Annotated in this window: 87 protein-coding genes, 1 pseudogene and 1 riboswitch; of the genes and pseudogenes, 61 read left to right on the top strand and 27 right to left on the bottom strand. The window is 45.8% G+C overall.

Going from position 1 to position 115343, the window contains the following annotated elements; all coding sequences use genetic code 11:
* Nucleotides 1-220 precede the first annotated feature (220 nt).
* From GON05_RS19120 to GON05_RS19090, 7 genes are all read left to right on the top strand, one after another.
* Nucleotides 221-5152: a chondroitinase-B domain-containing protein gene (locus tag GON05_RS19120; protein WP_157320973.1), complete on the top strand. Its 4932-nt coding sequence runs from the start codon at nt 221-223 to the stop codon at nt 5150-5152.
* 120 nt (nt 5153-5272) lie between these two features.
* Nucleotides 5273-6400, top strand: coding sequence for an alginate lyase family protein (locus GON05_RS19115; protein ID WP_157320971.1), 1128 nt, complete (start codon nt 5273-5275; stop codon nt 6398-6400).
* A gap of 85 nt (nt 6401-6485) precedes the next feature.
* Complete coding sequence (locus GON05_RS19110) at nt 6486-8810, top strand: helix-turn-helix domain-containing protein (protein WP_157320968.1); 2325 nt, start codon at nt 6486-6488, stop codon at nt 8808-8810.
* 202 nt (nt 8811-9012) lie between these two features.
* Entirely contained in the window at nt 9013-10653 is a 1641-nt protein-coding gene (locus GON05_RS19105; RefSeq protein WP_157320966.1) for an extracellular solute-binding protein, read from the top strand.
* Between the two features lie 115 nt (nt 10654-10768).
* Nucleotides 10769-11701: an ABC transporter permease gene (locus GON05_RS19100; RefSeq protein ID WP_246239323.1), complete on the top strand. Its 933-nt coding sequence runs from the start codon at nt 10769-10771 to the stop codon at nt 11699-11701.
* 19 nt (nt 11702-11720) lie between these two features.
* Nucleotides 11721-12599 (top strand): carbohydrate ABC transporter permease, encoded by an 879-nt coding sequence (locus GON05_RS19095; RefSeq protein WP_181646146.1) that lies wholly within the window; start codon nt 11721-11723, stop codon nt 12597-12599.
* A gap of 15 nt (nt 12600-12614) precedes the next feature.
* Nucleotides 12615-14858, top strand: a complete 2244-nt coding sequence (locus GON05_RS19090) for a glycosyl hydrolase family 95 catalytic domain-containing protein (RefSeq protein ID WP_309491754.1) — start codon at nt 12615-12617, stop codon at nt 14856-14858.
* Between the two features lie 157 nt (nt 14859-15015).
* On the opposite strand, the gene GON05_RS19085 is transcribed toward GON05_RS19090, so the two are convergent.
* The 4 genes from GON05_RS19085 to GON05_RS19070 form a co-directional block, all read right to left on the bottom strand.
* Complete coding sequence (locus GON05_RS19085; RefSeq protein ID WP_157320964.1) at nt 15016-15642, bottom strand: nitroreductase family protein; 627 nt, start codon at nt 15640-15642, stop codon at nt 15016-15018.
* Nucleotides 15643-15731: 89 nt separating this feature from the next.
* On the bottom strand, nt 15732-16253 hold the full coding sequence (locus tag GON05_RS19080) for a hypothetical protein (RefSeq protein ID WP_157320962.1): 522 nt from the start codon (nt 16251-16253) through the stop codon (nt 15732-15734).
* Between the two features lie 68 nt (nt 16254-16321).
* The gene (locus GON05_RS19075; RefSeq protein ID WP_181646145.1) at nt 16322-17563 is read right to left on the bottom strand and encodes an MFS transporter; all 1242 of its coding nucleotides are present in this window, start codon (nt 17561-17563) and stop codon (nt 16322-16324) included.
* A gap of 150 nt (nt 17564-17713) precedes the next feature.
* Nucleotides 17714-18187, bottom strand: a complete 474-nt coding sequence (locus GON05_RS19070; RefSeq protein ID WP_157320961.1) for a MarR family transcriptional regulator — start codon at nt 18185-18187, stop codon at nt 17714-17716.
* 255 nt (nt 18188-18442) lie between these two features.
* On the opposite strand from GON05_RS19070, the gene GON05_RS19065 reads away from it, so the two are divergent.
* Complete coding sequence (locus GON05_RS19065; RefSeq protein ID WP_157320959.1) at nt 18443-19318, top strand: cation diffusion facilitator family transporter; 876 nt, start codon at nt 18443-18445, stop codon at nt 19316-19318.
* Between the two features lie 17 nt (nt 19319-19335).
* Here GON05_RS19065 and GON05_RS19060 read toward each other — a convergent pair whose 3' ends face one another.
* Nucleotides 19336-20007, bottom strand: a complete 672-nt coding sequence (locus GON05_RS19060; RefSeq protein WP_157320957.1) for an SIMPL domain-containing protein — start codon at nt 20005-20007, stop codon at nt 19336-19338.
* A 218-nt stretch (nt 20008-20225) separates the two neighbouring features.
* Between GON05_RS19060 and GON05_RS19055 the strand changes: the two genes are divergently transcribed.
* On the top strand, nt 20226-21008 hold the full coding sequence (locus GON05_RS19055; RefSeq protein ID WP_157320955.1) for a squalene/phytoene synthase family protein: 783 nt from the start codon (nt 20226-20228) through the stop codon (nt 21006-21008).
* Nucleotides 21009-21101: 93 nt separating this feature from the next.
* Here the strand turns inward: GON05_RS19055 and GON05_RS19050 are convergent, their stop codons facing one another.
* The gene (locus tag GON05_RS19050; protein WP_127450781.1) at nt 21102-21311 is read right to left on the bottom strand and encodes an alpha/beta-type small acid-soluble spore protein; all 210 of its coding nucleotides are present in this window, start codon (nt 21309-21311) and stop codon (nt 21102-21104) included.
* A gap of 214 nt (nt 21312-21525) precedes the next feature.
* Here GON05_RS19050 and GON05_RS19045 point away from each other — a divergent pair, with 214 nt between their 5' ends.
* From GON05_RS19045 to GON05_RS19025, 5 genes are read left to right on the top strand one after another with little or no spacing between them, the layout of a single operon-like run.
* On the top strand, nt 21526-23010 hold the full coding sequence (locus GON05_RS19045) for a M81 family metallopeptidase (RefSeq protein WP_157320953.1): 1485 nt from the start codon (nt 21526-21528) through the stop codon (nt 23008-23010).
* Nucleotides 23007-24332 carry an aspartate aminotransferase family protein gene (locus tag GON05_RS19040; RefSeq protein WP_157320951.1) on the top strand — a complete coding sequence of 442 codons (1326 nt, stop codon included), beginning with the start codon at nt 23007-23009 and terminating at the stop codon, nt 24330-24332. The genes GON05_RS19045 and GON05_RS19040 overlap by 4 nt, the downstream gene beginning before the upstream one ends.
* Nucleotides 24333-24362: 30 nt before the next feature.
* Nucleotides 24363-25214, top strand: coding sequence for an SMP-30/gluconolactonase/LRE family protein (locus GON05_RS19035; protein WP_181646144.1), 852 nt, complete (start codon nt 24363-24365; stop codon nt 25212-25214).
* Nucleotides 25211-25600, top strand: a complete 390-nt coding sequence (locus tag GON05_RS19030) for a RidA family protein (protein WP_157320949.1) — start codon at nt 25211-25213, stop codon at nt 25598-25600. Before GON05_RS19035 ends, GON05_RS19030 begins: the two co-directional genes overlap by 4 nt.
* Entirely contained in the window at nt 25597-26382 is a 786-nt protein-coding gene (locus GON05_RS19025; RefSeq protein WP_157320947.1) for an IclR family transcriptional regulator, read from the top strand. The genes GON05_RS19030 and GON05_RS19025 overlap by 4 nt, the downstream gene beginning before the upstream one ends.
* Here the strand turns inward: GON05_RS19025 and GON05_RS19020 are convergent.
* Nucleotides 26379-27197 (bottom strand): AraC family transcriptional regulator, encoded by an 819-nt coding sequence (locus GON05_RS19020; RefSeq protein ID WP_157320945.1) that lies wholly within the window; start codon nt 27195-27197, stop codon nt 26379-26381. The two genes, GON05_RS19025 and GON05_RS19020, sit on opposite strands and share 4 nt — an antisense overlap.
* A gap of 230 nt (nt 27198-27427) precedes the next feature.
* On the opposite strand from GON05_RS19020, the gene GON05_RS19015 reads away from it, so the two are divergent.
* The 16 genes from GON05_RS19015 (at nt 27428) to GON05_RS18940 (ending at nt 44477) form a co-directional block, all read left to right on the top strand.
* Nucleotides 27428-29149, top strand: coding sequence for an amylo-alpha-1,6-glucosidase (locus GON05_RS19015; RefSeq protein ID WP_157320943.1), 1722 nt, complete (start codon nt 27428-27430; stop codon nt 29147-29149).
* An 11-nt stretch (nt 29150-29160) separates the two neighbouring features.
* Complete coding sequence (locus tag GON05_RS19010) at nt 29161-29919, top strand: SDR family NAD(P)-dependent oxidoreductase (RefSeq protein WP_157320941.1); 759 nt, start codon at nt 29161-29163, stop codon at nt 29917-29919.
* Nucleotides 29916-30701 (top strand): creatininase family protein, encoded by a 786-nt coding sequence (locus tag GON05_RS19005; RefSeq protein WP_157320939.1) that lies wholly within the window; start codon nt 29916-29918, stop codon nt 30699-30701. Before GON05_RS19010 ends, GON05_RS19005 begins: the two co-directional genes overlap by 4 nt.
* Nucleotides 30701-31837 (top strand): hypothetical protein, encoded by a 1137-nt coding sequence (locus tag GON05_RS19000; RefSeq protein WP_157320937.1) that lies wholly within the window; start codon nt 30701-30703, stop codon nt 31835-31837. Before GON05_RS19005 ends, GON05_RS19000 begins: the two co-directional genes overlap by 1 nt.
* Nucleotides 31834-33390 carry an FAD-dependent oxidoreductase gene (locus GON05_RS18995; protein ID WP_157320935.1) on the top strand — a complete coding sequence of 519 codons (1557 nt, stop codon included), beginning with the start codon at nt 31834-31836 and terminating at the stop codon, nt 33388-33390. Before GON05_RS19000 ends, GON05_RS18995 begins: the two co-directional genes overlap by 4 nt.
* Before the next feature lie 48 nt (nt 33391-33438).
* Entirely contained in the window at nt 33439-34749 is a 1311-nt protein-coding gene (locus tag GON05_RS18990) for an ABC transporter substrate-binding protein (protein WP_157320933.1), read from the top strand.
* A gap of 30 nt (nt 34750-34779) precedes the next feature.
* Nucleotides 34780-35658, top strand: coding sequence for a carbohydrate ABC transporter permease (locus GON05_RS18985; protein ID WP_157320931.1), 879 nt, complete (start codon nt 34780-34782; stop codon nt 35656-35658).
* Entirely contained in the window at nt 35651-36481 is an 831-nt protein-coding gene (locus GON05_RS18980; RefSeq protein WP_157320929.1) for a carbohydrate ABC transporter permease, read from the top strand. Before GON05_RS18985 ends, GON05_RS18980 begins: the two co-directional genes overlap by 8 nt.
* 55 nt (nt 36482-36536) lie before the next feature.
* Complete coding sequence (locus tag GON05_RS18975; RefSeq protein ID WP_157320927.1) at nt 36537-38525, top strand: right-handed parallel beta-helix repeat-containing protein; 1989 nt, start codon at nt 36537-36539, stop codon at nt 38523-38525.
* Between the two features lie 37 nt (nt 38526-38562).
* Nucleotides 38563-38663: riboswitch (TPP riboswitch) on the top strand.
* 84 nt (nt 38664-38747) lie between these two features.
* On the top strand, nt 38748-39419 hold the full coding sequence (gene tenA / locus GON05_RS18970; protein ID WP_157320925.1) for a thiaminase II: 672 nt from the start codon (nt 38748-38750) through the stop codon (nt 39417-39419).
* 134 nt (nt 39420-39553) lie between these two features.
* Nucleotides 39554-39895, top strand: a complete 342-nt coding sequence (locus GON05_RS18965; protein ID WP_157320923.1) for a DoxX family protein — start codon at nt 39554-39556, stop codon at nt 39893-39895.
* Nucleotides 39896-39984: 89 nt separating this feature from the next.
* Nucleotides 39985-40485 (top strand): MarR family winged helix-turn-helix transcriptional regulator, encoded by a 501-nt coding sequence (locus GON05_RS18960; RefSeq protein ID WP_157320921.1) that lies wholly within the window; start codon nt 39985-39987, stop codon nt 40483-40485.
* 117 nt (nt 40486-40602) lie between these two features.
* On the top strand, nt 40603-41376 hold the full coding sequence (locus GON05_RS18955) for a pirin family protein (protein WP_157320919.1): 774 nt from the start codon (nt 40603-40605) through the stop codon (nt 41374-41376).
* A 134-nt stretch (nt 41377-41510) separates the two neighbouring features.
* On the top strand, nt 41511-43043 hold the full coding sequence (locus GON05_RS18950; protein ID WP_157320917.1) for a spore germination protein: 1533 nt from the start codon (nt 41511-41513) through the stop codon (nt 43041-43043).
* Nucleotides 43044-43085: 42 nt separating this feature from the next.
* The gene (locus GON05_RS18945) at nt 43086-44234 is read left to right on the top strand and encodes a Ger(x)C family spore germination protein (RefSeq protein WP_157320915.1); all 1149 of its coding nucleotides are present in this window, start codon (nt 43086-43088) and stop codon (nt 44232-44234) included.
* Nucleotides 44235-44246: 12 nt separating this feature from the next.
* Nucleotides 44247-44477: a hypothetical protein gene (locus GON05_RS18940; RefSeq protein WP_157320913.1), complete on the top strand. Its 231-nt coding sequence runs from the start codon at nt 44247-44249 to the stop codon at nt 44475-44477.
* 3 nt (nt 44478-44480) lie between these two features.
* On the opposite strand, the gene GON05_RS18935 is transcribed toward GON05_RS18940, so the two are convergent.
* Nucleotides 44481-45581, bottom strand: a complete 1101-nt coding sequence (locus GON05_RS18935; RefSeq protein WP_157320911.1) for a GerAB/ArcD/ProY family transporter — start codon at nt 45579-45581, stop codon at nt 44481-44483.
* 225 nt (nt 45582-45806) lie between these two features.
* On the opposite strand from GON05_RS18935, the gene GON05_RS18930 reads away from it, so the two are divergent.
* The 7 genes from GON05_RS18930 to GON05_RS18900 all read left to right on the top strand — a co-directional run bounded on the left by GON05_RS18930 (nt 45807) and on the right by GON05_RS18900 (nt 53113).
* Nucleotides 45807-46289 (top strand): DUF2975 domain-containing protein, encoded by a 483-nt coding sequence (locus GON05_RS18930; RefSeq protein ID WP_157320909.1) that lies wholly within the window; start codon nt 45807-45809, stop codon nt 46287-46289.
* A 14-nt stretch (nt 46290-46303) separates the two neighbouring features.
* Entirely contained in the window at nt 46304-46543 is a 240-nt protein-coding gene (locus tag GON05_RS18925) for a helix-turn-helix domain-containing protein (protein WP_157320907.1), read from the top strand.
* Nucleotides 46533-47777, top strand: coding sequence for a DUF4153 domain-containing protein (locus GON05_RS18920; RefSeq protein WP_157320905.1), 1245 nt, complete (start codon nt 46533-46535; stop codon nt 47775-47777). Before GON05_RS18925 ends, GON05_RS18920 begins: the two co-directional genes overlap by 11 nt.
* Nucleotides 47778-47830: 53 nt before the next feature.
* On the top strand, nt 47831-50089 hold the full coding sequence (locus GON05_RS18915) for an ATP-binding cassette domain-containing protein (protein ID WP_157320902.1): 2259 nt from the start codon (nt 47831-47833) through the stop codon (nt 50087-50089).
* Between the two features lie 43 nt (nt 50090-50132).
* Nucleotides 50133-51275, top strand: coding sequence for an acyltransferase domain-containing protein (locus tag GON05_RS18910; RefSeq protein WP_157320900.1), 1143 nt, complete (start codon nt 50133-50135; stop codon nt 51273-51275).
* 199 nt (nt 51276-51474) lie between these two features.
* Nucleotides 51475-51684, top strand: a complete 210-nt coding sequence (locus GON05_RS18905) for a hypothetical protein (protein WP_157320898.1) — start codon at nt 51475-51477, stop codon at nt 51682-51684.
* Between the two features lie 112 nt (nt 51685-51796).
* Nucleotides 51797-53113, top strand: a complete 1317-nt coding sequence (locus tag GON05_RS18900; protein ID WP_157320896.1) for a hypothetical protein — start codon at nt 51797-51799, stop codon at nt 53111-53113.
* Nucleotides 53114-53158: 45 nt separating this feature from the next.
* On the opposite strand, the gene GON05_RS18895 is transcribed toward GON05_RS18900, so the two are convergent.
* Nucleotides 53159-54412, bottom strand: coding sequence for an esterase-like activity of phytase family protein (locus tag GON05_RS18895; protein ID WP_220138827.1), 1254 nt, complete (start codon nt 54410-54412; stop codon nt 53159-53161).
* Between the two features lie 188 nt (nt 54413-54600).
* Between GON05_RS18895 and GON05_RS18890 the strand changes: the two genes are divergently transcribed.
* Nucleotides 54601-55398, top strand: a complete 798-nt coding sequence (locus GON05_RS18890) for a class I SAM-dependent methyltransferase (protein WP_157320892.1) — start codon at nt 54601-54603, stop codon at nt 55396-55398.
* A gap of 133 nt (nt 55399-55531) precedes the next feature.
* Complete coding sequence (locus tag GON05_RS18885) at nt 55532-56875, top strand: hypothetical protein (protein ID WP_157320890.1); 1344 nt, start codon at nt 55532-55534, stop codon at nt 56873-56875.
* A 6-nt stretch (nt 56876-56881) separates the two neighbouring features.
* On the opposite strand, the gene GON05_RS18880 is transcribed toward GON05_RS18885, so the two are convergent.
* Nucleotides 56882-57421 carry a cupin domain-containing protein gene (locus tag GON05_RS18880; protein ID WP_157320888.1) on the bottom strand — a complete coding sequence of 180 codons (540 nt, stop codon included), beginning with the start codon at nt 57419-57421 and terminating at the stop codon, nt 56882-56884.
* A 164-nt stretch (nt 57422-57585) separates the two neighbouring features.
* Here GON05_RS18880 and GON05_RS18875 point away from each other — a divergent pair, with 164 nt between their 5' ends.
* Complete coding sequence (locus GON05_RS18875) at nt 57586-57765, top strand: hypothetical protein (protein ID WP_157320886.1); 180 nt, start codon at nt 57586-57588, stop codon at nt 57763-57765.
* A 38-nt stretch (nt 57766-57803) separates the two neighbouring features.
* On the opposite strand, the gene GON05_RS18870 is transcribed toward GON05_RS18875, so the two are convergent.
* The 8 genes from GON05_RS18870 to GON05_RS18835 all read right to left on the bottom strand — a co-directional run bounded on the left by GON05_RS18870 (nt 57804) and on the right by GON05_RS18835 (nt 72632).
* Nucleotides 57804-58871, bottom strand: a complete 1068-nt coding sequence (locus tag GON05_RS18870; RefSeq protein ID WP_157320884.1) for a Ger(x)C family spore germination protein — start codon at nt 58869-58871, stop codon at nt 57804-57806.
* Complete coding sequence (locus tag GON05_RS18865) at nt 58861-59961, bottom strand: GerAB/ArcD/ProY family transporter (protein ID WP_157320882.1); 1101 nt, start codon at nt 59959-59961, stop codon at nt 58861-58863. The genes GON05_RS18870 and GON05_RS18865 overlap by 11 nt, the downstream gene beginning before the upstream one ends.
* A 26-nt stretch (nt 59962-59987) precedes the next feature.
* Nucleotides 59988-61304 carry a spore germination protein gene (locus GON05_RS18860; protein WP_157320880.1) on the bottom strand — a complete coding sequence of 439 codons (1317 nt, stop codon included), beginning with the start codon at nt 61302-61304 and terminating at the stop codon, nt 59988-59990.
* A 128-nt stretch (nt 61305-61432) separates the two neighbouring features.
* Entirely contained in the window at nt 61433-66490 is a 5058-nt protein-coding gene (locus GON05_RS18855) for an OmpL47-type beta-barrel domain-containing protein (protein ID WP_157320879.1), read from the bottom strand.
* Between the two features lie 116 nt (nt 66491-66606).
* Nucleotides 66607-68280: an extracellular solute-binding protein gene (locus GON05_RS18850; RefSeq protein ID WP_157320877.1), complete on the bottom strand. Its 1674-nt coding sequence runs from the start codon at nt 68278-68280 to the stop codon at nt 66607-66609.
* A gap of 42 nt (nt 68281-68322) precedes the next feature.
* Nucleotides 68323-69198 (bottom strand): carbohydrate ABC transporter permease, encoded by an 876-nt coding sequence (locus tag GON05_RS18845; RefSeq protein ID WP_157320875.1) that lies wholly within the window; start codon nt 69196-69198, stop codon nt 68323-68325.
* 17 nt (nt 69199-69215) lie between these two features.
* Entirely contained in the window at nt 69216-70154 is a 939-nt protein-coding gene (locus tag GON05_RS18840; protein WP_157322208.1) for an ABC transporter permease, read from the bottom strand.
* A gap of 261 nt (nt 70155-70415) precedes the next feature.
* Complete coding sequence (locus tag GON05_RS18835) at nt 70416-72632, bottom strand: helix-turn-helix domain-containing protein (protein WP_157320873.1); 2217 nt, start codon at nt 72630-72632, stop codon at nt 70416-70418.
* Between the two features lie 218 nt (nt 72633-72850).
* On the opposite strand from GON05_RS18835, the gene GON05_RS18830 reads away from it, so the two are divergent.
* On the top strand, nt 72851-73633 hold the full coding sequence (locus GON05_RS18830) for an SDR family NAD(P)-dependent oxidoreductase (RefSeq protein WP_157320871.1): 783 nt from the start codon (nt 72851-72853) through the stop codon (nt 73631-73633).
* Nucleotides 73634-73699: 66 nt separating this feature from the next.
* Complete coding sequence (locus tag GON05_RS18825) at nt 73700-74467, top strand: SDR family NAD(P)-dependent oxidoreductase (RefSeq protein ID WP_157320869.1); 768 nt, start codon at nt 73700-73702, stop codon at nt 74465-74467.
* A gap of 416 nt (nt 74468-74883) precedes the next feature.
* On the opposite strand, the gene GON05_RS18815 is transcribed toward GON05_RS18825, so the two are convergent.
* On the bottom strand, nt 74884-77376 hold the full coding sequence (locus tag GON05_RS18815; protein ID WP_157320865.1) for an S-layer homology domain-containing protein: 2493 nt from the start codon (nt 77374-77376) through the stop codon (nt 74884-74886).
* A gap of 309 nt (nt 77377-77685) precedes the next feature.
* On the opposite strand from GON05_RS18815, the gene GON05_RS18810 reads away from it, so the two are divergent.
* The 6 genes from GON05_RS18810 (at nt 77686) to GON05_RS18785 (ending at nt 85284) form a co-directional block, all read left to right on the top strand.
* Nucleotides 77686-78402: a metallophosphoesterase family protein gene (locus GON05_RS18810; RefSeq protein WP_157320863.1), complete on the top strand. Its 717-nt coding sequence runs from the start codon at nt 77686-77688 to the stop codon at nt 78400-78402.
* Nucleotides 78403-78480: 78 nt separating this feature from the next.
* Nucleotides 78481-80730: a helix-turn-helix domain-containing protein gene (locus tag GON05_RS18805; protein WP_157320861.1), complete on the top strand. Its 2250-nt coding sequence runs from the start codon at nt 78481-78483 to the stop codon at nt 80728-80730.
* Between the two features lie 246 nt (nt 80731-80976).
* Nucleotides 80977-81831 carry an ABC transporter permease gene (locus tag GON05_RS18800; RefSeq protein WP_157322206.1) on the top strand — a complete coding sequence of 285 codons (855 nt, stop codon included), beginning with the start codon at nt 80977-80979 and terminating at the stop codon, nt 81829-81831.
* A 12-nt stretch (nt 81832-81843) separates the two neighbouring features.
* Entirely contained in the window at nt 81844-82719 is an 876-nt protein-coding gene (locus GON05_RS18795; RefSeq protein WP_157320859.1) for a carbohydrate ABC transporter permease, read from the top strand.
* A gap of 30 nt (nt 82720-82749) precedes the next feature.
* The gene (locus GON05_RS18790) at nt 82750-84375 is read left to right on the top strand and encodes an extracellular solute-binding protein (RefSeq protein ID WP_157320857.1); all 1626 of its coding nucleotides are present in this window, start codon (nt 82750-82752) and stop codon (nt 84373-84375) included.
* 12 nt (nt 84376-84387) lie between these two features.
* Nucleotides 84388-85284, top strand: coding sequence for a family 43 glycosylhydrolase (locus GON05_RS18785; protein ID WP_157320855.1), 897 nt, complete (start codon nt 84388-84390; stop codon nt 85282-85284).
* Between the two features lie 48 nt (nt 85285-85332).
* On the opposite strand, the gene GON05_RS18780 is transcribed toward GON05_RS18785, so the two are convergent.
* From GON05_RS18780 to GON05_RS18760, 5 genes are all read right to left on the bottom strand, one after another.
* Complete coding sequence (locus GON05_RS18780) at nt 85333-86436, bottom strand: GerAB/ArcD/ProY family transporter (RefSeq protein WP_157320853.1); 1104 nt, start codon at nt 86434-86436, stop codon at nt 85333-85335.
* A gap of 16 nt (nt 86437-86452) precedes the next feature.
* Complete coding sequence (locus tag GON05_RS18775; protein ID WP_157320852.1) at nt 86453-87610, bottom strand: Ger(x)C family spore germination protein; 1158 nt, start codon at nt 87608-87610, stop codon at nt 86453-86455.
* 1 nt (nt 87611) lies between these two features.
* Nucleotides 87612-89102, bottom strand: coding sequence for a spore germination protein (locus GON05_RS18770; protein ID WP_157320850.1), 1491 nt, complete (start codon nt 89100-89102; stop codon nt 87612-87614).
* 209 nt (nt 89103-89311) lie between these two features.
* Entirely contained in the window at nt 89312-89974 is a 663-nt protein-coding gene (locus tag GON05_RS18765; protein ID WP_157320848.1) for a class I SAM-dependent methyltransferase, read from the bottom strand.
* An 83-nt stretch (nt 89975-90057) separates the two neighbouring features.
* Nucleotides 90058-91812, bottom strand: coding sequence for a sulfatase family protein (locus tag GON05_RS18760; protein ID WP_157320846.1), 1755 nt, complete (start codon nt 91810-91812; stop codon nt 90058-90060).
* A 195-nt stretch (nt 91813-92007) separates the two neighbouring features.
* On the opposite strand from GON05_RS18760, the gene GON05_RS18755 reads away from it, so the two are divergent.
* The 3 genes from GON05_RS18755 (at nt 92008) to GON05_RS18745 (ending at nt 95948) form a co-directional block, all read left to right on the top strand.
* Complete coding sequence (locus GON05_RS18755; protein ID WP_157322204.1) at nt 92008-93453, top strand: FAD-dependent oxidoreductase; 1446 nt, start codon at nt 92008-92010, stop codon at nt 93451-93453.
* Nucleotides 93454-93467: 14 nt separating this feature from the next.
* A complete protein-coding gene (locus GON05_RS18750) occupies nt 93468-94061 on the top strand; it encodes a TetR/AcrR family transcriptional regulator (protein ID WP_157320844.1) in 594 nt (197 codons plus the stop codon).
* Nucleotides 94062-94244: 183 nt separating this feature from the next.
* Nucleotides 94245-95948, top strand: coding sequence for an S-layer homology domain-containing protein (locus tag GON05_RS18745; protein ID WP_157320842.1), 1704 nt, complete (start codon nt 94245-94247; stop codon nt 95946-95948).
* A gap of 305 nt (nt 95949-96253) precedes the next feature.
* On the opposite strand, the gene GON05_RS18740 is transcribed toward GON05_RS18745, so the two are convergent.
* Nucleotides 96254-97021, bottom strand: coding sequence for a class I SAM-dependent methyltransferase (locus tag GON05_RS18740; RefSeq protein WP_157320840.1), 768 nt, complete (start codon nt 97019-97021; stop codon nt 96254-96256).
* A gap of 474 nt (nt 97022-97495) precedes the next feature.
* On the opposite strand from GON05_RS18740, the gene GON05_RS18735 reads away from it, so the two are divergent.
* The 3 genes from GON05_RS18735 to GON05_RS18725 all read left to right on the top strand — a co-directional run bounded on the left by GON05_RS18735 (nt 97496) and on the right by GON05_RS18725 (nt 105538).
* Nucleotides 97496-104380 carry an S-layer homology domain-containing protein gene (locus tag GON05_RS18735; protein WP_157320838.1) on the top strand — a complete coding sequence of 2295 codons (6885 nt, stop codon included), beginning with the start codon at nt 97496-97498 and terminating at the stop codon, nt 104378-104380.
* 119 nt (nt 104381-104499) lie between these two features.
* Nucleotides 104500-104910 (top strand): GNAT family N-acetyltransferase, encoded by a 411-nt coding sequence (locus GON05_RS18730; RefSeq protein WP_309491753.1) that lies wholly within the window; start codon nt 104500-104502, stop codon nt 104908-104910.
* Nucleotides 104911-104983: 73 nt separating this feature from the next.
* Nucleotides 104984-105538: a dihydrofolate reductase family protein gene (locus GON05_RS18725; RefSeq protein WP_157320827.1), complete on the top strand. Its 555-nt coding sequence runs from the start codon at nt 104984-104986 to the stop codon at nt 105536-105538.
* 49 nt (nt 105539-105587) lie between these two features.
* On the opposite strand, the gene GON05_RS18720 is transcribed toward GON05_RS18725, so the two are convergent.
* A complete protein-coding gene (locus tag GON05_RS18720; RefSeq protein ID WP_157320825.1) occupies nt 105588-107933 on the bottom strand; it encodes a glycoside hydrolase in 2346 nt (781 codons plus the stop codon).
* Nucleotides 107934-108102: 169 nt separating this feature from the next.
* Here GON05_RS18720 and GON05_RS18715 point away from each other — a divergent pair, with 169 nt between their 5' ends.
* Together GON05_RS18715 and GON05_RS18710 are read left to right on the top strand one after the other, a co-directional pair.
* Entirely contained in the window at nt 108103-108750 is a 648-nt protein-coding gene (locus tag GON05_RS18715; protein WP_181646142.1) for a response regulator transcription factor, read from the top strand.
* Nucleotides 108743-110134: a sensor histidine kinase gene (locus tag GON05_RS18710; protein ID WP_157320817.1), complete on the top strand. Its 1392-nt coding sequence runs from the start codon at nt 108743-108745 to the stop codon at nt 110132-110134. Before GON05_RS18715 ends, GON05_RS18710 begins: the two co-directional genes overlap by 8 nt.
* Before the next feature lie 47 nt (nt 110135-110181).
* Here GON05_RS18710 and GON05_RS18705 read toward each other — a convergent pair whose 3' ends face one another.
* Nucleotides 110182-110784, bottom strand: coding sequence for a TetR/AcrR family transcriptional regulator (locus tag GON05_RS18705; RefSeq protein ID WP_157320814.1), 603 nt, complete (start codon nt 110782-110784; stop codon nt 110182-110184).
* Between the two features lie 129 nt (nt 110785-110913).
* On the opposite strand from GON05_RS18705, the gene GON05_RS18700 reads away from it, so the two are divergent.
* The 5 genes and pseudogenes from GON05_RS18700 (at nt 110914) to GON05_RS18680 (ending at nt 115320) form a co-directional block, all read left to right on the top strand.
* Nucleotides 110914-112104 carry an MFS transporter gene (locus tag GON05_RS18700; RefSeq protein WP_157320794.1) on the top strand — a complete coding sequence of 397 codons (1191 nt, stop codon included), beginning with the start codon at nt 110914-110916 and terminating at the stop codon, nt 112102-112104.
* A 77-nt stretch (nt 112105-112181) separates the two neighbouring features.
* Entirely contained in the window at nt 112182-113081 is a 900-nt protein-coding gene (locus tag GON05_RS18695) for an SDR family oxidoreductase (protein WP_181646141.1), read from the top strand.
* 136 nt (nt 113082-113217) lie between these two features.
* Nucleotides 113218-113895 carry a carboxylesterase family protein gene (locus tag GON05_RS18690; protein ID WP_157320792.1) on the top strand — a complete coding sequence of 226 codons (678 nt, stop codon included), beginning with the start codon at nt 113218-113220 and terminating at the stop codon, nt 113893-113895.
* A pseudogene (locus GON05_RS18685) lies at nt 113876-114275 on the top strand (DUF2441 domain-containing protein). The gene GON05_RS18690 and the pseudogene GON05_RS18685 overlap by 20 nt, the downstream one beginning before the upstream one ends.
* 88 nt (nt 114276-114363) lie before the next feature.
* Nucleotides 114364-115320 (top strand): alpha/beta hydrolase, encoded by a 957-nt coding sequence (locus GON05_RS18680; RefSeq protein WP_157320790.1) that lies wholly within the window; start codon nt 114364-114366, stop codon nt 115318-115320.
* The last annotated feature ends 23 nt before the right edge of the window (nt 115321-115343 follow it).

The following is a 115343-nucleotide window of genomic DNA, read 5'->3' as shown; positions in this document are numbered from 1 at the left end:
GAGAAAACCCTTCGAATCCTAGTGAAATCAGGCAGATCCTACAAATTAATGGTTCATTTCCGATATTGATCAGTGGTATTCGAGATTTTGACGATGAGTTTAGGTTTTGATGATTTATTGTTTGTAAGGGTTTACATATGATGTGTGTATTGGCTTTCACGCTAGTCAGCATCCATATTGATGTCTGAGAGTTTCATGATGATGAAGGGGTGATGTAAGTTTGAACAAGGTATTCAAAGTTTCTTGGAAGCGAAAGATCAGCTTGATGCTCGCAGCAGCTTTAGTTCTCACAAGTCTGCCCGCGGGTTTCTCCAAGGCCGATGCCTTAGGTGAGACGACAGGGACACCTGGCGGTGTCGATGCCAACTTGCTGAAATTGTGGCTGAAAGCGGATCCGTCGAGCATGACGCTAAACGGAAATGGTGAAGTGACGAAATGGAAGGATAGCAGTCCGCAAGGGAACGATTTCATCAACGACGGGACAGTCGGGGACAAGAGTCCGCGCACGAAACCAAAGTACGTGGCATCCAATCCCTCATTAAATTTCCAACCGTCGGTCCAATTTATTCGTTCAGGCAACGGAAGTCTTCTTTTGGATAAAGACGGGTTGTTTGCTCAGAATGAGACCGTTGTAGGAGCAAGTGCTTATTTGGTTACCGGCGGAATCACATTATCCAATCAGACCTCGCAAATTTTCTATGAAACGTTACAAGGTACAGGAAGGTTTGGTGCATATATCCCTTTCTTCTCAGGCACCTCACAAATCCTGTGGGATTCGGGTGCAGTCACATCTGGTAATCCACGACTTACAACGGCTTATTCAGTTCCGCCTCTTTCGTACAACAGCTGGGGCTTTCAGTATGAATCGCGTCCATCCGTTTCAAATAACGTCTATCAAGCCATATCATTAGATGGACAAACGATTGCAACATCGTCTCAGGCTCGACTTGCGATGGTTGGGAACGGAAGCAATCCAATGTCTCTCGGTTCTGCTGTCACGGGGGGCTCCGGCTATGATGGACAAGTTGCTGAGATGATCGTTTTTGGCGATTCGTTAACCAGCATCCAGCAAGCTCAAGTGCAGACGTACATGGCCCTCAAATTCGGGACGCCACTGAGAGGGAAGGATTATGTCTCGGCCGGCTTGTCGCATCAGGTTGTATGGCCTACAGCGGCCAATGCGGCTTTTGGCCATAACATCGCAGGGATTGTTCGAGACCAGCAAGGCGCATTGGCCCAAGAGACAAGTCGAAGCAGTGAAGGACCGGCGGCATCTCAGGTCATCGTTAGTGCGAAAGGAGCTTTAGCGGATAAGCAGTATCTTCTCTGGGGTGACAACGGAAGTACCGCACCGTCGGTTCCTTACGGTACGGGCTTCAAACAGTCGGCGCGGACGTGGAAAGTCCAGAATACCGGCAATGTCGGGACGGTGCAAGTCGCTTTCCCTGAGGCCATGCTCCCGTTAGGCGGATTGCTGCTAACGAGTACAAGCGGTGATTTTAATGACGCGGTACCGCATCCCTTGACTCCAGTGGAACTGCACGGAGGAATCTACTATGCAGTGGATGCGGATCTGGCAGATGGATCCTACTTCACTTTTGCCGAGAAAATGCCGGAAATCCAGCTCTCTAGCCTGGATGTATGGGCAGGCGGCCAAAAGTTAGGGATGAACCCGGCATTTTCACCATCGAAGATGGGCGGGTATGAGGTCATTGTTCCACAGGATGCAAGTCCTGTTCGGTTTGAGATGCAAGCTGGCGTAGGTGTTTCGACGACGGCGACGGTGACGAATAACGATGGCATGAATCAGCCGGTGAGTGACTTAGCCAATGTGCCGCTAGCACCCGGCGTGAATAAAATCAATATTCGTTTATCAAGTGGAGATGCAACGAATACTTATACGCTTCAGGCATATAGGTTATCGGCCAAAGGAACAAATGGTCAAATACCGCTGAACGCAAGTACGGTTACCGCCAGTTCCTATCAGCCGAACACAACGAATATTTCCGCGAATGTGGTGGACGGGATATGGGATAATGATGTCCGCTGGTCCGCTTCAGGTCAAGGGGAGTGGCTGCAGTTCGATTTAGGGCAACCGGAGAAGGTCACCTATCTGAATATTGCTTTCTTGAACGCGCTCGACCGTCAAACTCATTTTGAGATTATAGGTTCAAATCAAGCGGATTTTCAGAATCCGACCGTCTTGCTTCCCAAGCGGTCAAGCCGCGTTCTTCAGGTCGGGGATGATATCATTCAGCCTTATGTGCTGAGTAATCCGGCATCCGTCCGTTATTTGCGGTTGGTCGGATATGGCAATACAGCTTCTGGAAGCTCAGGCAATTGGAACAGCATAACGGAAGTTGAGCTATACACAGGTACTGCGCCTGATATAGAAGAGCCTACTATACCAAGCGGGCCCCCGCAGGCAGGTGATAAGCCGGTGGAACCGCTGCCTCCTGTTCAAGTGGTGAAAGTCAGCACTTCGGAAGGCTTGCAGGCTGCGCTGGATCAGGCTGCGAAAGGCATGACGATTGAATTGCAAAACGGTACTTATCAACAAATGGGTCCGTTCGTCGTGAAGGATAAAAAAGGGACTGCTGCGCTTCCGATCCGAATTGTTGCTGCGGAACAGGGCAAGGCTGTTATAGCCGGCGACAGCTACATGCATATTGAAAACTCCGAATACGTCGAAGTTGAGGGGCTCACTTTTCACTCAGGCGGCGGATCGGAGCATGGGGAGGATACACTGAAGAGCAGAGCAGTTCCGGATGAAAGAATCGCCAGTATGAGTGGCGTGCATCCAGGAGTGCAGCTGTTCGATTCCAGTAATATTTCAATATTGCGAAATACATTTGCTTTGGATGAAACAGGTCAGAAATACCGTTTCACGAAGGCTGAGAATAATGTCAGCAAACAAATCTGGTGTGTCATCGGTGTGGAAAATAGCTGCCGTTACGGCGAAAGTTATGATCCTAATGGAGCCGTTTACACAGGCGAAACATCGCATTCGCCGAACTCGGCACTGCTCACAGACAGTGGGACTGACCGGCATTATATTCGGGTTGAAGGGACGAGCAGCCACAACCGTATTGCATATAATGACATCGGACCGAAGACCGGCTTTGGAGCCGTGATTACGTATGATGGCAAGGACGCGGTTTCGCAATATGATGTGATTGAATACAATCACTTTCATGATATCGGTCCGCGAGTGAGCAATGGTTTGGAAGCGATCCGTCTAGGCCTTTCCGGTTTATCTTTGGCCCCCGGACATGTGACGGTTCAATACAATTTGTTCGACGGATTAAACGGGGAAGACGAAATCGTCTCGGTGAAGAGCAGTGATAACACAATTCGTTATAACACTGTCCTTAATTCTTACGGTGGGATGGTTGCCCGACACGGTCATCGCAACAGCTTTTACGGCAATTTTATCATCGGGGATGGCAAAAAAGCAGGTACTAGCGGATTCCGCATTTATGGCAATGACCACAAAATTTATAATAATTACATGGAAGGGCTTACGGACGATGCCGTTCAGCTGGATGGCGGAACGGAAGACGCAGGGCCTGACGGGGGAACAAATCCGATTATTCGTTGGGGCAAGGGTGAGAACGATTTCGCTGAGCTTAGGAGCCTTACGCCGGATAGACAGCAGGAACTGCTGCGCGGGCATTGGAGACAATACAATGTACAAATTTATAACAATTCCTTCGTAAATTTAAGCAGTAAAGCATCGGCGGTAAAAATTGCGCAGCGCACGTTCCAGCCGACGGGAACACAAATTTATAACAATTTAATTTTCAGTAATGCTGGGACTATTTTCAATGAGTCAAAAGATATCACAGACGCAGGCCGGCCGACGTATGTCGCCAATATGGCCGATGGGACTGCTGCCGTGGCAGTGAATGCAACGGTTGTAAACGCAACGTACAAAGGCGATCTGAAGCTAATTCGTAGCAGCGACGGATTAATCCGTATATCACCGCAAAGTCCTGCGATTGATGCGGCAAAAGGTCCGTATATCGCGTCAGACGATATGGACGGCCAAAGACGGCTGCATACTGCTGATGTTGGCAGCGATGAGTACGAACCGGCGAGTGATTTGACGCTTCGGCCGCTTACGGCTGCTGATGTCGGGCCTGCGGCTGGACGCAATCTGCCAGTGGAAGAAGGGACACCAGATTTGAGCAGCTTGCAGATGAGCTTGAATCTAACCTTTGCGCCTGCCTTCCGTCCGGAAGTCACTTTTTATACTGTCATGCTCCCAACGGGAATTAGCAGCTTGAAAGTGACACCAACATCGGCAAGTCAAGCGGCTGAAATTCAAGTGAGTGTTGACGGCGCTGTGCGGCAAACCGTTCGCAGCGGCAGCGAAAGCGAACCGCTAGCCATTGCCGGGGCCGGCAGTGTTGTATTGATCGATGTGTCGTTGCCTACCGGCGTTCATAAAACGTATAGCATCATGGTGCAGCGACCAGCTAGCAGCAGTTCCTCTTCAAGGAACTCTTCATCCGGCAACAGCTCGGCAACAGCACCTGCGCCAACGCCAGCGCCAGCGCCAGTGCCGGTGCCGAATCCGGTGCCTGTAAATCCTTCGCCAACCGCACCGTCGCAGGAATCTTTTGCAGATGTGTCGAAACATTGGGCATCGGATGAAATCTCTCGCGCTGCGGCCAAAGGCATCGTGAACGGTTACGCGGACGGAAGCTTCAAGCCTGACGAGCCGATGACAAGATTACAATTCGCAGCTATGCTGGTGCGAGCTTTAGGTTTGAAGTCGGAACCTTCGAAACGGACATTCACCGATCAAGCGGATATTCCGGCATGGGCGAAGGGAGAACTAGGCGCAGCGCTGGAAGCTGGGATTCTACAAGGATATGAAGACCAGTCTTTGCGTCCCAATGCATCCATTAATCGGACAGAAATGGTTGTTATGCTTGTAAGAGCCTACTCGCCAAAAGAGGATGGGTCACTTTCAACCAAGTTTAGCGACAGTTCTCTGATTCCAGCTTGGGCGTTGCAGGCAGTTTCGCAAGCGGTCTCCTTAGGGCTAATAAACGGTAGGGAGAACCAAACATTCGAGCCGTTTGTTACCGCTACAAGGGCTGAAGCCGTAACAGTCGTCATGCGTATGTTGGATCGGCAGTAGTCTAATAGTTTCTGCAATAAACGGCACATGCTATGCAGCAGATTTGGCCACCCGTAAATTCCGGGGCTGATCTGCTGCATTTAGTGCTTTATATATTCAAATGAAAAGGAGCTAGGGAGCATGAAAGGTATTTACCAAGTAAACAAAGAGAACTGGGGTCAATATTTGGATTTGGAGACGATCCTTCAGGGGGCTGAAGCTGCACTGGCTTCTCCAAGCATACATATCACAGAAGCGAGAGCTCTGCAAAGCCCCGGAAGTGCGCACGATTATTATTCAAATGGAGATTACTGGTGGCCCAATCCAAATACGCCGGATGGGCTGCCTTATGTTCGTCGTGACGGTGAAAGCAATCCGGATAATTTCCATGAACATCGAAATTTGCTTAGACGCATGCGCTCCTTGGTCGCCTGTTTGACTTCCGCTTACCGTATAACGGGGGAGCAGAAATATGCAGCGAAAGCCGTGCAGCTGTTAAACGCATTTTTTATAGACAAGAACACGCGAATGAATCCGCACTTGATTTATGCACAAGCGATTCCTGGTGTCTGCAACGGACGAGGGATCGGGGTCATTGATACACTGCATCTCATTGATGTGGCGGCAGCTGTACATGTGTTGAAAAGTGAAGATACCTCTTTACTGAATAGACAGGTTTTGCAAGAGGTCACCAACTGGTTCGCACAATATCTGCAATGGATGAACGAGCACCCGCAAGGGGTAGAAGAACGAAATGAGCCCAACAACCACGGGATTTGCTGGTTCGTACAGGCTGCTGCTTTTGCAAAGTTAACGGGTCATTCTGGTATGCTGGATTATTGCCGAGAAGCATACAAGAGTCGATTGCTCCCGGAGCAGATGGATCTCGATGGCAGTTTTCCAAGGGAATTGTCTCGTACGAAGCCCTATGCGTATTCTCTGTTCACGTTAGATAATTTTGTCACGCTCACGCATATCCTCGCCACACCGGAAGATAACCTTTGGGAATTCCAGCTTCCTGATGGTCGAGGTGTTCAGAAGGGAATCCATTTTCTACTACCGTATTTGGAAAATAAAGCATTGTGGCCTTACGGGGCTGATGTCGAATATGATGAGGATTGGCCGGTCGCTATGTCTTTCTTCTTATTTGCCGGGCTTGCGAATGGTTCTGAAAGGCTGCTTGCTTTATGGAGAACGCTCGATCAAAACCCACAGCAGGCCGAAGTGAGACGAAATATAGCGATCCGGCAACCGCTGCTTTGGGTATGAGTTGTCATATCGGCAAGACGGTTCCACAAATTTTCGTTATAATAAATGAAAGCAGTTACATCATGGCGATAAGGGGTTAGTGCTAATGAAGTTTAATCGGATCCGGTTCAATAAACGCAGTGTCATCGTTACTTGGCTTACCTCTTATATTTCGGTTCTTCTCGTTCCGATTATTATTAGCGGAATTTTATATGCGGCTTCCTGGCATGTGGTCGAATCGGAGGTGAATCGCGCCAACAATAACGCACTGAAGCAGATGGAATTGGCAATCGACAACAGCCTGGGCGGTATTGAGAGATTGAGTTTGGAAATTTCGCTTAATAAACAAGTGAACGCTTTTATCAATACATCTCAGCCGCTTACGGATAACGATTATTACGATTTAGTCACTATATCCAATGATTTGCGGGTTTATCAGACAGCCAATGAGTTTATTGAACAAATTTATCTGTATTACAAAAATAGCGACACAGTGATCTCCACGCGCAATCGGACAGATAGCCGCCAGCTGTTTCAAATGCTGGATGGACAGACCCTTAAAGGCTATGAGGCGTGGAAGACATATTTGGATAAACGCTACATTCAGGAATATACGCCGGTTACGATAACGGAAGATGATAATGCCTATAAAGCCGTTTTGTTTGCCAAATCCGTTACGTTGGCGAATCGGGATCAGCCCGGAGCTGTGCTCCTGTTTGTCATGAAAGATTCCAAGCTGCTCGCCAATATCCCGCCGTCGGAAGCTACATCGGTAGCGGTGCTCGATAAAGAGAATCGATTAGTTGCTTCCAGCGGTATCGAGCAAAGCCCTGACTTTCTCACTTATGACAAGTTTACAGGGGAAAATGGACTGTTTTACGGGGATGTAGCGGCAAAACAAGTTGCTGTATCGTATACAACCTCGGCCAGGACAGGATGGAAATATATGTCGATGATTCCTGCCGAGCGCTTTGACGATAAGATGAAGTATATGAAAAGGTTGGTCTATGCAAGTATTATACTTAGTCTTCTGCTGGGAGGACTGGTCACGTTCTTGTTCCTGCGTAAAAATTACAATCCGATTCATCACCTCATTCGAAGCTTCTCGATGAAAGCAGGGATTTCGTTTGCGGAGGGGACGAACGAATATGGCTTTTTGCAAGATGCGCTCAATAATACGTTTGCGGAAAAAGAGCAGGTGGATCGCCGGTTGCACCAGCATCGGGACGCCATTCGCTCCCATTTCTTGCAGGGGCTGCTGAAGGGCAACCTGGAGCAGGATATCCCCGTGCATGAATCGCTTTCCGCTCATGATATCCGGCTGGACTCCCCGCATTTTGCCGTGATTTTGTTCCACATCGATCATTTCGGCAAATTTCAGGATGATGTGGCCATTGATCCGCAGAAAGTAAAATTGATGCAATTCATTCTAATGAATGTGGTGGAAGAAGTGATTGGCCTTCAGAACCGGGGCTTCACGACGGAAATTGAGGATATGCAGGCATGTATTTTTAATTTTGGCTCCGAAGAGCCGGATACGTATGAGCTGAACCGAGTTGCTGAATCGGTGAAATTATTCCTGCTTGATCATTTTCATGTACATTTGACGGTGTCAATTAGTTCTATACATGAAGATCTGTTTGGTATTGCCGAAGCGTATCAAGAAGCTTTGTCAGCGATGGCTTATCGACTTGTCAAAGGAAGCGGAGCGATCATTCGTTACGACGAATTACCAAGCTCCGAGGCTGTTCGGCAGGCCGGAACTTATTATTATCCGCTGCACGTGGAGCAGCAATTGATTAATTTTATCAAGACTGGTGATTATGAAAAATCGAGCACAATCATTGAGCAAATTATTGAAACAAATGTGTCCAATTCCGTTTTATCGGTGCCGCTTGGCAAATGTCTGATGTTCGATCTAGCGAGCACGATGCTGAAAACAATGAATGAAATCGGCTCTCAAGGAAATAAAAAGTCCTTCATGGAACAATTCAACCCTGTGGAACGATTATCCGAATGTGAAACCATAAAAGAAATGAAAAGAGAAATTCTTTCGATCCTCGAACAGGTCTGTGAGTCCATTCAAGCCGATCGTAAGCAGGAGTATAGTCCGCTTGGTGATCTGGTTAGCGCTTATGTGAAAGCTAACTACGCCGAAGAGAATTTGAACATTTCAATGATTGGAGAGAAATTTGGCATCACGCCTTCTTATCTATCCAAACAATTTAAAGCTCAAACCGGTGACGCGCTTCTTGATTTCATTAGTCGTACACGTTTGGAGGAGGCCAAAAAGCTGTTAACGGAACAACCGTTATCGATTGTGGAAATTGCACGCAAGGTCGGATATAACGATATCAATACGTTTAACCGGACTTTTAAGAAATTCGAGGGCATCACACCAGGGAAATACAAAGAATTAAAACCATTGTGATCTGTTTTATGGAAGTCGTACAAGCTTGCTTGGGCGGCTTTTCATTTTTTGCATAGCGATTTTGGATTCTGATGATTGCGTTTTACGAATTTTAAAGGGGGATTTGCAGTTTTGACGATATTCAAAAAGGCGGTCTACACTCCATACTTAAGCCATGGTGCTGCAAGACGAGATGCACTATATGATACGAGGGGGATTACCTATGAGGAACCATTCCAAAAGAAAGTCAATTAGCCTCGCGCTAAGCGTTGTAGTAGCTTCCAGCATGTTCGTCGCCTGTTCCAAAGTGAATACGGGGGCGCCAAGTGAAACAGGAACGGCGAAAACGACGGCAACACCGTCAGCCGCAGCAGGCCAATATCCGATCAGCACACAGGATACTTTAACTTCCTGGGAACAGATCGACACGAATCTGGCATCTTTCGTCCCTAACTTGGCTGAATCGCCATTTGGTAAGCGCTTAGAGAGCGAAACAGGGGTTAAGGTGAAGTATACGCACCCGGCAGACGGCCAATCGAAGGACCAATTCAACCTGTTGATCGCTTCGAACAATTTACCGGACGTCATTGAATACAATTGGGGCGGCGGCGGAGCAGCAGCATATCCGGGCGGACCGGAGAAAGCGATCACGGACAAGGTCATTTTACCTCTGAACGATTTGATTGATAAAAATGCTCCCAACTTAAAAAAATTGCTTCAGCAGGATAAAGAGCTGGATAAAATGATCAAGACGGACAATGGCACTTATTACGCATTTCCTATGATTCGGCCAGACAATGGATTGGTATTCAGGGGACCGATGATCCGCAAAGATTGGTTGGATGAGTTGAACCTTCAAGTGCCTACGACAATTGACGAGTGGTATACGGTGCTCAAGGCGTTCAAGGAGAAAAAAGGGGCAACCGCACCATTTTCAGCGCAGTACAGCAATGAATTGAATATTCAAGACGCCTTTATCGGTGCTTACAAAACAGCAAATCGCTTTTATATCGACGATCAGGGCAAAGTGAAATACGGTCCTATAGATCCTCAATTCAAGGATGCGCTGGCTTTGCTGCACAAATGGTATGCCGAAGGATTGCTTGATAAAGATTTTGCGCTTAACACGGACTCCAAGTCGCTGGATACCAAATTGATGAGTGATGCGTCTGGTGCAACGGTCGGCTTATTGAGCGGAGGTATGGGCAGATGGATGGATACCGGTAAGAAGAAAAATCCGAAATTCCAACTCGTTGCCGCTCCATATCCTACGTTGAATAAAGGTGAGCGAGCTTTCATCGGCCAACGTGACTTCAAATATAACCCTGCTGCAAGCAAGGCGGTTTCCGGGGATTCCAAACATGCGGAACTGGCCGTCAAATGGATGGATTACGCCTATAGCCCAAAAGGCAGCATGCTCTTCAACTTCGGTATTGAGGGCGAAAGCTACACGATGGATAATGGCGTTCCTAAGTTTTCTGAAAAAATCACGAAAGATCCGAAATATAATTTGCAACAAATGGTTTCCCAATACTCGAAACCGAACGGTCCATTCCTGGGCGATAGCCGGAAAAGTTTCAATACGTTCAAAGAACAAGATGAAGCGATCAAAATTTGGGAACAAACGGACGCTGTCAAGCACGTGATGCCGCTCTTTTTAACACCGACAGCCGAGGAAAGTAAAGAACTCGCCAAATTAAACACCGCGATTACGAGTTACAAAGAAGAGATGTTCGTCAAATTTGTAATGGGCAAAGAGCCGATCGACAAATTCGATGATTATGTGAAGCGAATCAAAGAAATGGGAATCGACAAGGTTACCCAAATCTATCAAGGCGCTCTGGATCGATACAATAAGAGATAAATAGTCCACGGCAATGCTGGCGGAGGGAGAGACGATACGTTCCGGCCTTCCGCCGAACAGCGCCAAGGATGGAGAGGGTGATGCTATGAACACCATGATTTCCAAAACCAAGCCGATGACAACCCTTGAGGAAAAAAGGAAATTGAACTTCGGCATTTTACTGGATATTCGTAAAAACAAACTACTCTATGTGATGCTGCTTCCTGTTCTGATTTATTATGTTGTGTTCCACTACGCGCCAATGTATGGGGCTATGATCGCATTCAAGGATTTTTCCCCGAGACTGGGCATTTGGGGCAGCGATTGGGTCGGATTCGAGCATTTCCGCGAATTTTTTACGGGTCCTTACTTTTGGAGAACGATCAAGAATACGGTTCTAATCAGTTTCTATCAGTTGCTATTCGGATTCCCGGCTCCGATTGTCTTAGCACTTTTGCTGAATGAATTAAAGCATGCTTTGTTTAAAAGAACTGTGCAAACGATAACGTACATGCCTCATTTTATTTCATTGATTGTCATTTGCGGGATTCTCAAGGATTTCACTTCCAGTGAAGGGGTTATCAACGATATTGTCGCTTTTTTCGGCGGAGAGCGCGTGACCTTCTTGCTTGAACCCAGCTTATTCCGCACGGTGTATGTATCGTCAGGCATCTGGCAAAATATCGGTTGGGGGACGATCATTTTCTTAGCCGCTTTAACCGGGATCGACCAAGAGCAATACGAAGCAGCCAAAATCGATGGCGCAGGACGATGGAAGCAAATGACACATGTCACCTTGCCAGGACTTATGCCGACGATCATTATTCTGCTTATCCTCGATATCGGCCGTATGATGAATGTCGGGTTTGAGAAAATCATTTTGCTGTATAACCCGGGTACGTATGAAACAGCTGACGTGATTTCCTCCTATGTCTATCGTGTTGGTCTGCAAGATTTCAATTACAGTTTCAGTTCAGCGGTGGGCTTGTTTAACTCGGTCATCAATTTTGTCCTGCTCATTTCATCCAACTGGTTAAGCCGCAAATTTAACGATACGAGCTTGTGGTAAAAAGGAGAGAGAGATCATCATGCTGAACAAAGCGAGCTTCTCTGAGAAATGTTTCGATTATATTAATACGGTATTACTCTTCTTGTTGATGGTCCTTACCGTATATCCGCTGCTTTATGTGGCGTTTGCTTCCGTCAGTGACGCCGGAAGCCTGATGGAGCACAAGGGCATTTTATGGCGTCCCATTGGTTTCTCGCTTGATGCGTATACGAATGTCTTCCGCAATCCGATGATCTTAAAAGGTTATGGAAACACCTTGTTTGTCGTACTGATGGGCTTGGCGCTTAATATTACTCTGACTTCATTCGGAGCTTACGCTCTTTCGCGCAAAAGCTTGCAATACCGCAAGCCGCTTATGTTATTCATCATCTTTACCATGTTCTTTAGCGGAGGGTTGATCCCGCTCTACTTGACGGTTAAGGGAGTTGGGCTCGTTGATTCCCTGTGGGCGCTGATCATTCCGCAGGCTATTAATACGTTCAACTTGATTCTGATGAAGACCGCATTCGAAGCCATTCCAGATGCACTGGAGGAGTCGGCCAAAATGGACGGAGCGAACGATTTCGTCATTTTATTCCGAATCGTTTTGCCGCTTTCGATGCCCGTGATTGCCGTGATGCTGCTGTATTACGGTGTAAGTCATTGGAACTCCTGGTTCAATGCGATGATCTTTCTGCAGGAGCGTTCGCTCTACCCGCTGCAATTAGTGCTAAGGGAGATCCTGCTGCAAGGGGAAGCCAATGCGAATACAGGCGCTTCAGACGGGGATGCGGCTATGCTTGCGGCTACGTTAAAGTATGCGACGATTATTGTTGCTACGGTTCCGATTTTGTTCGTTTATCCATTTTTGCAGAAATATTTCGTCAAAGGTGCGCTTATTGGTGCCATCAAGGGATAAAGGAGGAGACTTGGCGTGAAAGAAAGCAAGGGCTCGGCGATTCACATGGAGGTAGATTGGGAACGTTTCATGTCAGCCAACGATATGGAATGGGTAGTAAAGCCGGTTAGCTGGGATGAAGGGGCATTCCTTGGCAACGGCTTACTAGGTACGATGGTTTATGGCGAAGAGCATGCAAGCAAGCGGCATGTGCTCCGCATGGTTACAGGCCGCACGGATGTGACGGCAAATCGGGTGGATAAACCCGGATTTCCGCCTCGTGTTCCGCTCGGCGAATTGGATCTGGAATTGGCAGGAAGAATCTATCATCCGACACATATGCGGGTTAGCTTGTGGAATGCTGAATTACAAGCGACTCTGACGACAACGAGCGGAGAGGTCAAGCTTCGCTCGCTTGTACATAGTCTCTATCCAGTAATAGCTGTAGAGATTGAGACAACTCCCGGAGAAAGCGCCGTCCGATGTGCCTGGTATGCCTATCCGGAAGTTGACCCTGTACTCAAAAATGCAGACGGCGTGAATTTAAATCAATATATACCGGCGACTGAAGTGGAACATACGAAAGTTGCGGACGGAATCCATGTGTGCACCCAACGCTATTCGGGTGAGGATGGCTGCGTGACCGCGTGGAAGGAGGTGCAGGTTTCTCCGAATCGCCGTATCTGCTGGCTTTCCATTGCCAATGGGCACAATGAATCGGCGATTGCTGAAACTGTTGAGGCTGTAGCGCAGGCATCGGCTGCCGATTTTGAAGAATGGGTGCAAGCCCACCGTGATTGGTGGCACCAGTATTATCGCCAAAGCTTTGTTTCATTGCCGGATGGCCGTCTGGAAAGCTTTTATTGGATTCAAATGTACAAATTGGCATCGGCAACCAGACCGGATAAGCCATTGATTGATAATCAAGGGCCATGGCTCACATCCACACCATGGCCAGGTGTCTGGTTCAATATGAACGTGCAGATGAGTTATTCGCCGGTTTATACAGCTAATCGTTTGCAAATGGGAGAGTCGCTAATTCGTACCTTAACTGACAATTGGGATAATTTGATTCTGAATGTACCGGAAGATTGCCGACATGATTCGGCTGGATTAGGGCGCAGCTGCAGCTTTGATTTGAAGGCTCCAGTCGAGGATGAGGTCGGAAACTTGACTTGGATTTGTCATAGTATTTGGCGGCATTACCGATATACCATGGACGAAAAGCTGCTGAGAGAAGTCTTATTCCCGATTTTAAAACGCAGCGTGAACTATTATCGGCATTTGTTAGAGGAGGGGACAGACGGTTTCCTTCATTTGCCTCCGACAATTTCACCGGAATACGGTTCGTTCATGCGCACCACCGTACGGGATTGCCATTATGATCTCTCCTTGCTTCGCTGGGGATGCGAAACATTGCTTCATATTAATCAAAAGATGGCGATAAAGGATCCATTGATCCAGGTTTGGGAGGACATTCTGGAGAAGCTGGTTCCGCTACCCGTCGATGAGACAGGGTATATGGTTGGGCAAGATATGCCGCTTGCTTACGGGCATCGTCATTTCAGCCACTTGCTGGCGATATTTCCGCTGCATCTCATTAGCGGTGAGACGCAAGAGGAGCATGATTTAATCGTAACTTCTTTGCGCCATTGGCTGGGCAAAGAAGGCGATCTGCGGGGATTCAGCATGACGGGGGCAGCTTCAATTTCCGCTGTTCTTGGTTGGGGGGATGAGGCATTGCGATTGCTGCAATCGCTTCTGCTGATCATCAAGCCGAATACGATGTACAAGGAAGCGGGACCGGTGATTGAAACCCCGCTGGCTGGCGCCGAGTCGATACACGATATGCTGCTTCAGAGCTGGGGCGGCAAGCTGCGTGTGCTTCCGGCTGTGCCCGAAGCTTGGACGGAGCTGGCGTTCCACGATTTGCGAGCGGAAGGAGCATTCTTGGTCAGCGCTGTGCGCAAAGAGGGCGCCACCCAGTGGATCCGAGTCAAGAGTTTGGCTGGAGAACCGTGCTTGGTTAAGACGGGTTGGAAGGGGCTTGTGCGCTGGAACATTATCGCGAATGACAACATTGTTCGCGTGTCTGGTGAGTCGTTCATCGATGATGAAATAGCACTGGATTTGCATGCAGGTGAAGAGGTTATTCTCTTCGTTGGCGAAGCAGTACCCGATTTGCGTGTGCAGCCTGTCCAAGGAGTCGACAAGGTATCGAATTATTTTGGGGGACATAAGCCGTGGAGGCTTTACGGATTTCCCTCTGGCCGATTGTGACCGAGCGTTACCATCCGTTAACCGTAGCGGAGGTGGGCCCTTTAATTGCAATTTCTGCGCTGAAAGCAGCGAATAGGGTCATTTCAGTCCGTTAGCGTAAAAAGTCCCGGCGAGGTTTTCCTCGCCGGGATTTTTTTGTCTTCTTGTTTGCAGCATTCTAGAAGCGATCAAAACTTGTGAATTCTCCCACTGGTTTGCGATAGCCACGCGGTCTGCGTTTCTCTAAATCTTCTTTCCCTATCGTGAGGAGCAGGGCGGGAACATAATTGTCTGGAATATGCAGGATTTGACGCATCATTTCCGCGTCAAAACCGATCATCGGGCAAGTATCCCAGCCTTTTTCCTTGGCAGCGAGCATGAACAGTTGAGCCGAGAGGCTGGCATTTCGGATCGCTTCGTCACGTTTAAAGCCGTCGCCTCGATTTTCATAAAAATTCGTCACATCTTCCACCGTCATATCATATTCCTGTTTGCTGATCACCCCGAGTTGCAGTAATCCCTCATTCAATCTAGCAGCATCTTTATAAGCATCAAGGTTTCCTAATACGAGAATAACAGCCGAAGCCGTTTGAACTTTATATTGTTTATAAGCCGCTTGATAAACTTCCTCTTTTATAGCAGGGTCTTTTACAATGATGTAGTGGGCATGTTGCAGGTTAAAAGCTGATGGAGCAAATTTTACCGTGTTCAGGATATCAGTTAAATCTTCATTAGGAATTTCAATATTCGGGATGAATTTATTGGCAGACCTACGCTCTTTAACAATTGTTGAAAAATCACTCATGGATGGATGCCTCCTATAGGATGTACATGACTTATAGTATAAACGAATCATATGCCTATATTTGGATGGATGTCAATGATTACATTGAATTAATTAATTATGTTAATTTTTATCTTTTTAGTTTCTATTTCGTATAACTTCTCAATATTCGAATGGTTTATCTTGAATTTAGCAGTTGCTGAAATCTCATAGGTTTCAGCTTTTTCGATTTTGAATGTATAATTTTCTATTATTTTACCATGCCCAAGTAACACCTGGGATTTAGCTACCAAAGGCATCACAAAAGTATTTACTTGTTTGCCGTTTTTATCTTTAACAATAAAATAAAACACCCCTGATGCATGATCAATCGTAAATGAATCGTCAGATGAATTATTCAATATGGCTTCCACATTAATTATTTCATTTGAATGTTTTACCTCTGGAGCAGTTAAAGTGGTCGAAAATATATCTTCATTAGGAAAAGCTAAACTAGTTTTGAGTTCAATTGATTCTTTCGTATCAGTTGATTCAGTGACAACTGGAGACGTTTCAGTTAAGCTAATAGTTTTCATATTACTGCAAGCTCCAAGAATAATAATTATTGCAATCAAAATGAAAAGTTTCTTCATTGCAGATCTACCTCCGCAACCAAAGACGAATCACAGTTGAATAATGTTTCAATTATGGAAAATTTTAATCAAACTACGCTCTTTCGCATTGTCCCCCTATACAAAACAAATATCGCCGCAGCAATCAGAATCATCCCCATAAAAGCAGGTGCGGCATGGCCAAGCGAGACATAGATTTGTCCTCCGATAACCGGCCCAATCATTCGCGCTAATGCTTGTATAGACTGGCTGCCACCTTGAATCCTTCCTTGTTCACTAGCATCGACAGATTTGGAGAGCATCCCGTTGAAGGAAGGTCCATAGATCGAATCCCCAAAACCGAATATAAACATTCCAGCAATAAAAAGAGGGTAGAAAGTAAACAAAGCCGATAACGCAATAAGGATATAACCTATGATTTCCGAAACCATCCCAAGAATGACGATCTGTGCATCTCTTAATTTTGTCAGAAACTTCGGCATAATCAATGCTTGTGAAAGAATATCTTGGAATCCGATAATTGAGAACATAAGACCGATTAGTGCAGGCTTCCAACTGAAAGTATCCAAAGTAAATTGAGAGAAAACGGCCTGCAAAGATCCGTTGGGAATCCACAGTAAGAACGCGGAGATAAGCAATCTTTTTAAACTTTTCATGGAAAGCAGGTTTGTGAGTTGCGCAAATGGATTTAACCTTACGAAGGAAATCTCTTTTAGTCTATTTTTCTTTTCAAGACTCTCAGGCATATATAGCAATCCAAAACCAACATTCAATAACGTGATAATAGCTCCAAAATACATGGGCGCAGCATATCCAAACTTGGCAATTAAACCACCTAAAGTTGGGCCGATGACCGTGCCTACACCAACAACGGCACTCACCCATCCGAAGTATTTGGTTCTTTGTTGCGGCGGAATGATATCTGCAAAATAGGCGAAAATCGTGCTTATGCTTCCGCCAGTAATACCTTCAATGATACGTCCGACAAATAGTATCCATAGGGCACCTCCTAAGCCAAAGACGAAGTACCCGATCGCGGAACCCGTGAGGCATATTAAGAGCAAGGGGCGACGGCCATATCTGTCGCTTAGCGCTCCAAGTGCGGGGGCCGCAAAAAACACGCAGACTGCGTAAACTGAGGTCAGCAGGGTAACCGCTATGGCTTGTTCGCCCGGACTGCTTGTATAAGGCTGAACAAGGAATGGGACGACAGGTGCTATGATACTGAAGCCTATTCCGCAAAGAAACACAGACATTAACCCGAAGAGTAATGCCTTTTTATCTACGGTTTGCTCTATGTTCTGTTTATTTTGTGATGGAATTGAAGACACGTAAAGTCTCCTTTCAACATACGTTTATTTTGCTTCCTAGGAAACAAAATTATCATGGTTTTGCTTCCTTGTCAACAAAAATAAGGGCAATAAAAAAGCAACCAACTCATCAGAGAGTCCGGCTGCTTGTGCGTTTTTATGAGTAAACTTTTATTCAGACTTAAGATCTACACCCATTTTCTTAATCTCAGCATCCAAATGGCTGCTATACTTTTCTACGAAATTAAGCATACTATCAAATTGTTTTTCGGTTATCTGCTCAAATACGGCTTTATCCCGCTCTCTAAATTCATTGTGAAGTTCCTCGTGGACCTTCTCAATTTCTTTGCCTTGCTCAGTAAGCCTAAAATAAATTTCTTTCTTATTTTCCTGCTTCTGATAGCTTTCGATAAGGCCTTTTTGTATAAGCTTTTTCGTTAGTTTACTTATGGCACCGCTTGTCATATAAAAGGATTCCGCTAGCTTGGTCACGTTGGAATCTTCATTTCTGCCAATGTATTCGATGCAATGCACCTCAGTAGAAGTATACCCCTTAAGACTAACTTCCATCTTAGATTTATTAAGCCAGACCATCTTATTGAATAAGTCCCTGAACCTCATGATGACTTGATCTTCTTTATTCATGGCTTGTCCTCCCAGCCGTTGGAGCATGAACTTCATATGAAATTAATTATCTACTAAATTTTCATTATAAACAATATATGAAAAGGTTAACAACCTCATCATAGATTGCTATAAGCCTAATCTTTTTGTATGAGGCAACTTTCTTTACCCCTACCTATTTTTTCACCCATATGAAAAAACGTTTCTCTAGACCCACACAAACTTCGGTTGATATGATGAACAAGCGGAACGAAAAGCCGAGGGGAGTACAGGGCTATGGAACAAGAGACGAGATATGAAAATTTAAAAATGGGTGAGCGGGGAGCTGTCATCAGCATTGTTGCCTACATATGTCTTTCCGCCTTGAAGTTAATCGTTGGACATTTTTCGGGTTCTGAAGCTTTAAAAGCTGATGGATTAAACAATGCGACAGATATTGCGGCATCCATAGCGGTGTTGATCGGATTAAAATTGGCTCAAAAACCGGCGGATGAAAATCATCCGTATGGACACTGGAAATCAGAAACGATTGCCTCATTAGTCGCGTCATTCATCATGATGGCAGTCGGACTGGATGTATTTATAACCGCTGTCAAATCGATTTTTCAAGCGAAAGAGCAAGCTCCGGACCTCATCTCTGTGTGGACGGGGATTTTCTGTGCGGTTGTTATGTATGTTGTCTATCGTTATAATAAAAATCTTGCCCAAAAAATTAAAAGTCAAGCCGTCATGGCTGCAGCAAAAGATAATTTATCCGATGCCTTTGTAAGTATCGGGACCGTCATCGGCATCGTTGGTTCCCAATTCCGTTTGCCCTGGCTTGACCCTTTAACCGCGGTATTGGTTGGATTTATTATATGTAAAACAGCATGGGACATATTCCGTGAAGCCTCTCATCATTTATCAGACGGTTTCGATGAAGCGGCAATTCAAGCTTTTAAAGATACCGTGCTGCAAGTGGAAGGGGTAGAAAGTGTGAAGGACCTCCGCGCTAGAAACTACGGAAGCAATGCGGTTGTTGATGTTGTTCTTTCGGTAAAAGCAGATTTGGAGTTTAAAAAAGCTCATGATATTGCAACAAAAGTGGAAAATGAATTAAAGAAGACGTCAGAAGTATTTGAAGTTCATGTCCATTACGAACCTGCTAAATGAGCTGCCTGCAAAATGAATTAGGCAAAAAGATACCACACGCGAACCGCCGCTTTAATCGTTAATTGTCCAGGTTCAATAGGGGTTTCAACCGAGCTTGCAGCAAACTTGGCTGTAGCCATGTAAGGCATTGGCCCTGCCGGCCGCGGAGATTCCTGCACTTGGGAAGGGATTGCACCAAGCGTCACACCTAGTGTATTTGCGATGGTATAAGCTTTTTGACGTGCATGTTGAATAGCCACCGACAAGGCTTGATTCTCATAAAATTCTGGATGTGCTATAGTAAACTGAATGCTCGTGACTTGATTCGCGCCATTCGCAACGGCTGTATCGACAAGTTTTCCTGTCTGACCTACATGATCCATGGTGATTTGCAGCAGATGGGTGACCTTATAACCTCGAAAGATTTGTTTCCCATCTACATAATCATTAACGACTTCTATACGATAATCTTGCGTTTGTATCTTTTCTCGGGGGATGTTTAGACTCATCATAGATTGAATGATGTTGGATATAGCTTTGGCGTTATCAGCCTGAATGGCCTGCAAGTTAGGACCCTCCGTCACAACGCCAAGATCAACCACAGCCCGGTCGGGTGTTGCGGTCACAGAACCCTCACCCAGGACTTCGATGGTAGATGAGTGGATTGAATTCGAAGGAGATGCTGTCTTGTTAATTGGATACCCGTACATGGTAGAACTCCTCTCTAGTGGCAGTCATTACTCAATGTATGAGGATTTCCTCTGAAACATAACGGGAGGCTGACGGGGAGCTTCGTAGAGAAATGTTATTAAAATTTGGATTGACAATGACAACGTGTGTTATCATTATATCTAGCTATCTAGAAGTTATATGCTAAACGATTACTTGGAGGGAGAATTTCATTAATAACGTCGTCCTGAATGATGCAATGACCATGTTGAAGGAAACAAGCCGTACTTTTTATATACCTATAAATAGTTTGGATTTAGGCTTGAAAGAGGCTGTCACATCAGCCTATCTATGTATGCGGGCTATAGACGAAATTGAAGATCATGATGATCTAGATGACAAATTGAAAATTGAGTTACTAGTTGGAGTACATCAAGCATTCCAATCTCCTAACCCGATGGCGGAAATACAAACTTTACTATCACCGCATAAGGCCGTATTGCCTACCGTTACGATGCAGCTTGACGAGTGGGCACAGTTGTGTCCAACTTCTGGCGCTCCCATTGTATTTCATTACATCGCCAAGATGTCTTTAGATATGGCCGATTGGGTTCAAAACGGATGGAACATCCATACGGAAGAAGATTTGGACCGTTATACGTACAGCGTTGCTGGCATGGTTGGCGAAATGCTATCCGAACTATGGCAGTGGCATGACGGGACAACATCCGATCGAACGAAGGCGATTGGCTTCGGAAGAGGACTGCAAGCAGTAAATATTCTCCGAAATCGAGGAGAAGATCTGAAGCGTGGCGTGGACTTTTTTCCAGACGGTTGGGGAATGAAGGAAATGCAACAGTACACGCGTCGCAATTTACAACTTGCCGACTCTTACATCGCAGACCTTAAGGAAGGTCCGGCATTGAAATTTTGCAAAATCCCCTTGGCGCTTGCTCATGCTACGGTTAACCTTATCGCGGTTGGCGGTAATAAACTGACAAGAGATGCGGTTCTAAAAATTGTGAGTCGTGTTTCAGGATAAACGTATCATACATAGATAGAAAAAAAGACTACATTCACCAGGAGGAGGAAAGGTGAGTGGAGTCTTTTTTGTGTTTGCTACTAAGTTGCAATATTAACGTTGGAAACCTTGCAGTTGTTGTTCAGCCATTTGTACCAATCTTTTTGTAATACTGCCACCAATAGAGCCTGCGTCGCGAGTCGCGAGATTCCCATTGTAACCATCTGGTGATAGAGGAATTCCTAATTGTTGAGCTACTTCATACTTCATTTGATTTAAAGCTGCTTTCGCTTGAGGAACCACTAATGTACTATTGTTTGCCATGGAAAAAATCACTCCTTTTTTTGGTGTACTCCTATCATGCGGAGGGAGAGGAACTATTATGCATGCTTTATTTGCAAAAAAGATTGGTAATTTTACCCTGAACTAATTTTCTGGATATAAAATATTTTTCTTGATGTAAATAAAAATCGTATGCTACACTATTTCCAGAATATCTCAATTTTATTCCATTATTTGTTAGGTGGTGAACATTTGTATGTCAAGCCAACTGCGCATTGGAGTTGTCGGTGTCTATCATGAAACGAACACCTTCGCTCCTGTACAGACACATTGGAATGATTTTCAACATTGTTTCACGCTTGGGAGGAATGCCTTTTTCGACTTATTTGAGCATACCCGAACGACAATGGGAGGTGTCATCGCTGCATCGGCAGAAGAGAAAATTACACTTGTACCAGGGCTGTATACGTCTGCGACGCCAAGTGGCATCGTGTCGGAAGAAGCAGCCGGGCTGATTCTGGAACAGTTAACACGCTCAATTGCATCTGATCTCGATGGAATGGTTGTTATTCTTCATGGAGCAATGGTATCCGAACAATGTTTCGACATGGAGACGGTCATTTTGGAGGCTATCCGAGACGTTATAGGTGAGCAAATTCCTATAGCGGTAACGGTAGACCTTCATGCCAATTTGGGCGAGAATATGTCTCAATTATGTGATTTACTCGTCGGTTACGATACTTACCCGCATATTGACGCCTATGAGCGTGGAGAAGAAGCGCTGCATCTCTTGGTTCGTCAGATTCGCGGCGAGATTGAGCCTGTCATGGCCATTGCCAGATCAAACATGCTCGTTGCACCGCAAAAAATGATAACGACAAAAGGGATCATGAAGGCCATTATGGAAGAAGCCTTTGATATGGAGAAAGATCCCGAAGTTCTTAACGTGACCGTCTGCGGTGGATTTCCTTACAGTGATGTGCCTTTTGCAGGAATGGCGTTTGCGGTAACGACTAATCGGAATGAAGCATTGGCCAACCATTATGCGAAGAAGCTGGCTGATCTTGCTTGGGCACACCGAGATGAATTTCTCGTCCAACAAGTTGAAGCCGAGCAAGCGATCAGACTTGCCATGGATGCCAAGGAGGGACCCATCCTTCTTGTTGAAGCCTCGGATAATGTAGGCGGAGGAGCTCCAGCCGATGGGACGCATTTGTTGCCTGAGCTATTAAAGCTTCCACTTCGGAGTTTGATCGTTATTCGTGATCGGGAAGCTGTATCCATCGCATGCCAGCGAGGAGTGGGCAATGACATTTCATGTGCTATAGGTGGAAAAAGCGATACCTTGCATGGAAATCCGGTTGAAATTGAAGGGAAAATCAAGCTGCTTTTCGATGGTAAGTATACGCATAGAGGGCCATATATGAAAGGCACTGTGGCTTATATGGGCAAAACTGCTGTCATTGAAACTAATCAAGTTACCATTGTTCTTACTGAAGAACGAGTTCCCCCATGGGATATTGGACATGTCGAATCCATAGGCTTGAATCCGCAAGATTTTCATCTCATTGTGGTTAAATCAGCCGTCGCGTGGATAAGCGCATTCGGTCCTATCGCCAAGCAAGTCATCGAAGTAGATACCCCAGGATGCTGCACCCCCTCACTTCATCGTCTAACCTACCATCATGTTCCACGATCCGTTTTTCCATTTCATTTCCTTGAAAAGGAGCACGCCCAATGAACAGATACTTACAATCCGTAGAGAGATTGCAAGAAGCAAAAGCTTATGTGGCGGGAGGTGTGGCAAGCAGTCTTCGAGCCTCTATGAAACCGACGCCGTTGTATGTGCAAAAGGCCTATGGCGCCAGAATTCTGGATGTGGACCATCATGAATATATCGACTATATGTTAGCCTATGGGCCTTTGATTCTCGGTCATGCTCATCCTGCATTTAACGAACAACTGTATGAGGCTATGCAAAAAGGAAGTACATATGGTTTGCAGCACGAGGGAGAAATCCGCTTGGGTCAGCGCTTAACCGAAATATTGCCCTGTGCGGAACAAGTGGCGTTCAGCGGATCGGGGACTGAAGCGGTAATGTTGGCTCTCCGACTCGCACGAGCTTATACGGGTAAGACCAAAACGGTCCGCTTTTATGGCCATTATCATGGGTGGTCGGATGCGATTTTCACGTCTTTCCCGAGCCCGGATTTTTCATCATCCGGATATACAGAAGCAGCTGAATCAGAAATAATCCAGGGAACTGCGGGTCAAAGCCAAAACAGCCTGAAAGATCTCATTTTGCTGCCATGGAACGATCCTGAAGCTTTGGAGGAAACTTTAACGAAACATCAGCATGAGATTTCGGCGGTTATAACAGAGCCGGTTATGTGTAATTCCGGATGTATCGCCCCTAAACCGGGGTATATGGAGAAAATGAGGGAGTTAACTGCAAAGTTCGGCATCGTATTAATTTGGGATGAGGTCATCACTGGATTTCGATTGGGTTTAGGTGGTGCTCACGAGCGATTCGGCATTCTTCCAGATCTTGTGACGATCGGCAAAGCGATGGCAGGAGGGATCCCCTTAAGCGCGGTAGCCGGTAAAAGAGACATTATGCGCCTCATTGAAGAAGGGACGGTTATGCATCTCGGGACATTAAACGGAAATGGCCTAGCTACAGCCGCGGGATTAGCTGTGATCCAAGAGTTGTCCAAATCGGATGGGCAGGCCTTCAAAATCATGGAACATACAGCGACGTTATTGACAGAGGGAATTCGTTCGATTCTTAGAACAAACGGACTTCAAGCGGTTGTGAATCAGCAGGGGCCAGTATTTCATCTCATGTTTATCGATCGTTCAGAGGTATCAGATTTCGATACGTTCAACCTTCGAGATTCACAGCTGTATACACGATTTACCGAAGAAATGCTGCATGAGGGCATCCTTGTCCGTCCGAATGGACTTTGGTATGTGTCTACCGCACATGGGGAGAAGGAAGTCCTTGAAACACTGGCTGCTGTAGAAAAGGTTGCACAACGAATCGCTGCTCATCGTAGCTAATGGAGTGGGCGCAGAAGGAGGTGGAAGCAAGTGTTCTATGTGAGCCAAACTTTAACGGAACCCCATTTGTTTACCTCAGGGATTGAAGGGCCAGCCTGTGATAAACAAGGGAATGTGTATGCCGTGAACTACACTAGAAGACATACGATCGGGAAAGTAACGCCTGAAGGGGTTGGCCGTTTATTTCTTGAACTTCCTGATGGAGCTACGGGAAATGCGATTCGCTTTCACCAGGGAGATATGTTCATCGCCGATTACACCGGACACCGAATTCTACGCGTTGACATGCAAACGCTTCAAATTCACATCTTTGCCGAGCAGCCCGCCATGAACCAGCCTAATGACCTTGCAGTCACGAAGAATGGTGTGTTGTTTGCAAGTGACCCTAATTGGAAGCAATCCAATGGGATGCTTTGGCGGATCGACCAGAACGGCAAATCTAGTCTGTTGGAAGCTGGAATGGGAACTACCAATGGCATTGAGGTCAGTTACGACGAACGGAGTTTGTATGTGAACGAGACGGTTCAGCGGCGGATTTGGCAGTACGATCTTACGAATGGGTACGATGTCAGTAACAAACGATTATTTTACGAGTTTCCCGACTTTGGACTGGATGGCATGCGCTGCGATATCAAAGGGAATCTGTACGTTACGCGATACGGAAAGGGCGCCATTGCCGTTCTTTCCCCACAAGGAGAATTGGTAAGAGAGATTGCGTTAAACGGCAAACTATGCACAAATGTAACATTTGGAGGAGTGGACGGACGTACCTGTTATGTCACTATGGCGGATACGGGAACGATTGAGAGCTTCCGAACAGACACACCAGGTAGATGCTGGGCTCTTTGGAACGACAACAATAGAAGGAGTGGTGCAAATTGAAACAACCCATTGCTACGGATGGAGCAAGCGGCAAGCCTTTTTCTTCCGCGATCCAAGCGGGTGGATTTGTGTTCGTGTCCGGCCAAGGCGGACTCGACCCTGCAACCGGACGAGTCGTAAGTACGGACTTGAAGGCTCAAACGCTGCACACACTGGAGAACATTCGACACATTTTACAAGAAGCAGAAGCCACTATAGAGGATGTAGTGAAAGTGAACGTTTATCTAAAAGAGAGATCCCATTATGAGGCTTTTAACGAGGTGTACGGAAGCTATTTTGCTTATCCCTACCCTGCTAGGACGACCATCTATTGTGATTTGAATTTTGATATTTTGGTCGAAATCGATGTCATCGCACTTTCTCCAAAAAGGGTGGGTCAGGAATGAGTATAACGGATAAATCGAGCCAAACCGTCAAATCGGCTGATCGCGTACTGGATATATTTGAATTGTTCGGGGAAGTGGATACACGTGAATTAAGTTTAATGGACATCACACGCCGACTGGAGCTCCCGGCAAGCAGTGTATTTAAAATTTTGCAGAACCTGGTCCAGCGTGGTTATTTGGAGAAGGATGAGAACGGCAAGATGTTCCATCTTGGTTATAAAATTTTTCAAATCGGTGCTAAATATGCACAGCAGACAAACTTAACGACAGAGTTTCAATATATGGCATCGCAAATCGTCTCGGAAGTAAATGAAGCCGTTTATTTAGCGATTCGAAGCGATAGGAATATCTTGTATATTGCTGAAAAACAGAGCACGCACCATGTGCGCTTTGTCTCGCATTTGGGGATGAAGCTGCCGCTTCACACGACAGCTATGGGAAAATTATTTTTAAGTGCCATGCGTGATGACGATATCCTTCAGCTGTACAACGAGCAAGAACTGGGTCTTCTGACCGATCGGACGATCTCCGATCTAGACAAATTATTCGAGCAGCTCCGGGAAATTCGCCGGGATGGCGTAGCTTTCAGCGAAGGGGAGGCGGTACACGGCATCCGTTGTGCAGCTGCTCCCATCTTCAATGCGAATCAAGAAATGATAGCCGCGATGAGCATTTCCATTCCAACAACTCGGTGGAAAGAAGAAACATGGAGTCAGATGACGGAGCTGGTCGTGCAAGGGGCGAAGAAATTGACTTCGATTCACTATTATCAAGCTACTTAACCATCGGTAAACTGTTTCCTCAACTCCAACGGCGTGAACCCGTTCATTTCTTTAAATACTTTGTCAAAGTAATTCACATTACAGAAACCGGTGCGCTCTGCAATTTGCGTAATGGTGAGGTCTTTTTCGATCAATAAGCGTTTGGCCATCTCTACCCGATAACGGTTGATGTAGTTCATCGGGGAAAGCCCGGTGACTTTTTTAAATAAACGGGTAAAGTGAAAAGGGCTCAAATTGACCAGTCCGCCGAGGGTATCGGTATAAATCTTTTGAGCATAACTGGTTTCTATGAAATCAATCGCTGGCTTGAGCCGTTTGTATTGATCAAAGCTTTTGTTCAAGTCTTTTGATAGAGAAAGCTCTTGCTGAAAGCTGCGAAGCATTGGAATCATCATGCGATACAGGGAGGATTTAATGATGAGCTCACAGCCAATTTCTTGAGCCGCGTACTCTTTATAGGCAAGTTCAAAGTGGGTTGTCAGTTCGTGCCATAACGGATGTGAGGGGAGGATGGGCTCCAGGATGGGAGCAGTCTGTATGAAGCGGGCGTATAGATGCTGTAATTCGGAATGCTCAAAAGATCCGGATAACAAGGACATATCGAAGATCATCCCATGGATGGTGCTGCTCTTGCTGTTCAGCGACTGCATCGAATGAATCTTGCAGCTATTAATAAATAATATAGCCGGAGCACGTACAACAAAGGAACGATTATCGATATGAATTTGCGCTTCACCTTCCATGAGCTGGATAAACTCTAGGTGTTCGTGCCAGTGAGGTCTAACCAAGTGAAAACAGCTAATGACTTCGGTCATTCGTAAAGGAAAGCGCCTGCCTTCGAAGGGTTCAATTTTCTTCAAAGCATCCAATACTGCTCACCTGCCTTATCTATTAGATGATTCTGAGTATACCATAGACGAATTCGTACCGAAACGAAGAAAAGAGCAAAATCTTGTAAGGAAAGCGCAATTTCTTCTATAGAACCTGATATCTGAAATAAGCCATAATAAAGTCAATAAAAGGGTTCATAGAGGAGAGAGCAAATTTGACGGGCAAGATGGCGCTGCATGTTCAGAAGCATTTACCAGATTTATGGAAAGAGGGAGCACTGTTTGCTTTCTCCGGATATGACGGACAAACGGATTCGAATTCTCAATTCGTAGCAACGGTAGGGGCTGAGGAGATCAGCCTGTTATTTCATACACCGAAGCGCAGAAGGTTGCAATTTCTTGCTCCTCATTCAGGCGAGGTTCGAATCGCGACAGGAGATGTCCTGTTAACGGAGATGGACGAAGGCCCGCTGCTAGCGGTTTATCAGAGTTGGCATACACTGATCGGGCTGGTCCCTTCGGCCGTTGATATCCGTTTAAGCTTTGAAGAAGATGAAGGGGGTAAAGCTTGGACAAAAGATGCCCTTATCGTAACGGAGTCGGCAAACGGAAGGGATGTCATCGTACTTTTAAGAGACGAGGAACGATGGGCTTTAGCTTACGGAAGCGATCTCGAAGAAGCTGTCAGCCGGGTGATGAAGGGACTGACATTCGATGCCTGGGAAGAAACGGAAGCCAGGCTGCAATTTTATCATCATATTCCCAGCCTCGAAGATCCGCCTAAAGAACGACTGCTTAACAAGTGTTTCAGTGTAATGAAAGTCAATACCCTTGCACCTGAAGGCGTCATTCGCCAGCACTGGTCCACGCCTGATCGTGTTCCACACCAAGCGATGTGGCTATGGGACTCCGTATTTCATTCGTTTGCGATGAATAGATTGAACCCTGAGTTATCCTGGGAATTCCTGAAATCTGTCTTGGATACTCAGCGTGAAGATGGCATGATTCCTCATACTTGCAAAGTTGACGGAACAGGTTCTAGCATGACGCAGCCTCCTTTACTGGCATGGGGCGTATGGGAGAATTACCTGCATACGAAGCAAAGCAATTACTTACGTTATGCGCTACCTATTTTGGAACGATATTTAAATTGGGATCTCACGAACCGCGACCGCAATGGAAATGGACTGCTGGAATGGATGATTGAAGGCAATCCGCTTTGCCGGTCGGGAGAATCAGGGATGGATAACTCACCACGGTTTGATCGTGCGGCGATATTGGATGCCGTTGATTTCTCTGTTTTCGCCGCTCAGGATGCTCATTGCCTCGGATTAATCGCGGATGTGCTCGGAGAGACGGCAATTGCTCAACGTTGGCAGCGCAAAGCGGCTGATCTGAACGATCAGATTCAGCATATGCTCTGGGATGAGAGCGAAGGCTTTTATTATGATCGGGACATGGATGGAAACTTCTCTCGGGTGAAGGCAGTAAGTGGATTTTTGCCCCTGCTGCTGGATCATATGCCTCAAGAACGAGCAGATCGTCTAATCGCCATGCTGCATGATCCTAATCATTTCCAAACAGCATTCCCTATCCCAACAACAGCCGCCTCTGAACAAACCTACAGCACAGACATGTGGAGAGGTCCTGTATGGATGAATATGAACTATCTCGTCTATACCGGCCTTAAGAAGCAGGGGAGACATAAGGAAGCAGATCAACTAGCTCAGCAAAGTATTCAAATGGTGCAAAAATATTATGAACAATACGGCGTTATTTTTGAATATTTTGATTCTGCGGACCTCGTGCCGCCTCCCGAATGCGATCGAAAAGGTCCACCGACAGGTACGTATAATATTCGCCAGAAGATGGACGTTGTTAGAGATTTTCATTGGACAGCTGCATTGACAGCTTGTCTATTAACGGAACAGGCATAGGGGGAACCATTGTGGCTCAGTTAAGCGGAAAAGTAATTCTAGTGACAGGCGCGCTGGGCAAATTGGGGTTGTCGGCCGTTCGGATGTTTCTGGAACGTGGTGCCAAAGTTGCAGCGACTGATCTTGCTGCGCCCGAGGATGCAAACCTAAGGTTGAACGAACCAGCCATCGCTCCTTTTCTCCCAAATGAATTATTGTACATCCAATCCGATGCGCGAGATGAGAAACAGGTCACCTTTGCCTTAGAAAGTGTTCAGAGTCGTTGGGGCCGCTTGGATGGTTTATACCATAATGCTTATACACAGATCTCCAAACCCGCTATGCAGCTCACTTTAGAGGAATGGAACCAAGTACTGCTAGGAACTTTGACGAGTACCTTTCTGATTAATAAATATGCTCTACCGCTCCTGATTGAATCGGGTGGAGGCGTTATTCTGAATGCATCTTCTGTCTTAAGCCACAAAGTGAAACCAACTTGTCTGGCTTATGGTGCTGCCAAAGCAGGGGTCAATCAGATGACCCGAGTCATCGCTGCTGATTATGCCCATCAAGGTGTTCGGGCTAACGCCCTGCTCCCGGGTGATATCAAGACGGAAGAGGCGCTGCATGCATTGCCGCCTTCCTTCAAAGAGGCGGTTGCCAAGATGACTCCGCTTGGACGCTCGGGGACGCCTGATGAAGTTTCAGAATTGGCTGCCTTTTTGTTATCGGATTCTGCCTCGTATATAACCGGTGCTTTGCTTACCATTGACGGGGGATTTGCGTTATGAATGATATTTTCTTTCACCACGGAACTCGTGAAACATTAAAGCGGCAAGCCCAAGAGGGGTATGCCGTCGTGGTTCCACTGACAGCTACGGAGCAGCATGGGCCTCATCTTCCGGTATTTACCGACAGTATGATCGGAGAACATATCGCTTTTGAGGCAAGTAAGAAGGCTGCGGTATCTACGAAGCTTCTCTTAGCCCCAACGCTTGCTATTGGGTGTTCGCAGCATCATCTGGCGTTCGGCGGTACGTTATCTTTCACTTCATCTACTTATCTCCTCATGCTGAAGGAAATAGGTGAAAGTCTGATAAGAGGCGGGTTCCGCAAAATCATCTTTCTGAACGCGCATGGCGGCAATGAACCCTTGATGCATCAGGCAGCGCAAGATCTTGCCGTGCAGCATGATATTTGGACAGCATCCGCCTCTTACTGGAGTTTATCCAGATCAGCCCTTACAGAGCTTGGGGCGCAGGAGATGGGGATGGTACCCGGGCACGCCGGAGGATTTGAAGCCTCACTTATCGCTTCGCTCGCTCCGGATCTGTTACGGAGTCAGCCAACGGATCGCCAAGTGCATCCACAGCGGGCTTGGATTAATGCCGGTCCTCCCGGTACTTTTATCGGGAAACACAACTTCTTAACAGGCGTGGATGGCTATACGGACTCTGCTCACCACGCTGATGCGGTTAAGGGATCCATGTACTTACAGGCAATCATTGAATCAACGGCAGAGTGGCTTGTGCAGGTCGGTAATTGGATGAATGAAGGAGTGGAATTAACCTGATGAGCGAACGGATTAATCGGACTGAGCGGAAAAAAGTGGCTGCGATCGTAACGGAATACCGGCCTGATTCCCATGCGGAAATGATTATCGGACGGCTGCTGGGCTTGTTCGGGTATACGCCACAGATCGAAGTGGTTTCCTTATATCTGGATCAGGTCCCATCCAACGACATCGGTATGGCGGAAGCGCAAACACGCGAGATTCCTGTCTATGGTTCCATTTTGGAGGCAATTGCCGCTACGCATGTTGGAAGTCCGATTGATGGCGTCCTTTTAATAGGCGAACATGGAGACTACCCATGGAACGAGAAGCGTCAAAAGCTGTATCCACGCCGCTACTTTTTTGAAGAAACGTTCCGTGCTCTGGATCTATTAGGATTGAATGTGCCTATATTTAACGATAAACATCTCTCTTATTGCATGCAGGATGCAGAGTGGATATACCGTGGATTGGCGAAAAGAGGACTGCCTTTTCTAGGGGGATCCTCTATTCCGCATGCGCCTCAAGTTCCAAGTTATCCTTCAAAGAGATTAGAACAGGTGAAGGAGATTTTCGTGGTCAGTTGGCTTGGCATAGAGTCATATGGCTTTCATGGCATGGAGGTGCTGCAGGCTGCAGCCGAACAAAGAGCTGGCGGTGAGACAGGGATCGCCTCGGTTCAAACGCTGGAAGGCCGTTCGGTGTGGGCCGCAATGGATCGAGGGGAGGTCCCCGAAGATCTGATGATCCAGGCACTAGGCTCGCTAAGAGATGTTCCACCAGGGAATCCGAGAGATCATGTGGACGTTCCTGTATTGTTCATTCTTACCTATACCGACGGCTTGAAAGGTTACGTCCTTCAGCTTCAGCGTTTTATTCGAGAGTGGGCGCTTGCTTTCCGTGAAGCGAATGGCGAGGTGACAGCTGCCCGCTGGGATAGCGGAGTGGGGCGTCCCTACAAGCATTTTGATAAGCTTACGGGCATGATTGAGCAGATGGTGCTGACGGGCCGTTCACCCGTCTGTACAGAACGAACATTGATTACGACAGGAATGATCAATCTGGCCATGGAATCTTTACATCTAGGGAAAAAAATAGATTCACCACAGCTGTGTTCTATCTCTTATACACATGAAGCCGAGGAGGAATCCACATGAGTGTTTTTCCAAATTTATATTACTATAAGCCCAAGCAGGATCTGTCTCGTCAACCTCGTCGGATTGAGGCTGATCTTTGTATCTATGGAGGTACTCCTGCAGGTGTGGCAGCAGCCATTCAAGCAAGCCGCATGGGTTTGAAAGCCGTCATTGCCGAATTCAGCCAACATATAGGCGGAATGACGTCAAGCGGCCTCGGACGCACGGATGTCGGGAACATGACAGCGATTGGCGGGATATCCAGCGAATTTTATCAAGCATTGGGAAAGCACTACGGCAGCGATGAGCCGGATGGAAGAACTTGGGCGTTAGAGCCCCATGTGGCGGAGCGGATTTTCACGGAATGGTTGCAGCAAGCCGATGTACCGGTGTATTTTGAGCAGCATCTAGAATCTGTAGAACTTCAATCGGGTCGCATCATACAAATTAAAATGGAAGACGGGAACATTTATAAAGCCCCAATGTTTATTGATGCATCGTATGAGGGGGATTTGCTCGCACGTGCCGGCGTTTCCTATCATGTGGGTAGAGAATCCAACACGGTGTACAAAGAGATTTTGAACGGGATCCATTTCGGGCATCCCAAACATAATTTTACGGCTTGGGTAGACCCTTATGTGATCGAAGGGAAGATAGACAGCGGGCTGCTGCCAGGCATATCCGATGCGCAGCCAGGCGTGCAAGGTCAGGGCGATGATTCGGTGCAGGCTTATAATTTCCGAATTTGTTTGAGCAGCAACGCGGATAATCAACTTCCTTACCCTGAACCGCCCAACTACAACCGCGACGAATTCGCTTTACTGGCGAGATATATTCGCAATGGTGTCTGGGACGCTTTGAAGCTCAACAAGGTAATGCCGGGCGGCAAAAGTGACTTGAATAATTGGGGCGCTGTCTCAACCGATTATATTGGGCGTAATTACGCTTGGCCAGAAGCGAGTTATTCGGTTCGCGAACAGCTCTTTCAACAGCATCTTCACTATAATATGGGCATGCTTTATTTTCTGGCGAATGACGACACAGTGCCTGCAGCCATTCGAGCGGAGGTTACGACGTGGGGACTTCCGGCTGACGAGTTTACCACGACGGGCGGATGGCCGCATCAGCTCTATATCCGTGAAGCGAGGCGTATGATATCGGACATTGTGATGACTGAGCATCATTGCCGCCATTTTAAAGTTGAAGAGGATTCCGTCGGGTTAGCGGCCTATACCATGGACTCGCACAACTGCCGGCGTTTGGTGCTGGACGGTCGGTGCATCAACGAAGGCAATGTTGAAATCAGTCCCAATGGACCTTATCCCATTTCGTATCGAGCGATTATTCCAAAAGGGGAGGAATGTACCAACCTCGTTGTGCCCGTATGCTTGTCTTCTTCGCATATTGCATATGGGTCAATTCGAATGGAGCCTGTGTTTATGATTCTTGGCCAATCCGCAGCTACGGCTGCCGCATTAGCGCTGCAGCAACAATGCGCATTGCAAGACCTGGATTACGGGCAGCTGCGTAAACAACTGCTGCTAGATGGTCAAATCCTTCATGCGAATTCATAAAGACAGGTGTCATTGATTCAAAATTGTTCTTAATGGGAGGTCATACGCATGAGCAAAAAGACAACCGTTATTGGATTTATGGTAGCTCTATCTCTCCTCACAGCCTGTTCAACCGGGAAACCGTCGGCTACTGTACCCAGCGATTCAGGAGGAACAGCAACCGCAGCCCCTTTGAAAGATGTTACGCTAAAAATCGGCTTACCCGGCGGTTATGACATCACCAGCCAGAAGATTATCACAAATTTCCAAGCCAAATATCCGAATATTAAGCTGGAAATCGAGGAAACGCCGTGGGCGGATTTTGTCACGAAAATCGTCACTCGTATCGCGGGAAATAATCCCCCTGATCTCTGGCTGCAAGAAAATGCTGTTGTGCTTGGTTACGGGAAACGCGGGGTAGCGGAGAATCTGGAACCGTACATCAAGCGCGATCTGAAGACCGACGACTATGTGAGTGCACTGACCTCCGCTAAATTGGATGGCAAAACTTACGGGATTCCACATGGCATCAACCCAGGCGCGCTAGCCTATAATAAACAAATTTTTAAAGACAATAACATTCCTTTCCCGACCGACGACTGGACTTATAACGATATGATTGAAACCGCCAAAAAGTTGACGAAAGATACGAATGGGGATGGAAAACCGGATATTTATGGCTTCCAGGCAGGCAACAATATCACCTTAGGATGGCTTCCTTGGATGAGGGCATACGGCGGTTCCGCTCTTGATTCGACCTTATCCAAATCAAATTTCACAGATCCCAAGTCGATTCAAGGACTAACGGCATGGGCCGATACCATCAACAAGCTGAAGATTAGTCCTACCCGAGAAGCGGCAACTACCGGTAAATTTTTCGAAAACGGGAAAGTAGCCATGACTTTTTTCCAGTACGCCACGCAAGTCTCTCTTAATAAAAATAAGCCGGATCTTGATTGGGACACCGTCAAAATGCCGATCGGCATGGATGGCAAACGCTTTGTTCCGATGGTTGTGAACCAGTGGATTGTTTATTCTAAGTCGAAGCCTGAAGTGAAAGAGGCAGCCTGGACATTCCTCAAGTATTATTTGAGCGATGAGGGTCAAAGCTTGCTTTCAGAAAGCGGCACAAGCTTGCCCGTGAAGAAAACAGCGCTGGCTGAGCTCGAGAAATCAACGACGAAACCGGTGAACAAGAAGGCTTATACGAAAGGGATCGAAGAAGCGGGGGGGACCCTGGATGAGAACGCATCCTGGAACGAATGGCGCGCAGCAGCCGGTCCGATCCTGAACGATATCATGGATGGCAAGCGAACACCGGAGGATGGCGCCAAAGAAATCCAGCAGAAAGTCCAAGGCGTACTCGACGAAAACAAATAAACCGGATTGGACTTGAAATGAGGTGCTCCGATGCGCAAACAAGGCTGGTGGGGCTTCGTCTTCACCGTACCTTTTGTCCTGCAACTGCTGATTTTCTTCTTGTTTCCCTTCGTATTTTCCCTTTATTTAACGTTTACGAAGTGGGATCTCTTCAACCCGCCACAATGGATCGGACTGCGTAATTGGAGCCAATTCCTGCACCAGAAAGTTTTCTGGCTTTCGATGCGCAACGTCGGTTATTTTGCCGTATTGTTCGTTCCGCTTCAGACATTCACAGCGCTCATTCTTGCCTATCTGCTCAATCAGCAGATTCGTGGCAAATCCTTGTTCCGGATGATTTACTTTCTCCCTGTGATCACGCCATGGGTCGCAGGGGGCATGATCTGGCTGTGGATTTACAACAATGAATACGGCCTGCTGAACTGGATTTTGCATATGCTCGGACTCCAACCGGTCGATTGGATACGCAGTGGGAAATGGTGGTTAGTTATTGGTTCAATTGCACTTGTAAACATCTGGAAGGGCGCAGGATATTCCATGGTTCTTATTTTGGCGGGCATGCAGAATATCTCCCAAGAAATGCTGGAAGCGGCGCGGATGGATGGGGCGACGGGGTGGACGCTTTTTACCAAAATAACGATGCCGATCGTGTCCCCCATGGTGTACATGGTCATGATCCTTTCAACGATCTCCGCTTTTCATGCGTTTGATGTGTTTCTAGTCATGCTTGGTGATGTCATTTCTGTCGCCGACCGGAATATGGTGCCTAACATATTGATATACCGCGATTCCTTCCTGAATTTTAAAATGGGCAGCGCATCCGCCATGGCATGGGGATTGTTCCTCGTCATTCTAGCCATCAGCATTGTACAGAAGGTAACGGAAAAGAGGTGGGTGCATTATGAATAATGCCTACACCAGTCTGAAAGTTGCCGCTTATGCGATTTTAGGCATCGGTTCCGTTCTTATGCTTGTTCCTTTTCTATACATGCTCTCAACATCATTGACAGCAGCAGGCTCGGAACTAACGCTGCCTCCCAAACTGATTCCGGACCCGTTCGTCTGGAAAAATTACCGGCAGGTCTGGATCGAAGTGAATTTTCTGCAGTACACGATGAACAGCATTTTTGTCACGATCATGGATTTAATTGGAACCGTAGCTTCCTGCGCGATCGTAGCTTATGGGTTGGCATTTTTTCAATTTCGCGGCAGGAACCTGATATTTTTGGCTATGCTTGGCACAATGATGCTGCCATCCCAAATTACGATGATTCCAACGTATTTTATCTGGAAATCCCTCGGCGCGCTTGATACGTATTATCCGCTCATTGTGAGGAGCTTCCTTGGCGGGGCCTTTGGCATCTTCCTGCTGCACCAATTTTATAAAACACTCCCGAAGGAACTGTATGACGCGGCTTGGGTGGATGGGGCGAACCCTTGGAAAATTTTCTATAAGATCTATCTTCCGTTAGCCAAACCGGCCTTGTCCGCACTAGCTGTATTCACCTTCATCAGCGCTTGGAATAACACATTAGAACCGCTTATTTATTTGCAAAATAAACAGATGTTTACCCTGCCACTTGGGCTCCTTTTCCTGAAAAACGAAGTTCAAAACCGGATGACCCTGATCATGGCTGGTGCCGTCATCACCATTGTCCCTGTCCTTGTCGTATTTCTCTTTGCGCAAAAATATTTCGTTCAAGGCATCGCTTCAACTGGATTGAAAGGCTGACTTTACGGAACTCCAACAAATGGCCCGCATAGGGAAAAGGAGAGTGACTACAGCTATGTCTAAACAATCTAACCAATCGCATGAAATGGAAGAAGCGGCTACTCCGGTAGATGCAGAGGGAGCAGCAGAGAGGGAAGGACATAAGGAGCCATTAATTAGCCGCAGGAAATTGCTGGCTACGCTAGGGATAGGAGGAATTGCTGCTGTCTCCGGCGGATTATGGCAGGTAGCAGGTCAGTCTACCGCCTTTGCCAGCGACCAATCCGTTACAAGCTCTGTATATGGCATGGCGATTAAAAAACGAAAAACCGAGCTGCTTGAGATTCTGGACACGAAATTCTGCATCGCAGTTAAGTTGGAGGACCTGAGGGTCGAGCTCGAACCTGATCCTACGCTTGCTTATTACGTAACAAACGAGATGCAGGAGGGCTTTTTCCGTTATGACCCGAACGACACTACATCTGTAGATAACACGGGAACCGTACTTGTGTCTTCTAACGGCAAGCGGTTCAAACGAATCTACGGGGATACACTGATGGCTTCTTGGTTCGGCACCAAAGGAGATGGCGTAACGAATGACACGCTGTCTTTACAGACAGCGCTAAATACCGCGTCCGGCCACAAACTGTTTATTCCCAAGCAGCGGGCGGGCTATTATTTAACAGGCCAATTGTTCATTCCGAGTCAAATTGCGATTGAATTTGAGCCGGGGACCGTCATACAAGCAGTAGATACACTGAGCAAAGTAGGGCCTGTCTATGAACGATTGATCCGCATCAAAACCGTCAAAGACGTGTATATCAACGGAAACGGCTCAACGTTACGTATGAACAAGGCGGCGTATACGACAGGTGAACAAGCTCATATTTTTGACATCAGCGGTTCGGAGAATATTGTTATTGAGAATATCAACGCGAATGACAGCGGCGGAGATGGCTTTTATATCGGCTATTTCGAATCGACGGTCGGTTTCTGCCGGAATATTGTGCTCCGTAATTGCCGCGCGGATAATAACCGAAGACAAGGACTCTCTGTAATCTCCGTAGACGGTCTCACCGTGGAGGAATGCCGTTTCTCGGGCACGAAAGGAACAGCTCCGCAGAGTGGAGTCGATATTGAACCGAATGGCCAACTTGATTTGCTGAAAAATATTCGGTTCATCCAATGTGTGGCGGATGGAAATACAGGCCGGGGCTTCCTGGTCACTTTGTTGAAACCAACGGCTGCCAGTGAGCCCATCGATATCGTGTTTGATAAATGCAAAACGAAAGGGAATTCGTTTGGTTTCTCCATGAATTATGGTGGAGATGGCACGAAAGCCGTACAAGGTGAAATCAAACTGATTGATTGCATCGCGGAAAGTGAGCAGTACGCCGGATTCTCGGACTTATCTTTCTCGGCCGACGGCGCGAAGCGCTCCTATATTCGGTGCCGGGCGATAAACTGTAACACGGTTAACCAGCCGGAAGACCCTTATGGTTATGGCTCCTCGTTCATCCTCACAACGGTGCCGTCGCAGGTAAGAACCGCGATCGGAAACGCGGTTTATAGGGATTGCGAATCCGTAGATACGCGTCAGGTTCCGCTGATTAAGCGTGGATTCTCGTTAAAGAAAAATAACGCAGAATTGCTGCGGAACGTCTCCTATTTGGGCTGCTCCATCAAAGGCGGAGGCCAAAAGCTCTATGCCATAGACCCCTCAGCCGAGGATATCTATGCCGTCAAACAGCCGCTGCCTATTCAAGCGTATCCTTCTTCCGGATCCGTCACTTTTGATTACATAGGCTTCAAAATCACCAACGCTGGCGCATCCGCTGAGGTCACCTTGCTGCTGCCAACAGCGAAAGCCAGCGTCACGTACACATTTTTTGTGGAAGCTCCGTATCAGCTTAATTTGCAAACACAAACGGGGAAGACGATTCTGACACCCTTAGGGGGTAAGACCCTGATTGGAACCAACCTGCAAGGCAATTCTATCGTGCTGACGGGCCGCTCAGATGGACAGTGGGAGATTTCAGGCATGGTAGGGGATTGGCTGCAATAGCAGGTTGTGGTAAGATTTGACTTGACAATTGAATCGTATTGAACACTAGGGGTGCTGTTATAGCTGAGAAAGACGTTCGTCTTAACCCTTACACCTGATCTAGGTAATGCTAGCGAAGGGAAGTGGTTGTTTGTCGTTTGGGTACTGTCATAACGCGGCCGCTTTCTATCAGAAAGCGGTTTTTTTGTTTGACTACTAGATTAATTAAAAGGGGATAAGACAATGACTTTTTCTGAACGTTTATATGAGCGGCTGCAACCGGTATGGCGGAGAAACCACGCCCATTCGTTTGTTCAGGGAATGGGAGACGGCACGTTAGAATTGGAGAAATTTCGCTTTTATATGATTCAAGACTATGTGTATTTAAAAGATTACGCCAAACTGTTCGCGTTAGGAGCGGTCAAATCGGATGATTTGGCGGTTATGGGTAAGTTTGCTGCTCTGTTGGACTCCACATTGAATGAAGAAATGTCCCTTCACAGGGCATATGCCGCTCGCTTCGGGATCACGGAGGAGGAGTTGGAACAGGCCAAACCTTCCCCGATTACTTTGGCTTATACGCATTATATGCTGCATACGGCGCAAAACGGATCGTTAGCCGAGTTAACCGCGGCGCTCCTTCCTTGCATGTGGAGTTATTCAGAAATCGGCAAAGAGCTAAGTCGATTGCCCGGAGCGAGCGAACATTCCTATTATGGAGACTGGATTAAGATGTACAGCTCGGAAGAGTTCGGAGGGTTAGCGCAGTGGTGCATCGGGCTGCTCGATCAGCTCGCCGAAGGGAAGCCGGAAGCCGAACTCAATAGGCTGGAAGAGATTTTTCTGAACACGACGCGGTATGAATATATGTTCTGGGAAATGGCTTACCGGATGGAAAGCTGGCCTGATGACTAGAAATTCAAGGAGATTGCCACTTGGCAACTCCTTTTTTTGTTCTTTCAGGCAGTTCTAAAATTATGTCTTGACTAATATATATTCTAATTATAGAATAACTAACGTTATATAAATTATTCATAGGAGTGATTCACATGCATATTTTGTCCATCGTGCTTCAAATTATTTTAGGGATCGGGTTTCTGCTGTTTGGTTTCATGAAATTCGGCAGCAAACAGATGGTAGACGAGTTCAAGCGCTATCGGTTATCGTCGGGAATGAGGATTTTTACTGGTTTAGTAGAAGTGCTGTCGGCCGCTATCATTATTATCGGCATTTGGGTAAGTCCGTATGCCTTAATCGGTGCTATTCTTATGGCAATCACCATGTTTGTTGCGGCTCTTGTCCACTTGGTTCGCGTGAAAGATCCAGCTGGTAAAGCCATGATGCCCATCTTTCTTTTCATATTGGCCGTAATCGTCATTGTTTTGAACTGAAGCAAAGGACATTCGATTTTTTCTAATTGAAATTCCTGAGGAAGTCGAATATCCTTGTGTATAAGAAAGCAAGATAAGGTGGTTGGCGTATGACTGAACGCGATAAAGAGGGTATAGAGCTCGATTTAAGGCTTATACGCGTCATAAGAAAAATGGTAAAAGAGTTGTTTGGCAGCATGGAGCGAAGCATTGATAGCTTTGATCTCAGTATCGAAACGTTCCAGATTCTTGAGTTTCTTTACAATAAAGGTCCACATCCCATACAGAAAATTAGCGACACGTTCTCGATTCCAAGCGGGAGTATCACTTATGTGGTGGATAAGCTTGAGAAGAAAGGATTCGTGGAACGCCTTCCTATTCCAGGTGATCGCCGCAAGGTGAATGTGGTGTTGACCGGCGAAGGGCGAAGTTATTTTGATACGATTTTTCCAACTCATGTCCAAGCGATCTCCGACGATTTGTCCTTTGTGACGGATGAAGAGAAGCATGAACTCATTGTTCTGCTTAAGAAAATTGGATACGGCATTAAGAATCGTCAAAGCGATGCAAACGGTACTGAATTGGACAATAAGTCAGAACCTTTGGAATGACACAAAAAACGACCCTCTAACTGAAACAAGAGGGTCATTTTTATCAATAAAAATATCCTATTTTTATAATATATATAATATTAACATTCATATCTGGTATAGATGGGAGAGATTACAATGAACATACAGATCCTAGGCCCAGAGTTTCAGGGGAAAGAATCTTTTGACGGGGGAAGGATATATGCGCAGAAGCCGCTTGGCTTTTCAGGACAAGGAGCCGCTACCGTGCGGCTTGGACCTCTTTTCTATTGGTCATGGGGGCATGCGGTGAAGGAAGGCGGCATCGGCTTTCATCCTCATCAAGGCTTTGAAATTCTAACTTACGGTATCAACGGAAAAGGAACTCACCGGGATACGCTCGGCACAGAGAGTACACTTGAAGCAGGCGACGTACAGTTGATGCAAACCGGATCGGGCATGCATCACGCAGAGACCGTCACTGCAGGTTACGAAGGTTTTCAAATCTGGCTGGAACCCTATTTACAAGATGCCTTGAATCGCGAACCGGTGTATACCTTTTACGATAACGAAGAGTTCCCTCGTATATCCCACGAAGGCGTTAACGTGAAAACGGTAGTAGGGGAAGGTTCTCCGATTCAAAAGCTTGTAACCGACGTAAACATGTACGATATCGAAGTTGAAGTCGGGGCAACGTACGTTCATCGGCTATCGCCCAACCGTACGTTCGCAGCTTTAACGTTTCGCGGCAAATCTGGTAGCCTATGGACCACAGAAGCGAATCGCGTTTCTTTTACAAACAAAGACTTTGCTATTGTACAAACTGAAGAAGAAGTAGAAGTGAACATTCGCGCCGAGGATGAGAAGCTTCGTTTGTTTATCGTAGAAATCCCGACGAAAGTCGATTATCCTTTGTATAATAAAGCAAGATAAGAATAAGGGACGGGGCAACAGTGATGTTGCTTCGTCTTTTTTTTGCACTTCCTGCCGCGTCGTAAGCACTTTTCGCATAGGTTTCGCTCGATTCGGCATAATAGCAATGATTGTGCTGACTAGGAGGATCTTGCATGAGTTGGTTAAAAATAGGTAAATTCCGTTCATACAAATATCCTCCTGGTACGAAAAGTTCCTTTCTGGAGGAAGACAGTTCTACTCCATTCACCGCGGAAATTGAACAGAACGAAAAGTTGCTGCAAGAAACGTTTGAGGACTGTTCGGACTTGGTTTACAGAAGGATAGATGTTAATCAGAACGTGCATTGGCTCATTGTTTATATAGAGAGTTTAATTGATAAAACAACACTTGAAGAGAATGTTATTAAGCCATTGTTAACGAGTCTGACAAGTCATACATATCCGAAGGAATCTGGAGATTTGAAAAGCGAAATGATCTCCATCGGCACTACAATTCGCACGACAAAAGTGTCGGAAGCTGTTGCTAACATTTTAGATGGCCACGCAGCCATTCTTTCAACAGGCAGCAGTATCGTGACGACAGTTTCGATTCCGGGTACATCCAAGCGAAGTATTGATGAAGCATCGTCCGAGCCCGTCATACGCGGCCCGAGGGATGGTTTTATTGAACATATTTCAACCAACGTTAGCCTGATACGTGCCAGACTCAAAACTTCCAAGTTAAAAATGGAGTATATCACACTTGGTGAGCTTTCCAAGACTCGAGTAGCCATTACATATTTGAAAGGGATTGCTTCCCAAACCGTCGTTGACGAAGTAAAAGCAAGATTAAAGCCAATCAAGCTCGAGGGTGTCCTTGACTCAGGGAATATAGAAGAATTTATTGAGGATCAACCGTATTCACCATTTCCCCAAGTCCATAGTACAGAACGCCCGGATGTGGTGGTTGCTGAATTACTTGAAGGGAAAGTAGCCATACTTGTCGACACCACGCCTTTTGTTATTGTGGTTCCGATGACATTCTGGACAGGTCTCCAAGCAAGCGAAGATTATTATATCCGTTGGCCAATCGCTACTTTTGTACGTTGGATTCGCTTTTTCTTCATCATTTTTGCCATATTCGCACCTCCCATGTACGTAGCCATTACGACTTTCCACCAGGAGATGATCCCGACCAATCTTGTGCTAAGTATTGCCTCCTCAAGGGATGCCGTTCCTTTTCCAGCAATGGTTGAGGCTTTGTTAATTGAAATTATTTTTGAAGCCTTGAGAGAAGCAGGCATTCGTCTGCCGAAACAGATTGGCCAAGCCATAAGCATTGTAGGAGGTTTGGTCATTGGCCAAGCAGCGGTTCAAGCAGGATTCATTTCTGCGCCGGTTGTAATTATCGTGTCCATAACCGGTATCTCAGCCTTTACGATCCCACGCTACAGTTTCGCAAACGGGATTCGATTGCTCCGTTTTCCCATGTTATTTTTAGCGGGGTTTTTAGGCCTCTACGGCATTGTACTAGGGCTTCTAGCCATAATGCTGCATGTGACCAACCTTCGTTCATTCGGAAGTCTGTATTTCTCGCCAGTTGCTCCGCTGAAGCTAACGGCTTTAAAAGATGTCCTGATACGGATTCCGATTTGGGCCAAATTCCGCCCCTCCATAAGGCCGAATCAAGAGGGGGAGCAGAATTAACCATTCTGAAGTTGAGGAGATACTTGGACTGGGGGGATTGAGATGAGCTTATTCAAATATATCATTTTTCTTGTATTCTTCTTCCTTAGCGGTTGTTGGGATCGTACGGAAATGAATGATATAGCTTTTGTTACGGCTACTGCGCTAGATCTTGCGGATAATGGAAACATCATGTGTTATCTCCAAATCGCTGCACCTGCAACTTCCAAAGGCGCAGTTAGCGGCGGTGGTAGCAGTACGAATCCAAATTCTTATGTCATTTTTGCTGAAGGAAAAACGGGCAACGAGGTTCATCAAAAACTGCAGAAAAAGAGCTCTCATAGCTTGTTCTACTCTCACCGCAGCGTTGTGTTTATTAGTGAGCGGTTAGCTAGACATGGAACGGAAAATTTATTGGATATCTTTACACACGACCCCAGAAATCGTTTGAAGGCTTATATCATGGTAGTTAAAGACGGGGATGGGAAGAACGAGAGGAAGATGGAGTCTCTTCTAAAAGAAATACCAAGTGAAGTAGCCAAAGAATTGCAACTTTCGGGAGATGATGTTGCCGTCACCTTGCGGGATTTCTTCATTTCATCCGATAGTGAAGGGGTTCAACCCGTCGTCGGGTTAATTGAACCTGAGATTGACTCTAATCATGCACAAAGGCAAATTTATAGGGTTGCAGGCGCCGGTGTATTTAAAGGTTACAAATTATCCGGGTTATTGGATGTCGATGAAGCTTTGGCGTTCATGTGGGTGACTGACAAGCTGAAGTACGGCAGAATCACAGCAAACGTTCCTCAAAGCTCCGGGGAAGTCGGGATGATGCTCATTCATACGAAAGGTAAAATCATTACGCAAACTGCGAAAGATTCTGTACAATTCAAAATCAAACTGGAAGGTCAAGGAAGTTTGGTTGAGAATACTTCCTCTTTGGATATTACGGATCCGGACAATATGAAACGAATTAAAAAGGCGTTGGAGGATGCAGCCAAAAAGCAAGTACAAGATTTTTTGTCTAAAATCCAAAAGAAATATCAAGTAGACAGCGTGGGCTTCGGCCAAGAAGTTTATAAAAATAGCCCGGATCAGTGGGAGGCTTTGAAAGATCAATGGGACACGCATTTTCCAGAGGCGGAGATATCCATCGAAGTACATTTAGCGCTAAACGGAGCGGGAATGGTACATTCTTCCTTCTATGAATAGGAGATTTAGAAAATGATCTTACAAATTGTAACTTTTATTATTGTAATGTTGGGTTGGACGTTGTATAAAGTTCGAATGTTTCTTAAGAAAAACCAGCCTGTAACGGCTGGTTTATATGGCTGTTTGATGGGAATATGTACGATTCTCGGCTCGTTATTGGCAGCCCATGTTGATATTCCAAGCACAACAACACCTTTGAATTTGATTTTTCAGCCGATTGGCAAGCTTATTCTAAACCGTTGAATGCTAATGAACGGATTTCTTCCAACGCCTTTTTGTCGAATCAATCAAGAGTAAGCCTAGCGGTAATACTAGATGTGTTAATAAGGCATAGCTAGGGTACGTGTAATTCAAATAACTTGACAAATCGGTCGAATAATTGACAAAAATTGAAATCGAACCAAATACGGACAAAATCGTTATTGGGATGACTAAGTCCTTATATCGTTTAATGTTAAAAAGATGCCCTAAACTTAAACAGATGATAAAAAAAGTTAGAGATATTTTGATAAAGCACCCCATAACCCAAATAGCTACCGCTAATGCCTCTAAACGTTCAAAGCTTCCTTTCAAACCAACATACTGAATCACGCTAAGCACGGGAAACGTCAATTTTTTCGTTAAAGGCCCAAAAACCATAATGAGCGGTATAATCGTAATCGCGAGAAGGCCTGAGATGGTAAACAATGAAATGAACGAAGCTTTGGTTGCTTTATTTGGTTGATTCATAAATGGGATAAGCCATCCCAATATAAAAAATTGACTCAAGTAAGCGGTAGGAAAAATGGATCCTTGAAGGACAGGTACGATTCCTTTGCTTAGAATTGGACGCAGCCGTTCCGGATCTGATTCCGTGAGCATGAGAATCAAGAGAGGAATCAACAAAACAAGAATGAGCAATGACAAGGACTCATTCACTCTTGCGATCGCTTCGATCCCCATATAGACGGCTATTCCACATAAAATGGCCAATGTTAGGCTAATTACGATGGAAGGCGTCCTCATGAGCAGAACCGTATTGATAAACTGTACGTGTTGATTCAGAATGATGAAATCAAAATTGATCCAGGAATAAATATAATAGCATCCCAAACATTTCCCAGGCCATTTCCCAATGATTTGACAGCTGTACTGAATAATCGACTGACCCGGATAACGTTTCGATAAAGTTGTCATCACCATAATCGTTAATGCCCCGATCAAAAACGCAGGGAGAATCGTTATCCAAGCATCTTGCTTTGAAATCGTCGACATCAAGCCTGGTATGACAAGAATGACGGTAGGCGCTACAAATGAAAAAATTAATAAACTTACTTGCGTTCCTGTTATTTTTTCTGCGGACTCCATGGGTGTTCTCCTTGAAAATCAGATCTTTCCAGTATTCCCCTCTAACCTACAATAAATAAGGACGAAAGAGCATTTCCTTGTCATGAGGAGTGCTCTTTTTCTATTTATCGCCAATGAAATTCGAATTAAGAATAAAAATATAGCTATAATCGGTAATTATTTATTGAAAAACGATAAATTATATGTTAAATTAAAATCGAAAATGATGAAGTGAGGTGTATGGAAATGAAACGAGGCTCAACCCTATTTTTAAAAGTTGTCTTATTTCTGATTGGAATCCCAGTGCTGGCATTATGCATTTATTTGGTGCCAAAGATAGCGAACTACGCCGTAGAATTGTATCCGGATCATGGTTATTTGGATTCCCTGGTTATGATGGATTTGTATGCCACGGCGATACCTTTTTATTTGGCTCTGTATCAAGCTTTTAAACTTTTAGGCTACATTGACAAGAGTACGGCTTTCTCAGAATTGTCTGTGCGAGCTCTAAAGATTATCAAATACTGCGCAATGACATTCAGTGGCTTGTATGTGATTGGTTTGCCGCTTTTTTATCTCATTGCGGAGAAAGACGATGCGCCAGGCATTATCGTGATCGGGTTGGTTTTGATTGGTGCTTCCATCGTCATTGCGGTTTTCGCAGCAGTTCTCCAGAAGCTTTTGAAGGAAGCTATCGATATAAAATCTGAAAATGATTTGACGGTCTGAGGAGATGAACCCCTATGGCAATTATTATCAATATTGATGTGATGTTGGCGAAACGAAAGATGAGCGTAACCGAACTGACGGAGCGGGTTGGCATCACCATGGCGAACCTCTCCATTCTGAAAAATGGGAAGGCCAAAGCGATTCGGTTCTCAACGTTAGAAGCGATTTGCAAAGCTTTAGACTGTCAGCCTGGCGACATTTTAGAATATCAAAGTAGTGGCGACATGGAAGGGGAGGACGAATATGGAGATTAGCAATCTGGTTATTAAAAATCTGGCTAACCCTCATGAATTGGAGCGTCTGTTTCGAAAAGATCCTGAAACTTTCAGAAGATCTTTCACACGCGCTTGGGAACTAAACCCGGATTCGCAGGTTCTCGCAATATGGTTTGAAAGACTGAATTTCAAGGAGTCGGCGAATACAGAGAAATCATCCTTGTTCCAAAAGGATTTTATTTCCATGGGCATTCTAGCCATTTTGGCCGGACTGGTCAGCAGGTTCATTTTCCAGTTTGCTGAACAGCACACCATAGCTCATTTGAACCTTGTTTTTGGCATACTGCCTTTTGTTGCCGCCTATTTCGTATACAATAATTTCCCTAGAAAAAATATTCTGTATATCCTTATTGCCCTATTTATGATCTCAGGCATTTATCTGAATACGCTCCCCCTCGAAACTAACGACAGTATTGTCTTGGCATATATCCATCTTCCCATTTTTTTATGGGTCTTAGTAGGGCTTGCGTTTACAGGAAATGACTATCGCAAAGGCAATGCAAGATTAGCTTATCTTAAATTTAATGGGGAATTTGGCATTCTCTACGCCATTATGGCAATCAGTGGAGGGCTGCTAACCGCATTAACTATGCAGTTATTTCGTTTTGTGGGCATGGATATAGCGGAATTTTATTTTAAAAACGTTGTCTTATTCGGCGCTGCCGCACTCGCCATCGTAGCTGCGTATTTGGTGTCAAGAAACCTTAAACTTGCTAAGAATATTGCCCCATATATCGCCAATATCTTTAGCCCACTAGTATTGGTCACCTTGGTGGCCTATCTCGTAACGGTGATTTTCGTGGGGAAAAATCCATTCATGGATCGCGATTTTCTCCTTTCCTTCAACGGTATACTCCTTGCCGTATTGGCCGTCACCATTTTCTCCATTACGGAGAGTGGCAAGGAAGAGAAAAAGAACATCTCGGACTACCTGAATTTTGCGCTAATTATTCTAGCGCTTCTCATAGACAGTGTGGCTTTATCGGCCATTCTGTTCAGGCTGTCTTCGTATGGGATTACGCCAAACAGAATTGCTGTTCTTGGTGTAAATCTCCTTGTTTGGGCTAATCTAATCTGGATTATGATCTCGTATATGCGTTTTCTGCAAAATAAAACAGGGCTTTGGGTCGTCCAGGACGCGGTCACAAAATATTTGCCGATATACGGACTGTGGGCTGCTATCGTAACCTTTACTTTTCCTTTGATTTTTTAGAATGGTACAATGTGTGTATAGGTAGAAAATTTTGCTATAGGAAGGATGTTAGCATGAGCGATTTCCACCAGGAGTATATTGTCATCTCGGGAGCAAGGGAGAATAATCTCAAGAACGTATCCTTGCGCATTCCCAAGCGAAAGATCTCGATCTTCACCGGGGTATCCGGATCCGGCAAGTCATCCATCGTATTCGATACGATAGCGGCAGAATCCACACGATTGCTGAATGAAAATTTCAGCTTGTTCGTGCGGAATTTCCTCCCACGCTATCCGCAGCCCGATACGGATGCAATAGAGAACTTGAGCATGGCCGTGATTGTGGATCAGAAGCGGTTAGGCGGCGGATCTCATTCCACAATGGGCACGATTACCGATATTTCTCCCATTCTTCGACTTCTATTCTCACGAGTAGGTCAACCCTCGATTGGACAATCCAACATGTTCTCGTTTAACGATCCGCAGGGGATGTGTCCTGAATGTAACGGGATTGGCCGCAGGCTGGGCATTGACGTAAGCAAAGCGTTGGATAAATCAAAGTCCTTGAATGAAGGAGCCATTATGCTGCCGGATTATTCCGTGAACAGCATGGATTGGTCGATGATTATCCAGACGGGGTCCTTCGATCCCGACAAGAAGCTGAGTGATTATTCGGAAGCGGAACTGGATCAACTGTTGTACAGCAAGGCTAGGAAAGTAGAGATGCAATTCGCCGGCAAGGCTGTCAATATTACAGTGGAAGGTGTCTTCGAGAAGTTCACGAATAAGTATATCAAGCGGGATTTGAAAACGATGTCCGAGCGCACACAGAAAGCTGTAACTCCGTACATTTCAGAGGGGACTTGTTACAGTTGTCACGGCGCTAGACTCAGCCAAGCTGCGCTGAATTGCAAAATCAATGGACGCAACATAGCCGAGCTCTCCTCCATGGAGGTCGGACAGCTTATTCGCGTCATTCGGGAGATTGACGAAGCGGTTGCCGCACCGGTCGTCAAGTCGCTCACCGAGCGGCTGCAGCATCTGGTGGATATCGGGCTTGACTACTTGACGCTGGATCGCGAAACGGACACCTTGTCCGGCGGTGAGTCGCAGCGGGTGAAGATGGTGAAGCACTTGAGCGGTAGTCTGGTGGATGTCACTTACATCTTCGATGAGCCAAGCGTTGGCTTGCATCCCCGTGATGTGCATCGGCTCAACGAATTGCTCCAGAAGCTGCGAGACAAGGGCAATACGGTGATCGTCGTGGAACACGATCCGGATGTGATTAAGATTGCAGATCATATCGTTGACGTTGGGCCGCATGCCGGCAGCCGCGGCGGTACGATCATGTATGAAGGCAGCTATCAAGGCCTATTGGCATCCGGTACCCTGACGGGTACGCATATGAAGCGACCGCTCCAGCTGAAACACGATTGCAGGCAGCCATCCGGCCAGCTGTCGATCAAGAATGCCTCCTTGCACAACTTGCAGAACGTGTCTGTCGATATTCCAACCGGCGTGCTGAACGTCGTTACAGGGGTTGCCGGTTCAGGCAAGAGCACGCTGATTAACGAGGTATTTCTCAGCGAGCATACGGATGCCATCGTCATCGACCAGTCGGCCGTTGGCGTGTCAACCCGCTCGAATCCGGCAACGTATACGGGAATTATGGATGATGTACGCAAGGCTTTTGCTTCTGCAAACAAGGTAAACCAAGGCTTGTTCAGCTTCAACTCCAAAGGCGCATGCGAGAACTGCCAAGGGTTGGGTGTTGTGTACACAGACCTCGCTTTCCTCGATAGCGTGAAGCTGCCATGCGAAGTGTGTGGGGGGAAAAGATTCAAAGAAGAAGTACTTGCCTACAAGCTGGACGGTAAGTCCATTGCTGAAGTGCTTGAGATGACGGTGGAGCAGGCTTTGGAGTTTTTTGAGCTAAAAGAGGTTGTGCGCAAGCTGCAGGCGATGAGTGATGTGGGTTTGAACTATATTACACTCGGTCAGCCGCTCAGCACGCTATCAGGCGGGGAATGCCAACGTATTAAATTAGCCAGCGAACTGCATAAAAAGGGCAGCATCTACGTGATGGACGAGCCTACAACCGGCTTGCATATGTCCGATATCGGTCATCTTCTGGGGATTATGAACCGATTAGTGGATGCTGGTAATACGGTCATCGTTATCGAGCACAATCTGGATGTGATCAGTCAAGCGGATTGGATCATCGATATGGGGCCGGATGGAGGAAGCAATGGCGGTCAAGTGGTGTTCGAAGGAACACCTCAGCAGATTATCCATGCAGAGCACTCGATTACGGGGAAATACTTGAGAACTTAACACAGCTTATTTTGCTATTGTTTACTAGGAGAGGTGTACATTCATGGAACTTTTGTTGCTATCAAAAGAATTAACACAGCAATACTGCAGGAAAATATTGATGCCTGAAGGGGCTACTGAACTATTGGTGGAGATCGCCAATAAGCTGAACAATGATCACAAACTGTTAGATATTTATATGGATTTTTACAAAAATACAATTGATAGTGGTCACTGGACAACGGTTTGGGAACCGTTAACGATTGACCCTTATGTGGAAGAAACCTTTGGTAATGAAGCTTCCCTGTTTTATCTGCATGCAGCCTTGCAAAGACTGCCTCTTGCCGAGCAGAAGTATGCCGAATGGGGACTGAGTGAGGAATTATTCGTAGAAACTTTACGGGACATCGGCGTATGGGTACAAAATGCTTATAATCTAGTGGGATATTATGCCATTAGAAATTTCAGCTGGATCTGGAGGCATCTCGAAGCCAGAATGTTCCGAATTGGCGGCATGCAATTCCTGGCTGCGAAATTTTCCGGTGTCGTCAAAGGCTTTTACAATGCGAAGGAAGAAAGATTTTTACTTTTATGCGGTGAAGGAATGGAACTGCGAGCAAACGGGGATATGCAAGGCGTATGTAAAAAAGAGAAGACAACCGATGGTTTTGTAACGGAATATACGGAAACGGAAGAGTTTTACATCGGACATCCCATTACGCCTATTGGCAAAGGACTCCAAGAGCAAGTGAAGCTTAACAGAGATGAATGGGAAAAAGTGCTGGACAAGGATGATACGTTGCTTGAAATCCACATCCCAAGAGATACTGCTTTTAGCATGGAATCTATCAAGGAAACCTATTTAAAAGCGAAGGAATTTTTTGCTGCTCACTTCCCAGAAATCAAGTATAAAGGCATGGTTTGCCATACATGGCTTTTTACCCCCCAACTTCGGGAGATGCTGCCGCCTACGAGCAATATCTTAAAGTTCCAAGAGCAATTCTACCTGTATCCGACAGCGGGATCCGTGCGTTTCCTATGGAACTTTGTGTTTAATGAATTGACGGAGGTCAAAGACGCAAAACCTGACACCTCGTTAAGGAAACAGGTTCTTCAATATGTAGAGGAAGATAAAGAGATATTTGATATGAATGGGATATTCCTTGATTTGTGCGGTGAGTTTGGAAACGTATCCTACGATAAATGATATTCCGCTCATTGTTAGAAACAGATATAGAAAAGGAGTACTGACAACTGTCGGTACTCCTTTTTCCGTATCTGGAAATTTTATGAATGGAAGAATTGGGGATAGGGAAACCTTAGCTAAAGAAGGGGAGCTCCGTATGGATCAATACATAGAAAACATCTCGACAATCATTCGACGAAGGAAGAGGTGAACGTGTTATATGATTGGTCTCTTGGGAACGTTTATTGCTTTTACAGTTGTGGGATTCTTAGTATTACGTTATCTGCGATTGCAAGCCAGAGAGGTGTGGGCATTCGTTATTATCACATGTATAGGCTTCGTTCTGTGGGCAAGCATTATTATGCATCATCCGCTTGATCTGAACAAAGCAATTGCCTGGATGATTGATAGTCTGCAATTAAACATATAAAGTTCCAACAATGTTCAATAGCATATTGATCATGGGGGAAACGGTCTTTGCAGGATATGGTATAGTAAGGATATTGACTACCATATACTCCCATCCTGAAAGGGCGGTTTGAATGACAGGAATGCGTACGCAGGCTCCAACACGGGGCGTGCAGAAAAAGGATAGCGAAAGCGGCGAACGAGCAGTTCCCAAGGTGGAGCTCAGCGCAACAACTAGCCATTGGATGCAGCTGCAGCGGACACTGGGAAACCGAAGAGTAGGAGAGTTGCTACAAAGAAACATGCAGATTTCTCCAGAGCCAACGGAAATAGTCGTGCAAAGGGCACCCGGTCTGCCAACGAAACAGGATTTGGAGAGCGATGGGCTGACAGCCGGCACCAAGTTTGGATTTGGTAAGACTTCGTGGGGCAATCTCGGCGATGCGCTTGTCGTCTACGAGAAGTTAGGAAATACGGATTATGCAGCTCAGAAAGAGCAATTAACGAAGATCGAACTTATTATTAGAGAATGGCGTGCAAGCTACAATCTGAGGGAAAGCAGTAAGAAACTAAAGAAGAAGGACCCGGCAAAGCTCCTTAAAGTGAATGAGATTTTGGAGAGTATCGAGCACAGAAGAGCTGTCATTCAAGAAGCGGAGGCACCATCGGATGGTCGAGATGGACGCCGTCGGGCAGAAGCTTTTAGTAAACGAGAAGTCATTGCTCCTTTGACAAGGCAACAGGAGATCGTGGAAGAGAAGAAAGAAATGAAAGCTTCCGAGACGATGGATGAATATTTGGAAAAGAGTGGGTACGAGCAAGACCGTAATTATATGTCTTGGGGCGTAGGCAAAATTGCACATGTAAGTTGGAAAGCACATGTTGGCTCCGGTGACGCCAGCCAGAGGCTGGCTATTGCGCAGATAGTCAGTCCATTACTTAAAAGTTGGAAGGTCTACCATAAGTTCGATATTACTCCAACTCCTAAGTCTATCGATAAATTTCTTACGGTCTACCCTCCCGATGCAGATGAGGAATGGGAAATTATTGTCAATATGCTTGATACAGCATTAGGCGGTTTTGCTACTGTCGATGTGACCGGAGACATGCCCGTTGGGGAGACCGGTAAGGTGAATATGCGACATGGTCAAAATACGCCGCTAACGCCAAATATGCTTAGAGGTGTAGATGTAGCATCCGATGGCAAGGTTGGAGCTTTTACAAAGATGGTGGGTACTGCCGTGCAAGGTGACGGTCTACCTTTGTGGGAATTAGGTGGGAAATTATTCTTCAATAAGACCGAAACCGAGGAACCTCCTTCTGAACTTAATCCGAATACGATTTATATGGCGATTCTTGTGGATGGACGGATCGTACCGGATAAGAGGGAGGAACCGAATCCCGCGAATGTCCCGCTTCCGAAGGGAGTTAAGAAATTCGAGCGCCTATAAATGAAAAAGAGACCGCCGGATGCGGTCTTTTTTCTATGGCGATTTTCACTTCTTCTCGGGTGAAACGTCGAAGGCAAGAAGCTGTGTCACTTGCGAAGCGCCGAAATTGTTGTCAGAGACAAGAACAAGGCTGTCGTGCCTGTTTTGAAGCTTCGGACCCCATGTTATACCTTCTACATTGTCGAGTTTCGGCAGGTCTAATGTATTAAGATCCAGCACCAACTTCTTTGTAAGAGGTGTAAATTGGCCGGCCGTTAACGAATCAAGGTTGTTCACATTCGTCGCTTGAGCGGCATCCGCTTCATAGATGCGAATATAATTGGAATAATTGCCGTCGGCGGCTTGCATGCCGGAACGTTCTAAGATGAGGAACTGGTGATCATTGATCGCAAGCATTTCCGAAACGCCGTTATCGGCGCTTTTGCCTTGTCCTGGTTTAGCTGGGATGGCATCAATCGGATAAGCATACTGCGCGATGATGTCGCCGCTCCGATTATATTTCGTTATTCGGGAATATGAGCCAGCATCCACCGTCGAGATTTCGCCGTCCTGGTAGAGCGCGGCTTCCATGGAAGTAAAGTAGTATTTTCCGTCCGGGGAGAAGCTGCTTCCTTCCAGAGCGAGATTGTTGCGGAAACCTTTCTGTGTGGAGCTGCCGCTATTGGCATCGATTTGGAAAGCTTTAGGAGTCAGGATGGAAGACAAGTATTTGCCTTTTAATGTCGCTTGGCGGATGAAAGGGTTCAAATTAAGCGTGCGATCGCCTTCGCTCGTATACCAGACCGATTTCCCGTTAGGATCAAAGCGGATCGATTCCAGATCAGGGACGATGCCTTGCTGATTAGCCGTGTAATCTTTTTTGTTCGGATACGTTGTGCCATCCTCTTGTTTGAACTCTGTCATACCAGTTAGTTCGACGCTATAAAAGCTTTTGGTATCGTATTTCAGCTTCGCAGAGTAAAAACGAGCAGGAGCGTTGTCTGAACGATCGTCACTGATCAGAATCCATTGATGCGTTCTTGGGTTGTAATCGATACCGGATAATCCGCCAACAAGCGTTTCCTCGAACTTCAGATCGTTTGCGATTCGTTGCTCACCAATAAACGTAAGTTGTCCGACCGTGTGATTCACAGCATGCTTCGCTTGCTTATGAGGGTTCGCTGCTTTCGGTTGTTGGCCTTCCGTCATTGGAGCTTGTCCACCTGGTTCCGTCGTGGCGGCCGAAGCGGCAGTGAATGGTACGGAGGCCAGCAACAAACCGGCGACAGCACTTGCGGATATGAGCTTTCTTACCTTCACGTCAACACCTTCTCTCCCAAATTCATCCATCAGTAACGAGGACACTCTCATTATATAGAAGTGCGCCAGAACGGGACAATAGGATATGCGAAAATTTACATAAGCTTAAATTCTGGGATAGAAAGGATTATCCAATTAATTCCAGAATACTTTTAAATAGAGTTTTTAAGATCATGGGAGGGATTAAGATGTCAGATGGCAAGATCCTTTTTGATCCAATGAAACACGCAGAATGGATACCACCCCATAGCCGGGAATGGTATGAACAATTATTCAAAGAAACAGGAGAGTACAGATACCCGTGGAAGTCGCAGTTCGAAGAGCCGAGAGCTGAAATCATTTTCGGTCATAAAATAGCTGCTAATTTAAATTATGGCCGATTATTGGATGTCGGATGCGGACACGGTGAATTTGCCTTACAGTTTGCCCTAGATGCCAGAGAAATTGTCGGTATTGATGTCGTAGAGGGATTTATTGAAAAGGGCAACCAGCATAAGTCATTGGGGAACATCAATTTCATGGTTACGGATGGGGATGGTCATTTACCCTTTCCAAATGATTATTTCGATGTAGCTTATACTAAAAAAGGACCAAGAGACTGGTATCATGAAGCAAATCGTATTGTCAAACCAGGCGGAATGATTTTGGGGCTCTATCATGCAGGTAGCCATGGAGGTTTAAGAGATCGTTTTCCAGGTCTCTATTCACCAATGCCTCAACCTGAAGCAAATGATATATTGTCTGATCTTAATCTTCACGGGAGTGGGTTAACGGATATTCATGTAGAGCTGTTTGAAGAGATAGAATACCTTGCTACGCCTGAAGATGTGCTTATCAAAAAATGCTTTGGGCAGAACCACAAACTAAAGGAAATCGTATGGCAAGAGTGTCTGCAAGATGTCGAGGTAATATTTAATAAACATGCAACAAAGCAAGGACTGAAAGTATTTAATTATTATCATTTGTTAACAGCAAGAGCTTCGTAAATCAATTCTTAAAACCAACCTTTCACACAGCGAGACTGCCAATCAATTCTACCGATCTCCACCGTGGTAAATTGTGGTACTATAATTAATATCAGATTCATTGTTAATCAGTACTAAGGAGGCTCGAAACCGTATGCAAGCCCATGCATCTTCGAAATCAACCCGAGCGAGCAGTACCTCGTTGGAGAAGCAGTCTACATCTTCAAAAATGGCGGATCAGCCATCTTCTTCCATGCGTATGCCGATGAATGCCTCCTCTGTTCTGCAGCTTCAGAGAACAATTGGCAATAAAGAAGTGGCGCGTATGATGTCGCAGCAGGTGGCAGCGCCAACCACGTCGATTGGGCAGCCTGCTATTCAACGAAAATTAGTAGCCCAGTACAGCGATAGTTTGAAGCGCAGCGCAACAACAAGCGATTTATTGCAGGCTTTCGAGCTGATCGGGATGAAGAGCCAAATCCTTTCGGCCAAAGCAAATGCACGGGTGAATCCTTCTACGTTTAATGCGATATTGGAGCAGGAAATAGATGAAGCGGACTTTACCGTGCAGTTAGCGAAAGATAAATGGGAGCAGTCCCGAGACCAAATCAGCCAACTTGCGAGCAATGTCCTGCAAAAGCTGTACCTAGACCCAACGGTTTCCAATGACGACGGGGAGACGGATATTTTTTATGATGCAGTTGAGGATCATACAAGTAAGGAAGATATACTGCCGCGCTTGGAAGATCTGCGAACGCACATGCACATTTTTCCCGGTGATATGAAAACAAAGCTACTGAATTACTATGCGATGGCCTCTTTATCGAAGCCTGATTCGCTTTTGACTATAGATATGGCCGCCATTGAAGAGATGGAGTCTTACGTTCTGGACTTCTCGAAGAACATTCTTCAAGAGGTGAAAAGGTTGAACAGCCGAATCGCACAAGATGCAACGCTTGCTCGACTGGCTCCTCAGCTTCAAGATTATTTAAATACGTTCCTGTTTGTAAAAGCTGAGGATTTAGGCGCCTTCCCTTTGAAGGAAGTGTCGGACAACTTAGCGTTCCTCTCTCGGCGTATCGAGAGCTTAGAGGCGGATTTCAACGCTGAACCAAAGCCGGAGGTATATATACATCAGCAAGCCACAGATGAAGCGCTCGATAAGTATGTCAACATGGTTCACAACAACTGGAATGCCGGGCGTAACAATCCAACCCGTGATACACCTGCCAAACATACGCATGTCGAAGGGTACAGTACAAACATGATCTTCTCCATGCAAAATGGCAGTAAGGATCTATATATTCATGGTGTCGTTGCCTTTCATATGGACAGCACGATGTCCTCCTCTGAAGCAAGGGAGGCATTGGAAATCGAGGATCGCTCTCAATCATTGGCAAATTTCATAGCTTATATGCCGTCCGGCGGTTCATGGATTACGAAGGATCAGTGGTATCTAAATAAAATAGCGCAGTATTTTACTGTTGAGTTTCTATAGGGGTTATTACTCATATTTCTCTTTATAACCAAGCAGCTTGGCTAGGGGAGAAAGGATAGTGAAGACGGTTTTCTGCACAGACCATGGAGGATTTACCACCTGAATTTCATTCTGATAGTTGAGCATAGGAAGAGACATACGGACTAAGTTAGGCGTGCCTTTTGCGTTAAGCTTACCGTCTCTTGCAAGAGCGAAATAGGTACGGAAAAATCCTTCAATCTCCAGTGCAGGCGTAAACTTTTGAATCGTATGTGCTTCTGCAGCGTCTTCATTCCAGAAGTAATGAGGGACCCCCGCAGGAATTTCCAAGAGATCTCCTGGTCCTAGAATGCGAATCTCGTCGTTCATACAGAAGTGGATTTTACCGGAAATCACTTCTAATGAACTTGTTTGCTTCGGATGAATATGTTCGGGTTCTCTTTCTTGTGAGGGCGGATTAAAGCTTTCAATTTCCAACAAGGCACCATTGGTCTCTTTCCCAGTCGTACGGAAAATCATCCGTTGTCCGCTGCGGGGATTCGTTATTTGTCTGTCAAGAGTTGTCATGACAGCCTCCTTATTCATGGTCAAAGTCAGCTAACGCAGGGAGTCATTCCTCGTCGTATTTCCAAGAAAAAGAGGCATCCCAGCTTCATGGTATCCCTTCCAAATGTGTATCGTCAATACGCTCAGCCAATTAACAAAATTAAAATAATTGGGGAGGAGTTTTTATGCCGATCAATTTTCACGATGAAAAGAACAAGGGTACGTATACAACAAGGACCGCTGATGATACATGGATGAGATTCATTGAGAAAAGGATGGATGTTCGCAATAAAAGAGTGGCAGATATTGGGTCTTCCTATTGTCGAAAAAGACTCATGGACCGTCTGGATAGCCAAAAAAAATAGAGGCTAGTAAGCCTCTATTGTGTATTTGCCGAACACAGTTAATTTTCATATACATCGCCGCTATTCGTAATGATGCATCCAATTGTCAGCTCAGTTTCCAATTTAGGATAATAGTCTTGACGCCAGTTCGCAAGTTGATTGAAGGGCAGCTTGTTCCTGAAATATTGCCCTGTCCCTAAAGCATCGGATCCTATCGTTTTGAGCTGACTGAAGAGCTCCTCATATCGCTTTTTGATATCTTTGGCGAAGGCTTCCTCGATTTGTTTTTCATTTAAATTGCCGTTGTTTTCAATAAGATGCAAGGAAAGCTGCATATTCATATGAAGTACGGGATGTTCATCACGCCAATCGGTATGAATGCGGTTTTTACATTTTACAATGGCTACGCTTGCCCGATTCGTTACTTGAACAACAGAGCCTTGAAACAATTCTTCGTATAGGTTGATTAACAGAGATTGTTCCTTTTTAATTTCCCCTTTCATTTTCCCCTTGGCCATGACGGCAGACCCTTGAAACTCCAGCATTGTTGATTTTCCAGATCGCAGAATGGGGATGGTGACATCTTCCGTGTCAGAGTGCATGGCGCCAAAAATTTTCCAAACATAAGCTAAATTAATTTCAGGACTCCATCCTGCATTTTTATTGAAAAAGTTCATGAGTGCGCTTCCGTCCGTTTGGATGACACGACCTGTATGAGCCAGAAAAGCCCCAATTTCCTCCGAGGTGATGGCTACAAGCGCTTTGGTAGGGAGTTGCTGGCTTCTCGTGATGAAGGCTATCGCTTCTTGAATCCCATCTTCTGCAAGCTTACGATCAAAAACGATAAATTGTACATGCATAAAATCTATGCCGGCTTCAATGTCTGTATCAATATCCGTAAGTGCTTTACTGATCGTGTCGGCTTCTTTGTAGTAAACCTTGGACGATAATCCTTGCTTTTCAGGTGATGGAATTTGAATATGAATTCTGTATTTGCTGGCTTTGCCATAAGAAATCCCCATGACAATGGGCAATACCCGATGATTTACGTCTTTAATATCCCAACAGCCGGTTAGCAGTACTGCGCATGTGATTAGCAGGGCTCCGGTCTGAAGCTTACGCATCATTTTTGAAAACCTTCTTTCTATACGATCTTTGAATGAAACCACCTCGGAGATAGACAGCAATGGGGATCACCAAGAAGACAAAGATACGAAACCCGATATCGGATGCGTAAATCTTCACGTAGGTACTCCAATTTGGAATCATCGCGGATGTAACAAACACAAGCAAGCAGAGGATTGGCCTAATATAAGTTTCCTTCCATCCCGGTATCATTTTGTGAACTAACACAGATGAGGCCCAAAGCGCATATGAGGTGATGACTAGCACGAAAGCAAGCAGAGCGACGGCATAAAATAATGAAATTCGATGAAATATGGTCCATGTCAGATTGACTGTGTCAATACTTGTTACCAGTGGAAAATTCATTAATGTTGCTGCGTTGACACCAAATACAAGCATGGGAATATAGATGATTACCACATACAGCACAGTCAATGGAATCATTGTAATCAGAAGCGGCTTCAACTGTACTTTAATAACAGGCGGCAGCATACCCAGAAGAAGAAAAGGACAGATCGTAAATAAGGGAACGAGGAACTCAAAATGCTGCATAAAGTCAAAGCTTGTATTGACAAGTGGAAAGATGTTGGTCAACCTTGCATTAACGGAACATCCCAATAGGGCAAATAAAAGAGCTGGGAAATACAGAAATGACAATAAAGTGCTAGCTCTTAAGATACCTCGGGGTCCAATTGAAGCTCCAAGTAGCGTAATGGAAGTAAGTAATATCAAAATTGAAATTAACGGTGATCGGACCACGAATACGATAATCATGAGTTCAGCAAAGCCGCGAATGGCCATAACGCCAATAAGGAGTATATAGAGAATAAGTGGAAGAAGCAGGACGGTACTAACCCATCTGCCAAGCGGAAGAAGCAGATCAGCATAATCCAGATTCCCTGCTTTGTTCAGCCCTTTCAATAGTATGACCATGAGGATCAATTCAATAAGCATGTACATCATGGCTGGTTCCCAATGTCCATATTTCGTCGTATGTAACATCGCTCTTGGAAAGAGCAAAAATATGATACTGCAATGAGATCCGATGAAAAAAAAGGGGATTGTTAACGTAGAAATCCATCGAGAACTCATAGGCTGGCGTCACTCCTTTTCAGCTGTTAAGTTTGTCTTAATTTTTTGAAATCGAAAAAACTCATAAACGGTATTCCAAAGTATTCAATTCTACACACGTAGAAGCAAATCGCTATAAAACCAGCGAACAAACCGAACACACCAAAAATGCCGGAAAGCACAACGATAACTGCTCTGATAATTCGGATATTCAAAGTGTTTAAGTAATTAGGAAAAGCAAAGGTGGCCGTAACGGAAATGGACAGCACAATGATAACAAGACTGCTGACCAGCTTTGCATCGACAATGGCTGTTCCAAGTACGATGCCTCCGATGACCGTAATGGATGCTGCAATACTTTTGGGTAACCGCTGTGTGGATTCAATACTGATTTCGCTAACGATTAATAAAAAAGCCATTTCTAAAAAGGTAGGAAGCGGGATGCCGATTCGGCTGCTTGCTACGGAGAGGGCAAGTTCGATCCGCAGTGTTTCCGGATTTACGGAGACTAGAGCTACATAAAGTCCAGGGGTCAACAATGAGATTAGCAGGCTCATTAAACGTAAGAAACGGAGTGCAAACATAATGAGCAAGGGAAGTTGTCTATCCCACTGAATAGAAATAAAGTCGCCAAATAACAGGGGCAGCACGTAAGCGACGGGCTCACCATCTATCAACAGGATGACTCGGCCTTTCATCATGGACGAGGTTGCTTGCATAGGGATCTCTGTTTTATAAAAAGGTGACAACAAGTCAAAACGGCTGCAGCCGAGTATTTCCATCAGGTCTTGACCCGTCTGTAAATCTCTGTTTGAAGCATTCTGCAAGTTACTTTTTACTTGACGCAGCAGTTCCTTATTGACTAGCTCTGAATGGTAAATCAAAGACGCCTCTTTCGTTGCTCCTCCTGTAAATGTAAAACCTTCAGCAATTAAATAAGGCGAATTCAGTGATTTTCTAATGAGTCCAATATTCGTGGTTAACGGTTCCATGAAGGCGATGGCCGGAGCGAATGGCATCGATTCGTTCTCGGGTTTTTCAATAGATCGGGAAAGAGAAGTAGGCACTCCTTGAAAACTGAATGCTTGTTCACCCGTGGCATTAATTAAAACCACCCGTCCCAGTTGAAGCTCACTCATCGCCTGAGGGCTCCATGGCTTGCCAACCAATCGCATGCAAATATCGTCGTAGGAAACGTTGGACGTAACGCCAGAGTTCCAAATAAACATAATAGTTTCCTGGGAATTAACAACAGAATCATAGTAAACCAACCACATCGATTCCGCTCCGAGTTGCAGCCGTTCGATTTTCAAATCACGGTGTAGCTCTGCTTTTTTTCCTATGATCTCCAAAAAATTGCTCATGGCTAACCTCCCTGAGATAGTGTTTACTATAAATTGGGAATTATTCAGCCTTCACGTGCATGATGCAAGCAATCAAATAAGGGCCGTTCATCCAAAAGCAACTTTGGACAAAGGCCCTTATTTCCTATTTACTTCCTAAATTTTTGCTGTAAAAATAGCAGGGCATCCTGAAGCATCTTGGCCGTCGCGCTGTCCACGTATTTACTGTCTTTAATGGCAGCGTCAAAGAAAGCCGGATCTTTCAGTTGATTTTGGTTCACCAGTTTCTGAAGCACGGCGACCGCTGTCTGCAGGCTGTTATAGACGGTTTGGTTTTTGAAATAACCTAAATTCCATAATAACCGGAGGAGATCGTCCAAATGATCCAGATCCATGATGACCTTCAATACATAGGTACGTACAATCGTATTGCCCGCGCTGTCGGATGCCGTAACTTCAATTGTATGCTGACCCAACCATAAACTAAGCGGTTGAAGGTTCATGTTTGGGCTGACAACGACGCCGTCCAGTTTAACTATTGATGAGGCTACTCCACTTAAAGCATCCGAGATCCCAACATTCAAGACAATCGGATCCGTCCAATAAACCGTTAACGGACCGGCTATATTGATTTCAGGAGCTTGAGGATCATAACGAACTTCGGCAGAGTGCCCAGCTTCTTGATTCCCGGCGATATCCGTGCTGTAGTAGTAAAGCGTGTTCACACCATAAGTGCTTACGGTAACCGATGTTCCGGCACTTGTCGTTCCACCATTTAGGGAATAGAAGGTCTGTTGTACGCCGCTTAAAGTATCATAGGCCGCTAATGTGACGGTTTGCGGTGTACGCTGCCAGCCCTCTAAAGAGGTATGAGTGGTAGTTGGAGCCGTTTTATCGATGCCTATAATCAAATCTTTGGGCACTTCCTCGTTATTCAACGTATCAATGGATCGGTATTGGATTCGGTAAATCCCATCATCGGTGAAAGTAACGGGCTGATTCGTGACAGCTTGCCAAGTCTCATCTCCTCCCAGAATGCGGAACTCGGTCCGCTTGATGCCTATCCCGACAGTCGGATGTTCGACTGTAAAGGCGACCTGCACATTTTGCTTATTGAATGTGCCTGAACCTGTTGCTCCGTCCGCTGTCGCCGTGGTCACAGGAGGGGAGACATCCCGCTTAGTTACCTGAAACGTAATCTCTTTGGTGTTGTTCGTACGATCCATCTCGGTGAACCGCCCGATATCATTAATATTGACGCTTAATTGGTAGGTAGCTTCTCCATTGGGCACTTCCCAATACCCGTTTTCACCTCCTGCATTCGTATACAGCGTAGCAGTGCCGCCAACTGGAATGGATTGATTGTACGTATCCGTATAGCCGAACGAACCACCGTTCAAACCGAATACGGCTCCTGTAATTTGTCCGGCAGGGGTGGGAAGAAGCCCTACATTTTTCACGGTGACATAGAAACGTACGCCTGTTTGCCCGGCATAAGGATTGGCTGGATCTGTTCCAAGGTCGGTTACGATCAAATCAGGGCCAGGTGTCAGGGGCTGGCGTTCCAAGCTCAGAAATTCAAACGATTGATGAATAACACGGCCGTTTTTATCGACAACCTTTATGATGTGGTTTGCCATAGGGAGGCCTGTTTTTTCGAAAACCAGCTTCTTCGCACCCTGCGTGTTTGCCGTCTTCAAATCGACCGTTGCTTGTATGACATCGTCAACATAAACATCTGCCACTCCTAAAGTAGATTCAATATCAGAATACCAACGGATTCCCGTGCCTCTAAAAGCCATAGCTGCGTAATCTCCAGGTGTTGTCGTTTCATGAAGATCCGCTCCATTTGCTCCGAGAGCGAAGGTCGCAGAAGAGTAATACGTATTCGGACTGGAATGAACGACATTCGTCCACAGGTTCTGAGGCGTTTCATCCAAGAGGCCTTCCGTCAGCTCAAACCAATCGAAGTAAGCAAATACATTATCGGTGCTCTTGACGATGGAAAGAACAAGATTGCTTACGTCTGCAGGCATCATGACATTGTATTCGATTGTCGTATAGACGTTAGGCTCTGTTCCGGGCAAATCAATTGAGCGAATCAACTGATTGTTGACCGTGAGATTGACCTTTTTATTCGCTGCAGCACTATATTTGAGCTTAAGAATATAATTGGTATTTGCTTTTACGGGAGGTTTCAGCAAATTCATTCTCCCTTGCGTGTAATACATCCCGACAAATGTGCCATGATGTGTCACACCTTCCAGCTCCGTTTGCTCCGATTCCACATGTAAAGCTCCCGTAGATGTCGTTGTAAAAGGGGAGGAAGGTAAAGTTAAGGAAGATATGGCAATTGGGGCGCTCGGCACGGATTCATTGCCCGAATCATCATAAGCGATAAGCGTATAGGAGTGAGCGCTCTCAGGACTCACATCTTGATGTGTGTAGCGTGTGACTGCTCTAGGAAGCTTTGCAAGCAGTACGCTGTTATCATATAGCTTATAACCTGCCACTTCTGCATTATCCGTAGAGGGCTGCCATGTCAGTTTAATTTGTTTGTATGAAACGGCCCGCGCTTGCAGCGAAGGTGTACTCGGTTTGGCATTTTCGTACGTAGTCAAGATGTATTGAACGGCTTCACCGGGCTGAATCGTTTCCGATAACTGTGCGCCCGAAGCGGCGTCAACGATGCTAAAACTGCGAGCAGCTGCATATGTGTTGCCTGCACCAAAACGTTCTGCCGCATACTGAACATTAGCAGGCAGGGTAACGTGCACATTCATCGTGACCGGAGTCGTTTCGAAATTAACAAAGTTAAGCAGAATTTTGTTGGATTTGGCTCCGGTACTGCTCACACCAAGCGTTGATGTATCCACCGCACGGAAGTAAGCTTTTTTCCCGGCAAGCTCATTCTGATTGGTATACACATAAGGGAGCGGTTTGCCATGCGTGCTGTAGGCAAGCGCCAAGCGGCGGAAAATTTTCAATCGCGTTTCATCGGGATCGCTCGCATTCATCCATGCTTCCTCATCATCAGCGGCATTCATCTCGATATCTTCTTTCAGCAAGCTGTACTCTCGGAAGTAGGCGGCATGCTGCATAATGTAATCCAGATAACCAATCGTGCTGCGCGTTTCCCGATCGAAGATGGAGGCGAAGCGATGGGTGAAAGTGTCATACCGGTTATTGTCCGTATGAAAATCATTAGCCCCTGTTTCACTCATCATCATCGGTTTCGCGAGTCCATCCCCTTGATAATCAGGAAAGGTTTTCTGTGTTTCTACAAGAGCGCCGCCCTCACCGCTTGAAATGCCGCTTAACGTATAGCTGTGACCGTTGGTCATATCGGTGTAATCTTCGATTTGCTTGCGATAGGCAGGATCTCGCTCCCAGCCATCCGGAATGCCTTTGGAAGGCCAGTAGGCCCAACCTGGAGAAACCGCTTTCAACCATGGGTTTAACAATGGCTTTTGCTCGCTAACATACTTGGCCAGCGCCAAGTCAGCGGCAAAGGCATTGTTGAACACACCGGGTTCATTATCCAGCTCCAGGTATTCGAACAAATCTCCATTTTCTGCAATGAGATTGTTATAGTACTCTTTCAGCTTCTCCGGAATAACGCCGGACGAGAGCTCCGGGTCTTTGATGTAGGTTCCGAATGGCAGCAGCACAGGGGCTAAATTCAAATCGCGCAGGGCTGTCAGCCATTCACGCGAAAATTGGCTGCTGCGTATGACGTTTCCACTGTAGGCAAGCCCCAGCCACTTCGTTACTTCCATCGTTTGCAAGTCACGGTCTTTCAACACATGCGATACTAACGCCGTCCCCAGACGAATATACCGGCCGTGAATGGGTTCCGTTGCTGGAGCAATCAAAGCCTCAAGTTTGGCATAATCCCATTCAAACCAATGGAATTCGTCGCCTGCCGTTCCGGCATACAAACCACGATCCAATGAGAGCTTCAGCTCATTAGGTCCAACCTTTAACATTTCCTTAGGAATATACAGCTCATAAGTTTCTTTGAATTTTCGATTCGTATTTCCTCCGCTAAGGCCGACAATCTGGATTAATCCGGCCATTGTATCATTGGAAAAGACAGCTAATTGCGGAACGGAAACATAGGCATCCAAGCTCCTGAAGCTGAATTGTACACCGTATTCCGGAATTGTGTCTAAGTTGTAAGTAATCACTATTGTACCGTTGCGACTGAGTTTTAAGCCTTTGGATATCGAGCTCCAATCTGAGCGGGTCGCCCAGTCGGAAGGGAGATTAATGGATTCCGTAGGAGATGATTTGTAATCGCTAAATTCAGAAGAGAGCTGATCATCAAGCCCTATCCGCCAAAGCAACGAATACGCAGGAGTTGGCTCTGCAGCTTTAATTTGTGTGTAGAAGGTAGTTGAAAACAGAGTCTTTCCTGCAGGCTGCGCGGACGTCTCCTTTAACCGAACTTGAATTTGTCCGGTTGTGTAATTGATATTCTCCAGCTGGAGCGGGTTCATGGATACCGTTTGCCACGAGTTGCCGCGATCCATGCTGTATTCATAGGCGGACAGATCCGAATAACCGGGAACAGGCGTCCACCCGAATGTGTTTGCTGTGTCGTCCTGGACGGGATTTGTTGGTGCATCAGGCAGCACAAATGGTGTCAAGCAAGAGCCTGGTATCACTTGTTGGGTTATTCCAGGACCTTGCCATGCGACAGCCAGATTATCATTCGAGGTGTTTTCCTTGTGCAGAGCCTCGATATAATATCTCTTGCCGCCTATTAACGGAATGATCACGGATTTCTGAGTAGGAGACTTGTTCCATTCTCTGGGCTTGGCGAAAACCGTGTTCCATGCGATTTTCTCTTTGTGCGCAGGATCGCCATCCGGACTCAGCCATAACTCGGAGCTGTCATCCGCAGCAATCCAGAAGGTGTAACCACCGCTGACCGGCGGCGTCAGAAAACCATAAACGCGTGAACCATACAGATCACCGGTATTATTGGGTGTCTCAAAGCTGGTGAGTATCCTGGAACCAGAAGGAGGCGCTTTTACAGGAATTTGTTCTACTTTACCGCCAGGAATATTGTTCCAATAATCCTGGGTGATACCTGTTCCCGCAGCGAAGGCACGGTAAGCAGGGAAGAGAGGGAGCAGCGAGACAATGATTGCCGACAGAAGGATTGAAACAAGGAGTTTTGACTTGTGTAGGGATCTCATAATTACCTCCAAATGAATGAGATGATCAATAGGATTCCCTAATCCTATCCGGGGTCCACGTCATGTATAGGCGGTGCTCCGAACTGCAAACCCAAGAGCACCGCTACTCCTTCGTTCTATTTCAATTCATTCTGAGATTGCTCAGCGAATTTGTATAAATCATCAATACTAAATATTTTGCTTTTGTTGTTCTCGTACCATTTGGCATAATAATCATCGACTTGCTTGCCGCCGGCCTTTTCCCAGACATCTTTGGCATCTTTCACAGCTTGCTGTGCGGTGTAACCGGAGCCGCCAACCAAAGCTTTCAGCCAAATATCACCTTTGTCGATATTGTTGGACTTGCTTGTGCTTTTGACAATCGCTTGCAGGTCATCCGGCAAAACCGGCAGGAAGTCGTTACCGAGCGAAGGAACCGGACGATCTTTATTGATATAAATTTCTTTGGATTTGAGATTGATATCGAGCAGCTCTTTCTGCGTAGGCACTTCTGGGCGAAGATTCACGAGATACACTTCCGCGCATTTGCCGAGCAGCAGATCAGATCGCATCATGTTCAAATCATCGGTGTAAAGCTCTTTCTTATTTTTCTCCGTGTCGATAGGCTGCAAACAGCCATTCGAGCCTTTTTGTGAATGCGTACCCTCGATACCGTTTTTCAGCAAGCTGGCGTGCTCTGGATCCACCATCCAGTCGATATACTGCATGATGGCTTTCGGATCTTTGGCTTTGGCGTTGACGACACCGACCATTTGCACAGGTGTGCTGATAATCGGGCTGAACTGGCCGAACTGGCTTTTCGGTAATGCCATGGGAATGACCTTCGCCGTAGGGTTGTTTTTCTTCAACGTTTCATAGTTCGAGATGGTAAACCAGGCACTGTCGATTGCAAAAATCCCCAATTTTCCATTCATGAAATCCTGGATTGCCTTTTGTCCGTTCTTATCCGTAAGAAAGTCCTTATCGACTAAACCGTTGTCAAACAAACGTTTCTGGAATTCGACAGACGCTTGAAGACGGTCCCAATCATGGACGAAAGCACCGTTTTGTTCAGCCCAGTCAATCGAACGCCCGAAGATATGGCTGATCACGGAGAAGCCGACACCGCTCAGGTTGATACCGAACGTATCCTTTTTACCGTTGCCGTCCGGATCTTGGTTCACGAAGGCATTGGCCACATTATATAATTCTTCGGTCGTTGTAGGGACTTGCAGATTCAGTTTCTCGAGCCAATCCTCACGGATTAACAGACGATGATGCGGAGCCACGACATTCAAGCGCCCAATTTCATACAATTTACCGTCTTCCTTGGTTCCAATCTTACGCAGCAGCGGATACTTCTCGAGAATTTGTTTGTAGGTCGTACTGTATTTGTCAACCATCTCATCAATCGGCATCAATAGTTTCTGCGAATACCAGCTGTTTCTGTAATTGGCATCGTACTCCAGAATCAAGTCCGGTGCGCTTCCTGAGGCAAACAAGGCATTAAATTTCGGGAACGACTCCCAGCGCGGGACGGGTGTATATTTCACATCGACGGGACCATTTTTGTTGATCCAATCCACCCAACGATTTTTATCCCAGTTGCCTTCCTCCGGAGGGATATTTCCCCGATCATAGACGGAAACGTTAATCGCTCCTCTTTGCGCAGACTCGGCTCCCGGCGTCGCATTCGGACTTGATGATGCACCTGGATCGTCAACTTTGGGTGTGGAACAGCCTGCCAAAACGGCGGCACAGACGAGTGTGGCAAGTATGGCTTTCCGATGACCCTTTGGTACCATGAACATGGAAATACCCCCTTAGATAATTCGATTTCAAGGTCTTCCGACTTATCCTTTAATCGCGCCGATCATAACCCCTTTGACAAAATACTTCTGCAAGAAAGGATAGACGATGAGCATAGGCACAATGAGTACGATCACGCCGGCCGCTTTGATAGATTCCGGTGTCATTTGCTGCAGGTCATCCGGTCTTACGGAGTTAAGCTCTTGAAGTATGGATTGACTGGCGACCATTTGTTGAATCATGACCGCCAAATTCATCCGAGTGCTGTCATTGATAAACATGAGGACATGTAAGAAGGAATTCCAATATCCGACGCCATAAAATAAAGTCAACGTTGCCAAAACAGGGAGGGATAGAGGGAGAATGATACGCGTGAGAAGCCGCCATTCACCGCAACCATCCATACGCGCTGCTTCTTCAAGCTCCTCAGGCACGTTCATGAAGAAGGTCCGAAGCACGAGCATATTAAATGCACTGATCAGTCCGGGCATCCAGATGGCGCCGTAAGTATCCAATAAGCCAAGACTTTTCACAATCAGAAAAAGAGGAATTAATGGCGTCCCGAACAGCATGGTAAATACAATAGCCAGTGTGAAAAAACGACGTGCGTAGAAATATTTTTTGGCTAACGGATAAGCCGCCATGATCGTAAAACACATGCTGAGCACAACGCCTACAACGGTAATCACAATGCTATTGCGGAAAGCTTTTACCATATTCGTGCCCGTATATAAAGCCTTATACGCTTCCATGGTCCAGCCTTGCGGCCAGAGGGAGACATGCCCGGAAACAATCGCTTGATAGCTGCTCAGCGACAGAGAAATGATGTGAAGCAAGGGAAGAACACAGCTTAAAGCTGCAAGTCCCAGAAACATATAATTGCATGTATAAAAGATTTTCTCATCCCATGCTGGTTTCATGAAGGGAGGCTCCTTTCTTACCACAGTCCTTGATCGAATTTACGGGCCAGTTGATTCGCAAGGACGACGAAGAAGAAGCCGACCAGAGATTCAAACAACCCGACAGCCGTAGTCAAACTGAACTGTCCTCCCTGAACACCTACGATAAAGATATAGGTGCTAATGACACTTGAGACATCCGAAACAGCTGCATTTTGGAGGGTGTACACGTGATCAAAGCCGACTTCCATGACATTGCCCATACTCAGAATCAGCATGAGAATAATCGTACTGCGAATACCGGGCAGGGTGACGTGCCAGATCTGCCTCCATTTAGAAGCTCCATCGATGCTAGCGGCTTCATACAGATGTGTATCGATGGAGGTAAGAGCCGCCAAGTAAATGATCGCTCCCCAACCGGCTTCCTTCCAGATCCCGGAACCGAGAAAGATCGCTATCCAGCTATGCTCCTGATACAAGAAAGCAGTGGTGTGACCCGTCCATAGCTCCAGCAGCTTGTTAATGATACCGGATTGCTGGGAGAATATCGTAACGACAATGCCTCCGACAATAACCCATGAAAAGAAATGAGGTACATAGATCAGCGTTTGCACAATCTTTTTGAAGCGCATGGCACGAACTTCATTCAGTAGGATGGCAATAATAATTGGGAAAGGGAACCCGGCGATAATACTTAATAAGCTCAAAGTGACCGTGTTACGGATGATCGTCAAAGTCTGGGGTTGGGTGAAAAGTGTCTTGAAATGTTTGAGGCCAACCCATGGGCTTCCCCAGATGCCTTCCATCAAGTTATAGTTTTTGAACGCAATGAGGTTACCTAAAATTGGAAAGTACCGAAAGATCATAAAGTAAGCAATGACTGGGACAAACATTATTAATAAAGGCATATTTTGTTTGAGACGTCGACGGGGCTGCAGCAACTTGGCCTTATGGCGGGCAGATCTGTGAGCTGTCATCATGGGGACTGTTTGCGTATTGTCCAGCGGTGTATGCGGCATTGTGCGGCACCTCCTTTCGAGTATTTATTGAACCATCCCATGCTACCTTGCCGTCGATGGAATCAATGTACTCTAGAAGCGCCATCCTTCTCAATATACATGAATTAGGGAGTAAACTCTTTTGAATCCCTTGCTGTACAAGGCTTTCGTGAATTAGTGCAAAGGTGAATATACAACAATTAACGATAGACATTTCTTGATAAAATGGCCTTGCAACGCTTACTTCCGGTAATCGCCAGGCGTAACGCCCGTAAATTTCTTGAAAGCGCGAATAAATGAAATGGCATGCGTGTATCCGACTTGAACTCCGATCTCCTGTACGGAGTAACGACTGCTTTGGAGCAAATGCTGCGCTTGTTCCATTCGTATTTTTACAAGATAATCAACGAACTTCTCCCCAAATTCCTCTTTGAAGGCACGGCTGATCTGTGAGGCATGCAGCTGAAATTGCTCACTTAGCGAGGAAAGTGATAACTCCGGATCTGCATAATGTGTCTCCACATAGGTGCGAATTTGGCGCATGACGGCATGATTGCTCCTGACTTCACGAATATCGGCCATCCGCTGAGAGGCTTGTTCTAACAAATGAAAACAACTGGCATATAGTTCTTCAATTGTATCGAAATGTTGAGTGGCATCATGGAGCTGAGGAAGTGCAATTTGTATGGACTCCTGCAGCTCGGCTGAGAGCTCGACCATCTCCCGGTGTAAATGATAAGCGAAGTAATTCATGAGATTGCGAATCTCATCGTAGGATAATAACCCGACCTTTAATTCGCTGAAAAATTGTTCCAACGCCGGCTTCCAACCCTCGTCCCCCAAACGAAACGATTGAGCCAGCGATTTGATCAAAGGCAGATGTTTATACATTTCTTTCTCCGTGGATGCCTCGGCTTCCCAGTGATATAGCACTCGATTCGTTCCTAAAGTTGATTTAAAGCGGAGTACATGGGTGGCTGCCTCATAGGAATGAACCAGTTCCTGTACTTGTCCGACCACATGCCCTACACCGAGCGTAATGCGGAAATGCAGATGCTGTTCGACCCAGGAGCGAATGTTTTCACATAAGTTGGCTGCCTGTTTCTCACTGTTTTTAACATCCTCATCTGTAAATATCACAACACTTAACCTGTGTGTAGCCATCCATTCGGCCCAAACCGTGAGACCAAACGATTCAGCTGTTTCATAAACGACCCGGCTTAGTACAAATTTGAGCAGTTCTTGATCCTTCTGAGAAAACATTCGGCATATTTCCATATATTTATCCATTTCAATAACTGCCGCAGTAAGCCGACCGAAGCCGGTAGGCAAGTGCAGTCGATTCATCTCGACTTTCCAGTCCTCATATTCGACCGTCCGGCTGCCCTCCAGCCACTCTTTGAAAAAATGCCTCCGCCTAAATACGATATCTTCCTCATGCTGCTTCTCATAACGGTTGGATAATTCCATGAAATTGCTGATGGCTCGATCAATATACTGGAATTCATCTTTTTTCTTACCGTCGATACTCATCGATTGGAGGTCGGAGATGGCATGGATACGCGACATTATTAATTGAATGGGCCTGTAATTACGATGGGTCACATAGGTCATCCAGACACCGCCAAGAACAATCATAACCAGTCCCAATCCGATCCAAACATAGGAGAACACAGAAGTAAAGGTATACAAATATTGATCATTAAGTCCACTGCGGTATTCCCAGTTCGTATAGTTGGAATGGATGCGGGTCAGTTCAGATCCTGTAATCGCATGCCCATTTCCGGAAGCCAGCAGCTGATTCCCTGCGGGATCATAGACTTGGATGAAGCTGATTTTTGAATTAGACATATCTCTGATCATTCCAACAATAGCGTCCATACTGATGTTGACTACAATGATGCCTTTTTGCCCGGATAAAAGTGGGAACTTTCGTACTAGCGAAATGACGACTTTGCGTTGATCCATCTCGGTAAATTCTTTATATTGCCGTTGATTTGTCAGTTCATATTGCGAAGAGCTCTTGATCATTTCATCGATAAACGTTGTATCTCCAAAGCGGTCTGCCGCTATCATCGTGTTGGGGCTAATCACCATTTGATCAGAAGCCCGGTAAAAATAAACGGAATCAATGAACTTGTTGTAATTCATCATCCCCCGAATTAATTCTGTAACTTCGTAGGCGGAGTAATAGGGATTTCCCTCCAATTTGTTGTCAAAGAACTGGTCGATCCGTTGATTAGTCTGAAGCTCCTTGATGACATACTCATCGATCGTTTTCAAGGTATAATCCACGGACTGCATGATATGTAAAGCATAGGTTTGATTTGCATTTTCAGCTTCTCTTTTGGACAAGTGGCTGATGGATAGAATAATAAGCACAATGAGGACGGAGGTGATCATAAAAAATACAGGCAAATACGAGAACAAAAGTCGATAAAACCATGGTTTTGTCATACAAACGCTCCTCAAAAGTAATACATAATGCCATGTAATTACGCTTCCACCACGTTGTAATGCGCTCACTGTCGTACGTTATATGCCAAATCAACACGGATCATGCTTGTATTCGTGAATACGATTGATGACATCGACAGATTGTCCAATGAATGAATTGGGGGATTTTACACAATATTAAATGCTGCAGAAGTTTAACAAATATAGGAGGAGATTTAATGACTAGTCAGCAATCAAGCGGATTACTTGACAAGAAGATCGTTTTGATCACAGGCACTAGTGGTGGTATGGGCCGTGTCGCGGCGCAGACTTTTGCGCGAGAGGGTGCAAAGGTCATCGGGTGCGATATCCAAGTTGATGCCAATAACGAGACGGTTGAACTCGTGCGTCGTTCCGGCGGTGAGATGACCGGTATCGCGCCGATTAATCTCACGATTCCCGAACAGGTTCAGCAGCTAGTTGAAAATGCTGTAGCCGCTTATGGCGGACTTGATGTGGTCTACAATAACGCAGCCATGCAGCGTTTCGGTCCTATGCCGGATTTCTCTATCGAAGACTGGCGGACGACCATAACCGGCGAATTGGATATCCCCTTCTTCGTGTCCAAGTTCGCATGGCCGCATTTGGTCAAGCAGGGTGGGGGAGTTATCATCAACATCGCGTCCGTGGCCGGTATGATCGCTGGCGAGACCCCGCCGATGGTCGCGCACTGTGCAGCGAAAGCAGGGGTTATCGGCATGACGCGACAGCTTGCGCTGGAAGGGGCTCGCCATGGTATTCGCGCGGTGGCCATCAGCTCCGGACCTGTCTTGACACCGGCCAGTGACCGTGACCTTGGCGACAACCAAGCAGCCAGGAATGCAATAACCAGCAAGACACTGCTCAAGCGATTCGGTCAACCTGAAGAGATCGTGGAGCTCGCGGCCTTTCTAGCTTCTGATCGTGCGGCCTATATCACAGGTGTCAACTACGCAGTCGATGGTGGTGCTTCCGCTTGGTAAGCATCGATAGAAGGTAAAGAGTGGATTTACATATCGGTTCCATGGAGTAGACAAAGGAGAAGTGAAATGGGAAAACTTGATGGCAAAGTGGCATTAATTACAGGAGGCAATAGCGGGATAGGATTGACCACAACAAAACTGTTCATTGCTGAGGGTGCAAAAGTCGTGATTACGGGCCGAAATCAAACTACGTTAAACGAGGTGGCCGAAGAGCTTGGCCCGAGTGTTCTGGCCTTTCAAGCGGATGCAACGGACCCTGCAAGCATGGATAAGGCGTTGTCCCAAGCCGTCGCAGCTTTTGGAGGACTGGATATCGTATATGCGAATGCCGGCATTTCATCGGCCACACCATTAGGCGGCACAGAATTTTCCGTCTTTGAAGAAGTTCTCAAAATTAACGTGACAGGCTCCTTCTTCACGGTACAATGCGCTTTGCCGTATTTAAAGGAAGGGGCATCGGTTATCTTGACCGGATCGACACGCGCAACGGACGGCGCGCCGGGAAGGGCTGCCTATGCGGCGAGTAAAGGAGCTATCAGCAGCATGGCAAGAGTGTTGGTCACCGAGTTGTCGCCGCGGGGTATTCGCGTGAATACCGTGGTGCCTGGGGCAACTCGCACTCCGATTTGGAAAAAATCGACACCGGAAGAAACCGCGAAGCTTGAGGGAGCTCAAGCGCGTACCATTCCGCTGAACCGAATGGGGGATCCGGAGGAGATAGCCAACGCGGTACTGTTTCTGGCTTCCGATGACTCCTCATTCGTGCAGGGTGCGGAAATTACCGTTGACGGGGGAGCGAGATCGGCACCGTTGGGGGCTCCGATATATCGTTGAAAGAAAAGAAACGGCGGCCTGTGTTGAGGCTGCCGTTTCTTTTTATCTGACGAAGACAAGCGAGTGGAGCAAGATGATTGCCATCAGGGGGAAAAAGGGAACTACGGTCCGCTATTTCGGCGAATAGCGAGGGTTTGACGAATGTAGGGGAACTACAAGGTCTTATTTCTTCACATTTGGCTGGTTTTTAGCCAAACAATAAGAAATAAGAGCCCCAGTTCCCCTCCGCGCTTCTAAGGGCGCATTTCCAAGAAATAGCGCCCTGGAATTCCCTTCGCGGAGTGAGAAACCGCAGCGTGCTGCGAATTCAGCGCTACTGAAGAACTTAAGTGTGAGATTGCGTCTCACACCCAGAGCCAGTTGGCAGCGCAGCAGCTAACATAGCGGAATAAGCCTTTTTACGCAGCAGGTATACCTTAGTTACTTAATGTGACGGTGCACCATGACCGCTGCATGGAAGGGGTAATAAGCTCGATACTGAAGCTTTGCAAATTTTTCTTTGAATAGTCAAATGAGCCATCAGCATTCCGGGCAGCAGGCTCATAATGAAGCCGGAACTGGTCATCAATCCAGATTTTATCCTTCAATGTCTCGTCTTTTACGCTCCATTTCGGCGGATATTTGTTATCCGTATCAATGGTAATTTGAACTTTCAGGATATCGAGGTTATGGATGAAATCCGCGAGTTGACCATCGCTGGTATTCTGATATTTATACCCGAATTGATCCGTTGCCTGGATAAAATATTTAAAGAAGCCGCTTTCGGTTTTCACACTCTGACCATTATTGTCGCTAAATTTTAAAAACTCCCACACGTATGGGTTACTCGCAAGATAGTCAGAGCCTTTGATTTGTTCCGATTTTCCGTCCGCCTTGAGGATGGTATATACGGTGTTCAAGTTAAATTGAAGCGTCGTATTTTTCATCGCTACCGCTTTGGCTACAGGCTCGGCAAAATCGACGGTCACTTGTTGTTTCGTCAGTGTTTTGGGTCCGCCTGGAGTGTAAAAAGTTACGTTGACGTTGAACAATTCCGTCGGCTGGATCCCATAAGCTTTATACACGGGAATGCCTGATGTATTTACGCTTGGGGCTGCCAGGATAGAATCGTCTGCATCGGCTGAGACTTGTTGAATGATCGAAATCGGCTTGCCTTTATCGTCTTTGAGCACCTTCGTAATATCGATTCTTCTGTTCTTGTCGTCCGTTGCGATGATGTTGATTTCTTTGCCGTAATAAGCAAATTTCGAATTCATAGCTGCAACATCATTCGCATTGCCAATTAAATTCCGCTCGAACAAATATTTACCTGCAGCAAAATGATCATCCAGCATATCCAGCTCGTACTTCATGAAAGGATCGTAATCCTTCCAGTTGTATATCGCTAAAGTAGAAGCTGCCGAGGTGATCGACTCAGCGGTATTTTTATTAATCACACTTGCTGTAATTGTGTAATGCGAGCCATTTGGACTTACTGCTTTCTGGGTTGGTTTGAACATAAATTTGTTCAAATCACCGCTTTTGTCTACAGGCAGCTGCCAAGTCAGGACGTGATTGTCGGAGTCGGTGGTGTCGGTGGCGCTTACCTCGTCCCAAGGAGTTTCAAAAATGCCTCCGGCACTTTGCAAACTAGGCTCACCGGAAACCCGTTCGAGTTTATATTCAATCATGTACGGAGTACGATCGAGCGGGGATGCCGCATTAAATACTTTTCCAAATTGGTCTTTTATGGTAAAAACAAACCCTTGAGGCTGCTCATTTTCTGCGAGTACAACCATATCTTTGGTATTGACCTCAATGCTTGAGGGAGTGCGCATCGGTGAGATCTTATAAGATTTACTCGCGGTTGCATCACCAATGTGTGTAAGGCTGGCCGTGATGGAAGATTCTCCTTCAGACTTGACTTCCTTAACGACAATTTTGCCTAGTCCGGCATAACTTTGACCGATCACCGGGTTATCGAGCACAAGGCCGCCTGAAGCGGAGATATCCAAATATCCGCTGCTGTATAGCGTTTCGATTTGGCTCAGTGTAAACTCGTAATTGTTCGGTCCGGTCACTTTCAGGCCGATCACCGGCGGTTGGCCCATTGTCGAGATTTTTCCATTGGCGTCATAATACTGATCCCCAACACTAAGTTGAGCGGTTTCATCCAGCTCGATCTTTGTTGGCAGCACCGTAATGCCAGGAGGTAAGTTCTCCGTAATGGTTGAACTGCCTGGGGCAGGTACCGCATGCGTCTGGAAGGCATGCCGCGCTTCAAAGCTGGCTAGCGCAAGCGTCTTCCGCGTAGAGGGGGCGCTGCCTCCGAAGCTTCCGACGGCGATGTTCGTCATGAGCTTATTTTGAATCGCCAGCGTAACATAACCTTTCGCCCAGTCGTCTACGGTCATGTCCGTCGCCAGCGTGACCCCGGAATCTTGCCACTTCAGCCCGCGGACCAAGAATGCAGCCAGCTCTTGACGGGTTACTTGACCCGCCGGGTTGTACAGCTTGCCACTCTCGTCGGATCCGTTCGTCAGACCGGCTGTTTTTAAGGCTTCAATATAGGGAAGGGCATAGCCATTAGCTGGATCATCCGCATGCACATCGGCAAACGACGACTGTGTACCCGTTGGAGGAATCGGCAGTGCAAAGATCATCGCAGCAACCTTGGCAAACTGAGCCCGATTCATTTTCTCGTTTAATCCAAACGAATGGTCCGAGACGCCGTCAAATACATGATCTTGAATCAAAACGTCAAATTTGTCTAGGATATCCTGCGGTAAATCACTTAAATCGTTAAATTTCTCTGATTGTTGTACCATTGAAGTTCGGTTCCCAGTGACGGTGTCATTCGCCGCATGGGTAACCGGGATTAAAGTTAAGCTAATGAGGACGAAAGACAATAATGATAAAAGCCGCTTCATTCACGCACACCTTCTTATCCCATAATTTCAATACGATTGCATAACCTTGACCTTAGACAATTCGTTCTTGGTACACGATCCAAATCAATCCAGATATATGATCCTATCCGCCCCCTTTCTGATGTTAGTTACAAGCTTACATAGAAATTATAGTAAGATGAACCAAGGAATTGTAAGCGATTTCAACTAAAATAGTAGGCTGAATCAACCTTTTCTAAGGGCTTAAGGCGCCTAGATTCCGCAATTGCAGATAAGAGCTTTTCATTTTATACTAGTAAAATTGAAACCAGACATCAGGAGGATAACGAGATGAAAAGAATGCTTGTCATTAGCGATATTCACGGAGAACTTGAGAAATTCGAGCGTTTACTGGAAGCTGTGCGCTACCGTCCGGAAGAGGATCAACTGATTCTGCTTGGCGATTATGTGGATCGTGGGCCGAACGCCAGAGGAGTCATTGAAAAGGTGATCGCTTTAAAAGAGGCGGGAGCACTCGTACTCAAGGGTAACCACGAAGACTTAATGATTAAAGCATTAACGACAGAAGAAGAACGTGCTTGGAAACGTTGGGCGCAAATTAACGGCGGCGATATGACGCTTAGAAGCTATGGGTTTACGGAGGCAAATTTCGCAGTCGATGAAAATGCAGAGACGTTCGTTAAACCAACGCTGCAATCGGAGATTTTATCGCAACACTTGGCATTCATAACGAATCTGGAACACTATATAGAAACGGATGATTATATCTTTGTACATGCCGGTGTTCAACCCGGAACTCCGATTTCCGAAACGGACCCACATACATTAATGTGGATTCGCGATGAATTTCATACCGGTTATTCCGATAAAAAAATGGTGGTCTTCGGGCACACTTCTACAGATACGTTGCATGGTGATACTGAGAACTTTAATGTCTACTTTGGTGTGAATCGCATTATTGGCATTGATGGCGGCGCCGTTTACGGAGGTCAGTTAAATGCTCTGGAGCTGCCGAGCCAGCAGGTTTACATGGTGAAGGAAGTGTAATAGGGAGGAGTTTGTGTAACTTATGGAGAATTTATTTTAGTTATAAGTTACACTAAGTGCCGGTATAGGGGGAAGACCATGCAAAGAAAGTGGTTTTACCGTCTGCTTTTATCGTACATGCCGTTTTTCGTGTTTGTCGTATTGATACTCAGCATGGCGTTTTATTACAGATGGAATGTAGAAACGAAAGAACGGATTCGAAATACGAATGATGTTTTTACCGCGCATGTGATGAATGTCGTGGATTCTTCCTTTCAAACCATCGAAAATTATATTGTTCAACAAATGCTGACGGATGAGTGGATTCGAAATTATTATAACTCCCATGAACCGACGTCCCCATTTGCGGCATATGAAATTACGCAGAGGTTAAATGAACTCAAAACATTGTTTCCGTTTGCTGGAGACGTGTATTTGTACAATAAAGAGAATAATGAAGTGATTACGGATAATTCTATGTTTAAGCTCGATCAGTTTGCAGATGCCGATTTTGTGGAGCAAGCATTTCATGGCACCTTGGGCAGCAAATGGACGTCCCCTCGCAGTTACAACCAATTTCTCGGTGAAGCGCGCCCAGGTCAAGTTGTCTCACTTGCCAAGCAAATCCCGATTACCTCCTCGGTTCCGAGTGGTGTCGTAGTGATTAATATTCAGGTAGGTTCCCTGAACAGCATGTTGCAAACGATTAAGGCAAATGCGGCCGATTCTATCAACTTAGCGGGTGCTGATGGTACATCGTTTTTTGAGCGGAATGTACAAGCCAAAAGCTCGAAGCCGGATGCCTGGGGCAGCAGCAGCGTGCAATCTCCCTACACGGGATGGACACTTGAGGTGAATGTTCCTCCACTGGAGCAAGCGAGTCTGCTTTCGGTTTTTTTTGAAGCGTGGATGCTGCCTGTCTTAGGGTTGATGCTTCTCGGTATATTGTTTTTGACGTACATTACTCATAGAAATTATAAGCCGATTGAAGAAATCATGATTCGGATTGATCGTTATACGCTAAAAAGAAGCTTGTCGATGGGGAAAAAAACGGCCCATGACGAATTTCAATTCATTTCTTCTGCGTTAGATAATTTAGTAGAAAATTCACATCAATATGAAAAGAGATATCAAGAGGATTTATCGATTCGTAAAAAATATTGGTTCTATGAGCTTCTTGAAGGCAATTTCTCATTGAGTCCAGATGAATGGATGCTGGAAGCCGCTCAGCTGAAGCTGCCGGAGACATTCGAGTCGTCCATCGTGATGATTGTCGAAATCGATAATTATCAGGATTTTCGCAACCGTTACTCCATTCGGGATCAGAAACTGCTTAAATTTGTGATTCATGGGGTGATACAAGAAATTGCGCAAGGCGAACAGGTGCCCATTTGGTTCGAATGGAAGGAAGCCGACCAATTGGTGGCCATCCTGTACAACCAGTCGGATCCGTCCACTTCATCCATTGATACGATTGCACAGGCTGTGAAAAGTTGGATTTCATTGAATTTGCAGTTTACAGCTTCCATTTATGTGGGGACAAAAGCAAACGATGCGGAAGAGATTAGCCACTCCTATCAGGATGCTTGGAAAGCCGGGCAATTCCGGACGGTGCATGGTTATAATAACATTTACGATGCCAGAGAAGGGCAGCAGCATGCTCGTGGTGATTTGTACAGACAGCTGCAATTCGTCAAAACTTTGGCGAAAGCAGTTAGAGCAGCGGAGCCGGGTTGGCGTGACGTGCTAGATGTCATGTTTGCGGAGATGAAAAATGATCAATTTCCACGAGAGAAAGTGCTCGATGTCGTTCAATACATTTTTGATGAATTAGAAAAATTGCAACAGGATATGCCGGATCAGGGAGAGGGCAACAGGTCCATGCAGCTTCCTGCGGAAGCGTTGTCTGAATTAACGCAGTTGGATCTCATCGATGAGATCCAGGAGGGCCTGACAACATTTCTCAATGAGCTTGTCACCTCCATGCAGCAATGGCAGAATACGCAAGATTATCACTCGTTGATCAGTGAAATAAAGTCATACCTATTAGAAGCTTATAGTAATCCGGATTTATCCCTTCATTTCTTAAGCGAGAAATTCGAGCTGCCTTCCCGGGTGCTGAGTAAGCTGTTTAAGGCAGAAACCGGCGAACGCTTCGTGGACTACCTGATTCGCATCCGCGTAGAGGAAGCCAAACGAATGCTCGTCCAGACATCCGAATCCGTACAGTCCATTGCCGAACATGTTGGTTATCTGCAGGTCATTTCGTTCATTCGTACTTTCAAGAAGAGTGAAGGGATTACACCAGGTGAGTACCGTAAGCTGAAGCAAGCCGATTTACAAACATGATTATCGAGGAAAAATGTTTATTGCAGATTGCAATACAGCCGCCCTTCTTGCGTAGAAGGGCGGTTTTACGTATAGGAAACACTTTTGTTTATCGAGGAAAAATGGAAATTGAAGCACTAGCGAGCGTTAACGTATAGTTTAAGAGTGCTCAGGAACATTCCTGCAGGAGATACTGGGGCATCACTAACGAAGGAGGTGAGCAGGATTCGCAGCGCCATCTGGAGACGCAACATTCCGTTATATCTTATGTTTGCGCCGATTATCATTTTCTTTATTACATTTAAATATGTGCCCATGTTTGGAAGCATAATGGCTTTTAAGCATTATAATTTTGGTGATGGCATTTTGCACAGCCCTTGGGTGGGGCTTGAGAACTTCCGTGTGCTATTTAGCACGCCGGCCACTCTTCAGATCATTAGAAACACGCTCATGCTAAGTTTATTATCCATTTTTATCGGCTTTCCATTTCCAATCCTGATAGCCATTATGCTCAATGAGGTTAGAGCCATGTGGTTTAAACGTATTGTTCAGACGCTCATCTTCTTACCGCATTTCTTTTCATGGATTATTGTCGCCGGGATCATCGTGACGGTTTTTTCACAGCAAGCCGGAACGGTTAATCTGTTATGGAAGTATCTATTCGGGCAATCTTATGCGTTCATGTATCATGAAGGATCATGGCTTTCCATTTTTGTAGGATCAGGAATATGGAAGGAAGCGGGCTTCAGTGCCATTGTGTATCTAGCGGCATTGAGTTCTATCGATGCAAGTCTATATGAAGCTGCAAGCTTGGATGGGGCGAATAAATGGAAGCAGATATGGCACGTAACGCTGCCCGGTATAAGCTCAACGGTCGTGTTAATGTTTATCTTAGCGATGGGACGGGTGATGGAGGTTGGATTCGACCAGATCTTTATGCTGCAGAACTCCACAGTTTCCAATATTTCGGAAGTTATCAGCACGTATATTTACAAAATTGGCTTAATGGGTTCTCAATTTAGTTTATCGGCGGCCATTGGCTTGTTCGAGTCCTTGGTTAGTCTCATTCTTGTCCTCATCACGAACCGGATTGCTCGCAAATTCGGCAATGGACTATGGTGAAGGAGGATTATCATGCAATTATCTGCAAGTGAACGGAGCTTGATTTTCGTATTTTATGTGTTGCTCACGATAGCTGGATTGGCTTGTTTGTTTCCATTGATCCATATCGTGTCCTTATCCATTAGTGATACACATGCTGTGGCTTCCGGATGGGTTTCGCTATATCCGATTGGCTTCTCATTAGAGTCATATAAGCAGCTTTTGTTGGGGACGCCGATTGTGAATGCTTTCCTAAACAGTATCCAGATAACAGGGGTTGGCGTCGTACTTAGCATGCTCTTCACGATTCTGGCAGCTTACCCGCTGACTCGTACATATTTTTACGGGCGCAAATTGTATACGTTTGCAATCGTGTTCACGCTGCTTTTTGGCGGCGGCCTTATACCAACGTATTTAACAGTCAAAGAGTTAGGTTTGCTAAATACCTATTGGGCGCTATGGCTGCCGGGATTGGTTAGCACCTTCAACTTGCTCGTGCTTCGATCTTTCATGGAAAATATACCGAGTGAGCTCGATGATGCGGCACGCATAGATGGATGCGGAGATTGGATGTATTTGAGCAAAATTGTACTTCCACTTTCCATGCCGGTTTTGACAACACTCGCGCTATTTTATGGTGTAGGGTATTGGAATTCTTTCTTCAGTGTCCTGATTTATATGAATGAAACGACGAAATACAATTTATCCGTACTGGTGCAGCAAATGATTCAGAGCCAGACGATGCTTGCTCAAATGAACAGTTCTGATGCAGCAGATCAGATTCGATTAACACCGGAAGAAATCAATTCGGCCGCGATCATGGTCATGGTGCTTCCCATTATGGTCGTGTATCCGTTTCTTCAAAAGCATTTTGTAAAAGGCGTTATGATTGGTGCCGTTAAAGGATAATTCAATTCCTAGTAGAGGGGTATGGGGTCAATGAAAACATGGAAAAGAAGAACGGTGACGACTGTCACGTTGTCATTAGCTTGTGGATGCCTATTAGTTGCATGTTCAAATAACAGCGGCAATAAAGAGGGGGAAACACCGGCAACAACCCAGAAGAAAGGCAACATTTCGGTTACTATATATGACCGTGGTAACATTCCGCAAGGGATGGGGACGATTGATAACAACAGATGGACGAAATGGCTGAATGAAACAGGGCCGGCTACAGCGAAATATGTGCCGATTCCTCGGGGAGAATCCGTTCAGAAGCTGAACATTTTGTTCGCATCGGGCAATGCCCCTGACGTCATCGAAGAATTTGACGCTAACTTCAGAGACCAGCTCGTTCAGCAGAAACAGATTATGCCGGTTGATGACTTGATTCAGAAATACAGTACGACGTACAAAGAATTAATGCAGAAATATCCGGAGCTTAAGAAAGCCAGCACGAAATCAGACGGCAAACAATACGAGTTCGGACGCGTGCAGAAATTAACCGGCTTCCAAGCCTTGTTCATTCGTGAAGATTGGTTGAAGAAGCTTGGGTTGAAAGAGCCGGAAACGGTGGAGGACTTGTTTAATGTTGCAAAAGCTTTTACAGAAAATGACCCGGATGGCAACGGCCAAAAAGATACCTATGGAATCGCGTTAAGCGGTGAGACCGGCGGTTCGATCAGCACCATGTTCCAGGATGTTTCATGGGTCGTTGAAGGCGGAAAGCTCGTCCACGATTGGGAAAGAGCCAAAGCTGCCGTAACGTTCAAGAAACGGTTATTTGATGCCGGATTGGCGGATAAAGACTTTTTGACGGATAAAAATGGCCAGAAAGCGCTGCAGGATTGGATTAACGGGAAAACGGGTATTTTTGTCGGGCGCACCGTGGATCCCCTTAACTACTCTACGTACTATGAACCGCTGAAAAAGAATGTGCCTAGCGCCGAGGTGAAAGCCATTAAACTGCCGAAATCTCCCTATGGCCGCTTCGCTGTTGGGGTGAACAACCCGGTACAGATGACGACAGTCGTCAATGCGAAGGCGAAAGACCCGGAAGCTGTGATGAAATATATTGATTTTATGGCGTCCAAGTCAACGGGGGAAATGCTTCGTTATGGAACGCCGGAAGTTGACTCTGCGAAAAATGCGAATGGCTGTTACGCTCCCAAAGATATTCAGCAGTTCAGCAAAGAAGTTTCCTGGAATAACGACTTCCAGCTTTTGCTTCAGCAGATTGAGATGGAACCTTGTGCTAGTGTAGCAAGTCAACTTGATGCTAGCCAGCCGATGCAAAAAGATTTCATTGAGCTCATTAAGCAAAATAATGAAGCGAATCTAAGCTCTGACGTACAGTATGCGCCAATTACCTATAGCGAGCATATGCCGGCGCTGCCAGAGGACCTCAAGGTTGTCAATACGAATGTTTCCAAAATAACGGATTTCTATAGCAAAGCGGTTGTTTCCGGTGCGTCCTACAGTGTCGATCAGGCTTTCACAGATGCCAAGGATATGTGGGCGAAATCTGGGGGAGCGAAGCTGGAGGAGTTCTACTTGAAATGGTATGACGAGAAGAAAGATACGGCTTTTTTGGCCAAAGATATGTGGAAATTCATTAAAAATTAAGAGGTGAAACCATTGAAATTTGCAGATTTGACAGCCGGCATCCCGTACGCGAAAGATCCCGCGGTAGTTCGTTATCAAGGAAGATACCTGCTGTATTATTCCAGAGGTCCGTTCATTGACGGTCGATGGGGAATCGGCATTGCGGAGAGCACGGATTTGGAGAATTGGACCAAAATTGGCGAAGTTCCCATTGAACAAGAATGCGAAGCTAAAGGGATTTGTGCTCCTGGGGCGATTGTTCTTCAAGGCCGTGTTCACTTGTTTTACCAAACCTATGGCAATTTCCCCAAAGATGCCATCTGTCACGCTGTATCGGAAGACGGTCTGACTTTTACCAAGAATGCAACGAATCCTATCTTCGCGCCAACCGGGGACTGGAATAACGGCCGAGCGATTGATGCCGATGTCCTTGTGCATGAGGATCAGTTATGGCTATACTTTGCGACTCGCGATCCGGAGGGCGAAATTCAGATGCAAGGCGTTGCGACGGCTCCAGTGGATTCTGATTACAGCCGATCCACCTGGACACAAAGGTGCACGGAATCAATTCTGAAGCCCGAACTGGATTGGGAAGGCAAGTGTATTGAGGCCGCTGCCATGCATAAACGGGATGGAAAGCTTTATATGTTTTATGCGGGGGCTTATAATAACGAGCCTCAACAGATAGGCTGCGCGATCAGCGAAGACGGGATTCGGTGGGAAAGAATGTTCCAGGAGCCGCTCCTCCCCAGTGGAAAGCCGGGAAGTTGGAATGAAAGTGAATCCGGGCATCCCTTTTTCTTCGCGGATGACGATGGGCGCACCTATCTATTCTTTCAAGGCAATAACGACAAAGGAAAAACGTGGTATCTCTCCAAAGTAGAGGTTGGCTGGGCTGAGGGTATACCTTATATAAAGCCAAACGAATAAGCAAATAGCCGCGGCTATCAACTCTACATTTCAAATCAAAAGCCCCCGTCAGGGGGCTTTTGGCTGTTCAATTCGTTTCATGCGTTTTTTGAGGATCCCAATCATCCATAGGAGCAGTGGGATAGCAAACAAGAAAAATGGAAGAATCACATTTTTCCAGAAAGTAGGGAATTCTACTTCGGTTTCGTCCACATTTCGTGGGTATATGGCGATGACGAAGACGAGAATACCGACAACCCAAAGCAGATAACGCCATTTCCGTATATGGAACAATTGGGCCGTTCCATAACTGGCCATGAACACGTAGAGGCATGCTTTGACGAAAACAGTGAAGCTCACGCCAACGACGAGCACACTATCGAGATTTTGAATGAATTCCATGACCGAAATGTATTGACTAAAGGAATAAACGGGGTTCTGCAGTTTACCCGGCAGGGTGTTATCCATGACCAACAACACATCAATCGTGGTGCTTACAATGATGACAGCTGCAATGCCGACACCCCACAAACTAGAGGAAACCGCCTTCTTTTTTTCTGTAAGAAAAGCGATCAGCATCACGATCATGACTGATTCACTCAAGAAGGAAATGGTCGGTATGCTCCCTTTTAACACCGGAATCCAACCCGTAGTTGGCATGAGGGGTAGCAGACGTTCTATACGTAAATCTTTAATAGATAGAAGTCTGTACATGAACACATTAAAGATGACGATCGGTCCGATAATTTCGCTGCAACGCCCGACGATATGAATGCCTCCGTGCACCGCGTAGATAATAACCAACAACATGAACAAGATGATGACCCATAAAGGAGTCGTCACAAACAAGGTCAAATGTACAAAATCAGCATATTGGCGAAGGATAATACCAGCTACGATGATCCACATAAGCAGATATGTGAAGACGATTGCTCTGCCCAGCCATTTGCCGATAATTCTTGGTACATATTCGATAAATGTTTGATCGGGGTAAAGAAGGCTTAGCTTGATTGCGATATAGGTGATGATTAGGGAAGCAACACCAGCCAGGAGCGTTGCCAATGGTGCGCCTTGGCTGGCTATTTTGAATGTCGGGCTGATCGTTATCAGCAAAGTCATTCCCATTTCCATTGAAAATAGTAACCAAAACAATTGATATTTCGTCAGCTTCATTTCAAGCTCCTTAGGGTTAACTTTTATTGGGAGGCGACCCTTGAAGTCCGATTCGCTTGATTTTCACACTCGAATGAACTGTAAGTTTGGCATCGGAAAATGCTTGCTCCCAGTGGGAATTCAAGTTTGCCCACGCTTCAGGATGCTGCCTGGAGATTGCTTTTCCGAAATGGAAAACATCCACTTTGAACTGCTTTTGTGCTTTCTGCATGACGCTCAAAAGGGCTGCCTCGATATGGCTGTTCAATTCAGCTTCATAACTTTTCAGAATATCGTTATTTCGAAAATCTACTGCTGCCGTGCTTTCCATAATAACGGCGCTGCCTTTCAATTCGACGTTGATGTCCACTTCGTCGCCTTGGGCTTCGGTGTACACCTTGCTTCCCAACTGCCCGATTGTCACACTATACGATCCTTTTCCATTCGACATGGGCACCGTGATTGGCAAGCGATCCGTTTCATCTGTGAGCCATAACCGATAGGCTGATTCCATCCGATCATAATAACCAACCAATTGCTGCTTACGATTAAGAACTGCGCGTCCATAAACATAAAACGATTTCTTTTGAAGTTTCGTATCATAAGACAACTCGACAGCTGGCAGTGTCGATCCGCTTCCTTCCACGTTTTGCTCGACTAATAACTCTAGCAGCGAATTTCCCGTTCTCTTGCCAATAATTTGTCTTAACTTTGAAAGGGCAATGACCGGCATCTTCTCCAGCTGATAGGACATTCGCATAAACTCGAGGGCAGTTCCGCCCTTGACAATCCATATGTCCGATTTGAGTCGGCTGTCTGGATCCCGAGTGACCGAATCGATATCGTTCGAAATGCCGACCATCGCGGTCTTTTCGCCAATGTAAATATTTTGGCGATGTCCACGGGTTATTCTTCGCGAAAGTTTTAACTGCATGTCCAATAAGCAATCGGACACAGTCTTACCCGTTCCAGTCTCGATAAAGTAAGACTGTTTCTCACCGCCGCCTGCTTCTTCGGACTTCTTCGGATTCATGAATTGTCCAATCAGTAATACTTTTTCCTCATCGAGCCGATCAACACCCGAACCCAACTCGAATAAGCGGTCGTTCAATTCTTTATGATCCCAGCATCCGGTTAATGGGACCAGAAGTAGGAGGAGGAGAGCTTGCTTCAAGCCATATCGTTTGCTCCGCATGTTACCTCCGTGTAGGCTTTCTGTGAATAAAAGCTTTAAGTGAAGTCATTTTCGGCCATGGAGCGCGTAAAAGAACATCCTTGATTTGGTCGGGTTGAAAAGGCGCGATCGGGGATAAATAAGCGACTCCGAACGATTCAAGCCTAGCCATATGGATTAAAATGATGATCGTTCCCATCGCAACTCCGAACAAGCCAAGAACTCCGGAAATAAGAAGAAGCGGAAACCTAAGAATTCGGAACGGGATGCTCATGTTGTAACGGGGGATGGCGAAGGACGCAATCCCCGTTATGGAGACTATGATGACCATTGGGGCGGAGACCATTCCCGCCCTTACCGCAGCTTCCCCGATCACCAAGGCACCTACGATACTAACGGCTGAGCCCACAGCTTTCGGCAGCCGCACTCCAGCTTCGCGTAAGCCTTCAAACAAGAATTCCATCAAGAGAGCTTCAACTACAGCTGGAAATGGAACACCTTCTCGAGCCGACGTTATGCTGAGCAAAAAGTTTGAAGGAAGCAGCTGCGGGTGAAATGTCGTAATCGCGACATATAAGGAAGGCAGGTACAAAGAAATGGAGAACAGGATGAATCGAGTCCACTTCACCAGGGAGGAATATAGAAATCGCTCATAATAATCCTCAACGGCTTGAAATGCTGTCCAGAACGTCATTGGAACGAGCAGAGCTTGCGGTGATCCATCCGTCAAAATCGCAACTTTTCCCTCCATCAGGTTAGCCGCCACGATATCAGGCCGCTCCGTATTCATGACTTGAGGGAAGGGAGTGAATGATTTATCTTCAATGAACTCTTCAATATAGCCAGAATCGAGCACGATATCCATTCGGATGGTGGACATTCGCTGTTTGACCAGCTCCACCAAGTCTGGTCGGGCACGTCCTTCCATATACGCGATGACGACTTTCGTTTTGGAAAATGTGCCGAGAACAACGGATTCAAACTTCAGAACGGGGGTTTGAATTCGTCGGCGAATGAGACTCGTATTGACTTGAAGTGTTTCGGTAAAACTCTCTCTGGGACCACGAATACTCACCTCGGACGCCGGTTCCTCGACGCCTCGCAGCTCCAAGGAGGCCGTTTCCAGAAGTATCGCATCCGGCTCACCATCGATGAACACAGCCAAGTAAGCCTGCAGAATCGACTCGGCGATTTCCTTCAGGCGGCATTCGTTACGAAGCGGACGTACGACCGCGAAATGTTCTTTCAAGATCGGATAGTCGACGGTTTCTTTGTCGCTGACGCCGGATTTTTCCACCAGCCATGACTGAAACAGCGGCGATGTGAATACGTTCTTATCAATCATTCCATCGACATAGACCATGAGAATCGTACATTCGTCAGACAAAACGACCCGTTGAAAGACGATGTCGAAACATTGAGCGAATACGTGTTGAAGCAACGCTTCATTCTCGGCCAAGTCGGTGCTGATGATTTCCTGGGGATAGGTAACGGAATTACTTGAGGATTTCAAGATTATGCAGCTCCAGTAATTTTTCCTTATTATCCTTCTTGTGGATTTTTCTATGCAAAGGTTTTGGGTGAAGGTTGGATGCTGGAGCTGCTTTGGTGGCTGGATTCATTCGGAAGGGTTGAGGGTTGGTTTGAGATGCACGCTATCAGAGAGAATGCTTGGATAAATACGCCCCAATATCCGCGGTTAAAACTCATCCCGATTCCTCCTCAAGCTGGTGTTCTCTTCGTCAGGACGGCACGGAAACAATACAATCCACCCCATAAATCGGTGTGGAGAGCATCAGGAGGAAGAGTGAAATTTGTTTCGGAGAGGAAGTCCAGACCGGAATTGTGAACAAAAGATTGAAACATGTTTAAGTCAACAGTGGGATAGTCCAGTGTGAGGATCAACAGTCCATCGTCCTTTAAGGTTCTACTGAATTCTTTCATGCTCAGCAGCATATCATTCGGATTTAAATGTTCGAGCACCGAAATACAGAAGATTTTATCAAAAAAGTCATTCGCATAAGGAAGTTGAGTAAGGCTTGCTTGACTTAGAATGGTTTCCGTATAGTCTCCCTTTCTTACAAACTCTGCCGCCTCTTCATTAATATCCGAACGAATGGACTCAAGTAAGCTTTGGCTTGAAAGCACCCGCGCATCCCAATCGCAAGCATAGGCTTGCTTACACCTCCGACCGAGAACAAATTTAAAAGGATGGGGGATCCCGCAAGCCGCATCCAACGCGATGTCGGTATCTTCGATAAAGGATGCGCACCACGCGTATTCATAGGACCTGCTCCACCAGGTGTCGGGTAAACGGTAGAGAAACTCTTGCTCCATAGGATCAGACTGAATAATAAAACGGGTTTGAAGATGGGAACCAGGCATGTTGGAAGACCTCCTTTTTCCTCAAAACAATCACTCCGCAAGCTATATATTTATGCAAAATTGGATGGTGCTAGAAGGTCTCCTTACGGGTTAAATGGTTCTGGTTTCAAACGTTTGCGACCTCGTTGCTCCTCCAATAAACGAACCATATAAGACTGTACATATTCCGTTTGTGAATTGGACCAAGCTGGATGAGCGAGATTACGAGTTTCTAGTGGATCCTCGGTTAAGTTGTACAATTCATATTCCTCAGGCACCGGAACGGTTTTGCATGCAACTTGACTTGTAGTTTGATTCGAATCAGCACACAATCCGCCAAATAGCTGAATTGTCACATCGCGTACACCGGGATCACTCCAGAACTGTTCATTATCGAAATATCGGGTAAACTTCCATGTTTGATTCGGTCGTCCCTGTTGCCCGGGCAGATCAACGATAACGGTCTCGATGTGGTTTGGTTGAATGACAGAATTGTAAGATCGCCCTAAGGGATTAAACTGTTGTTGGCCCCGCGTGATATCGTCATCCGTCATGAAATAAATCGGTTCCTTCGTATAAGCGATTCCCTTGTACTCCGGGCGATGGAGTAAATATGGTGTTAAATCATGGCCAACGAAAGGACGAACTTCACTAAAGCTGCTTCTCAACCTGTTTTCAATGGCGGGAATATCTGCCTCTGCAAGTCCAAGCATGGTAGGCAGAAGGTCAAGATGGGAAGTTAGCTCTGAAAAACTTTGTTTCTGCGGGAAAAGGTGCTTATTGTGAATGAGAAAAGGCACATGCAGAACTTCTTCATAGGCACAGTACATTTTCTGTCGCAGATGGCCATGAGCGCCTAGCAGTTCACCGTGATCCGAAGTGAAAATGATGATCGTATCCTCGTCGAAAGAAGAGCGGCCTAGGGCATCTAACACTTTCACGATTTGATGGTCGGCATTTTTTTGCAATTGATAATACAGCTTTCGATAAAAGGGCTCATTGATAATTGGCTGCAAAGCTTTCGGATAGGTATCTCTGTAGCTGGCTTGACAACCTGGCTTCGTATGTAATGATTCATGAATCGTTGGCGGAGGAGGGACTTCAGGCATTGGATCAACATGGAATTGGAACATGTTTGGCAGATTAGCGGTAAACGTCCCATAAAGTGTAATATCATGCGGATTTACGAAGGAAGCGACGATAAGCCATGGCTTGGCGTCAGGGTCGGCACTTTTTTGATGGTCCAGCGCTTCAATCAACTTAACAGTCTCTGCGCCATACACAACATCCCTGCCGCTCATGCCTGTGGCTGACGATGAAGCGGAATTATGGGGATTGCGGCCATGTGGTTCAGGTCCGATCCATGAGGAGAAGCCGAAGGCGTTTAGCGGATCGGCGGACAAATAAAGCTGTTCCCGCTTTGGATCCGGTACACCGGTTGCTGGGTCATAACTTGGCACATCCGTATGTGTCCCTGGTACCAAAATATCTTCATAGGAAATATGCCATTTCCCTTTGTAATAGGTTTGGTAGCCTGCTTCGCGAAAGTAGTTGCCCATTGTAGGCACTGTATTTGGCGGCAGCCAAAACATATCGGGATCGAAAGCACTCTTCGCGATACCGTTCGTCTGCGAGACACCATGGAGAGACGGATAATGTCCGGTAAACATTGTAGTCCGGCTCGGAGAGCAGGCAGCACTGCCGATGTAATGTCGGTGGAGCTCTATGCTATTCGCACGCAGTCGTTCGTGTGCAGGGAGATTCGTGATCCGCCAAGCGCCAATTTCCGGGCTTTCGTAGATTGGAGGATACCGCTCCTCATCGACAATGAGTAGGAGGAAGTTCGGTTTTTTAAGCATACATACACCTCCACATTTACCTGTTCTAAACCTAGTTGTATGCGGAGATGACGATCAGCATGCTGAATACCATGGGATGTTTCCACCACTTCGAAGAATGTAGGAAGGCAAATATCGTATTGACTTCAGGAAAATAATGGTTTAATCTATTATTGACTGATTGAGTCAATCAAACAATATGCAGAGGTGAAGGATATGAATTTTGTTCAAAAAGCAAGCAAGGCGATCGTAATCGGTGGCAGTATGGCAGGTCTAATGACGGCAAGAGTCCTCTCGTCGTATTATGAAGAAGTACTGCTTATCGATAAGGACGAATTCCCGCAGCAGCCCGCAGATCGGAATGGCACTCCGCACGGTTTTCATCCCCACAGGTTCACACAGCGTGGTAAAATGATTACAGAGCAGCTTTTTCCTGGCTATGAAGAAGACTTGGTGGCGCTTGGTTCGCCAAGCTCGCTTCATAAGACCGTTCATATGATGAATCAATATGGAACCGTAGAAGCACCTTACCAACGGAATGATATGAAGTTCAGCCGTGCCGTGTTGGAGTGGGTAATACGTGGCCGTGTAAGGAAGATTCCCAATGTACAACTGCTAGAGGAACATGATGTCATTGGGCTGCATACGAGCCGGAATCATACGGCGGTTACGGGCATTCAGGTCCGTCAGCGGGGAGCAGGCATTAAGCATGATTACATGGCAGATCTTGTCGTGGATGCGAGTGGACGCTCCTCCAAATTGACGCAATGGCTGAAGGAATTTGGTTATGACGTGCCTTCCCCTGATCGGATGAAAGCAGCTATCGGTTACAGCACACGCCGTTATAATGTTCCTGCTCATATGAAGCATCTGATCGAGAAATGGGATGTAATTAACATCATGGGCCAACCCGTACAGGGAACGTTCACGGGAGTATTTTCCTTTATCGAGAATGAGGTGGCTGAAATGCTGCTGTATCGCCCAGGCGGGCATTATCCACCAACGAATCCGGAAGATTTCGAACGGGAGGTCGCTCAGCTTCCAAGCCCCCTGATTGGGGAAATCCTGAGTGAGCTTGAACCAATCACCCCGCCTAAGGGTTTTCGCGTTCCTGAACTGTACCGTCACCACTATGACCAAATGGACAAATGGCCGGACGGATTGTTAGTATTAGGGGATGCATACTGCATTTATGACCCTATTTTTGGTCAAGGGATGACGGTTGCTGCCATAGAAGCGGATTTGCTGGACACCATGCTGCAGGAGCGACAAAATCATTCTGAGCCACATTTCGAGCAGAGGGTTCTACGCACTTTTCAAGAAAAAGCGATTACACCTGCTTGGTGGTTAAATTGTGCAGCGGATATGCAGTGGGATGGCGTCGAATACGAGGCTGGCTCAGAACCGCTTGAGGGAATTGCTTTTGGCAGCCGGTATATGAATATGATCTTGAGAGAGGGTACAGCGAATCATAATTTCAAACTATTCGGTTTGTACTGGGGTGTTAATTCATTATCTTTGCCTCTGCATGAGTTGTTTCAGCCACAGATGGTCAAGTCGGTTCTTGAGTCTTCGGAGGAAGGGCAGCAATTACTTGCCGATCTGTTAAGAGAATACGAGCTGCCATTAGAAGAAGTTTTGATCAAATTGATTCCAAGTTAGGAGTGAAGGTTGTCTTGCCTCCATTAAATGAAGAGCAACAGCTTCAGATTCGTGATGAACGCAGAGAGCAAATTATGAGCGCTGCGCTTAAGGTTTTTGCAAGACGGGGGATTATTGGGACGAAAATGAGCATGATCGCCGCTGAGGCCGAGATTAGCCATGGGCTGCTCTATCATTACTTTACGTCGAAGGAAGAGCTTTTCACAACACTTGTTGAAAAGGCCATGATTGCATCGGATGAAGCTATGCAAAATGTTTACAAGCTGCCGGGCTCGCCGATTGATAAAATAAGAGCGTTAACGCAAGACATGATGGATGAAAGCGGGACGGACTATTTTCTACTTATACATCAAGCGAGAACCTCAGACGGAGTGCCTGAGAAAGTCATGGAGTTAATTGAGCGTTATTCCATGGATAACTACGTCAAGCAGCTGCGGGCCTTATTCCGAGAAGGACAGGAAGCCGGTGAGGTTGCGGAGCGAGATTTGGACGAAATGATTTCGTCATACTTATCAGTCCTCTCCGGTCTGATGGTGCTGAATGTGCAGAAAATTGGTGGCTACCAGCTTCCGAAAGTTGACGTGCTGCTGAGGATGATTACTCCTTAATAGATGAATAGGATAAGGGAAGCAAGGGCTATTTCCAAGTAGACGAATCTACTTCGAAAGAGCCCATTTTTTTGTGGGTTTTTCATGAAAAAATAACGGAATCCCCCAAAATATTGTGGTATAATTTGCTGTGTTGTACCGTATTTTGCCAATACATACGGTAATAAATAAGGAGATAGAGACATGATTCTAAGGCAAAAGCTTATTGGGATGTTAGGTATGGTTATTTGTTCTGGGTTGCTGTTTGGAAATTCGGTGCTAGCGGAGACAGGCAAATATCAGGATGTACCGGATGGTTATCTGTATAAAAATTACATCGAAGAGTTGTCAGCGAAGAAGTTGGTGGAAGGAACAGCGGACGGTCAATTTTCCCCGGATTCACCACTCACCAGAGAACAATTCGCGAAACTAGTCGTTATGGTGTTTGATTTGCCAGCCGCAGACGGTGGCATGCCGTTTCAGGACTGCCATGACGCCTGGTCAGTTCCTTACATTTTAACCGCTTACAAAGCAGGGATTATTCAAGGAACAAGCGAAGAGAACTTCTCGCCAAAGCAGTATGTGAGAAAACAGGAAGCGGCCGTTATGCTAAGCAGACTTTTTCCGGGGGTTGTGCAGCGAAATGAGCAGGATTGGGCAGGTGGGGCATTGGCTTTCGTCCGGCATGACATCCTTCCTGCAACTTTGCAGTCCATGTTGGAAGATACACAGGCGCCTTTAACCCGTGGGGAGGCAGCGGCATTGCTTAGCCTTTCCTTACATGTTAAGGAGCAAGGGAAATCAGGAAAACCTGGAACTGTATCGACTAATCCTAATGGCGCGATTAAAGAGCCAACTTTGATCCTCGACCCAACTCAAAAGAAAGAAGTTACAGTAAACGTTAGTGCCGGTGAGCCGCTTTATATCCAAACGGAACTGAAAAAGCATAAGACGTATGAATTAGAGGCGCATGGTGAAAATCAGTCCTCCTTCAACATGGAGCTGACAAATGCAGAAGGAAAGGTCTTGAATCAAGGGAACGTCAGTTCCATGCAAGTAACGGCAGAGGCTGATGGCATCGTTTATGCAAAGATACGAACGGAACAGCAGAAGGGGACGATTACGCTCAAAATCGCTGAGGTTGGTCTGGATTCGGATCATCCTATTAACCTTAAAGCGGGGCGCTTTGATCAACTTTTCCCAATAGAAGAAGACCTTTATTTTAAAGCCGTGGCGACTCATGACAATCCGATAATGGTTCAAGCTAAAGGGGCGATTAGTTATCAACTATTGCAGGTGAGTTTATCGAAATCTGCCCCGCATTATGGTGACAGCTACATCTACATCCACGGTAAATTAGTAAAGCTTAATCCAGAACCCGCAGCGATTAATATGGATTTTTCGATTACTACTCGGAATGGAGATCCTTATACAATTAACTGTGAGTGTGTGGTAAAGCTGACAACACCGGTGAGTACGGCCGTATCTTTTCAGGTAATGGATGGCAACTCCATAGATAATGCGTATGCAATTGGATGGGGAAGAAGTGAATGGAAGACGGGATATAAGGGGAATTCGATTGAAGGGGTTTTCTATCAACTTGCCTTGGAGGAAGGGAAAGATAATACCATTGAAGTCAGCGAACAAATGAAACCAGTAATGATTGACAAGAATTATATCGAGGGTTCACTAATTCCTCCAACTTACGCGACACCTGAACTTGACAATACCGTAGTTGTAAAAAGAAAATTGACGATATTTGGACCTGACGGTAAAGAAGCTCTTGCCGACGAGAAACTCACAGGACCTATTCCTTTCAAGGCAACCAAGACGGGCACCTATGTTGTAAAACTGGAATCGGATGCTAAAGATCGCACAACGGAGATTCGTGTGAAAAGTGCTAATTGATTACGGAATTGGCTAGATTGTTGCTTCCGAAGCTGAAAACTATGTCTTGGTGCCTGAATAAGAGCCTGTAGTTCCCCGAAGAGACGCATCGGCTAGATTTACTGCAAATAGAGGCTTCGTGTTCCCTTAAATAATACTTTAGCCGGATTCCTGCTAGTTAATTGAATTTGTTGGTGGCAGGGTAGGGTGAAGTCTGCTGTATTGTGAATAGGAGATGGAGTGGCGGAGTTAGTTAAGTAGAAAACCTTTAAGCCTGACGGAGCTTGATCCGTCAGGCTTTTTTATGTCTCAAAGGGCAATGACGCTTACTTTCGTACTGCTTCAAATACAAATGACTGCTTCGCATGAGTCGGGGCTTTGTTAGGATCAAAATCCGCTGTCACAACCACATCGGTAAAACCTAAGCTTTCTAGAACAAGCTTAAATTCCTCGACACCATACCAACGTAAGGCATACCGCTGCAGTTCAGTTTGGATTAGCGCGCCATTGCGCCATTTTTCATATTTGATATAGGAAACTTTATATTGATTGAATAAATCGGCCTCGACTTGCTTGCTTTCCATGGTAATGATATCTCCATCAGGTAAGCTGAAGGTCGACGTGCCACGCCATTTACCACACTCAAAGTTCGTGTCAGGCAAGAACAGATCAAGCATTAAGCGGCCACCAGGTTGAAGATGTTCGTAGAGGCGCTTTAAGGCTTTAAGTGATTCTTCTCTTTTTTCAATTAGCAAAAATGAACCGGCTGGAATAAGGATAGCCTCATATTTATCAGGCAAAGAAAGATTTTGCAGGCTTGACTCATACAAATTGGTGACTAAACCACGTTCCTTGCAACGACCCCGACAAGAAGCTAACATATCCGGAGAATAGTCAACCCCGTCTACAAGAAGACCTGATTCAAGAAGTGGAATGATTACACGACCAGAGCCGACCATGGCTTCAAGTATACGACCTTTACAAGACATAAGTTTTCCCTGGTAATACTCCAAATCCCCATGAATAGACTGACCAATTTTTTTCGTGTGGTTATAGACTTCGGTACAAAGTTCTCCGTAATAACTAAACGACATCCGCTTTTCCCTCCCTGATTGAAATGAAAGCAGAAGGGCATCGTGTGTTTTTTAACCCTTCCGCACCTCAGTGTTGGACGAAATATGTTTCAGCATTTGCATCTATATCACTCGCCTTCGATTTAGTTAAATCAATTATAATTGGCTTGGAAAAACTTGGTCAATGTGAAAAGACAATTAAAACGAAACTTACCTCCATAGACGACAGGGTAAATCGCCAACCCCAAAAAAACACATACCACCATAATAATCTCCATTGTCTGTTTCCCCTATCAGCAATAGAGTGAAGCTATCCGAATGAATGTAAGTGCTTCCAGACAACGGTTATTTATTCGTTCGTCATGCGGCCGTTCTTCGGCGAGAGCAGGTTGTTTTCACTCACAGGCTGTTTTGATTACAAATAGGGGAGGGATAACTTTCACTGATTGTTCTGCTGGGATGATGTTTTAGAAGCTATCATAAGGAGGCACTAGGATGCTCACGCAACAAGTTATGAAGAAAGTTGTAAGCGCTATTCTAACAATTGCTATGATGCTTACGCTTTTGAACCCATTCGGGTTCTCTGCATCGACGGCGCATGCCGCACAGGGAGAGATGTTAAGCCTTTTTGAAGTCGAAGTAAGCAAGCCAGTAAACGCAGTAGTTGACGTTTCTCAATCAACCATTGGGATTTCGTTGCCCTACGGCGAATCTTACCAAATGCTGAACGTAATGACGAATCCAGGCGTTACTCCAACGGTTTTCAGAAGCGATGAAACAACAGCAATTCCATTCGCTACCAGCGGCATCAATATGGGCGATGCCAAGCTGGATCAATTTTCACCGGGTGGAATAACGACGTATTATCTGGTGTTAACGGATAAGAATGACAGCAGCAACAGTAAGAAATACACCATTACCGTAACTGTAGAGAAGGAACTGCCGGCGTCCATAGCCAACTCTATGGGTCCTAATGACAAATATTTACCGCTAAATATTAAATCAGGCGAGCATGCATGGGATGTACTTGGTGCTTCCAAAATCGGATTTGGCAGCACAACAGGGTCTATTGAAGGGCCAGGGAAAGCCTCGTCTTACAGCGGAAAGGATTGGTTTGAATCGGTTTATGACCGTTCCGGAGACTACCCGGCAGCTCAGAGTGTTCCTGAATCTTGGCTGGGTGATAACATGTATCTGCAAACCATCGGTAAAACAGATGTGAATGCGCTTACGAAGTACGGAATTGAAGCTAGTGCCGGACTGGACAAGCTGAACACGGACATTTTGCGGTATCATGAATTTTTACCTTTCAAAACCCCTGAAGGGGTGAGCAGGGACGATGGTGACCGGGGAGCGGTCAACAGTGACCGTCAGCGTCTCGAAATCAAGAGCAATACCAGTGCATCGAATAGCGATGGTAATAGTGTGGGTGGCGATATTATGACCCATCACTGGAAGCTGATGCTTCCTTCGGAAACGATCAAGTATCAGATGGATGCGGCCGAGAAGGAAGCCGGCGACTTCATTGCTCCGCGACGTTTCTTCCACATTTTTCAATTAAAGGCGATTGAAGGGGATGAAGCCGGGCAGCCGATAACGACGCTTACGCTTGTTTCCGTCAATGGCAAAGGCTATTTGGAATTCAGAAACAATCCGGATGGGCAAGAAGCGTACCGAATTAAGCCGCTGTTCACGATTCCATTAGATCAGGTCGTTGACCGTTGGCTGGATATGGAAGTGACGATCCTTAGCGCTGATAAAGGCTATGTCTACGGCAAACTTATTGATGTGGCAAGCAATACAGAACTCTGGAAAGGCGGCATGACGGCAGAAACCTTGAGACGCCCTGAAGTCTTGAACCCGGATACGGGGAAAAAGGAACGTGTCGATCTGCCCGCAGTGCCTGGACAACAGAACCGCTCCAAATGGGGACTATATCGAGGAATGTACAATACCGTGAATGAATCCGTTTATGCCGATGAATATCAGGCTGCAACGATGTATTTATCCGATATTTACTTAATTAAAAGGGATGCCAGCACCTATGTGTTCCCTGATGGTTGGGATCCAAACAGCCAGCCCAAGGATATCGTGGCATGGGATAGGAAGCCAGTCGTTTCGGCAGCACCAGGCACAGCATTCGAGAACTTGGACTTACCGGCGCAACTGGATGTAACCTTGAGCACAGGCAAGATTGAAAAGGTAAATGTCACGTGGAGCCCGGAAGGCTATAATTCGAATAGTACGGGAAATTACAAACTCAACGGGCAATTTACTGGAACTGGCATTACGAACACTCAGAATATTAAGCCTTATGTTGAAGTCAATATTTCCGGTATTAAAAACTGGGCAGTAACGCCATCCGCCGAAATTAAAGTTGTTTCTCAGAGTGGGGGCACCAAAAATAACTTTATCGACGACCAATCGGATACGGCTTGGCAAGCGAACAGTTCGCTAACAAAGACAGAAGGGTACCAATACTGGGCTGCCGTTAAACTGGAAAAACAGATTGAAGTTAGCCGGATTCAGCTTGAATGGACCAGCAACAGCAAGTTCTTGAAAAATTACCAGCTTTACTATACGAACGATGCTGCGGCATATAACGAGCTGAAGGAAGGCACCTCTGTCTCGTCAACCTCATCGGCAACGAGGAAGCCGCTTCTAACCGAGCATGGTTCCTCTTGGATCCTGATTCCCGGAGCGGGAAAAACGACGGATCTGAGCAATAACGAGAAGGCTGATTTGACACTGAGCCAAACGGTAAATGCGCAATATGTGCTGTTAGTTTCCGATCTCACACTCGATAACAGTGCCGGCTCCATCAAAAGCAATGTATTTAACATTATCGGTCAACCTTCTCGATCGATTGAGACCGGTTCCGTAAATCTGCTGGCGCCATCCCGTTTTACGCCGCAAGATGGCGTGAACCTCAAGGTTAACTCTGAGCAACCTGATCATCCTGGAGTAGACGCCTTGAAGACGGACGGAACTGGTTTCTGGCGAAACTCTAGCTCCAACGTGTATAAGGAGAATTATGCGCCATCTTCCTTGGCGTTGAGCCTTGATTTGGGATCTCCAAAGACAGTGGATAAACTGTATCTTGAAATTCCGAACGCTATCGCCAATATTCAGAAGAATGCTACTCGTTTCGAAGTTTATTACTCCAATGATCCTCAATCTTGGGCGAGCAGCCCTACAACTTCGGATGTGGCGAACAACTATGATTGGGAAGGCAACGGCTGGAAGCTGGCCGGAGGTACGGAAACCGAAGGCATGTGGTCCTTTGTAACCTACAACGGACAGCAATGGGGTTTTGATACCAAAACGTTCTTATATCCGTTTTCGGCGCGTTATGTCATGATCAACACGGTTTTGGTTGGTCCGCGCGATCGTCGTACGGATGAGAATACATCGGCTATGGGGTTATCCGGCTTGGTGATTTATGGAAAAGATCCGGTATCCAACGCTACGGCTCTTACACCATCCAAAGCTGTTTACAGCACTTGGGATCAAAGCGAGCCGATCAGCACCACTGTTAACCTTTCCAGTGGTCAGACGATTACGGGAATCACGACTGCTCAAGGCAAGGAGCTTGTTTTCAATACGGATTACAAAGTAACTGGGAATAAGGTTACCTTCGAAGCTCCGTTCCTCGCGAAGCTTCCGCTGGGCACGAATGAATTCACTATCCGTCTCAGCAGCGGCACACCTTCTATTTTTGCCTTGGACGTGACAGCGCGTGGGCTTGGAGAGAATAGCAAAACCATTAAGATGAATGCCATTGATGGCGTGTCTCCTTACAATGTTCTGGGAGGTGCGATGGGCACCGACGAGCCGGTTGAAGGAGTAACCAAGCGAATTCGAGATGCTTACCATGCTTATTATGGGGATCGTCCTGAAGCGAATTTAGCTGACAACCATGTTCAAAGCGTCTGGGACAGTACCCTTCAGAAAAACGTGTTCAAGGTTGTTGCCCAAGGCAGAGGCCTGAACAATGAGTTTGAAGACAAAGGTGTTTTTGACAGGGAAAAAGGTTATGTCGTCGGCGGTGCGGCCATCAATGACAGACAAAGAATCGAGATTCGTCCGGACGAAGATTCAACCAAGGATTTTACGGCATACAATGGAGACATTGTTTCCTATCAATGGATGTGGAACATTCCGGATGGCAATCAGTGGAACCAGTCTAACTTCAGACATATTTTCCAACTAAAAGCGACGAATGCTCAGGCAGCCGATACCCTCCCAGGAGGCAATAGTGCCGGTGAGAATGGGGCGTATATTCTGGCTATGTCGATTACCGGCAAGGATACGAGGGAGCTGATCGTCAACCATAACCGATACGACGGCGATAAGACCCTTCTGAGAATCCCGTTGAAAGATATTGGCAGTCATTGGATTAAAGTTGAGCTACAGGCATTAATCTCCGATTCCGGTTGGCTGACGATTAAAATCACCGATACCGTTACCGGTAAAGTTTATACCTTTGACAGCCCGGATGTGTATCAGATGTTTCCGAAACAAGGGGCAGGCGACGGTGTGAAGGACTTGTGGAGAAGACCGGAAAGAAGCGTCAAGGTCGGAAGCAGCAATGTCAACTTCGAGACCGAATATCCGGCGACTTTTGATCAATATTTGCGTCCGAAGTGGGGCATTTACCGCAGCTCTAACGGTGGCACCAATTCAGCTTACGACGCCGAGCTGCAGCTTTCTGATATCACGATTACCAAAGTTGCAACAGGCGTATCTTCTACCAACCTGGCGCTGAATAAAAAAGCGTACAATGTTGGTTCGACGGCAGGTGCCAACTCGTTACAGCTTACATCGGCTAATGCTAATCCTTATGGGAATGCAAACAAACTTACAAGCGGTGTCCTTGAAGATCCTATGATCTGGAACGTCAATAATGTGACCAGCTTGGACCAAATTGGAAATTACTCTTGGTTGGGTACGGACGGAGCTAGAAAAGGCAGTTTTGTTATTGATCTTGGTCAAGCAATGGATTTCAGCCAAATCAGGCTGCTTGCCAAGTCCACCAGGTTGAAAGGTGCGACCGTTTATGTATCCGATGATTTCGGTGATCACTCATCGGCTGCTGAATTGGACAGCTTGACTTTCAAACAAGTTGATCTCAAAACCGAAGAAGGGTATACCTATGAAACAGGCAACCTAAACGGCGGAGATGACTTAACAGATGCATCCTATGCGTTAAATCTTGGCAAAACCTACCATGCCAGATATATCAAAGTATTGGTAGAAAACGCATCGGGCGGCAACGCAGGCACTGATTTAACTGGACCTCCTAGGCTTACACAGGTTCAAGTCTTCAACGCACCGATGCCTCCTCAGAATCTGAAAATAGCAACCAATGGTTCGTCTGCGGTTCTAAAATGGGATTCTAACGAGCGGAGCGAAGGCTTCACGGTTTATAACGGGACAGAAATCGTTGCCGAATTGCCGGCAAATGCGACAAGCTATGTATGGCCAAACAATTCTTCTGACACTACAGGGATCTCGGTAAGGTCAAAGGGAACAGACCCATATTCCCGCAAATTTATGATCTCGGCACCAGCTTTTCCAGTGCCTACTGTACCTACGGATGTGAATCCTTTCATTGTTACCATTTCACCTGAGAACATCGTGACCGTAGTAGGGACAGCACCGGTTATGCCGAGCGTTGTGAGCGCTGTATACAGCGACAGCTCAACCCAAAAGCTGCCTGTAGCTTGGAACCCCATTGCTCCTATCCAATACGCGGCTCCAGGAAACTTTACCGTTGAAGGTACCGTTACTGGTAGCGTATATAAGGCATTGGCTAACGTTGCCGTTACCTCAGGTGCAGTCACATGGCCGGCTCAATCCGTTCTGACCGTTTCGGAAGTTGGCGAAACAACGGCAACCTTGCGATGGACAGCGGCGCAAGCCGTGAGAGGGATAGCAGGATATACGCTTTATACCGTTACCGGCAGCACGTATTCCGAAATCGTTTCGGTCGGTGATGTCCTGACTTATAAGCTGACGGGTCTATCGAGTGGAAGTAAGTACACGTTCACGATTCAAGCCGTAGATAAGGATGGTGTTAAAAGTGTATACGGACCTGCAGCTAGTTTCTGGACCAATACTAGATCGAGAGATACTTCAGATGCTCCAGTTTCTACGGGCTCGGGATCAGCTCCAGTAACGTCTGGTGGTTCCAATACGAATACAGGTATCATTAATCTTGATAAGGATGCCAAAGTTACGAAAGAAACGGCGCCTGATGGAAGTACGGTAACAAAAGTCACTGTGGATGCGAAAGCGTTGGAGAAAGCCTTAACTAACCCTCTCGTTGTCATAGATGTGAGAGGAAGCGACTCGGCTACGAAAGTGGAACTTCCAGGTAATTCTCTTCTCAGTGTGACGAATAAACAAAGTAAATTGGTTATTCAATCAAACGGGATTCGTTACGAATTGCCTGTGACGCTGTTTACGAATATTCTGAAGGACGCTACAGTAGTCGTCTCGATAGCCAAAGTAACGGGCAAAGCTGGAGACGATGTGAATGCTGCTGTGAATAACCTGAATGCGAAGCAAGTGATAACGAACCCGATCGAATTTACGATTACCGTTAACGGTTTGGAATTGACGGACTTCGGTGGCGTATATGTCAACCGTACCCTGAACTTGGGTCAACTGACCGTGGACCCCGCCACGTTGACTGCAGTATGGATTGATTCGAACAAACAGCTTCACTTTGTTCCGGCTGTCCTAACAACAAAGGACGGAGCGACGGAAATAACGATCCATTCGCCTCACAACAGCGTTTATACCGTCATTCAATCAGAGAAATCGTTCCGTGATTTACAAGGGCATTGGGCTAAAACTGACATTGAACTGCTCGCAAGTAAATTGATTCTAAACGGTATGACTGATGAGCAATTTGCACCTGAAGCGAACGTGACGCGTGCTGAGTTTGCGGCCATGCTGGTTCGTTCCCTTGGCTTAGTAGAAACAAAAGTTAGCGTGTTTCACGATGTTCAATCCACAGATTGGTTTGCCGGGGCCGTAGGCTCGGCCTCAAAAGCTGGATTGATCGATGGCTATGAGGACGGCAACTTCCAGCCTAACGCCAATATTACTCGTGAACAAATGGTTGCGATGGTGATACGGGCCATGAAAGTCGGCGGCAAGGAAATGCAAGGCGATCTCTCGGTATTGAACAAATTCACCGACCGATCCGATATCGGGGTATGGTCGAAAGAAGCCGTTTCACAAGCTTTGAAAGCCGGACTCATCCAAGGAATGTCCGACACCGTTTTCGCTTCGAAGGAATCTGCAAATCGTGCACAAGCTGCAGTGATTTTGAAGCGTGCACTGCAATTCCTGAGCTTTATGAACTAAATTCCTCCAAAATTCCAAACAAGCGGCCGCCTTCGATTTCTCGAAGGCGGCTGTTTGGGTAAGAGGAATCTGAACAGATAGAAGGAATTTGTATGTATGAATATCGGAGGTGGAGAAGTGTGAGAATTAGAACAGCGACAGAAAGAGACATTGATTTTATAAAAAGCAGAGATCACCATCTGAAAGAGCACTTAATTGCACCAAAAATTAGAGGAAACGAAATTTTCTTGTTCCAAGATGAGCATGATGAAAGCATCGGTTGGATGCGTTTTAGTTACTTCTGGGATAATACGCCGTTTATGAATATGATTTGGTTCGACGAACCTTATCGTAATCAAGGGTTGGGGAAGCAAGCCGTCGATTTTTGGGAAAATCGCATGAAAGAGCAAGGGTTTGAACGGGTCATGACATCCACCCAAGCAGATGAAGAGGCTCAGCATTTCTATAGAAAATTGGGTTACAAAGATGCAGGATGCTTATTGCTGGATGATCAAGCTATGGAGATTATTTTTACGAAAAAGCTGATCTAATATGACTATGACATAAGTTGACATAGTTAATGTCTATACTAGGCTGTAGATCAACGAAAGGAGTTAACCGATCATGAGCCGTAAAATCATTTTGGATTTAGCCGTTACTTTAGATGGGTTTATTGAAGGAAGCAAGGAGGAAGTTGATTGGTGCGTGATGGACGCCGAGATGGGGTTCACACAGTTCTTAAATCAAATTGATACCATCCTGTATGGCAGAAAAAGCTATGATTTATGGGGGCAATACATGCCTGATTCTGAAAATGAAGAGCCGGATCATGAAATGTGGGATCTCGTTCATAGTAAAGAGAAGTATGTGTTTTCAAGAACACAAAGTGGGACCGATCATAAAGCGACCTTCATTAATGATAATATTTTGGAAGAAGTAAATAAAATAAAGAATAAGCCAGGCAAAGATATTTGGCTGTATGGCGGAGCAAGTCTCATTACAACGTTTATCCATTTAGGACTAGTTGATGAGTTTAGATTATCTGTGCACCCTGTTGTTTTGGGAGATGGAAAACCGCTGTTTACGGATATAAATCAGAGGCTAAATTTAAAATTGATTTCTACCAAAACATTCTCCTCTGGCGTAGTGCAGCTAATCTATCATTTGAATGAACAATAAGAAAAAAGAACCAACCGATATGTCGGCTGGTTCTCTATTTATTTACATGCTACTTACGGGCAAGAAGCTTAACATTATCTGCTGCATGGAAGACTGAGCGTTGTTTCCCTTCATAAATAACAGCCGACATCGCCGGGATAGCATCGTCATCGACCTTGACTTCATGTTCGGAGAAGTTGGCAATAACCTTGAGATCGTTGCCATACTGAGCGCTTTGTACAAGTCGGTCTTCGGTTAACACGGCGAATTTGCTCATTTGTTGAGAAACGGCTTGCTGATGGAAAGGGGACCACACTTTCAAATAATCAAGAATGCTGGCTTTCTCTTGCTCCCAAGTTGCACGGTTCAAGTGATACAAGGGTGGTACATTGTACAAAAGGCTATATAGCATTTTATCCGCTTCATCCCCCTTAATCTTATAGGTACCCCATTCCCAATGATTGGTTGTAATAATGGAGTTATTATAAACAAGCTTGTACAAAGGCAATGCGTACACGGGGTCATTATACACTTTTTCATACAAGGGTTTAATCGGTACTGACTTGCCGTAACGTTCCGGGATGCCGGAAGCAGCGTAATATCCGCCTACAAAGTAGGGGCTGTTTTTGTTCTCCCGCATATCAGGATCGCCCCAAGCGATGACGGGACTCTCGATGCCTTGTGCATAAGCAATAACTCCACTCGCGTAATCATTACCGCCCTCCGAGCCAACTACCATATGTTTGTCTTTGGCAAAATAGGTGAACCGATCTAAGCGGGCCATCATGTCCTGAAGCTGTGTCGTCGGATGATCGGGGGAGTAATCGTCGTAGATATCTCCCGTTGCGTCCGAGTCCACAAACCACGAGTTGTAACTAATCCCATCTTGAAGGATTCCCTCGACCCGCTGCTTGACGCTAGGCATTGCTAAAGTTGGATTCAATTTTCGCCCCCTTTGAAGAAAGCCGGCAATCTTCGAACCATCCTTTTTAGCAATAGTTGCTTGATCATAAAGCGAAGGATCAGGGAAAAATGCAGTATTCCATGAAGGATCAGGTTTCTCCTGAATGGAATGATAGGAGTCATAAGGAGCAATTAAATATCCGGCCTGATTGGCCGCTTCAACCATACGGGGATTGCTCAGACCGTCAGCCCAGTTAGGAAGCCCGATCCATGCTTTTTGAATCCCCGACTTCTGCATGTCGTTGATTAGATCTGTTGAATCTGCCTGTCCCCAAGTAGAAATATCCCCCGCGGCGTCTTTCAGCACGCTTTTGAGCAGCAGCTTGTTAAGGTCGTACAGTTTTTGCTCGCTTAATTTATCGATTCCTAGATCCATCAGCTTCTGCGCCTCACTTCCGGGATTCGGAAATACGGCCTTTGAATAGAAACCTTTCAGCTTCATTCCTTGATTAAGCGCACCTAGGACAACTCTTTTCTGATAAGCGTCCAAAGTGTTTTGCTTCGCGATGTCCTTCAACACCTGCGCAAGTTCATCGCTTCCTTCGGCCGTACCTGCGAGCAGCTTGACCAGCCACTCACCAAGAGCACCCGAGAGTAACGGTCGGATTTTAGGCCACTGGACATCGTGATCGGTGAGGATCGACTCACTCCATAAGTATATCTGTGGTGCCCCGTACAGTTTTTGAATATTGGGATTCTCTTTCGATTTGTCTGCAAGCGTCACGTATTTTCCGCTTTCTTCTATATAGCTTTTGTAAGGTTGAACCATTTGCTGCGGATCATTACCTGTAACATATAAGCGGAATCCATAGCTTTTATCTTTATTGATGCTTGGAAATGCGTGTGTAAATTGAAATTGAAGCGAAGAAGACGTATCGAAATGAACCTCATCATTGAATTTATTTGTAACGACATAAACCAGGGAGAAGGGGTCATTTTTCAAAGCAAAAAAGTCCATCGAGAACGACTCACTCCAAGTGTAGCTCTGATCATCCAAGAAAGTCCGCCAATTCGTGTCGTCTGCCGGAATGATTTTTCCTTCGCCCAAGGGAAGTACATAACTCTGTGCTTTTACTGAAGGCCATTGAAATTGTTCTGCGCCTATGGAGTCGAAGTGAATATCGAGATAATTGTTTTTCTTGGCGATACTAACTTTCACTTGTCCTGGATAAGTCCATGTCATCGAATCTTTTTCCTTAACGAGATCTGTTACAGCTGTTTTGGGCAGTCCCAGCGAAGCCGGTATACGAACTCCGTTTTTAATAATCGTCAGAGTGAATGTCTCGGGATCGACTTCGTAATCGAAGGGCTCACCTGCCGGTTGAACGGATGTTGAAATGGTTTGCTGCCCACTGGTGGGTGTTAGCTGGTTTGCAGCTTGATCGCGGCACCCGGTTAGGGCTACGGTAATGAGACTAGCTGCACAAAGTAATGCAAGCTTTTGTTTTTTCATGAAAATACCTCCTAAAATGTTTGATTCGATGTTCAGTATAAGGAGGCAATGTTACACGAATGTGCCAAATGGAGATCTCGGATATGTCTATGTCTTGAAGCATTTTGCCATACTGATGTAACAAAAGACAATTATAATAGGAATGCCGCGTGAAAAGGGGGGAAGGTATGTGAATTTGTTGTTGGCTGACGATGAACCGCTTATGCTGCAAGTGATAAAGGCATATTTCATAAAAGAAGGTTTTCAGACATTTCTGGCTCAGGATGGCGAAGAAGCAATAAATTTGTTTTATCAGCATAAAATTGATTTGGCCATTTTAGATTGGATGATGCCAAAAAGGAGCGGCATCGAAGTATGCCGGGAAATTAAGAAAATGGGGCGGACAAAAGTGCTGCTGTTGACGGCGAAAGGGAATGTGGATGATGAATTCCTTGCCTTGCAGTCGGGTGCGGACGATTTTGTTCGCAAACCGTTTGATCCGCGCATTTTGTTGTTAAGAGCTCAAAAGCTGCTGCAGCTTGGCGCGAAGATGACGTTTGGTGATCTAACTGTCGATCTGGAAGCTCAGAAAGTATATCGGAATGGTAATGACGTTCAAGCAACACATAAAGAATTTGAATTAATGAAGTATTTGGCACTTAACAAGGGGCAGATTATTACCCGCAAAATGCTGCTCGATCAAGTGTGGGGAATGGACTATTACGGTGAAGAGAGGACAGTGGACACCCACGTTCGTAGACTTCGAGAAAAGATAGGCGAAAGGCGGATCAAGACGTACCGCGGGATGGGCTACTCTCTGGTGGAGGACAATGAGTAAACTAAGCCGCAAGTTAATCATCAGGATAACTGCCGCACTGTGTCTTGTTTTTGTCCTCTCTTTTGCGGTTAATACGTATTTTTTGCCGAAGTTTTTCTTATATCAGAAGAAAAATAAACTTGCGGAATTGTCTTCCGAACTCGTCTCTATATCCTACAGCTCTTTGGTACAGCAACTTGGAGTTATTGAGGAGCAGTACCAGGTTACTATCGCTTATACGACATTATCTGATTCCGTCGATGATGTGAATAATAAGCTGCTGCTTCAATTTAATCGCAAAGGCATTGCACTGGGTAAATTTTGGCTGACAGAGGAAAGTATCGCGAAGCTGCGCGAAGGGGAACAGGTGAACAAAATTTATGATCAGTCGAAGCTGAAATCAAGTTTTCTGGTCAACTTCCTGTCGGTAGGAGGATCTGTTTTCGCAGTAGGCGAATCGATTAGTAATTCTGATGAGACCATCCAAATCGTGAATTTATTTAATCTATATATATGGATTGGCATGCTTTTGCTGCTTATCGTGCTTTCTGCACTTTATACCGCTCGAATTGTTAAACCGCTAGGTAAATTGAATGAGACTGCCGAAGCGATCTCCCATTTATCTTTCACCAAAGTTGATATACAAACAGGTGATGAGATTGAATCACTCGCGCGGAGTATTAATCGAATGAGCGATAATTTGGAAGAGGCTCATAAGTCGCTAGAAGCCAAGAATGCAAATCTGCAAACCTTTATTGCGGATATTTCGCATGAATTGAAAACACCGCTCTCGCTCATCCGCGTCTATGCCAGCGGGATGCAGGATGGACTGGATGACGGTACATATGCCCAGGTCATTCAACAGCAGAGCGATGCGATGTCCGTCCTGATCGACCGATTGCTTGAATTGTCACGCCTTCAAGAGGAGACGTACCGTTTTGAAGTGATTAATTTTAAGCACTTGCTTGAAGAAACGATAGGAGATTATCGTACACCTTACCTACAAGTTGGCTTAGAACTTGAAGCCAATATTCATTTGCCTGCGGAAACATGGGTGATGGCGGATCGTTCAAAACTGGAATCGGTGCTTCATAATTGGCTGACGAACGCAATGAAGTACACAAGTGGTGCAAGAGTTCATATAACATCGGTAATCAAGGTGGGGACCGTACGATTCGAGATAGCGAATGATACAGATTTAGGCGAGGACAGGCCTTGGGAGCTTGTATGGGAACCGTTCTATGTCATGGAAAGTTCTAGGAGCAAAAAATTCAGCGGCACCGGTCTGGGCTTATCCATTTCACGAACGATTCTACAAAAGCATCAAGCACCATTCGGACTCGACGTCCAAGATGGCGTCATAGTCTTTTGGTTTGAGATCCCACTGGCAGCTCGGCACGGCTAAACCATCCGGCGAAAGAGAGACAGCTCCGTCTTTAGACGGAGCTGTCTTCATCGTTGAGAAAAGGCAAAGGAGTCTCCTAGCATTCGCTCCACGACTTGTTGAAACGCCAACTTCTTATGCTTCAGCGTATCCTCAGACCAAGTGAAAATGCCTGGATCAAACATAAAATGAATGCCCATGAGCAAAATTTCCGCGGTTTCCTGCAGGTGCTGAATGCGAAAAATACCTTCCGTCACCCCTTGCTCCAATATACGGATCACATAGGGAACGCTTTGCTGGACTGTCTGTACAAGAATCTTTTGATGAATAAATGCGTTATTCTCGTGGTGCAGAAACTCAAGCATCTTACTTTCTTCCTCACCAGGTTCTTCTCCCCAAATGATCTTATGGAGTTTATCTTCCGTCGTCAGATTGCTATCGGTTAAGGCGCTGATCGTATTCACTTTTTCGGTGACCAAGCTTTCTATAATAGCTGCCATAATGTCGCTTTTTGTCTTGAAATGATAATAAAATGTCCCCTGAGCCACTCCTAATTTTTTGACGATATCACTTACGGCCGTTTGTTCATAACCCTTACTGCTAAAAAGCTCTAAAGAAGCATCTATCATTTCTTGTCGCCGAATTTCCGGTTTTTTAGATACTCTTGCCATGGATTTCATCCCTCTCGTTGTATCGCTACTCATTATTGTATTGACTGACTGACTGCAAGTCAATATAATGAGAAAGCAATGTATTAACTGACTGATTGTCAGTCAAATAAAAAATAGGAGATGATATTAATGAAACTCAGACTAATCTTGTACGTGATCGGATTCAGTGCGTTTGCCGGATCTCTTGGGCAAAATTTATATACACCGTTACTGGCCGAAATGCAGAAAAATTTACAAACAACCAGTTACATGATGAGCTTGACAGTTTCTTTATTTCTGGTTGCTCTGGCTGTCATGCAGGTCATATTTGGTTCATTAGCCGATACAAAAGGCAGAAAAAAAATTCTTATACCGGCGTTAATTGTTTATGCGGCAGCGTCCCTAGGATGCGCTTTTTCCCATTCCATCGGTCTATTTCTTGTGTTCCGTGTCCTTCAGGGTATTGGTTCAGCAGCCATTCCCGTTGTTGGAGCTGCTGTTATCGGCGATATGTTCCGTGGAAATGAATTAGCCAAAAGTATGGCTACATATCAGCTAATGCTGCTCCTAGCGCCAGCCGTCGGTCCGCTTCTCGGAGGTGTGATCGGAGAGAAATTTGGATATCAAGGCGTATTTCTCTTTTTAACAGCTATCATAGGATTGTTATTGCTAGCCTACATGAAACTATTGGTTGAAACAAAACCTCAGGGAGCGACAGCTACGCCTTTCGCTTTGAAATCATTCGGTGTGATTTTTCAAAATCATCTTAGTGCAGTCGTCTTGATATATGGTTTTGCACAAAGCGTTGTGTATTTAGTTTATATCGTATTTCTGCCGCATATCTTAGGGAATCTTTATCATATGGCCGCAGGTAAAATTGGCGTCATCCTATTGGCTATGTCCGCTTCCACCATTGTTAGTATTAAAATCGGCAGCTGGATGCGGAATCAGCTAGGTAATAAAGCGAGTTTAGTATTCGCATTTTTGTTACAATCATGTACAGTCATCTTGTTTGCATTAACAGCACATTTGTCTCTGCCAATGTTAATTGGTGATATCTGTTTATTTGGGTTCGCCATGGGGTTGACCGTGTCGCTTCCTGTGACCATTCTAGCCGAACAATTTCCGGAGGAGCGCGCGACTGCAATTGGCGTATACAACCTGGTTCGCTATTTGGGGATGGCGGTAGGCCCTGTGATTGGCGCTAGACTTTATTCGGATACGGATCTAAAACCCTTGTTCCTGACCAGTGGTTTAGTATTTCTAGGATTAGTCTTGATTGGCGCGGCATGGATAGGTTTGAAACGTGCAGTTGGACAAAGCTCTTCAATTGCAAAATAAGTTAGATTTTCGAAATGGCACCAATGATTAAATAGGCGAATACCCTATCGTACAAAGAAGTGCAGGGAGGATTCGCCGTGATACCTATGTATCCTTATTTCGGTTATGAGACACGATGCCGTCTGCAGCCGTTAACCTTTCCACCTCAACATCAAAACGTACAGCCCGGATTAGAATATGTGATGAACCCAATCCCAATTTCCGATAACCCTCATTACAAAGGAAGCGGTAAGTTGGCCGGCAAAGTTGCGATCATTACAGGGGGCGACAGTGGTATTGGCCGTGCGGTGGCAATCGGATTTGCAAAAGAAGGATCAGATGTAGTCATTGTGTATTTGTATGAAAAAGAAGATGCGCATGCAACTAAACAAATGGTCGAGTATTACGGTGGTCGATGTTTGTTGATTGAATGCGATTTAAGACAGCCACTGGCAGCCAAAGCGGTTGTGAAACAAACCTTAGAGCATTATGGGCGGCTGGATACGCTTGTATTGAATCAAGGGGTTCAATTCCCGCAAGAAAGCATAGTGGATATTACAGATGAACAGCTGGAAGACACGTACCGTACGAATATATTTCCGCTATTTTATATGACCAAAGCCGCACTTCCTTGCTTGCAGCCGGGAAGTACGATCATCTCTACGGCTTCTGTTACGGCTTATGCCGGGGCGCCGCTGCTTGTCGATTATTCTTCAACCAAAGGTGCGATCGTATCCTTTACAAGATCGTTATCTCTCCAATTAGTGAGTAAAGGAATCCGTGTGAATGCCGTAGCTCCAGGCCCGATCTGGACACCGCTTATCGTATCCAGCTACTCTGCGGAGTATGTGAAAACTTTCGGTATGGAGACACCGATGAAACGAGCTGGGCAGCCTTTTGAGCTTGCACCGACCTACATTTATTTGGCTTCAGACGATTCGTCCTTTGTGACGGGTCAGGTTCTTCATGTGAATGGCGGCATTATGACGGAAACGTAAGGATTGAAATGATAATTGTGAGAACTGCCGCGTAGATCGCGGCTTTTTTATTTCACAAAAAAACATTCGCAGAAGGAAATAGACGAATATGAAGGAATTAATTGTAAAATGATTTTTAAAGTAGGGAGGGTTCACAATGTCTTTATCCAATCATATTTTTAGCAAAGAGACTCCATTGAAAGTGAATATGAATTATCAATTGTACCTTCCGTATGATGATGGAATTAACCGGGAATCCAAATATCCGTTAATCGTGTTTTTACATGGTGTTAAGAAACGTGGTGAAGATATTAGTTTATTAGATAACTATGGACTTACCTGGATAGCAGAAGGGAAAAGCGATTTTCCTTTTATTATCGTTACGCCGCAGTGCCCCACAGACTCAAATTGGGTAGAAGAATTCCATTGCGTGAAGGCTCTGGTTGACGAAATGATCATGAATTACCCTGTAGATGCTGAGAGAGTTTACTTAACTGGATTTAGTATGGGCGGAAACGGAACATGGGATTTTGCTTCAAGAGCTCCTGAACTTTTTTCAGCTGTAGTGCCAATTTCAGGGTGGTTTGAGCCGGGACAGGCTAATTTACTAAAGGATATACCCATTTGGGCATTTCATTGTGTGGACGATGATGTTGTTCGAGTATCCGGGACAGAAGATATGGTTAGATCGATAACAAAGATAGGTGGAAACATCAAAGCTACATACTACTCCGAGCTGGGTCACAGCCATAAAGTCATGGAAGAAACGTATAACAATCAAGAATTATACACTTGGCTTTTGAAACATAAAAGAAATGAACCATTCGGAGGATAGGAGAATGAATGTTTTGGATGTTTATCACATTGTTACTAGGAATAAGATGACTCTTGGGCAAGTGATCTATTTTGATCATGACCAGAAAAACACATTGTACCGTTTCTTTTTTGAAAAAGAACAATTAAATGCCAAAGGCGAAGATTTTATTCAAATTCTCAATGATCATTACACAAATGATGGCTTGAAACTTGATAAAGAAAATGCGGAAGTAGCTGTTAAGTATGTAGGGCAAACAATTAGAGCTATTAGAGAAGCGCTAGTTAAAAATTGAACAAGCTAGAGAATACTGGAAGGGGAATGTGAGCAACGAACTTCCGGAGCTTTTGATTAATGGAAAAATTGAAGTTATTGAAATAATCGATGAGTTCACCGCTTAAGGATTTACAAACAAACAGATTAATTTCCCCTCAAATTGGTTAATAAATTGGGACCACAAAATGAAACCAAATGAAAGGTGGTTCCAAAATGAAGAAGAAAATCGTACTTGAACAAGCCGCTCAAGATTTCGTAGAAGCTACAGTTAATCCACCATTTCTTTTTGATTTAGGACCGAAGAAAGGAAGGGAAGCCGTTGACGAAGTTCAAGACGGCCCCATAGCAAAGCCGCCTGTTGACGTCGAGAATGTAACCATTCCGGGAGGGCCCAAAGGGGACATCTCTCTAACCATTTTTCGTCCACAAAACATTTCGGATTCTCTACCTGTGATTCTCTACACCCACGGCGCAGGCTGGGTCTTCGGAAATGTCCATACGCACGACCGATTAATTCGAGAATTAGCGGTAGGGTCTCAATCCGCGGTTGTTTTTACAAACTATAGCCTGTCGCCGGAAGCCAGATACCCTGTTGCGATTGAGGAAGTTTTTACCGCGCTCGAATGGGTTGCCGAGCATGGCAAAGAAAAGGGATTGCAATCAGACCATATTACAGTTGCAGGGGATAGTGTCGGTGGTAACATGAGTGCTGCCATTACTTTAATGGCCAAGGAGCGCGGCGGCCCTCGGATCCGCAAGCAGGTACTCTTTTATCCAGTCACTGATGCATCGTTTGAGACGGAATCTTATGAAGATTTTTCAACAGGATATTTCCTTCGCCAGGATGCTATGAAATGGTTCTGGGACCAGTATACAACTGATCCAGGAGAAAGAGCGGAAATTACCGCCTCACCATTAAGAGCTTCCATAGAACAACTGAAAGGACTTCCGGAAGCACTTGTGATTACGGCTGAAGCAGATGTACTAAGGGATGAAGGAGAAGCCTATGCGAATAAACTGAGAGAAGCCGGGGTTCGGGTAACAGCTGTACGTTTCCAAGGCACAATCCATGATTTCGTTATGCTCAACGACTTAGCGGACACAACTGCAGCTAGAGGGGCTATTCTGCTTGCAAATGCATGGATTCGTGAAAGGGAGAGGACCGCATGATAATCGGACGTTCTGGAAATCTG

This window comes from Paenibacillus anseongensis, assembly GCF_009757995.1.
Lineage (GTDB): Bacteria > Bacillota > Bacilli > Paenibacillales > NBRC-103111 > Paenibacillus_E > Paenibacillus_E chondroitinus.
The sequence above is the reverse complement of the archived record's forward strand: the minus strand, read 5'-3'. Positions and strand labels throughout refer to the sequence as shown.

Coding starts and splice junctions, on each gene's coding strand:
- GON05_RS18680 (WP_157320790.1), top strand. CDS start 114,364: ATGAAGAAGAAAATCGTACTTGAACAAGCCGCTCAAGATTTCGTAGAA.
- GON05_RS18790 (WP_157320857.1), top strand. CDS start 82,750: ATGAAAACATGGAAAAGAAGAACGGTGACGACTGTCACGTTGTCATTA.
- GON05_RS18740 (WP_157320840.1), bottom strand. CDS start 97,021: ATGTCGTTTAGTTATTACGGAGAACTTTGTACCGAAGTCTATAACCAC.
- GON05_RS19020 (WP_157320945.1), bottom strand. CDS start 27,197: ATGACCGAAGTCATTAGCTGTTTTCACTTGGTTAGACCTCACTGGCAC.
- GON05_RS18975 (WP_157320927.1), top strand. CDS start 36,537: ATGTCTAAACAATCTAACCAATCGCATGAAATGGAAGAAGCGGCTACT.
- GON05_RS19095 (WP_181646146.1), top strand. CDS start 11,721: ATGCTGAACAAAGCGAGCTTCTCTGAGAAATGTTTCGATTATATTAAT.
- GON05_RS18760 (WP_157320846.1), bottom strand. CDS start 91,812: ATGCTTAAAAAACCGAACTTCCTCCTACTCATTGTCGATGAGGAGCGG.
- GON05_RS18885 (WP_157320890.1), top strand. CDS start 55,532: ATGCAAGCCCATGCATCTTCGAAATCAACCCGAGCGAGCAGTACCTCG.
- GON05_RS18870 (WP_157320884.1), bottom strand. CDS start 58,871: ATGATGCGTAAGCTTCAGACCGGAGCCCTGCTAATCACATGCGCAGTA.
- GON05_RS18725 (WP_157320827.1), top strand. CDS start 104,984: ATGAGCCGTAAAATCATTTTGGATTTAGCCGTTACTTTAGATGGGTTT.
- GON05_RS18830 (WP_157320871.1), top strand. CDS start 72,851: ATGACTAGTCAGCAATCAAGCGGATTACTTGACAAGAAGATCGTTTTG.
- GON05_RS18800 (WP_157322206.1), top strand. CDS start 80,977: ATGTTTGCGCCGATTATCATTTTCTTTATTACATTTAAATATGTGCCC.
- GON05_RS19110 (WP_157320968.1), top strand. CDS start 6,486: ATGAAGTTTAATCGGATCCGGTTCAATAAACGCAGTGTCATCGTTACT.
- GON05_RS18745 (WP_157320842.1), top strand. CDS start 94,245: ATGATTCTAAGGCAAAAGCTTATTGGGATGTTAGGTATGGTTATTTGT.
- GON05_RS19070 (WP_157320961.1), bottom strand. CDS start 18,187: ATGAATAAAGAAGATCAAGTCATCATGAGGTTCAGGGACTTATTCAAT.
- GON05_RS18710 (WP_157320817.1), top strand. CDS start 108,743: ATGAGTAAACTAAGCCGCAAGTTAATCATCAGGATAACTGCCGCACTG.
- GON05_RS18825 (WP_157320869.1), top strand. CDS start 73,700: ATGGGAAAACTTGATGGCAAAGTGGCATTAATTACAGGAGGCAATAGC.
- GON05_RS18860 (WP_157320880.1), bottom strand. CDS start 61,304: ATGAGCAATTTTTTGGAGATCATAGGAAAAAAAGCAGAGCTACACCGT.
- GON05_RS18855 (WP_157320879.1), bottom strand. CDS start 66,490: ATGAGATCCCTACACAAGTCAAAACTCCTTGTTTCAATCCTTCTGTCG.
- GON05_RS18795 (WP_157320859.1), top strand. CDS start 81,844: ATGCAATTATCTGCAAGTGAACGGAGCTTGATTTTCGTATTTTATGTG.
- GON05_RS18920 (WP_157320905.1), top strand. CDS start 46,533: ATGGAGATTAGCAATCTGGTTATTAAAAATCTGGCTAACCCTCATGAA.
- GON05_RS18950 (WP_157320917.1), top strand. CDS start 41,511: ATGAGTTGGTTAAAAATAGGTAAATTCCGTTCATACAAATATCCTCCT.
- GON05_RS18765 (WP_157320848.1), bottom strand. CDS start 89,974: ATGCCTGGTTCCCATCTTCAAACCCGTTTTATTATTCAGTCTGATCCT.
- GON05_RS19000 (WP_157320937.1), top strand. CDS start 30,701: ATGAGCGAACGGATTAATCGGACTGAGCGGAAAAAAGTGGCTGCGATC.
- GON05_RS18930 (WP_157320909.1), top strand. CDS start 45,807: ATGAAACGAGGCTCAACCCTATTTTTAAAAGTTGTCTTATTTCTGATT.
- GON05_RS18775 (WP_157320852.1), bottom strand. CDS start 87,610: ATGCGGAGCAAACGATATGGCTTGAAGCAAGCTCTCCTCCTCCTACTT.
- GON05_RS18865 (WP_157320882.1), bottom strand. CDS start 59,961: ATGAGTTCTCGATGGATTTCTACGTTAACAATCCCCTTTTTTTTCATC.
- GON05_RS18945 (WP_157320915.1), top strand. CDS start 43,086: ATGAGCTTATTCAAATATATCATTTTTCTTGTATTCTTCTTCCTTAGC.
- GON05_RS18905 (WP_157320898.1), top strand. CDS start 51,475: ATGATTGGTCTCTTGGGAACGTTTATTGCTTTTACAGTTGTGGGATTC.
- GON05_RS18815 (WP_157320865.1), bottom strand. CDS start 77,376: ATGAAGCGGCTTTTATCATTATTGTCTTTCGTCCTCATTAGCTTAACT.
- GON05_RS19100 (WP_246239323.1), top strand. CDS start 10,769: ATGACAACCCTTGAGGAAAAAAGGAAATTGAACTTCGGCATTTTACTG.
- GON05_RS18935 (WP_157320911.1), bottom strand. CDS start 45,581: ATGGAGTCCGCAGAAAAAATAACAGGAACGCAAGTAAGTTTATTAATT.
- tenA (WP_157320925.1), top strand. CDS start 38,748: ATGACTTTTTCTGAACGTTTATATGAGCGGCTGCAACCGGTATGGCGG.
- GON05_RS18700 (WP_157320794.1), top strand. CDS start 110,914: ATGAAACTCAGACTAATCTTGTACGTGATCGGATTCAGTGCGTTTGCC.
- GON05_RS18940 (WP_157320913.1), top strand. CDS start 44,247: ATGATCTTACAAATTGTAACTTTTATTATTGTAATGTTGGGTTGGACG.
- GON05_RS19105 (WP_157320966.1), top strand. CDS start 9,013: ATGAGGAACCATTCCAAAAGAAAGTCAATTAGCCTCGCGCTAAGCGTT.
- GON05_RS18835 (WP_157320873.1), bottom strand. CDS start 72,632: ATGACAAAACCATGGTTTTATCGACTTTTGTTCTCGTATTTGCCTGTA.
- GON05_RS18850 (WP_157320877.1), bottom strand. CDS start 68,280: ATGTTCATGGTACCAAAGGGTCATCGGAAAGCCATACTTGCCACACTC.
- GON05_RS18755 (WP_157322204.1), top strand. CDS start 92,008: ATGAATTTTGTTCAAAAAGCAAGCAAGGCGATCGTAATCGGTGGCAGT.
- GON05_RS18845 (WP_157320875.1), bottom strand. CDS start 69,198: ATGAAACCAGCATGGGATGAGAAAATCTTTTATACATGCAATTATATG.
- GON05_RS18985 (WP_157320931.1), top strand. CDS start 34,780: ATGCGCAAACAAGGCTGGTGGGGCTTCGTCTTCACCGTACCTTTTGTC.
- GON05_RS19060 (WP_157320957.1), bottom strand. CDS start 20,007: ATGTACGGGTATCCAATTAACAAGACAGCATCTCCTTCGAATTCAATC.
- GON05_RS18900 (WP_157320896.1), top strand. CDS start 51,797: ATGACAGGAATGCGTACGCAGGCTCCAACACGGGGCGTGCAGAAAAAG.
- GON05_RS19085 (WP_157320964.1), bottom strand. CDS start 15,642: ATGAGTGATTTTTCAACAATTGTTAAAGAGCGTAGGTCTGCCAATAAA.
- GON05_RS19050 (WP_127450781.1), bottom strand. CDS start 21,311: ATGGCAAACAATAGTACATTAGTGGTTCCTCAAGCGAAAGCAGCTTTA.
- GON05_RS18960 (WP_157320921.1), top strand. CDS start 39,985: ATGACTGAACGCGATAAAGAGGGTATAGAGCTCGATTTAAGGCTTATA.
- GON05_RS18890 (WP_157320892.1), top strand. CDS start 54,601: ATGTCAGATGGCAAGATCCTTTTTGATCCAATGAAACACGCAGAATGG.
- GON05_RS18980 (WP_157320929.1), top strand. CDS start 35,651: ATGAATAATGCCTACACCAGTCTGAAAGTTGCCGCTTATGCGATTTTA.
- GON05_RS19080 (WP_157320962.1), bottom strand. CDS start 16,253: ATGAAGAAACTTTTCATTTTGATTGCAATAATTATTATTCTTGGAGCT.
- GON05_RS19115 (WP_157320971.1), top strand. CDS start 5,273: ATGAAAGGTATTTACCAAGTAAACAAAGAGAACTGGGGTCAATATTTG.
- GON05_RS18990 (WP_157320933.1), top strand. CDS start 33,439: ATGAGCAAAAAGACAACCGTTATTGGATTTATGGTAGCTCTATCTCTC.
- GON05_RS18780 (WP_157320853.1), bottom strand. CDS start 86,436: ATGAAGCTGACGAAATATCAATTGTTTTGGTTACTATTTTCAATGGAA.
- GON05_RS19005 (WP_157320939.1), top strand. CDS start 29,916: ATGAATGATATTTTCTTTCACCACGGAACTCGTGAAACATTAAAGCGG.
- GON05_RS18910 (WP_157320900.1), top strand. CDS start 50,133: ATGGAACTTTTGTTGCTATCAAAAGAATTAACACAGCAATACTGCAGG.
- GON05_RS18965 (WP_157320923.1), top strand. CDS start 39,554: ATGCATATTTTGTCCATCGTGCTTCAAATTATTTTAGGGATCGGGTTT.
- GON05_RS19025 (WP_157320947.1), top strand. CDS start 25,597: ATGAGTATAACGGATAAATCGAGCCAAACCGTCAAATCGGCTGATCGC.
- GON05_RS18705 (WP_157320814.1), bottom strand. CDS start 110,784: ATGGCAAGAGTATCTAAAAAACCGGAAATTCGGCGACAAGAAATGATA.
- GON05_RS18810 (WP_157320863.1), top strand. CDS start 77,686: ATGAAAAGAATGCTTGTCATTAGCGATATTCACGGAGAACTTGAGAAA.
- GON05_RS18720 (WP_157320825.1), bottom strand. CDS start 107,933: ATGAAAAAACAAAAGCTTGCATTACTTTGTGCAGCTAGTCTCATTACC.
- GON05_RS18875 (WP_157320886.1), top strand. CDS start 57,586: ATGCCGATCAATTTTCACGATGAAAAGAACAAGGGTACGTATACAACA.
- GON05_RS19045 (WP_157320953.1), top strand. CDS start 21,526: ATGTCAAGCCAACTGCGCATTGGAGTTGTCGGTGTCTATCATGAAACG.
- GON05_RS18840 (WP_157322208.1), bottom strand. CDS start 70,154: ATGACAGCTCACAGATCTGCCCGCCATAAGGCCAAGTTGCTGCAGCCC.
- GON05_RS18995 (WP_157320935.1), top strand. CDS start 31,834: ATGAGTGTTTTTCCAAATTTATATTACTATAAGCCCAAGCAGGATCTG.
- GON05_RS19065 (WP_157320959.1), top strand. CDS start 18,443: ATGGAACAAGAGACGAGATATGAAAATTTAAAAATGGGTGAGCGGGGA.
- GON05_RS19055 (WP_157320955.1), top strand. CDS start 20,226: ATGACCATGTTGAAGGAAACAAGCCGTACTTTTTATATACCTATAAAT.
- GON05_RS18805 (WP_157320861.1), top strand. CDS start 78,481: ATGCAAAGAAAGTGGTTTTACCGTCTGCTTTTATCGTACATGCCGTTT.
- GON05_RS18690 (WP_157320792.1), top strand. CDS start 113,218: ATGTCTTTATCCAATCATATTTTTAGCAAAGAGACTCCATTGAAAGTG.
- GON05_RS18880 (WP_157320888.1), bottom strand. CDS start 57,421: ATGACAACTCTTGACAGACAAATAACGAATCCCCGCAGCGGACAACGG.
- GON05_RS18915 (WP_157320902.1), top strand. CDS start 47,831: ATGAGCGATTTCCACCAGGAGTATATTGTCATCTCGGGAGCAAGGGAG.
- GON05_RS19040 (WP_157320951.1), top strand. CDS start 23,007: ATGAACAGATACTTACAATCCGTAGAGAGATTGCAAGAAGCAAAAGCT.
- GON05_RS18735 (WP_157320838.1), top strand. CDS start 97,496: ATGCTCACGCAACAAGTTATGAAGAAAGTTGTAAGCGCTATTCTAACA.
- GON05_RS18925 (WP_157320907.1), top strand. CDS start 46,304: ATGGCAATTATTATCAATATTGATGTGATGTTGGCGAAACGAAAGATG.
- GON05_RS18955 (WP_157320919.1), top strand. CDS start 40,603: ATGAACATACAGATCCTAGGCCCAGAGTTTCAGGGGAAAGAATCTTTT.